The organism is Corynebacterium neomassiliense, from assembly GCF_900626215.1.
Classification (GTDB): Bacteria; Actinomycetota; Actinomycetes; order Mycobacteriales; family Mycobacteriaceae; genus Corynebacterium; species Corynebacterium neomassiliense.
Window position 1 is genome coordinate 514,172 of the sequence record NZ_LR131106.1, and the last position, 115,343, is coordinate 629,514.

88 protein-coding genes, 4 tRNA genes and 2 pseudogenes (1 of these 94 cut by a window edge) are annotated in these 115,343 nt (G+C 65.7%); 27 read left to right on the plus strand and 67 right to left on the minus strand.

The window, feature by feature from the left end:
• Positions 1-102 precede the first annotated feature (102 nt).
• The 7 genes from E0E18_RS02295 to aspS all read right to left on the minus strand — a co-directional run bounded on the left by E0E18_RS02295 (position 103) and on the right by aspS (position 10,293).
• Positions 103-1,068, minus strand: a complete 966-nt coding sequence (locus E0E18_RS02295) for a shikimate dehydrogenase (RefSeq protein WP_130839222.1) — start codon at positions 1,066-1,068, stop codon at positions 103-105.
• Position 1,069: 1 nt separating this feature from the next.
• On the minus strand, positions 1,070-2,254 hold the full coding sequence (gene mltG, locus E0E18_RS02300; RefSeq protein WP_130839223.1) for an endolytic transglycosylase MltG: 1,185 nt from the start codon (positions 2,252-2,254) through the stop codon (positions 1,070-1,072).
• Between the two features lie 86 nt (positions 2,255-2,340).
• Positions 2,341-2,880, minus strand: a complete 540-nt coding sequence (gene ruvX, locus E0E18_RS02305; RefSeq protein ID WP_066588669.1) for a Holliday junction resolvase RuvX — start codon at positions 2,878-2,880, stop codon at positions 2,341-2,343.
• A gap of 14 nt (positions 2,881-2,894) precedes the next feature.
• Positions 2,895-5,624 (minus strand): alanine--tRNA ligase, encoded by a 2,730-nt coding sequence (gene alaS, locus E0E18_RS02310; RefSeq protein ID WP_130839224.1) that lies wholly within the window; start codon positions 5,622-5,624, stop codon positions 2,895-2,897.
• A gap of 81 nt (positions 5,625-5,705) precedes the next feature.
• Complete coding sequence (locus E0E18_RS02315) at positions 5,706-7,118, minus strand: replication-associated recombination protein A (RefSeq protein WP_130839225.1); 1,413 nt, start codon at positions 7,116-7,118, stop codon at positions 5,706-5,708.
• Positions 7,119-7,139: 21 nt separating this feature from the next.
• Entirely contained in the window at positions 7,140-8,393 is a 1,254-nt protein-coding gene (locus E0E18_RS02320) for a phosphotransferase (protein WP_130839226.1), read from the minus strand.
• Positions 8,394-8,469: 76 nt separating this feature from the next.
• Complete coding sequence (aspS, locus tag E0E18_RS02325; protein ID WP_130839227.1) at positions 8,470-10,293, minus strand: aspartate--tRNA ligase; 1,824 nt, start codon at positions 10,291-10,293, stop codon at positions 8,470-8,472.
• Between the two features lie 211 nt (positions 10,294-10,504).
• On the opposite strand from aspS, the gene E0E18_RS02330 reads away from it, so the two are divergent.
• On the plus strand, positions 10,505-10,867 hold the full coding sequence (locus E0E18_RS02330; protein WP_237559599.1) for a hypothetical protein: 363 nt from the start codon (positions 10,505-10,507) through the stop codon (positions 10,865-10,867).
• A gap of 67 nt (positions 10,868-10,934) precedes the next feature.
• On the opposite strand, the gene E0E18_RS02335 is transcribed toward E0E18_RS02330, so the two are convergent.
• The 4 genes from E0E18_RS02335 to E0E18_RS02350 form a co-directional block, all read right to left on the minus strand.
• Positions 10,935-11,729, minus strand: coding sequence for a glycerophosphodiester phosphodiesterase (locus E0E18_RS02335; protein ID WP_130839228.1), 795 nt, complete (start codon positions 11,727-11,729; stop codon positions 10,935-10,937).
• Entirely contained in the window at positions 11,726-12,487 is a 762-nt protein-coding gene (locus tag E0E18_RS02340; RefSeq protein WP_066588653.1) for a metal-dependent hydrolase, read from the minus strand. The genes E0E18_RS02335 and E0E18_RS02340 overlap by 4 nt, the downstream gene beginning before the upstream one ends.
• 89 nt (positions 12,488-12,576) lie before the next feature.
• Positions 12,577-12,652, minus strand: a tRNA-Lys gene (locus tag E0E18_RS02345).
• A gap of 85 nt (positions 12,653-12,737) precedes the next feature.
• Positions 12,738-13,691 (minus strand): diacylglycerol/lipid kinase family protein, encoded by a 954-nt coding sequence (locus tag E0E18_RS02350; protein ID WP_130839229.1) that lies wholly within the window; start codon positions 13,689-13,691, stop codon positions 12,738-12,740.
• A gap of 74 nt (positions 13,692-13,765) precedes the next feature.
• Here E0E18_RS02350 and thrC point away from each other — a divergent pair, with 74 nt between their 5' ends.
• On the plus strand, positions 13,766-15,220 hold the full coding sequence (thrC, locus tag E0E18_RS02355; protein WP_130839230.1) for a threonine synthase: 1,455 nt from the start codon (positions 13,766-13,768) through the stop codon (positions 15,218-15,220).
• A 110-nt stretch (positions 15,221-15,330) separates the two neighbouring features.
• Positions 15,331-16,290, plus strand: coding sequence for a KPN_02809 family neutral zinc metallopeptidase (ypfJ, locus tag E0E18_RS02360; protein ID WP_110481383.1), 960 nt, complete (start codon positions 15,331-15,333; stop codon positions 16,288-16,290).
• Positions 16,291-16,355: 65 nt separating this feature from the next.
• Here ypfJ and E0E18_RS02365 read toward each other — a convergent pair whose 3' ends face one another.
• The 5 genes from E0E18_RS02365 to E0E18_RS02385 form a co-directional block, all read right to left on the minus strand.
• Complete coding sequence (locus E0E18_RS02365; protein WP_110481382.1) at positions 16,356-17,912, minus strand: GMC family oxidoreductase; 1,557 nt, start codon at positions 17,910-17,912, stop codon at positions 16,356-16,358.
• A 27-nt stretch (positions 17,913-17,939) separates the two neighbouring features.
• Positions 17,940-19,436: an aldehyde dehydrogenase family protein gene (locus E0E18_RS02370; RefSeq protein ID WP_110481381.1), complete on the minus strand. Its 1,497-nt coding sequence runs from the start codon at positions 19,434-19,436 to the stop codon at positions 17,940-17,942.
• The gene (gene betT, locus E0E18_RS02375; RefSeq protein ID WP_237559782.1) at positions 19,433-21,613 is read right to left on the minus strand and encodes a choline BCCT transporter BetT; all 2,181 of its coding nucleotides are present in this window, start codon (positions 21,611-21,613) and stop codon (positions 19,433-19,435) included. Before betT ends, E0E18_RS02370 begins: the two co-directional genes overlap by 4 nt.
• A 398-nt stretch (positions 21,614-22,011) precedes the next feature.
• Positions 22,012-23,310: a histidine--tRNA ligase gene (gene hisS, locus E0E18_RS02380; protein ID WP_130839232.1), complete on the minus strand. Its 1,299-nt coding sequence runs from the start codon at positions 23,308-23,310 to the stop codon at positions 22,012-22,014.
• Positions 23,311-23,402: 92 nt separating this feature from the next.
• Positions 23,403-24,110: an MBL fold metallo-hydrolase gene (locus E0E18_RS02385; RefSeq protein ID WP_130839233.1), complete on the minus strand. Its 708-nt coding sequence runs from the start codon at positions 24,108-24,110 to the stop codon at positions 23,403-23,405.
• A gap of 152 nt (positions 24,111-24,262) precedes the next feature.
• Here E0E18_RS02385 and E0E18_RS02390 point away from each other — a divergent pair, with 152 nt between their 5' ends.
• On the plus strand, positions 24,263-25,096 hold the full coding sequence (locus tag E0E18_RS02390) for a peptidylprolyl isomerase (protein ID WP_130839234.1): 834 nt from the start codon (positions 24,263-24,265) through the stop codon (positions 25,094-25,096).
• 207 nt (positions 25,097-25,303) lie between these two features.
• Here E0E18_RS02390 and E0E18_RS02395 read toward each other — a convergent pair whose 3' ends face one another.
• From E0E18_RS02395 to E0E18_RS02405, 3 genes are all read right to left on the minus strand, one after another.
• Complete coding sequence (locus E0E18_RS02395; RefSeq protein WP_130839235.1) at positions 25,304-27,088, minus strand: ABC transporter ATP-binding protein; 1,785 nt, start codon at positions 27,086-27,088, stop codon at positions 25,304-25,306.
• Positions 27,081-28,919 carry an ABC transporter ATP-binding protein gene (locus E0E18_RS02400; protein ID WP_130839236.1) on the minus strand — a complete coding sequence of 613 codons (1,839 nt, stop codon included), beginning with the start codon at positions 28,917-28,919 and terminating at the stop codon, positions 27,081-27,083. The genes E0E18_RS02395 and E0E18_RS02400 overlap by 8 nt, the downstream gene beginning before the upstream one ends.
• Before the next feature lie 184 nt (positions 28,920-29,103).
• On the minus strand, positions 29,104-29,835 hold the full coding sequence (locus tag E0E18_RS02405; RefSeq protein ID WP_202616679.1) for a 4'-phosphopantetheinyl transferase family protein: 732 nt from the start codon (positions 29,833-29,835) through the stop codon (positions 29,104-29,106).
• A 40-nt stretch (positions 29,836-29,875) separates the two neighbouring features.
• Here E0E18_RS02405 and E0E18_RS02410 point away from each other — a divergent pair, with 40 nt between their 5' ends.
• From E0E18_RS02410 to E0E18_RS02420, 3 genes are read left to right on the plus strand one after another with little or no spacing between them, the layout of a single operon-like run.
• Positions 29,876-30,607, plus strand: a complete 732-nt coding sequence (locus tag E0E18_RS02410) for an isochorismatase family protein (RefSeq protein WP_202616680.1) — start codon at positions 29,876-29,878, stop codon at positions 30,605-30,607.
• Between the two features lie 10 nt (positions 30,608-30,617).
• Positions 30,618-31,796, plus strand: a complete 1,179-nt coding sequence (locus tag E0E18_RS02415) for an isochorismate synthase (RefSeq protein ID WP_161972235.1) — start codon at positions 30,618-30,620, stop codon at positions 31,794-31,796.
• Complete coding sequence (locus E0E18_RS02420) at positions 31,793-35,311, plus strand: non-ribosomal peptide synthetase (RefSeq protein ID WP_130839239.1); 3,519 nt, start codon at positions 31,793-31,795, stop codon at positions 35,309-35,311. The genes E0E18_RS02415 and E0E18_RS02420 overlap by 4 nt, the downstream gene beginning before the upstream one ends.
• Before the next feature lie 57 nt (positions 35,312-35,368).
• Here the strand turns inward: E0E18_RS02420 and E0E18_RS02425 are convergent, their stop codons facing one another.
• Positions 35,369-44,533, minus strand: coding sequence for a non-ribosomal peptide synthetase (locus E0E18_RS02425; RefSeq protein WP_161972236.1), 9,165 nt, complete (start codon positions 44,531-44,533; stop codon positions 35,369-35,371).
• Between the two features lie 942 nt (positions 44,534-45,475).
• Between E0E18_RS02425 and E0E18_RS14435 the strand changes: the two are divergent.
• The 3 genes and pseudogenes from E0E18_RS14435 to E0E18_RS02435 form a co-directional block, all read left to right on the plus strand.
• A pseudogene (locus E0E18_RS14435) lies at positions 45,476-45,637 on the plus strand (hypothetical protein); the annotation flags it as partial.
• Positions 45,638-45,690: 53 nt separating this feature from the next.
• Positions 45,691-46,545: an ISAs1 family transposase gene (locus E0E18_RS02430; RefSeq protein WP_202616681.1), complete on the plus strand. Its 855-nt coding sequence runs from the start codon at positions 45,691-45,693 to the stop codon at positions 46,543-46,545.
• A 40-nt stretch (positions 46,546-46,585) separates the two neighbouring features.
• A complete protein-coding gene (locus E0E18_RS02435) occupies positions 46,586-46,777 on the plus strand; it encodes a hypothetical protein (protein ID WP_130839241.1) in 192 nt (63 codons plus the stop codon).
• A 347-nt stretch (positions 46,778-47,124) separates the two neighbouring features.
• Here E0E18_RS02435 and E0E18_RS02440 read toward each other — a convergent pair whose 3' ends face one another.
• A complete protein-coding gene (locus E0E18_RS02440; RefSeq protein WP_202616682.1) occupies positions 47,125-47,961 on the minus strand; it encodes an ABC transporter substrate-binding protein in 837 nt (278 codons plus the stop codon).
• 658 nt (positions 47,962-48,619) lie between these two features.
• On the opposite strand from E0E18_RS02440, the gene E0E18_RS02445 reads away from it, so the two are divergent.
• The 5 genes from E0E18_RS02445 to E0E18_RS02460 all read left to right on the plus strand — a co-directional run bounded on the left by E0E18_RS02445 (position 48,620) and on the right by E0E18_RS02460 (position 57,376).
• A complete protein-coding gene (locus tag E0E18_RS02445; protein WP_161972238.1) occupies positions 48,620-49,636 on the plus strand; it encodes a helix-turn-helix domain-containing protein in 1,017 nt (338 codons plus the stop codon).
• Positions 49,637-50,163: 527 nt separating this feature from the next.
• Positions 50,164-50,700: a transposase family protein gene (locus E0E18_RS14555; protein ID WP_474077486.1), complete on the plus strand. Its 537-nt coding sequence runs from the start codon at positions 50,164-50,166 to the stop codon at positions 50,698-50,700.
• Positions 50,701-50,748: 48 nt separating this feature from the next.
• Positions 50,749-51,360: a transposase gene (locus E0E18_RS14560; protein WP_474077487.1), complete on the plus strand. Its 612-nt coding sequence runs from the start codon at positions 50,749-50,751 to the stop codon at positions 51,358-51,360.
• Between the two features lie 44 nt (positions 51,361-51,404).
• Positions 51,405-52,577: an ISAs1 family transposase gene (locus tag E0E18_RS02455; protein WP_272914253.1), complete on the plus strand. Its 1,173-nt coding sequence runs from the start codon at positions 51,405-51,407 to the stop codon at positions 52,575-52,577.
• Positions 52,578-53,089: 512 nt separating this feature from the next.
• A complete protein-coding gene (locus tag E0E18_RS02460) occupies positions 53,090-57,376 on the plus strand; it encodes a non-ribosomal peptide synthetase (RefSeq protein WP_272914254.1) in 4,287 nt (1,428 codons plus the stop codon).
• On the opposite strand, the gene E0E18_RS02465 is transcribed toward E0E18_RS02460, so the two are convergent.
• The 8 genes from E0E18_RS02465 to E0E18_RS02500 all read right to left on the minus strand — a co-directional run bounded on the left by E0E18_RS02465 (position 57,366) and on the right by E0E18_RS02500 (position 65,834).
• Complete coding sequence (locus E0E18_RS02465; RefSeq protein WP_130839246.1) at positions 57,366-58,640, minus strand: cation:proton antiporter; 1,275 nt, start codon at positions 58,638-58,640, stop codon at positions 57,366-57,368. The genes E0E18_RS02460 and E0E18_RS02465 overlap by 11 nt on opposite strands.
• A gap of 6 nt (positions 58,641-58,646) precedes the next feature.
• Positions 58,647-60,161 carry a tryptophan 7-halogenase gene (locus tag E0E18_RS02470; RefSeq protein ID WP_130839247.1) on the minus strand — a complete coding sequence of 505 codons (1,515 nt, stop codon included), beginning with the start codon at positions 60,159-60,161 and terminating at the stop codon, positions 58,647-58,649.
• Positions 60,151-60,435 carry a phosphopantetheine-binding protein gene (locus tag E0E18_RS02475; protein ID WP_130839248.1) on the minus strand — a complete coding sequence of 95 codons (285 nt, stop codon included), beginning with the start codon at positions 60,433-60,435 and terminating at the stop codon, positions 60,151-60,153. The genes E0E18_RS02470 and E0E18_RS02475 overlap by 11 nt, the downstream gene beginning before the upstream one ends.
• A 43-nt stretch (positions 60,436-60,478) precedes the next feature.
• The gene (locus tag E0E18_RS02480) at positions 60,479-62,116 is read right to left on the minus strand and encodes a (2,3-dihydroxybenzoyl)adenylate synthase (protein ID WP_130839249.1); all 1,638 of its coding nucleotides are present in this window, start codon (positions 62,114-62,116) and stop codon (positions 60,479-60,481) included.
• A gap of 1 nt (position 62,117) precedes the next feature.
• On the minus strand, positions 62,118-62,540 hold the full coding sequence (gene panD / locus E0E18_RS02485) for an aspartate 1-decarboxylase (RefSeq protein ID WP_130839250.1): 423 nt from the start codon (positions 62,538-62,540) through the stop codon (positions 62,118-62,120).
• Positions 62,541-62,555: 15 nt separating this feature from the next.
• Positions 62,556-62,786 carry an MbtH family protein gene (locus E0E18_RS02490; protein ID WP_130839251.1) on the minus strand — a complete coding sequence of 77 codons (231 nt, stop codon included), beginning with the start codon at positions 62,784-62,786 and terminating at the stop codon, positions 62,556-62,558.
• Between the two features lie 45 nt (positions 62,787-62,831).
• A complete protein-coding gene (locus E0E18_RS02495) occupies positions 62,832-64,187 on the minus strand; it encodes a lysine N(6)-hydroxylase/L-ornithine N(5)-oxygenase family protein (protein ID WP_130839252.1) in 1,356 nt (451 codons plus the stop codon).
• Between the two features lie 117 nt (positions 64,188-64,304).
• Positions 64,305-65,834: an AraC family ligand binding domain-containing protein gene (locus E0E18_RS02500; RefSeq protein ID WP_130839253.1), complete on the minus strand. Its 1,530-nt coding sequence runs from the start codon at positions 65,832-65,834 to the stop codon at positions 64,305-64,307.
• 425 nt (positions 65,835-66,259) lie between these two features.
• Between E0E18_RS02500 and E0E18_RS14440 the strand changes: the two are divergent.
• Together E0E18_RS14440 and E0E18_RS14110 are read left to right on the plus strand one after the other, a co-directional pair.
• A pseudogene (locus tag E0E18_RS14440) lies at positions 66,260-66,763 on the plus strand (helix-turn-helix domain-containing protein); the annotation flags it as partial.
• A gap of 393 nt (positions 66,764-67,156) precedes the next feature.
• Positions 67,157-67,615, plus strand: a complete 459-nt coding sequence (locus E0E18_RS14110) for a helix-turn-helix domain-containing protein (RefSeq protein ID WP_237559601.1) — start codon at positions 67,157-67,159, stop codon at positions 67,613-67,615.
• A 7-nt stretch (positions 67,616-67,622) separates the two neighbouring features.
• On the opposite strand, the gene E0E18_RS02510 is transcribed toward E0E18_RS14110, so the two are convergent.
• The 9 genes from E0E18_RS02510 to ruvC all read right to left on the minus strand — a co-directional run bounded on the left by E0E18_RS02510 (position 67,623) and on the right by ruvC (position 78,437).
• The gene (locus E0E18_RS02510; RefSeq protein WP_130839255.1) at positions 67,623-69,899 is read right to left on the minus strand and encodes a RelA/SpoT family protein; all 2,277 of its coding nucleotides are present in this window, start codon (positions 69,897-69,899) and stop codon (positions 67,623-67,625) included.
• A 133-nt stretch (positions 69,900-70,032) separates the two neighbouring features.
• Positions 70,033-70,590: an adenine phosphoribosyltransferase gene (locus E0E18_RS02515; RefSeq protein WP_130839256.1), complete on the minus strand. Its 558-nt coding sequence runs from the start codon at positions 70,588-70,590 to the stop codon at positions 70,033-70,035.
• Positions 70,587-72,227 (minus strand): ABC transporter substrate-binding protein, encoded by a 1,641-nt coding sequence (locus E0E18_RS02520; protein ID WP_237559602.1) that lies wholly within the window; start codon positions 72,225-72,227, stop codon positions 70,587-70,589. The genes E0E18_RS02515 and E0E18_RS02520 overlap by 4 nt, the downstream gene beginning before the upstream one ends.
• 14 nt (positions 72,228-72,241) lie before the next feature.
• Positions 72,242-73,519: a protein translocase subunit SecF gene (gene secF / locus E0E18_RS02525; protein WP_130839257.1), complete on the minus strand. Its 1,278-nt coding sequence runs from the start codon at positions 73,517-73,519 to the stop codon at positions 72,242-72,244.
• Between the two features lie 2 nt (positions 73,520-73,521).
• Positions 73,522-75,402 (minus strand): protein translocase subunit SecD, encoded by a 1,881-nt coding sequence (secD, locus tag E0E18_RS02530; protein WP_130839258.1) that lies wholly within the window; start codon positions 75,400-75,402, stop codon positions 73,522-73,524.
• 135 nt (positions 75,403-75,537) lie between these two features.
• Positions 75,538-76,050 carry a preprotein translocase subunit YajC gene (gene yajC / locus E0E18_RS02535; protein ID WP_110481372.1) on the minus strand — a complete coding sequence of 171 codons (513 nt, stop codon included), beginning with the start codon at positions 76,048-76,050 and terminating at the stop codon, positions 75,538-75,540.
• 102 nt (positions 76,051-76,152) lie between these two features.
• The gene (gene ruvB, locus E0E18_RS02540) at positions 76,153-77,226 is read right to left on the minus strand and encodes a Holliday junction branch migration DNA helicase RuvB (RefSeq protein WP_130839259.1); all 1,074 of its coding nucleotides are present in this window, start codon (positions 77,224-77,226) and stop codon (positions 76,153-76,155) included.
• A gap of 15 nt (positions 77,227-77,241) precedes the next feature.
• Positions 77,242-77,862, minus strand: a complete 621-nt coding sequence (ruvA, locus tag E0E18_RS02545; RefSeq protein ID WP_066588597.1) for a Holliday junction branch migration protein RuvA — start codon at positions 77,860-77,862, stop codon at positions 77,242-77,244.
• Positions 77,859-78,437 carry a crossover junction endodeoxyribonuclease RuvC gene (gene ruvC, locus E0E18_RS02550; RefSeq protein WP_202616683.1) on the minus strand — a complete coding sequence of 193 codons (579 nt, stop codon included), beginning with the start codon at positions 78,435-78,437 and terminating at the stop codon, positions 77,859-77,861. Before ruvC ends, ruvA begins: the two co-directional genes overlap by 4 nt.
• Positions 78,438-78,565: 128 nt before the next feature.
• Between ruvC and E0E18_RS02555 the strand changes: the two genes are divergently transcribed.
• Positions 78,566-78,988, plus strand: a complete 423-nt coding sequence (locus tag E0E18_RS02555) for a DUF3817 domain-containing protein (protein WP_130839260.1) — start codon at positions 78,566-78,568, stop codon at positions 78,986-78,988.
• A 78-nt stretch (positions 78,989-79,066) separates the two neighbouring features.
• On the opposite strand, the gene E0E18_RS02560 is transcribed toward E0E18_RS02555, so the two are convergent.
• From E0E18_RS02560 to hemE, 19 genes are all read right to left on the minus strand, one after another.
• Entirely contained in the window at positions 79,067-79,822 is a 756-nt protein-coding gene (locus E0E18_RS02560) for a YebC/PmpR family DNA-binding transcriptional regulator (RefSeq protein ID WP_066588591.1), read from the minus strand.
• A 116-nt stretch (positions 79,823-79,938) separates the two neighbouring features.
• A complete protein-coding gene (pdxT, locus tag E0E18_RS02565; protein WP_130841148.1) occupies positions 79,939-80,616 on the minus strand; it encodes a pyridoxal 5'-phosphate synthase glutaminase subunit PdxT in 678 nt (225 codons plus the stop codon).
• 107 nt (positions 80,617-80,723) lie between these two features.
• Positions 80,724-81,626, minus strand: a complete 903-nt coding sequence (locus E0E18_RS02570; protein WP_066588588.1) for an acyl-CoA thioesterase — start codon at positions 81,624-81,626, stop codon at positions 80,724-80,726.
• 3 nt (positions 81,627-81,629) lie between these two features.
• On the minus strand, positions 81,630-82,526 hold the full coding sequence (gene pdxS, locus E0E18_RS02575) for a pyridoxal 5'-phosphate synthase lyase subunit PdxS (RefSeq protein WP_066589922.1): 897 nt from the start codon (positions 82,524-82,526) through the stop codon (positions 81,630-81,632).
• 223 nt (positions 82,527-82,749) lie between these two features.
• Positions 82,750-83,226, minus strand: coding sequence for a hypothetical protein (locus E0E18_RS02580; RefSeq protein ID WP_110481368.1), 477 nt, complete (start codon positions 83,224-83,226; stop codon positions 82,750-82,752).
• Positions 83,223-84,374: a glycosyltransferase family 4 protein gene (locus tag E0E18_RS02585; protein WP_066588575.1), complete on the minus strand. Its 1,152-nt coding sequence runs from the start codon at positions 84,372-84,374 to the stop codon at positions 83,223-83,225. Before E0E18_RS02585 ends, E0E18_RS02580 begins: the two co-directional genes overlap by 4 nt.
• Positions 84,371-85,306: a phosphatidylinositol mannoside acyltransferase gene (locus E0E18_RS02590; RefSeq protein ID WP_130839261.1), complete on the minus strand. Its 936-nt coding sequence runs from the start codon at positions 85,304-85,306 to the stop codon at positions 84,371-84,373. Before E0E18_RS02590 ends, E0E18_RS02585 begins: the two co-directional genes overlap by 4 nt.
• A 54-nt stretch (positions 85,307-85,360) precedes the next feature.
• Positions 85,361-86,035, minus strand: a complete 675-nt coding sequence (pgsA, locus tag E0E18_RS02595) for a phosphatidylinositol phosphate synthase (RefSeq protein ID WP_130839262.1) — start codon at positions 86,033-86,035, stop codon at positions 85,361-85,363.
• Positions 86,035-86,604, minus strand: coding sequence for an HIT family protein (locus E0E18_RS02600; protein WP_066588550.1), 570 nt, complete (start codon positions 86,602-86,604; stop codon positions 86,035-86,037). Before E0E18_RS02600 ends, pgsA begins: the two co-directional genes overlap by 1 nt.
• Positions 86,588-88,576: a threonine--tRNA ligase gene (gene thrS / locus E0E18_RS02605; RefSeq protein WP_237559784.1), complete on the minus strand. Its 1,989-nt coding sequence runs from the start codon at positions 88,574-88,576 to the stop codon at positions 86,588-86,590. The genes E0E18_RS02600 and thrS overlap by 17 nt, the downstream gene beginning before the upstream one ends.
• 253 nt (positions 88,577-88,829) lie before the next feature.
• A complete protein-coding gene (locus E0E18_RS02610; RefSeq protein WP_130839264.1) occupies positions 88,830-90,107 on the minus strand; it encodes a Dyp-type peroxidase in 1,278 nt (425 codons plus the stop codon).
• A 28-nt stretch (positions 90,108-90,135) separates the two neighbouring features.
• On the minus strand, positions 90,136-90,825 hold the full coding sequence (locus tag E0E18_RS02615; RefSeq protein ID WP_130839265.1) for a copper chaperone PCu(A)C: 690 nt from the start codon (positions 90,823-90,825) through the stop codon (positions 90,136-90,138).
• Positions 90,826-90,911: 86 nt separating this feature from the next.
• The gene (locus E0E18_RS02620) at positions 90,912-91,517 is read right to left on the minus strand and encodes a copper resistance CopC family protein (protein WP_130839266.1); all 606 of its coding nucleotides are present in this window, start codon (positions 91,515-91,517) and stop codon (positions 90,912-90,914) included.
• Between the two features lie 391 nt (positions 91,518-91,908).
• Positions 91,909-91,984 (minus strand) — tRNA-Gly (locus tag E0E18_RS02625).
• 48 nt (positions 91,985-92,032) lie between these two features.
• Positions 92,033-92,104 (minus strand) — tRNA-Val (locus E0E18_RS02630).
• A gap of 8 nt (positions 92,105-92,112) precedes the next feature.
• Positions 92,113-92,184 (minus strand) — tRNA-Cys (locus E0E18_RS02635).
• 219 nt (positions 92,185-92,403) lie between these two features.
• Positions 92,404-93,123, minus strand: a complete 720-nt coding sequence (gene hemQ, locus E0E18_RS02645; RefSeq protein ID WP_110481363.1) for a hydrogen peroxide-dependent heme synthase — start codon at positions 93,121-93,123, stop codon at positions 92,404-92,406.
• Between the two features lie 108 nt (positions 93,124-93,231).
• Complete coding sequence (gene hemG, locus E0E18_RS02650) at positions 93,232-94,710, minus strand: protoporphyrinogen oxidase (RefSeq protein WP_337189525.1); 1,479 nt, start codon at positions 94,708-94,710, stop codon at positions 93,232-93,234.
• The gene (gene hemE, locus E0E18_RS02655; protein ID WP_078057180.1) at positions 94,707-95,855 is read right to left on the minus strand and encodes a uroporphyrinogen decarboxylase; all 1,149 of its coding nucleotides are present in this window, start codon (positions 95,853-95,855) and stop codon (positions 94,707-94,709) included. Before hemE ends, hemG begins: the two co-directional genes overlap by 4 nt.
• A 136-nt stretch (positions 95,856-95,991) precedes the next feature.
• Between hemE and E0E18_RS02660 the strand changes: the two genes are divergently transcribed.
• Together E0E18_RS02660 and E0E18_RS02665 are read left to right on the plus strand one after the other, a co-directional pair.
• Positions 95,992-96,645 carry a DUF3000 domain-containing protein gene (locus tag E0E18_RS02660; RefSeq protein WP_272914244.1) on the plus strand — a complete coding sequence of 218 codons (654 nt, stop codon included), beginning with the start codon at positions 95,992-95,994 and terminating at the stop codon, positions 96,643-96,645.
• 4 nt (positions 96,646-96,649) lie between these two features.
• Positions 96,650-98,041: a ribonuclease D gene (locus tag E0E18_RS02665; RefSeq protein ID WP_130839267.1), complete on the plus strand. Its 1,392-nt coding sequence runs from the start codon at positions 96,650-96,652 to the stop codon at positions 98,039-98,041.
• An 8-nt stretch (positions 98,042-98,049) separates the two neighbouring features.
• Here E0E18_RS02665 and E0E18_RS02670 read toward each other — a convergent pair whose 3' ends face one another.
• From E0E18_RS02670 to dut, 5 genes are all read right to left on the minus strand, one after another.
• The gene (locus tag E0E18_RS02670) at positions 98,050-100,125 is read right to left on the minus strand and encodes a 1-deoxy-D-xylulose-5-phosphate synthase (RefSeq protein WP_130839268.1); all 2,076 of its coding nucleotides are present in this window, start codon (positions 100,123-100,125) and stop codon (positions 98,050-98,052) included.
• Between the two features lie 5 nt (positions 100,126-100,130).
• Positions 100,131-101,507, minus strand: a complete 1,377-nt coding sequence (locus tag E0E18_RS02675; RefSeq protein ID WP_237559603.1) for a class I SAM-dependent RNA methyltransferase — start codon at positions 101,505-101,507, stop codon at positions 100,131-100,133.
• The gene (locus E0E18_RS02680) at positions 101,504-102,226 is read right to left on the minus strand and encodes a DUF3159 domain-containing protein (protein WP_130841156.1); all 723 of its coding nucleotides are present in this window, start codon (positions 102,224-102,226) and stop codon (positions 101,504-101,506) included. The genes E0E18_RS02675 and E0E18_RS02680 overlap by 4 nt, the downstream gene beginning before the upstream one ends.
• A 50-nt stretch (positions 102,227-102,276) precedes the next feature.
• The gene (locus E0E18_RS02685) at positions 102,277-103,179 is read right to left on the minus strand and encodes a DUF3710 domain-containing protein (RefSeq protein WP_130839269.1); all 903 of its coding nucleotides are present in this window, start codon (positions 103,177-103,179) and stop codon (positions 102,277-102,279) included.
• Positions 103,180-103,340: 161 nt separating this feature from the next.
• On the minus strand, positions 103,341-103,799 hold the full coding sequence (dut, locus tag E0E18_RS02690) for a dUTP diphosphatase (RefSeq protein WP_130839270.1): 459 nt from the start codon (positions 103,797-103,799) through the stop codon (positions 103,341-103,343).
• Between the two features lie 83 nt (positions 103,800-103,882).
• Between dut and E0E18_RS02695 the strand changes: the two genes are divergently transcribed.
• Entirely contained in the window at positions 103,883-104,425 is a 543-nt protein-coding gene (locus tag E0E18_RS02695; protein WP_078056981.1) for a DUF3093 domain-containing protein, read from the plus strand.
• 158 nt (positions 104,426-104,583) lie between these two features.
• On the opposite strand, the gene E0E18_RS02700 is transcribed toward E0E18_RS02695, so the two are convergent.
• Together E0E18_RS02700 and E0E18_RS02705 are read right to left on the minus strand one after the other, a co-directional pair.
• Positions 104,584-104,883 carry a DUF4193 domain-containing protein gene (locus E0E18_RS02700; protein ID WP_066582828.1) on the minus strand — a complete coding sequence of 100 codons (300 nt, stop codon included), beginning with the start codon at positions 104,881-104,883 and terminating at the stop codon, positions 104,584-104,586.
• A gap of 172 nt (positions 104,884-105,055) precedes the next feature.
• Positions 105,056-105,991 (minus strand): inositol monophosphatase family protein, encoded by a 936-nt coding sequence (locus E0E18_RS02705; RefSeq protein WP_130839271.1) that lies wholly within the window; start codon positions 105,989-105,991, stop codon positions 105,056-105,058.
• A 99-nt stretch (positions 105,992-106,090) separates the two neighbouring features.
• Between E0E18_RS02705 and ppgK the strand changes: the two genes are divergently transcribed.
• On the plus strand, positions 106,091-106,876 hold the full coding sequence (gene ppgK, locus E0E18_RS02710; protein ID WP_130839272.1) for a polyphosphate--glucose phosphotransferase: 786 nt from the start codon (positions 106,091-106,093) through the stop codon (positions 106,874-106,876).
• Positions 106,877-107,028: 152 nt separating this feature from the next.
• The gene (locus E0E18_RS02715; RefSeq protein ID WP_130839273.1) at positions 107,029-108,669 is read left to right on the plus strand and encodes an RNA polymerase sigma factor; all 1,641 of its coding nucleotides are present in this window, start codon (positions 107,029-107,031) and stop codon (positions 108,667-108,669) included.
• 37 nt (positions 108,670-108,706) lie between these two features.
• Here E0E18_RS02715 and E0E18_RS02720 read toward each other — a convergent pair whose 3' ends face one another.
• Genes E0E18_RS02720 through E0E18_RS02730 form a run of 3 tightly spaced genes read right to left on the minus strand, consistent with a single transcriptional unit; the run spans position 108,707 to position 111,123 of the window.
• Positions 108,707-109,099 (minus strand): hypothetical protein, encoded by a 393-nt coding sequence (locus tag E0E18_RS02720; protein WP_066582835.1) that lies wholly within the window; start codon positions 109,097-109,099, stop codon positions 108,707-108,709.
• A 27-nt stretch (positions 109,100-109,126) separates the two neighbouring features.
• Complete coding sequence (locus E0E18_RS02725) at positions 109,127-110,884, minus strand: DEAD/DEAH box helicase (protein ID WP_130839274.1); 1,758 nt, start codon at positions 110,882-110,884, stop codon at positions 109,127-109,129.
• Positions 110,881-111,123 (minus strand): DUF3039 domain-containing protein, encoded by a 243-nt coding sequence (locus tag E0E18_RS02730; protein WP_066585605.1) that lies wholly within the window; start codon positions 111,121-111,123, stop codon positions 110,881-110,883. Before E0E18_RS02730 ends, E0E18_RS02725 begins: the two co-directional genes overlap by 4 nt.
• Before the next feature lie 70 nt (positions 111,124-111,193).
• Here E0E18_RS02730 and E0E18_RS02735 point away from each other — a divergent pair, with 70 nt between their 5' ends.
• The 4 genes from E0E18_RS02735 to E0E18_RS02750 form a co-directional block, all read left to right on the plus strand.
• On the plus strand, positions 111,194-111,790 hold the full coding sequence (locus E0E18_RS02735) for a DUF3099 domain-containing protein (protein WP_130839275.1): 597 nt from the start codon (positions 111,194-111,196) through the stop codon (positions 111,788-111,790).
• The gene (locus E0E18_RS02740) at positions 111,787-113,523 is read left to right on the plus strand and encodes a DUF7782 domain-containing protein (protein WP_130839276.1); all 1,737 of its coding nucleotides are present in this window, start codon (positions 111,787-111,789) and stop codon (positions 113,521-113,523) included. The genes E0E18_RS02735 and E0E18_RS02740 overlap by 4 nt, the downstream gene beginning before the upstream one ends.
• Positions 113,520-113,993 (plus strand): D-aminoacyl-tRNA deacylase, encoded by a 474-nt coding sequence (gene dtd, locus E0E18_RS02745; RefSeq protein WP_130839277.1) that lies wholly within the window; start codon positions 113,520-113,522, stop codon positions 113,991-113,993. Before E0E18_RS02740 ends, dtd begins: the two co-directional genes overlap by 4 nt.
• Before the next feature lie 469 nt (positions 113,994-114,462).
• A protein-coding gene (locus tag E0E18_RS02750; protein ID WP_419866057.1) for a sigma-70 family RNA polymerase sigma factor crosses the window boundary here: on the plus strand, positions 114,463-115,343 show its 5' portion. Its footprint extends 160 nt past the window's final position; only the first 881 of its 1,041 coding nucleotides appear in the window; its start codon is at positions 114,463-114,465; its stop codon lies off the right edge, out of view.

Here is a 115,343-nt window from a genome sequence, read left to right on the forward strand (position 1 = left end):
TATAGGGCCGGTGCCCCCGCGGAAGTCACCATTCTCGTCTCCGTCGGCGGCGTCAGAGCTGTAGAAGAGACGACCCTGACAGACCCTGACTGCCGGTGACCGTCAGTCCAGCCGGAGGTGTTCCCTGAGTGCAGAATACATCGTCGACACAGACGCGGTGGAGCCGGTGAACAACCGGAACTGTTCGGCCCCCTGACCCGCCAGCATCAGCAGACCGTCGGCGACAGGCCTGCCGAGCGACCCTGCAGCGGACATCAGGCGGGTGGGGTACGGATCGTAGATGACGTCGACGACCGCTCCGGCCAGCGCAAGGTCACCGGCATGCTCCCCCGCTGCAGCCTCCGGCACCGTGGAGACCAGGACTCCGGCGTCCTCACAGACCCCGGGAAGCTCCGGGGAATCCAGCCGGACCCAGGAGAAGGTGGCACCGGTCCGGGACTCCCCCTCATCCCCTGTACCGCCTTCGACGAGGCTGCGCAGCCCCAGGGCCCGCTCCGAACGGGCGGCGACACAGATGTGCCGTCCCCCGCGGGCCACGAGAGCAGCGACGGCGGGGCGGGCGGTCCCGCCGTTTCCGACGACCACGGCACGCTCAGGCACGGCGTCCCCCAGCACCGAGTTGAGGCAGGTCGTCACCCCGTCGACGTCGGTGTTCTCCGCGGACCACCGCCCGGTGGGCCGTCCCCTGCCGTCACGTACCGGGGTGAGGGTGTTGGCGGCGCCGACTGCTCTGGCGCGGGCTGAGGCTGTGTCCGCGATCTGAAGTGCCACCGGCTTACCCGGCATCGTGACCGAGTAGCCGCCGACACACGCGGGGGCGGCGGAGGTCAGTTCCCGCAGTTCAGCGGTGTCCCCGGCCTCGACGCGCACGTACCGGAAATGGGGGTTGCCCCGGGCTGCCCGATGGTGGATCACCGGGGACAGGGAATGCGCGACGGGTCGTCCCAGGACCGCGCACAGGCGGACCTGTGCGGGGTCGAGCGACCGCGCCAGCCCGAGGAATTCATCGACGGTGAACGTCTGACCGGCTGTCCCGCCGGGCACATCAGCGGGCTTCTCAGCGGGCATATCAGCGGGCACTGTCGAGGACCCCGTTCGCACGGGACTCCGCGATGGCCGCCTCATGGGCGGCGAAGTCACGGTTGAACACCGTCGTGCCGTTCTTGTCGACGGTCACGAAATAGAGCCAGTCACCGTCGGCCGGGTGTTCCATGGCCTGCAGCGCCTCCACACCCGGTGAGGCGATCGGGGTCGCCGGCAGCCCTTCCCTGGCGTAGGTGTTCCACGGTGTGAGCCGTTCACGGTCGGCGTCGGTGGTGGCGACCTCCTGGGCGTCAAGGTCGTAGTTGACGGTGGAGTCGAACTGCAGCATCTGATTCTCGTTGAGGCGGTTGAGGATCACCCGGGCGACCTTGTCGAAGTCACCTGCGGGGGCTTCCCGCTCCACCAGCGATGCGGCGGTGAGCACCTGGTAAGGGCTCAGACCGACGGTGGAGGCCATCTGGACCAGGCCGGTGCCCTCGTACTGGCGCGCTGAGGAGGTGACCAGCTCGCGGAGGATCTCCTGCGGACCCGACGTCGGGTCGAACAGGTGGACGCCCGGGGAGATCAGGCCCTCGATGCGGCGACCGTCGGCCCCGCGGGAGTTCACGTCGGCGACCGCCCGGTCGGGGACGCCGAGTTCCGCCGGGTCGGTGTCCGCGATGGTCTGGTGGAGTTCGTCGACGCTGACGCAGGTGTCCAGACCGTCGGTGAGGCCGTCCCGGCAGGAGTTCGCGGCAATCATCGACAGGATCCCGGTGCGCACCTCCCCGCCGACGACGGCGGTGTCGTCGAGGGTGAGCCCGTTGGGTACGTCGATGACGCCAAGGCGACGGTTGTCGTCGGTGAGTGCCCTGAGGGCGGAGGACGCGGACATTTTCTGCTGCAGCGCGTAGTACCCGGCCTGCAGGTCACGGACCTCTCCGGTGCGTTCGGCGTCCTCGGCGGCGCTGATGATCGCCGACCGGGAGCCGACGACGTCCTCGTCGAGCAGACGCGGGACGAGCCCGGAGACCGTGTCCCCCTCCTCGACACGCACGAGCACCACCGACCCGTTCCCCTCCCCCTCATAGTCCCTGGTCCCGACAACTTCGCGCTGCCAGTAGACGTAGACGACGACGAAGACGAGGAGGATCGCGAGGGCGGTCGCCAGGGCGAAGGACCACTGGCGACGCCGGCGGTACTTCGGCTCAGTTGTAGTTGTTCGTGGCATTACTGAAAGTCTCCGCGCCTTTCCGGAGCACGGTGGTGCTCACAAGGGGTGCTGCATTCTCCGGCGATCATTCTCGCACGAAATGATCACAGATCGTTATCTGAGGCCTCTGTACGGGCCAGATACGCCTTCCTGGCGTCAAGCCAACCCTGCAGAATGTGGACGGCGGCGGCCTGGTCGATCCGGGACCGGCCCTTCTTCTCGTTCACCCCGGAGGCGTGCATCGCGTTGGACGCCGCCATCGTCGACATGCGCTCGTCGACGAGCCTCACCGGGATATCGAGATGACGCCGCAGACGGTCCGCATAGTTCTCCGCACGTCGGGTTGAGGCGGTACGGCGGGAACGCAGGGTCACCGGCAGACCGACCACCACCTCGACGACGAAGTTCTCCTCGACGAGTTCGAGGACACGACCGAACTCCTCACCGGGCCACGCTCCGGAACTCCGGTCAGCCTGGACGGTCTCCAGAGGGGTGGCGAGGATACCGTCCGGGTCGGACAGTGACACCCCGATGCGGACCGTCCCGATGTCGAGGCCGAGCCTGCGGCCCCTGCCGGCGTCATCGTCCCCGGGCCGGTCGGGTACCGGGGCGGGACGGGACCGGTCGTCGGCGTGTGCGTTCACTCCTCGCCCCGTCCCTACTTCGCCGAGGTGGCGACGACGTCCTTCACCGCGGCGACGGCGGCGTCGATACCCGTGGTGTCCGAACCGGAGCCCTGGGCCATCGCAGGCTTGCCGCCGCCCCGTCCGCCGACGTACGGAGCGACGGTCTTCACGATCTCTCCGGCACTGACCCCCGACTCCACGGCCGCGTCCGTGGCCGCGGCGATGAAGGGGACCTTGCCTGACCCGCTGTCGGAGGAGATGAAGAACACGACCGCGGCGTCGGCACCGAAGCGTCCCTTCGCCTCGTTGGCGAGGGTGCGCAGGTCACCGGAGGACACACCGTCGGGCACGCGCGCGGCGACGACCCGCAGGTCCCCGACGTTGACCGCGGCGCGGACATAGTCACCGACCTTCGCGGTCAGCTCAGCGGCACGCAGCTGGGTCAGCCGCTTCTCGACCTCGTGCAGTCGGGAGGTCAGGGCGTCCACGCGGTCCGGGAGCTCCTCCGCAGGGACCCGCAGGCGGGTCGCGAGGGAGTCGGACAGCTGGTGCTGGAAGGACAGGAAGCGGAAGGAGTCCACCCCCGTGTACGCCTCGATGCGACGGATCCCTGAACCGACGGAAGACTCTCCGAGCACAGCCACCGGGCCGATCTGGGAGGAGTGGCCCACGTGGGTTCCTCCGCACAGTTCCATGGAGAAGGGACCACCGATCTCGACGACCCGGACGCGGGAACCGTAGTTCTCGCCGAACAGGGCCATCGCACCCATCTTCTTCGCCTCGTCGAGGTCCGTCTCGACGGTGTTGACGGTGTAGTCGGCGTCCACCGCCTCATTGGCGATGAACTCGATCCGGCGCAGCTGGTCCTCGGTGAGCTGCCTGCCGTAGCTGAAGTCGAAGCGCAGGTAACCGGGCCGGTTCATGGAACCGGCCTGCACGGCTGTGGGGCCGAGGACCTGTCGCAGTGCCGCGTGGATGAGGTGGGTGCCGGAGTGCGCCTGGCGGGCGCGGTGACGCCACGCGTGGTCGACCTTCGCGGTGACGCGCTGCCCGACGGCCAGTTCCCCGCCGGTGACGGTGACACTGTGCAGCCACACCTTCTTACCGGTCTTCTGCACGTCGTCGACCTGTGCCGCTCCGCCGGTACCGGTGATTGTGCCACGGTCGGCGAGCTGCCCGCCGGACTCCGCGTAGAACGGTGTGCTGTCGAGGATGATCTGGACCTGACTGCCCTCCCCTGCCCGGTCGACCAGGGCGCCGTCGGCGACGATCCCGAGGACCGTGGCCTCAGCCTCGGTGGACGTGTAGCCGAGGAAGACCGTGGGGTGGTTGTCGACGAAGGGACGGTAGACGGAGACGTCGGCGTGGGCGTGCTTCTTGGCGCGGTTGTCTGCCTTGGCGCGGGCCTTCTGTTCTGCCATGAGGGCGTCGAAGCCCTCCCGGTCGACGGTCAGACCCGATTCCGCGGCCATCTCGACCGTCAGGTCGATGGGGAATCCGTGGGTGTCGTGGAGGGAGAAGGCGGCCTCTCCCCCGAGCTCCGTACCACCGCCGGCCCGGACCTTTGCGGCTGCCTCCTCGAACAGGCGGGTGCCGGATTCGAGGGTCTTGAGGAAGGCGGTCTCCTCTCCGACGGCGACGGCGCGGATACGCTCCCAGTTGTCGGCGATCTCCGGGTAGGAGGGGGTCATGGTCTCACGGACGGTGTCCATGAGCTTCTCCATGGTCACTCCGGTGGCGCCGAGCAGGCGTGCGGAGCGGATGATGCGGCGCAGCAGGCGGCGCAGAATGTAGCCGCGACCTTCGTTGCCGGGGGTGACGCCGTCCAGGATGAGCATCAGACCGGTACGGCAGTGGTCGGCGATGACACGGAAGCGGATGTCGTCGGTGTGGGCGGCATGATAGGCCGCCGAGGTCGTGTCACCGTCAGCGGCGAGGGACTCGCTGCGGCCGTAGGTCGCGCCGGTGAGCTTCTCGGCGACGCGGATGACGGGGGCGAGGAGGTCGGTCTCGTAGACGTTCTCGACATTCTGCAGGATGCAGGCCACCCGTTCGACACCCATGCCGGTGTCGATGTTCTTCTTCGGCAGCGGGCCGAGGATCTCGAAGTCGTCCTTGCCGATGCCCCTGCCGCGCTCGTTCTGCATGAACACGAGGTTCCACAGTTCGATGTAGCGGGTGTCGTCGACGACGGGTCCACCGTAGCGGCCGTACTCCTCGCCACGGTCGTAGTAGATCTCGGAGCATGGCCCGCAGGGGCCGGGGATACCCATGGACCAGTAGTTGTCCGCCATCCCGAGGCGCTGGATACGTTCCTCGGGCACGCCGATCTTCTCGTGCCAGATCTGTGCGGCCTCGTCATCGTCCAGGTACACGGTGACCCAGAGACGGTCAGGGTCCAGCCCGAATCCGCCGTCCTCCAGAGATCCGGTGAGCAGGGTCCAGGCGTGGGTGATGGCACCTTCCTTGAAGTACTGCCCGAAGGAGAAGTTCCCCGCCATCTGGAAGAAGGTGTTGTGCCGGGTGGTGATGCCCACCTCCTCGATGTCGAGGGTCCTCACGCACTTCTGGATGGAGGTGGCGGTGCCGTTGGGGAACGGCGGGTTCTGCTGGCCGAGGAAGTAGGGCTTGAAGGGCACCATGCCGGCGTTGACGAAGAGCAGGTTCGGATCGTCGAGGATGAGCGAGGCGCTGGGAACCTCGGTGTGCCCCGCCTTGACGAAGTGGTTGATGAATCGCTCGCGGATCTCATGCGTCTGCACGTTGACGGAACCTTCTTGCTGTGTCTCTGGGTTGGTCTGGATGTTGGTCTGGATGAGTCGGTGATTTGCCGGTTGCCCAGTCTACCTGCCGTCGCGGACGATACTGCGCAGGGTGTCCAGGGTTGCGGAGATCTGGCGTTCCCGCCCGTGGTCGGTGGGTTCGTAGTAGCGGGCGCCAGCCAGATCCTCCGGAAGGTAGTCCTGCGCGAGGACGCCACGGGGATCGTCGTGGGGGTACCGGTATCCCACGGCGTTACCGAGTCCCTCCGCCCCGGAATAGTGGCCGTCACGCAGGTGGGGTGGCACGACGGTGCCCTTCCCCGCCCGCACGTCGGCGAGGGCGGCGTCGACGGCGGTGATCACCGAATTCGACTTCGCCGCGGTGGCCAGATGGACCGTCGCCTGGGCCAGCGGGATCCTGCCCTCCGGCATGCCGATGAAACTCACCGCCTGATGGGCGGCGACGGCGATCTGGAGGGCCGTGGGGTCGGCCATGCCGATGTCCTCGGAGGCGTGGATGACCAGGCGGCGGGCGATGAAACGCGGGTCCTCCCCCGCGTCGATCATCCGGGCGAGGTAGTGGAGTGCGGCGTCCGGGTCCGAGCCACGGATGGACTTGATGAAGGCACTGACGATGTCGTAGTGCTGGTCCCCGTCACGGTCGTAGCGGGCGACGGCCCGGTCCGTGGACAGCGCGACGGTCTCGACGGTTATCTCCCCGCCACTGTCCTGGACGGTCTCCGCGGCCGCCTCGAGGTAGGTCAGTGCCCTGCGTGCGTCACCTGCGGCCAGGGCGGTGAGACGGTCGCAGGCTTCGTCGGTGAGGGTCACCGAGCCGCCGAAACCGCGGGGGTCGTCCACCGCCCGCCGCAGCAGAGTGGCGATGTCCGCGGGTGCCAGCGGGGTGAGCTGGACGAGCAGGGACCGGGACAGCAGGGGCGCGACCACGGAGAAGCTCGGGTTCTCGGTCGTCGCCGCGACGAGCAGGACCGTACGGTTCTCGACGGCGGAGAGCAGGGCGTCCTGCTGGGTGCGGGAGAACCTGTGCACCTCGTCGATGAACAGCACGGTCGACACACCGTCGACAAGCATGCGCCGGGCTGTGTCGATGACCGCCCGGACCTCCTTCACCCCGGAGTTCAGTGCGGACAGTGCCTCGAAGCGGTGCCCGGACGTTCCGGCGATGAGGGAGGCGACGGTCGTCTTCCCCGTCCCGGGTGGTCCGTAGAGGATGACCGAGGATTCACCGCGCCCCTCAATCAGACGGCGCAGCGGGGCTCCCTCACCGAGGACCTGCTCCTGGCCGACGACCTCGTCGAGGGTCCGGGGGCGCATCCTCACCGCCAGCGGGGCATGGGCACCGGGGTGGAAGTAGGATTCGGCGGAGCGTGAGGGCGGTGCAGGGTCCGCTGCCCGGCGGCGGGGCTCCCGGCCTGCGCCGTGTTCCGGGGTGCCGTGTCCGGAGGATCCGACCTCGAAGAGTCCCTCGCCCATGATGCTGTGATTCCGGCGCGGTCAGCGTGACCGGAGCCGGCTCCTTGTCTGGGGCACTGCCCCGAGTTCGGCGAGACGCTCCAGCAGACTGCTGGCGAAGAGCGCGACCCGGGTGTACCGGCCGAGGGTGTCACTGCCGTCCCTGCCCGCGTCCGCTCCGGTCGCGGAGGTGGCGGCGGTCGTGGCGAAGCGACGGACCGATTCGACGGTGGTGGCGAAGTCCGCCAGGTGGGTCTCGGGAAGGCGGTCGAGCTGGCGTGCCCCGTCGGTGGGGGTGTCGGCTCCGGCGATGACCGCCAGGGTGCCGTGGTAGAGCAGGGACAGGCTCATCAGTGTCCAGCCGATGAGGGAGGTCATCAGTGCCTCGGTGAGCTGGTGGTGGTCGCGGACCTCCGGCCACACCGAGACAACCTCGGACGCCCAGGCGTCGATGAACTCGTTCGCCTCGTCCTCGTCGAGCAGCGGCGTGGAGATGTCGTGGGGGAATCCGGCGATGACGCAGGCGACGTCGAAGACGATGTCACGGAATCCCGCCCACTCGAAGTCCAGGAAGACGACCTGGTCGGACAGCATGATGTTGTCCGGGGTGAGGTCGAAGGGGGTGAAGGCCCGCAGACTGGAGCGTTGCTGCCGGTGACCGGCCTCCCGGGCGAAGTCGACGACCGCGTCGGGGATCTCCACCCCGCTGCCCTCCAGCAGGTCGAGGCCCTGGGTGACCAGTGCCGCGACGTCGACGTCACGTTCACCGACCTGTCCGAGGGGCAGCCCGTGGCGGGTGTACTGGCGGCGGTTGAGGGTGGCGAAGGACTCCTCACCGTCTGCGGTCGCCACCTGCATACGGCCCAGTGCGCGGCCCAGTTTTCGCAGGGCGGAGGCGCGCTGCGCGGCGTCCTCACGGACGAGAATGTCCGCGAAGCTCTCTCCGGTGCCTGCGTCAGAGAGCACGATGATGCGCTCGTCGATGTCGTGGGCGAGCAGCAGCGGTCCGGGACGATTCTCGGAGGGCAGGGTGTTGGTGTACTGGTAGGCGACGACTTCCCTGATCATCGCGGCATTCGCCTCGGCCTCCGGTGGTGTCCCTTCGGCGAGGGCGGGCAGCTGCTTGATGACGACAGACCGCTGCTGCAGGAACGGGTTCGGGGTGACCTTCGCCCGCAGGACCAGTGAGTCACTGGAACCCCCGAGGTCCTCGGGGTGGGTGAGCTCCGGGGTGCCTCCGAACCTGCGGCCCAGCAGGTGGGTCGCTCTGTCGAGGACGGTGTCGGTACTCAGCACGTCGGCTCCTTCAGGCAGGTGGTCGGATGTGGCCGGGGCGGGCCGGGTGACCCGTCGGTGACTCCGGCCGGATGGGCTAGTCGGCTCCGGCGGCACCGGCCACCGTGTCCTGTTTCTTCGCCCCGGTCCTGCCCGGTCGGGCGTCAAGGCCCGCCTCGTGGCGCTGCTGGGCGGTGATCGGCGCCGGGGCATCGGTCAGGGGGTCGACTCCGCCACCGGACTTCGGGAAGGCGATGACGTCGCGGATCGAGTCGAATCCTCCGAGCAGCGACACGATCCGGTCCCAGCCGAAGGCGATGCCGCCGTGCGGCGGGGCACCGAAGGCGAAGGCGTCCAGGAGGAAGCCGAACTGCTCCCGTGCCTCCTCCTCGGTGATGCCCATGACGGCGAAGACCCGCTCCTGGACGTCACGGCGGTGGATACGGATCGATCCGCCGCCGATCTCGTTGCCGTTGCAGACGATGTCGTATGCGTAGGCGGTGGCCTCACCCGGGTTGGTGTCGAAGCTGTCCATCCACTCCGGCTTCGGAGAGGTGAACGCGTGGTGCACGGCGGTCCACGAGGAGTGGCCGAGCGCGACGTCCCCGGAGGCGGTGGCGTCCGCGGCCGGCTCGAACATGGGCGCGTCGACGACCCAGGTGAACGCCCAGTCACCTTCCCTGATCAGGCCGAGGCGTTCGGCGATCTCGCCGCGGGCGGCACCGAGCAGGGCGCGGGAGGGCTTCACGTCACCGGCGGCGAAGAAGATGCAGTCACCTGGTTCCGCTCCGACGTGGGCCGCGATGTTCGCGCGTTCGGCGTCGGTGATGTTCTTGGCCACCGGGCCGGAGAGGGTGCCGTCCTCACCGACGAGGATGTAGGCCAGGCCCTTGGCACCGCGCTGCCGGGCCCAGTCCTGCCAGGCGTCGAGGGTGCGCCTGGGCTGGGAGGCTCCGCCGTGCATGACGACCGCGCCGACGTAGGGGGCCCTGAAGACCCGGAACGAGGTTTCCGCGAAGAAGTCGGTGCACTCGGTGATCTCGATGTCGAAGCGCAGGTCCGGCTTGTCCGAACCGTAGCGCCTCATGGCGTCGGCGTAGGTGATCCTGGGGATCGGTGTGGGGATCTCGTAGCCGATCTGCCGCCACACGGCGACGAGGATCTTCTCTGCCAGGGAGATGATGTCCTCCTGGTCAACGAAGCTCATCTCCACGTCGAGCTGGGTGAACTCGGGCTGCCGGTCGGCGCGGAAGTCCTCGTCACGGTAACAGCGGGCGATCTGGAAGTACCGCTCCATCCCGGCGACCATGAGCAGCTGCTTGAACAGCTGGGGGGACTGCGGGAGGGCGTAGAACGAGCCGGGCCGCAGACGGGCGGGGACGAGGAAGTCCCGTGCGCCCTCGGGGGTGGAGTGGGTCAGGGTCGGGGTCTCGATCTCGGTGAAGTCCTCGTCGAGAAGGACGCCGCGGGCCGCCTGGCTGACCCGGGACCGAAGTCTCAGGGCTCCGGCCTGCCGTTCGCGGCGCAGGTCGAGGTAGCGGTACTTCAGGCGGGCTTCTTCACCGACCTCCCCTCCCGAGGAGTCCTCGATCTGGAAGGGCAGGGGCGCCGACTCGTTTAGGATCTCCAGGGAGCTGACGTTGACCTCGACGTCGCCGGAGGCGAGGTTCGGGTTCTCGGAGCCCTCGGGCCGGTCCTCGACGATTCCCGTGACCCTGATGCAGTACTCGCTGCGCAGGTCATGGGCGCGTTCGGCGACCTCGCTGTCGCGGAAGACCACCTGGGCCAGGCCGGAGCGGTCACGCAGGTCGATGAAGATCACCCCGCCGTGGTCACGTCGCCGGGCGACCCACCCGGTGAGTGTGACCTCCTTCCCGCTGTCGTCGGAGCGAAGGTCGCCACACAGATGCGTCCGCAGCACGTCGCGTTGTCCTTTCGGATCTGGTTGAAGGAGCGGCGCTCCACAGAGGCCTCCCCGGCTGTCACCGGCGCACGTCCTCCGGGGTTCCCGGCGGCAGGGTGCGCGCATGTCGACCCTCGAGCGTACTCCCCCGCCTCCCGGGTGGTCGGGGGTGGGTGTACCGGGTGACCCGGCCCCGACGTTTCCGCCGGGCAGCCGCTACCGTGGGGTCATGGCCGAGAACCTTCCAGCAGATACCCCGGACAGCGGAACGGGACGCAGCCCTGCCTCCCGGGGCCCGGACGACGGTGCCCCGCGTGACTCGGACGGAATCCCCGACCAGTTGTCCGTCGAGGACACCATCGTCACCCCGCTGGACCGCAGGGACGTGTACCGCTTCTTCTGGGTTGCCAACCAGGTCGTGCTGGTCGTGTCGGCGGTCGTGGCGGTCTGCGCGATCGTCTACGGTCTGGCGGCCGGTGAACCGGGCGCCTGGGTCACCGGTATCGGCGCCACCGTCGTGAGCATGCAGTCGGTGATCGGCCTGCTCCTGGCCCGCCTGGGCAGCGACCTGAAGTTCGCCGGCCGGATCTGAGGACTGCCCTGTCTGCCGCGTGCCGGCTGCCGCCCGACGAATACGGTCGGTGTCTCTCGGGGCCGGCTCAGGCGAGCGACCGGGCGAACCCGTCGGGGTCGTCGGTGGTGATCTGGTCGACCCGCAGTTCCAGCAGGACGCGGGCCTGCGCGAGAGTTGTCTCGTCGGGGCCCGTCAGGGTGTAGGCGTCCACGAGTTTTCCTGCGGCGTGGAAATCGGCGACGATGTCGTGTCCGCGACCGGCCGCAGCAAGGATGATCCGGTGGTCGAGGTAGACGGTGTCCGCGGAAGGCTGGGCGTCGAGGGCGTCGCCGACGAAACGGGCGATGTCTGCGGTGCGTCGCAGGCGCAGTACCGCCCGCCGGGTGCAGGGGTCGTGCCCCAGTCTGAACCGCGGGTCCTGCCGGGCCACCGTGGCCGCGGCGCGAGGGTCGGTTCCGGAGACGATGACGTGTGACGCCAGTGCCCCGACGGCCCCGGCTGTCCGCCGGGCGTTCGCCGGGGTCATGACGGACGCGTTGTCTTTGATGTCGAGCTGCAGCAGGGCGGTGGACGGAAACTGTCCGCCGGTGTCCTCCCCGGCACCGGGAGCTGTACCGGTGGTGCGGGCGTCGGCGAGAGTGCACAGTGCCGGTGCCGGCTGTCGTCGGCGCCACCGTCGGACGGGGTCATGGCGGATCTCAGGGACGCCGTCAGCACTGACCCTCACGTCGATCTCCACGCTCGCCCCCTCGCGCAGACCTTCGGTGATGCGGGCGAGGGTGAAAGGGGTGTCGGTGGATGTCCGCCGGGCCCGGTGCCATTTGAGTCTGGTGAGATGTCCGTCGACGAGGATGTCCGTCGACGACCTTCCGGTGGTCATGCCTCCATGAGTACCAGCACCAGCTGCCACCCGCTGAGCGCGGTGAAGACCAGGCACAGCGCCCGGTCCGCGACTCCGGAGGTCGTGACCGTGAGTGCCGGGGGCAGGGTCCAGTTCCACCACCGGCGTCCTTTCCGCGGTATCAGCGGCGAGGTCAGCGGGACCCCGGTCTTCGTCAGGGCGTCCCCTGCCAGGTGTGCCAGTACTCCGGCGGTCACGGCCGAGGCCGGCAGCAGCGGTGTCTGCAGTGCGGGGACCGTGAGGTAGGCGGCGACTCCTGCTGCGACGGCGACGAGGACGACCACGGGTCCACCCCTGGCCGAGCTCCATTCCGGGAACAGACCGCGTAGGGCCAGTCCTGCGAAGAAGACGAGCATGACGGTGACGCCTCGTTCCCCCGCCACTCCTCCGGCCGCCCACGCACATGCTCCGGCGAGGAGGGCGAACCAGACGGTGTGGGTCGCCGTCCGGTGTGCACCGGTGACGCGGGTGTCCCTTCGGGTGCCCGTGGCGTTGACGACGAGGACGCTGACGGCCGCGACGGTGCGGGAGAGGACCCCGGTGACGAAGCCGAAGGACCTCGAGACGGTCGAGCCGGGTGCGTCGAGGTCCGGCAGAAGTGCGGCCCCGGCGGTGATGCCGGCGTAGCAGAGGATCTCGGGCACACCGGTGGCGCCGCCCCAGGCGGTCGGCAGGGTGGTTGCCAGTGCGAGTCCCGCGGCAGCTCCGGACATGGCATGGGTCGGCCCCTGGACCATCCGCTCCCCCTCCGTCCCTGGTTCCGGGGTTTCTGCCCCGACTGCATCCGGTTGATCCTGCCCGTCTTCCCCCCCCGGGCCGGGTCATGTGGTGCGCCATCAGGGACTCGAACCCCGAACCCGCTGATTAAGAGTCAGCTGCTCTGCCAATTGAGCTAATGGCGCCGGTGGCGACGGCCTCGCCGCGCAACAGTCGGATACTATAGGCCCCGGTCTGACAGGGGCGCAATTCAGCTGGTGGATGCCGGTTTCACCGGAAGGAGGCCGGGGCCGGGGCGATGACGTCCAGTGCCCCGGGGACGCATCCGAAGTCCAGTCGGCTGTGCCTGCCGACGTAGTCCCCGTCGATCTGCACGTCGGCGGGCGAGGTCCCGGTGAAACGTACGGTGGGAACGTCGTCCTCGCGCACCAGGTGGGCCGACCGTGGGTTGCGGGACCCGGTGAGCAGCCTGCCGGCCAGGACGAGGGTGGGCACCACCGCCAGTGAGGTCAGTGCGGCCACCCCGAGTCCGTGGTCGAGGTCGGTACCCGGGTTGGTCCGCAGGGCGAGGGGCCCCAGGTAGGTCCACGGGCTGGTGTTGCTGACGAATCCGAATCTCACTTCTTCCACGGTCCTGCCGGGCATGTCCACGGTGAAGGTCGGTGAAGGGTGGGCGGGAGAAAGGAAGGTGCCCAGGGCCGTGGTCACGTAGCGCAGGTCGGTGACCCGGCGTCCTGTGGCCCGCAGCTGTTCCATGCGCCGGATCACTGTGGCGTCCAGCCCGGTTCCCGCGGTGAACAGGAACCAGCGTCCGAGGGTGTGCCCGAGGCTGACGGGCCGTCGGGTCCCGCGGTCGAGTCCCGTGGCGAGCTGGGCGGCGGCCCGCACGGGGTCCGGGTCGATGCCGAGGGCACGGGCGAAGACGTTGGCGTTGCCGCCCGGGATGACGCCGAGGGCCGGCAGGTCACCTGCTGCGGGCCGGTCGGTTCTGTCAGGTGCGCCGAGCATGCCGTTGACCACTTCGTTGACTGAACCGTCACCTCCGTTGACCACGACGGCGTCGAAGGTTCCGGCGGCCAGGGCACCGAGTTCGGTGGCGTGGCCGCGGCGGGTGGTGGCGACGAGTTCCACACTGTGTCGGGCGGACAAGGACTCGTACAGACGGTCACGGCCGGCACTGCTGGTCGTGGTCGCGAAAGGGTTGGTGATCAGCATGACTCGCACAGGTGACGATGCTACTGGTGACCCGGGGACGCCCGGGGCGGCGGTCACGTCCGGGCACTCGGTAGGCTGGGACCATGAAATACATCTCCACGCGAGACGCCCGGGCCACCCCGGTGTCCTTCTCCGACATCCTTCTCGGCGGCCTGGCACCGGACGGGGGCCTGTACCTGCCGCAGGAGTATCCGCGTGTCAGTTCCTCGACGTTGGAGACCTGGCGGGGTCTCCTGGCGTCGCAGGGGTACGCGGCCCTGGCAGCCGAGGTTGTGGCCCTGTTTGTCGACGACATCCCTGTCGGGGAGATCCGGGCCATGACCGCCCGGGCCTACTCCACCCCGAAGTTCGCCTCCGAGCAGATCGTGCCGGTGACCGATCTGGAGCCGGGAGTGAAGATCGCGCACCTGTCCGAGGGGCCCACGGCGGCGTTCAAGGACATGGCCATGCAGCTTCTCGGGGAGCTTTTCGAGTATGTCCTCGCCGAGCGCGGGCAGACGATCAACATCCTTGGTGCCACCAGCGGGGACACAGGTTCCTCCGCCGAGTACGCCATGCGGGGCAGGCCGGGCGTGAGGGTGTTCATGCTCACCCCGGCAGGCCGGATGACACCGTTCCAGCAGGCGCAGATGTTCGGCCTGGATGACCCGAACATCTTCAACATCGCCCTGGACGGGGTCTTCGACGACTGCCAGGACGTGGTCAAGGCCGTGTCCTCGGATGCCGCGTTCAAGGCCGAGTACCACATCGGGGCGGTGAACTCGATCAACTGGGCCCGGTTGATGGCCCAGGTGGTCTACTACGTCTCCAGCTGGCTGCGGGCCACGTCCGGCCCCGGCGAGAAGGTGTCCTTCTGCGTGCCCACGGGAAACTTCGGGGACATCTGCGCCGGTCACATCGCCCGCCAGATGGGGGTACCGATCGACCGGCTCATTGTCGCGACGAACGAGAACGACGTCCTCGACGAGTTCTTCCGCACCGGCGACTACCGGGTCCGCACCTCGGCGGAGACCCTGGCCACCTCGAGCCCGTCGATGGATATCTCGAAGGCGTCGAACTTCGAGCGGTTCATCTTCGACCTTCTGGGACGGGACGCCTCACGCACGGCCGAGCTTTTCGGCACCGGGGTTCCCTCCGGCGGTTTCTCCCTGGCCGGCGACCCTGCCTTCCCGGAGGTGGACAAGACCTTCGGTTTCGCTTCGGGGTCGTCGACTCACGCCGACAGGTTGGCGACCATCCGGTCGTGCTGGGAGCAGGCGGGCGTGCTCGTCGACCCGCACACGGCCGACGGGGTGAAGGTGGCCAGAGACTTCCTCGCCTCCCATCCGGACGCGGCCCCGGTGGTCTGCCTGGAGACGGCCCTGCCGGTGAAGTTCGCGGACACGATCCGAGAGGCACTGGGCAGTGAGCCGGATTCGATGACTCCCGCACGTTTCCGGGACATCCTGTCCGCACCCAGGCATGTCACGGCCCTGTCCAATGACGTGGACGTGGTCAAGGACTTCATCCGGACCTCTGTCGCAGAGGTGCGTGTGTGACCAGCTGCGAGTGTGGCCCGGCTGCGCGTGTGGTCGGCCCTGGGTTCCGGGGCGACCATGGCGTCGGCCGGACATGACAACACTCCTGCCCTGCCCGCTACACTTCCCCCATGACCTTCAACTCCAACCTCAACGGACTGGGTGACCGGGCGTCCTCGGGCGGCGGCGCCGGTGGTGGCGGCGGATTCGGTTTCGGGGGCGGCAACCGCGGCGGGGGCAACGGACTGCTGGGACTGATCATGGGGATCGTCGGCTCGAAGTTCGGACTCCCGGGCATCATCGTTGTCGCGGCGGTCGCGTTCTTTGCGGGAGGGGGCACGGGCCTGTTCTCCGACGGTGGTTCCACCGGCACCCCGGGTGGGTCCGGAGGGTCGGGTACCGCGGCGTCGGGCAGTTCCCTGGAGCACTGCCGTACCTGGCAGGACGCCAACGCCTACGACGACTGCCGTATCGAGGGCACCGCAGTGTCCCTCGACGCTGTGTGGTCGCAGATCCTGCCGGCCCAGACGGGCATCACCTACACGGAACCTGCGGTGAAGATCGGCGACGGGACGGTGAACACCGGATGCGGTACGGCGTCCACGGCCCGGACCGGCCCGTTCTACTGTCCCGGTGACCGCACGGTGTACATCGGTGACGACTTCTTCGCCCAGCTCAAGCAGATGGGCGGCTCCGACGGACCTTTCGCCCAGATGTATGTGGTGGCGCACGAGTTCGGGCACCACATCCAGAATCTCCAGGGGACCATCGGTCTGTCCGACTACGACAACGCCGGTGAGGATTCGAATGCCGTGAAGATCGAGCTGCAGGCGGACTGCTATGCGGGGGTCTGGGCCAGTCACGCGGACTCCGGTGAGAACGCGATGCTTGACCCGCTCACCGATGAGCAGGTCTCGCAGGCCATCATCTCCGCGCAGGCCATCGGTGACGATGCGATCCAACGCTCCTCAGGCTCCGCGGTCAACCCTGACAACTGGACCCACGGTTCGTCTGAGCAGCGCCAGCAGTGGTTCCTGCAGGGTTACCAGGGAGGGACCGTGGACTCCTGCCACCAGGACTTCACCAGGTAGGACGCCCCGGTCCTCCCCGGACCCGGGGTATCCTGTCCCCCGGTCGTCCCCGGATCAGGCCCGGATCATCCCCGGATCAGGTCTGCTGCACGTTCCCCGATGAGCATGCACGTGATGTTGGGGTTCACCGCGGTGAGCTGCGGCATGACCGAGGCGTCCACGACACGGAGCCCCTGCACCCCCTTGACCCTCAGCTGCGGGTCAAGGGGTGACATCGTGTCACCGGGGTCACCCATCCGGACAGTGCCGGCAGGGTGGTACACGGTGTTGTGGGTGCGTGAAATGTAGTCGGCGATATCCTCGTCGGACTGGACGTCAGGGCCGGGGAAGAGTTCGCGCCCGGCGTAGGGGGCCATCGCCGGGCGGGCGACGATGCGGCGGGCCAGCCTGATCCCGGCCACGGCGATGCGCATGTCGTAGCCTTCCTCGTCGGTGAAGTAGCGTGGGTCGACCTTCGGCTTGTCCCGGTAGTCGGCGGAACGCAGCCTGACGGTGCCGCGTGCGCGGGAGTGGGTGATGTTCGGGGTGAGGCAGAAGGCCTCGTCGGCGGTGGGGTATCCCTGACGACGGGTGTGCATGTCGAAGGGCATGGACCCGTAGTGCATCATCAGGTCCGGCAGTCCCAGCCCGTCGGCGCCGCCCTCGTCGACCTCGTCGAAGATACCGATCTCCCACCACTGGCTGGCGTCCCGCAGCATCGGGACCGTCGACTCCCACGAGATCACCGCCTCCGGATGGTCCTGCAGGTTCGATCCGACCCCTGGTGCGTCGACGAGGACGTCGATGCCGAACTCCCTGAGGTGGTCGGCGGGGCCGATGCCGGAGAGCATGAGCAGTTTGGGGCTGTCGATCGCCCCTGCGGAGACGATCACCTCGCGCTCGGCGTGGAGAGTCTTCAGACGCCCGAAGGGGTTGTCGAGGTATTCGATTCCCACGGCCCGGTCACCGTCGAACAGGATCCGCGAGACCCGCCGGTCGGTGAGGATGTCGAGGTTCTCCCGGTCCATCACCGGGTGCAGGTAGGCGACCGAGGAGGACGCCCTGATGTTGTCGTCTCCGGCGTTGATCTGGAACCAGTCGGCACCGTGACTGACGGTCTCTCCCTCGTTGAACGGGGTGACCGGCAGCCCCTCCTCCTCGCAGGCTTCCAGCAGTGCCACTCCGACCGGGTCCTTGGGGTGGACCGAGCGCAGGTGCACGGGCCCGCCGTGGCCGTGGTGGTCTCCCGGCCGGTCGTTGTCCTCCAGCCGTCGGAGCAGCGGCAGGACCGTGGCGGAGTCCCAGCCGGCTGCGCCGAGGCTCACCCAGTGGTCCAGGTCCTGGGCGGGAGTATGGAAGGCGATGCAGGAGTTGTGGGAGGAACAGCCGCCGAGGACCTTCGCTCTGGCGTGCCGCATGAAGGAGTTTCCGTTCTCCTGCGGTTCGATCGGGTAGTCCCAGTCGTAGCCGGATTCGAGCAGTGCGGGCCACTCGTGGAGGTTGAGGATCTCCGGTTTGTCCACATCGGTGGGTCCGGCTTCGACGAGTCCCACGGTGACGGAGGGGTCCTCGCTGAGCCGGGCCGCGACAACGGCACCGGAGGATCCGGCTCCGACAACGATGTAGTCGTACTTCTCACGCATGTGTGCTCCCTGTTCTCGTCTCACCTGTTACTTCGTGGGGAACCAGCCGGTCACGGCGGGTTCGGTGTTCTCGTAGATGTGCTTGGCCTCCCGGTACTCCTCGAGCCCGGTGGGGCCGAGTTCCCGGCCGATGCCGGACGCCTTGAATCCACCCCACTCGGCCTGCGGAAGGTAGGGGTGGTAGTCGTTGATCCAGATGGTCCCGTGGCGCAGCGCCCGGGAGACACGGTTGGCCACTCCCCTGTCAGAGGTCCACACCGCCCCGGCAAGTCCGTAGTCGGTGTCGTTGGCGATCGCCACAGCCTCGGCCTCGGTGGAGAAGGTCTCCACGGTGATGACGGGGCCGAAGCCCTCCTCGATGACGGCCGGGTTGTCGGCGGTGCAGTTGTCGAGCACTGTCGGCCGGTAGAAGAAACCGTTCTCCAGGCCGGGTCCTCCCCCTTCACCACCGCAGCGCAGGGTGGCCCCGGCCTCGATCCCACGCCTGACGTAGTCACTGACCTTCTCCAGGTGGTCGCGGGAGATCAGGGGTCCGGCCTGGGCGTCCTCGTCGAAGGGGCCGCCGAGGACGATGCCTTCGGCGCGGCGCACCAGTTCGTCGACGAAACGGTCTCTGACGGTGTCCTGCACGATCAGGCGGGTTCCTGCCGAGCACACCAGGCCGGAGTCGAGGAAACCGGCGTTGAGGGCGTTGTCGACCGCGGCGTCGAAGTCGGCGTCGGCGAAGACGACGTTGGGGTTCTTGCCCCCGAGCTCCAGTGCGACCTTCTTGACGGTGGGCGCCGCGGATTCGGCGATCTTCCGGCCGGTGACGAGGCCGCCGGTGAAGGAGACGAGATCGACGTCCGGGTGGGTGGACAGGGGTGCCCCGGCCTGCGCGCCCGCTCCGAGAACCAGATTTCCCACACCGGCGGGCAGTCCGAGTTTGTCGAGGACGTCCATGATGAGGACGGCGGTGTGGGGGGTGAGCTCGGCGGGCTTGAGGATGAAGGTGTCTCCGGCGGCGAGGGCGGGGGCGATTTTCCAGCTGGCCTGCAGCAGCGGGAAGTTCCAGGGGGTGATCAGACCGCACACGCCGACGGGTTCGTAGACGACCCGGGAGATCACCGCGGGACTTCCGGCGTCGACGAGGCGTCCGGGGTGCTGGTCGGCGATCTTCCCGAAGTAGCGGAAGCAGCTGATGATGTCGTCCATGTCCCCTTCGGCTTCGACGAGTCTCTTGCCGGTGTCGAGGGCTTCGGCGCGGGCGAACTCGTCTTTGCGGGCGGTGACGGCGTCGGCGACGGCGAGCAGCAGGTCACCGCGTTCGGCTGCCGGGGTGGAGGACCATTCTCCGGCGTCGAAGGCACGGCGTGCGGCGGCCACGGCCTTCTCCGTGTCCGCGGATGTCGCTTCGGAGACTGTTCCCACGGTGGTGCCGTCGGCCGGGCAGATCACGGTCCTGGTGCCGCCGTCGGAGGCTGCGACCCACCGGCCGTCGATGTAGAGCGTCTTCGGTGCGGTGGAATCGTCGGTTGCGTTCATTCCTTCTTATCTCCTTCTGTGTCGGTCGTGCCGGTCCTGACGGCGGTGTCGGTCGTGCCGGTCCTGCCGGTTTCTTCAGCTGTGCCGGTTGCGGTGCTGACGGGGCTGCTCTCGGAGCCGTCGTAGTTGTCGTCGGCCCAGAATTCGGGGACAGGTGCCTGGGTCTCCCCGGTGGGGGTGCCCCGGTCCCCCGACAGTGACATAAATTCGAGGTGGGCGTCGTAGGCGTCCAGTACGTCGGTGATGACCTGCTCTTTCGTGTAGCCGAGGATGTCGTGGCCACGGGACCCGGTCGCCGAGAAGATCTCGAGGGTGAAGTAGACGTCGTGGTCCACATTGAGGTTCACGGCGAAGTTGGGGACCTGGCAGGCCACCGGATACGCCTCGTACTTGAACTCGTTCTGCCCGGGGAAGTTGACGACCAGGTCCACGTAGCTGATCGGGTAGTCCGGGTGGGTGCCCCGGTGGCAGGAGATGTCCAGGCCCATGCCCTTGAGTTCCTCGGCGACCTCCTCGATCGCCGGTGCTGCGACAGTTTCGACGTACTTCTCCGTCTCCGCGGCGGAGGGGAAACTCATCCTGCGTCTCAGACGCCTGCGCCAGGCGAGTCTGGCCGGTCCGGTTCCGCCGGTGCGGTCGATGAGTGCCCTCATCCTGGAGACTTCCCGGGAGTCCAGTGAGTGCCCCTCTGCGGCCAGGACCCGCCAGACGCTGATCATCAGCAGGTACATGATGAAGGCGAAGGGAAGTCCGATGAGCACAGTGGCGGACTGGAGGGTGTACACCCCACCGATGAGCAGCATCACCAGGGTCAAAGCGCCGGTGATCACCGCCCACACGATACGCAGCCAGGGTGGTCCGTCGGAGTCGTCGACGGAGGCCTTCGAGGTCATGTTCGCCATCACCAGTGAGCCGGAGTCGGCGGAGGTGACGTAGAACAGCAGGCCGGTGATGACGGCGAGGGACACGGAGAAGGTGGCGCCCGGGTACTGCTGGAGCAGCAGGAAGAAGCCGGACTCCGGGGTGTCGACGGCGGTGTGGAGGAATTCTTCGTCGCCGTCCCGGAAGAACCCGAGGGCGGCGTTGCCGAAGACGGAGATCCACATCGCGATGAAGGCGAAGGGGATGACGAGGACGCCGAGGACGAACTGGCGCACTGTGCGACCGCGGGAGATCCTGGCGAGGAAGAGGCCCACGAACGGGGCCCAGGCGATCCACCAGGCCCAGAAGAACAGGGTCCAGTCCGACATCCAGTCCTGGGCCGGGTAGCCCGGTGACCCGTCGGTGTAGGCGAAGGTGTTCATCAGCATCGAAGGGAACCGAGCGACGAAGTCGCCGATGTTCTGCACCAGCGCGTTGAGCAGTTCACTGGTCCTGCCCATCACGATGATCCAGACCATGAGTACGACGGCGAGCCAGACGTTGAGTTCGGACAGGCGCCTGATGCCTTTATCCACCCCGGAGACGGTGGACAGGATGGTGATGAACACTGACAGACAGATGAGGCCGATCTGCACGCCTGTGCTGGTGGGGATGCCGAAGAGTTCGGAGAGCCCGTAGTTGATGAACACGACCCCGATCCCCAGTGACACCGAGATCCCGAATGCGGTGCCGATGGAGGCCGCGATCTCCACGGCGTGACCGGTGCCACCGTGGATGCGGCGTCCGAAAATGGGGGCGAGGGCTGAGCGGATGCTCAGCGGCATGTGGTAGCGGTAGGCGAACAGTCCGAAAGCGAGCCCCATCAGTGCATACATGGCCCATCCCGGTATTCCGTAGTGGAACATGGTCCACAGGGGCGCCATCCGGGCAGCTTCGTCGGACATTTCCGCGCCTTCAGGCGGGGTGAGGTAGTTGGTCGCGGGACCGGAGATGCCGAAGAACATCAGGTCCACGCCTATTCCTGCCGCGAAGAGCATCGCACCCCAGGTGAACAGGCCGAACTTCGGCTGGGAATGGTCCGGGCCGATCTTGGTGTTCCCGGTGCGTCTGAAGGCGATGATGAGGACGAAGACGACCACCGCGCCGGCGGTGAGAACGTAGAACCAGCCGAGGTTGACCGAGATCCAGTTCTTGACGTTGTTGATGACCGCATCTGCGGCGTCAGGGGCGAGCCATGCCCACAGCACGAAAGCCACGATCAGGCCGGAGGCCGTGCCGAACACCGGCCAGTTCACCGCGGAATGGGCGGGTTTCTCCGGCGGAGTGTCGGTCTCTCCGGTCCCTGCTGACTGCTGCGCACTATTCTGTGATCCGCTCACAGGCGTTCCCTCTTTCAGCTGTGTGTCAGTTGAACCGGTACGCGGCCAACCGTAGCTGAACCTCAGGCGTCCCGCTGTGTGGGAAAACCGGAGTTCTGCGGGTTCCGGATGGCCCGGAGATGACGTGCCGGTGATGCGCGGGAGCCACTGTTGTGCACCTTACGCTGGGGAAACAGTGGTGCAGGGAAGGAACCGGGCGGAGCTCAGGATGTGACCGGGCAGAGATGGTGCACGGACCGTGCAGAGATTTCGTAGGACGCCCGGCCGGGGCGCTGCGGGGTCGGCGCAGGGACGGCGCAGAGTCGGGCGCGGGATCAGCGGGGGGCGACGCCGAGGGCGCTGCGGACGGTGAGCACCACGTCCTCGAGGGAGACTTCGTGCTGGTCGCGGGTGGTCAGGTCCCGCAGCACGACTGTGCCGTCGGCGAGCTCCTGCTCCCCCATCACCAGGGCGTAGCGGGCACCGGCGCGGTCGGCCCCCTTCATCGCACCCTTGAGGCCACGGTCACCGTAGGCCATGTCGGCGCTGACCCCGGCGCGCCGCAGTCGGTCGATGACCACAGCGAGTCTGCGTTTCGCCTCGTGTCCCATGGGCACACCGTAGATGTCGACGCGGCGTCCTTCCGTCGCCGACACACCCTCGGCCTCGAGTGCGAGCAGCGTGCGGTCGACCCCGAGGCCGAAGCCGATACCGGAGAGGTCCTGTCCGCCGAGCTGCGCCATGAGACCGTCGTAACGCCCGCCGCCGCCGATTCCGGACTGGGCGCCGAGTCCGTCGTGGACGAACTCGAAGCAGGTCTTCGTGTAGTAGTCCAGTCCGCGGACCAGGCGGGGGTTGAGTGTGTACTCCACGCCCATGTCGTCGAGCAGGCCGGTGACGGTCTCGAAGTGCTCCCGGGCTTCCAGGGACAGGTGGTCGGGCATCAGCGGAGCATCGTCGAGCATCTCCCGGATCTCGGGGCGCTTGTCGTCGAGGACGCGAAGGGGGTTGATCTCGGCACGCCGGCGGGTCTCCTCGTCGAGCGGGAGGGCGAAGAGGAAGTCCTGGAGTTTGCGGCGGTACTCGGGCCGGCAGGTGGAGTCCCCCAGACTGGTCAGCTCCAGTCGGTACCCGGTCAGCCCGAGAGCCCGGTAGCAGCGGTCCGCCAGGCACACCACTTCGGCGTCGAGAGCGGGGTCGTCGACACCGATGGCTTCCACGCCGACCTGCTGGAGCTGACGGTAGCGCCCGGCCTGGGGACGCTCGTAGCGGAAGAACGGTCCGGAGTAGGTCAGTTTCACCGGCAGCTGACCGCGGTCGAGATTGTGCTCGATCACGGCGCGCATCACCCCGGCGGTGCCTTCGGGACGCAGGGTGACGGAGCGTCCGCCACGGTCATTGAAGGTGTACATCTCCTTGGAGACGACGTCGGTGGATTCGCCGACTCCCCGGGCGAACAGGCCGGTCTCCTCGAAGACGGGCAGTTCGATGTGCCCGTACCCGGAGTTGTGGATCACGGTCTCGAAGGTGCTGCGTACGGCGTGGAAGTCCGCCGACGTCGGGGGCACGTAGTCGGGTACGCCCTTGGGGGCGGAAAACGGCTGGATTCTCGCACTCTTCGCAGTGTCAGTCACGCCGGTCAACTATAGCGGGTCGACGGGACCGTCCCGGTGACCGCGTGCCCCGGGCTGTGACCGTGGCTGTGGCTGTGACTGTGACTGACGTATCACACCACGGACCGCAGGAACCCGTTGTCCTTCTTCTCCCGGCCGACCGTGGTGGCCGGCCCGTGGCCGGGGTAGACGATGTCCGCGTCATCGAAGATCTCCGGAATCCGTCGCAGACTGTCCATCATCGCGTGCGGGTCGGACAGGGGCAGGTCGGTGCGGCCCACTCCCCCGCGGAACAGGACGTCACCGCCGAGGATGACGGTTGTGCCGCCGAGTGTCCCGCGGTACATCACGGACCCCGGCGAGTGCCCGGGCATGAGGTGGGCGGTGAAGTCCACGCCGGCGACGCTGAGGGTGTCCCCGTCGTTGACCGGTGCGGGAACCCGGGGCGTGGGCATACGGTCGGTGGCGTGCATCTGGCCGAGCTCGCCGAGAGAGTCGAGGGTCTCGCGCAGGAGCCAGGGCCGGTCGTCCGGGTGCATGTAGGCGGGAACGCCGTATTCCTCCTGGATCTCGGGGAGGTCACGGACATGGTCGATGTGGCCGTGGGTGAGCAGGACCTGTTCGACGGTGAGTCCCCGGTCGGAAACCAGCCGACGGATCCGGTCCGCCGCCCCCATTCCGGGGTCGACGACGGTTGCGCGTGTGCCGTCGTGGACGACCAGACAGTTCATGTCGAGCGGTCCGGTGGGCAGGACCTCGACGACAGGGATGGTGTGCGGGCCGGTCTGAGCGCCGGGGCGGGGGCCGGTGTGCGGGTTCATGGTTCCGAGGCTACCGCCGGGCCCCGGTACCGGGGGGCGGTGTCACCGAGCCGGTTGTGGCCTGTCACAGGTGGGGATGGAACAATGGTCGTCTGTTGCAGCTACACCCGTAGCAGTTCACCGTTGTTCCCCGATCAGAGAGGCCCCGAGCGTTGTCTGACAACTCCGCACGCCGCGATGCGGCACTGAAGAAACTCGCCAAGGAGCTGAAGTCCCGGTCACGCCGGGAGAAGATGCGTCCGCTCGGGGTCGTCGCCGCCACAGTCGTGGTCCTCGTCGTCCTCGTCGGTGGTATCTGGTTCGCCGTCACCCGCGACGACTCCTCCGACACAGTCGCCGACGCCACCGACGCCACCGACGCTGCCGCCACGACGACACAGGCTGAGGGCCCCCAGGCGTGCACGTACACCGACACGGGGGACGCCGCGAAGCAGGTCTCCCTGCCCTCCACCGACGGAATGTCCACCGAGGGCACCACGGCGGTGACCCTGGCGACGAACCAGGGGAACATCGGCATCACCCTCGACCACGCCCAGGCGCCGTGTGCCGCGAATGCGATCCAGCACCTTGTGGAGGAGAAGTTCTACGATGACACGATCTGCCACCGTGTGGTCGTCTCTGAGGGGATGAAGATCCTGCAGTGCGGTGACCCGACCGGTTCGGGTTCAGGAGGACCGGGATTCTCCTTCCCCGACGAGTACCCGGTGTGGGGTGACAACGGAGAGAAGGTCGAGGACCAGGGCCTGTACAAGCGTGGGGTGCTGGCCATGGCGAACTCCGGCAAGAACACCAACGGTTCCCAGTTCTTCCTGGTCGACGACCAGTCCCAGCTGACCAACGACTACACGATCTTCGGCACCGTCACCGAGGACGGCCTGAAGACCCTCGACAAGGTCATCGACGAGAACAAGGACGCCAACGCCGACAACGGCGGCGACGGCAAGCCTGCGCAGGAAGTCCGGATCACCTCCGCGACCGTCAACTAGTAAGAAGATCCCCCGTTACTTCCGGACGGTGTCGGAGTGGTTCCCGTCTGTCCTGACCTCACCCGGGTCCCGAACACGACCCGTCGCCCGTCGGGCTTCGACCGGGCCCCGACCGGGAATCGCTCTTCTCCCGAACCTGTCACCACAGCGCGGCAGATCCGAGCGGGCGTGAACTAGACGTGGCACGGGGATTTCCCTGGAGAAATGTCAGTGGGCGCTCTGGGCGGCCCATAACCGGGAGTACTGCCCGCCTGCGGCGAGCAGGTCGGTGTGGCTGCCGTCCTCGATGACCCTTCCCCGTTCCATCACCACGATCCGGTCGCAGACCGCGGCCTGGGACAGGCGGTGGGCAATGACCATTCCCGACCTGCCCGCCAACGCCGCCTCGGCGGCACGGTCGAGCAGGTGGGCGTGGGCGGAGCCCGCTTCGGCGGTGGCTTCATCGAGGATCGCCAGCTCCGGGTCCGCCAGCAACACCCTCACCAGGGCGATGTGCTGCGACTGTGCCACTGTCAACGTAGCCCCGGCCGGTCCGAGGTCAGTGTCCAGACCGTCGGGCAGCTGGTCGAGCAGGTCGAGTGCCCCGGCCTCCCGCAGTGCCCCACGCACGCGGGAGTCATCGGCCTGCGGTGCCGCGAGGGTGAGGTTGTCGCGCAACGTGCCGGCGAAGATGTGGGTCTCCTGGCTGATCAGCACGGTGTGGTCCGGGGCCGTCACCACTCCGGAATCCGGAGTGTGGATGCCGGCCAGCAGGGTGGCGACCGTCGTCTTCCCCGCGCCGGAGGTGCCGACGACCGCAAGATGCTCACCCGGGTCCATGGTCACCGTGATCTGGTGGAGAACCTCCGGCCCTCCGTCATAGGCGAAGGTGACCCGGTCCAGCCCTGCCCGCTCCCCCGCTTCCACAGGCCTGCTGCCGGTGCTGTCACCGCTGTCTGTACCGTCCGTTCCGTGGGTACCTGCGATGTCGGACACCCCGACGATCCTCGCGAGCGAGGCGGTGGCCAGCTGGAGGGTGTCGATCACGCTCATCAGCGAACGGACCGGCCCCTGCAACCGGAGGAAGAACAGGACGGCGGTCGTCGCGGCGCCCACGGTGACCACTCCGTCGCCGACCAGGTGGTACCCGAGCAGGAGCACGAGGGTCACGGCGCAGGCGAAGGCGGCGTCGATCCGCCAGTTGAACATGGTGACCACCGTGCGCGCCCGCAGCGCCCACGCGGCCACCGCCCAGGAGGCGCGACCGATCCGCCGGTCGTGCTCGTCGGAGCGCCGCAGTGCCAATACCGTGTCGATGCCCCGCAGGGCGGAGAGCAGGTGGTGGGCGCGAGTGCCGAAGGCGATGCGTTCAGCGGCGTACATCGGTGGGGCGATGCGCAGGTACCACCGCAGGGCGAGCCAGTAGGCCGGCAGCATGACCACGAGGATCAGTCCGAAACGCCAGTCCAGTGCGCTCATCCCGGCGACGGTGAGCAACACGGTGAAGCCGGTGGAGGACAGGACGGGCACGACCTGTTGCAGGGCGTTGGAAACCTGGGCGACATCGTCGCTGGCCCGGCTGATGAGGTCTCCGGTGCCTGATCGTTCCACGCGTTGTTGCGGCAGTGCGAGCGCGGTGGACACGAGCCTCTCGCGGAGCCCGGCGAGGACCCGCTCGAAGCAGCGCGCGGCGAGCAGGACGCCAAGGATCTGCAGGGCGCCGCCACCGACGAGGGCGCCGAAGATGATCACGGCGTAGAGCCACAGCGGCCATCCCGCCGCGTCGGATTCCCCGGGGGCGGCGGAGATGTCGTCGACGACTCGCCCGAGGGTGGCCGGGGCCAGCAGCTCGACAGCCGCGGCCCCGGCGGCGATGACGCCGGAAAGGACGAGGACGCCGCGTCGACCCCGGAGTTCCCTCCAGAGCACAGCGAGGGTGCGTCTCCCACCCGCCGTCGGCAGCCTCTCACCGATGTTCGCGTCATCGCTTGTCGCATCGGTCGTGTCAGCCATGGTTGGCACCCGCTTCTCCATGGTTCGCGCCCTCTTTCCCTGTCGCGCCCTCCCCTGTACCCAGGTCGACGACCCGGTCACAGGCGGCGAGCAGCGTCGCGGAGCCGGTGACAACCACGGTGGTGGTCCCGCTGCGCATGGCGCGGAGCCGGGTGGCGATGGTGTGTTCGGTGATGGCGTCCACCGCGGTGGTCGGATCGTGGAGCACCAGTACCGGCGGGTCAGCGGTCAGGGCTCTGGCGAGCGCGATGCGCTGACGTTGTCCGCCGGAGAGTCTGGTCCCGGATTCGCCGACGCGGGTGTCCGTTCCCTCGGGCAGACTGTCGATGATGTCGGTGCAGGCGGCGGCGTGCAGGGCGCGCTCGGCGGTGCCCGCTGTGAGCGCGAGGTCGCCGTGGGGGGTGATGTTCTCGGCGATGGTGCCGTCGAACAGGTCGGCGGTGTGCGGTGAGGTCAGGACCACCGCACGATAGGTGTCGATGTCGAGGGTCGCGGCGGGGGCGCTCCCCCCCGCGCCCGCCCCGGGGGTCTCTCCGGCGGGGGCGGGGGGGGCCACGCCGTCCCCGCCCCTGGCCAGCCGGGAGACGAGGTCGCGGGCCGTGGTTCCCTCTGCGTGGATCCCGAGGAGCTCTCCGGGGGCGGCATCGATGGCGGGTGAACTGCCGGTCACCGGGTCGGCGACGGCGAGGCCGGGGACCCCGGTGGGTCGTGCCGCGGTCCCCCTGTGGTTGTCGGCGTAGGGACTGCGCAGCAGGTCCAGCACCCGACCGGCGGACGCGACCCCTGTGGCCCATATGGTGCCTATGGACTGGGGCAGGTTGGTCAGTGGTTGCATCATGAACTGGGTGACGCCCACCACCGCGATCAGCTCACCGATGCTCAATGTGCCATGGAGCGCCATGGCTGTCGCCCCGACGGTGAGACCGGCGATGAATATCCCGGAGACCACGTTCATTGAGGCGTAGAAGAGACCCCGCGAGTTCTGCACCGCCAGAGCGCCCTGCAGCGCGTCCTGGCTGACCCGGGTGTAGCGGCTGGAGGATATCGCCTCGGCCCGCAGTCCCTTGATGGTGCGGTAGCCGGTGATGAGGTCCGCGGCCTGTCCGGTGGCCGCTGCGACCTTCGCCTGCTGCCGGGCGCTGCGACGCTGCATCGGGTGGCCCGCCTTCGCCATGATCCACAGCATCAGCGGAGCTCCGAGCAGGACCGCCAGGCCCAGGGGCCGAGCGATACTGACCAGGATCACGCCGCCGGCCACGACGGCGACGAGTTCACCCAGGGGGTAGACCCCCAACTGCATCGTGGCGGCCACCCGGAACACATCTCCGGTGGCCACCGACAGGTGTGCGCCACCGAGCTGACGTCCGGCCATCCCCGCCGGGTGCAGCAGCCGTCGGGTGACGGCCATCCGCAACCCGTGCTGGACGGTCTGCATGCCGTACTGGCCGCACCGGGATCCGAGACGGGTCGCCAAGGAGCTCACCAGGATCACCGCGACCACCACCACGCTCCACATCGCCAGCGTGCCGAACCGGTGGGTGGCGATACCGCTGTCCACCGCTCTTCCGGCGGCGACCGGCAGCAGGGCCCCGGCGATCTGGCTGAGGCCCATGAGGACCGCGGCCGGAACGGTGAATCTCTTCGCCGCGAGGATCACCCGCCACGTGAATCCGGCAGGTGTGGTGCGGTCATCGAAGGGCACGGTCACGGAGTCCGGCGGATGGTCGGCGGTCTGGAAGAACAGGGGCCAGCGTATGCCGAAGAGGCGGCTGCGGAGAGCTTCACCGTCGACGGCCGGGACAGTCCCCGGTGCGGTGCGGGGTGGGGGCATGCGGGATTCCTCTCAGACGGTCAGCTGTCGCAGCGGTGCTCCGCAGGACACCGGTCGGCCACTATTGTCACCGCTGTCACGCTGCGGGAGCCGCTCCTTCACACCAGCCAGTTATCTGTCTTCCCTGTCTCTGTTTCGCGCTCATTATCTGAGCCTTCCCCGCAGGTCACCAGGGAACCGCTGATTAGTGTCCCCTCACGATGAGGCACACAGCAGTCACAATGTGGCCGCCGGCGATCCGCCAGCGGCCGTCCACCCCTGTGAGCTCACGGCCGCCCACCCGGGGACCGGGGACCAGGAACCTCCCGTGGAAGGTGCCCGAGATGTCCGGCTGCACCACCGTCCCGCTGTGTCCCACGGCGACCGACAGTTCACACTCGGTGAAGTCCAGCCAGGTGCGAGTCAGCGGAAACCAGGTCTTGAACACGCTCTCCTTCGCGCTGAAGAGCACCCGCTCCCAGACCACGGAGGGCCAGCGGGCGGTGAGGCGCCGCAGCATGCGTCGTTCGGCGGCCACGGTGACCATGTCGACGGACTCCATGTCCATGGGTTCATGGGGTTCGGCGTCAATGCCCAGCCCCACCACCCGGCTCCCGTCGTCCTGTCCGACCCGGGTCACGGCGGCGGCCCGGAGTCCCGTGCAGTGGGTGATGCTGCCCAGCGTCCCGGTGGGCCAGGTGATGTCCCGCTCCGGACCCGGCACCAGGGAGACGGGGGAACCGGGGTTGCCGAGGCCGAGGTCCCCGAGCGCCCTGCGCGCGCAGGCCCTGGCAGCGGCGAACTCGCCCTGCCGCGAGGGGACCGCCCGGGCGATGAAGTCCCGTTCGGCGTCGGTGAGCACCGACAAGGGCGCGTCCGCAGTCATCGTGTGGACCGCCGTGGTCTCCGGCAGCAGTCCGGCAAATCTCTCGTCCATGCGGGCGAGCCTATCCACACTCTCTCACAAAGGAACCGTCATGCTCCCCACCATTGAATCCTATTCCCTGCCCACCGGTGCCGATGTGCCGGACAACCGCGTCGACTGGAGGATCGACCCCTCCCGGGCCGCCCTCCTCATCCACGACATGCAGCAGTACTTCGTCGACGCCTTCGGCACGGACTCCCCCGTCATCGCCGAGATCACCGACCACATCTCTTCCCTGCGGGAGGCCGCGGGAGCGGCCGGTGTCCCGGTCTTCTTCACCGCGCAACCACCGGTACAGCAGCCGGAGCAGCGTGGGCTGCTGTGGGACTTCTGGGGTCCCGGAATCCAGGATGACGGCCGGCACCGGATCATTGACGCCCTGTCCCCCACCGGACAGGACACTCTGCTGACGAAGTGGCGTTATGACGCCTTCGCACGCTCGGACTTCGCCCAACGGCTTGCGTCAGCGGGACGTGACCAGCTGCTGATTGTCGGCGTCTACGCCCACATCGGTTGCCTGACCACTGCGGTTTCCGCGTTCATGCAGGATATCCGCCCGTTCCTCCTCTCTGACGCGTTGGCGGACTTCACCCGGGCGGACCACCTCGCCACCCTGGAGTACGTGGCGAAGCGGTGCGGGTCGGTGCTAGACACGCGGACCGCTCTCGAGCAGATCCGGCGTGCGCCGGCTACGGACGCGGTCACCGGTGCAACCGGTTCCTCCGGCGTGCGGCGGGCAGGCGTGGCGGAGGGGGTGAGCACGGATGGTGCCCACCTACGCTAGACGTTTCGACATGGTGACGCCCCGTTACCGCCTCTCCACCGTCGGGATCCACACCCGGGTGGTCCCGCCGTCCTCGGCGCAGGGGTGCACCGGGCGCACTGTCGCCGCGGCGGTGCAGGATGTTCTCACCGCGGCGGCGACGGATTCCGCGGACGCCACGACCTGGGGCGGTCCAGCGCTTGTCGTCGGGGCGATTCCCTTCGATTCCCGTCGTCCGCCGATGCTCTACACCCCGCAGACCGTGCGCTGGCGGCATCGTGGGCCAGGGGAGGCCTCCTCCGGCCCCGGGGGGAGGCCGACACAGACCTGTGTGTGTCCGGCCGGATCCGCGGATTACTGCACACCTCCCGATGACCAGGGTTACCGGGACTCGGTCGCCCGGGCGGTGCACCGGATCCGGGAGGGGCAGCTGGACAAGGTGGTGCTGGCCCGCACGATGACCGTGGAGGGTGAGCAACCGGTGGACACCGGAGCGCTGCTGGAGCGGTTGGCCGCGGCCAACCCCGGTGCCTACACCTACCGGGTGGATCTCCCCCGCGGCACCGGCAGGGCGGGGACTATGATAGGCGCGAGTCCGGAACTGGTGCTCAGCAGCGCGCGGGGCGAGGTCTGCAGTCATCCACTGGCGGGATCTGTGGCGCGTACCGGTGACCCGGTGGCCGACCGGCGTCTCGGGGAGGAGCTGCTGCACTCACCGAAGGACCTGGCCGAGCACAGTCACGCGGCGCGTGCCGTGGCCGAGAGTTTCCGTCGCCACGCTGAGGTTGTCTCGGTCCCGGATGAACCTGCCCTGGTGGAGACGCCGGTGCTGCTGCACCTGGGGACCAGAATCACCGGAACGCTGCGGGACGGGACCTCCCCGCTGGAACTCCTCTACGACCTGCATCCGACCCCGGCGGTGTGCGGCTGGCCCGCCGGGCCCGCCCGCAGCCTCATCGAGGAGCTCGAGGACTTCGACCGCGGCATGTACGCGGGGCTGGTGGGCTGGATCGACGCCGAGGGCACCAGCGAGTGGGCGCTCGCACTGCGGGGAGGTCTGGTCAGTGGCCCGACCACCACGCTTTACGCCGGTGCGGGCATTGTCGCTGACTCGGATCCGGACGCCGAGCACGCGGAGACCGCGACGAAGTTCCGCACCTTCGCCGACCACCTTTTTCCTGACCGACTGTCTGAAAGGACCACATCATGACCACCACTACCACCACACTCCTGCGTCAGCTGCGGGAGCTGGCCGCCACCGCCCTGGGTGCCACGGCCGAGGAGATCGACGACAACGAGAACCTCATCATGCTGGGGCTGGACTCTGTGGCGATGATCGATATCGCCGCCCGGGTCCGCGCCGCCACAGGCGTGGACATCCCCTTCGCCGAGTACGCCAGACAGCCCACCGTCTCCGGCTGGGCGCAGCTCGTCTCCGTCGGCACCGCCACCGCCGACGCTGGCTCCTCCCCCGCATCCGGTGCCGACGAGTCTTCCACCGACGACCGGGATCCGGACGGCGCCGCATTCCCGTTGGCCACCATGCAGCACGCCTACTGGGTGGGCCGCAACGACAACCAGGTGCTCGGTGGTGTCGCCGCCCACCTGTACGCCGAGTTCGACGGACACGTCGATGACCCGGAGCGGCTGCGGCACGCCGTTGATTCCCTGGTCGACCGGCACCAGTCCCTGCGTACCCGGGTGCTGTCCGACGGCACCCAGGAGGTCCTCGACGCCCCCGGCAGGCCGGTGTTCTCCCTCACCGACCTCCGGGACGCCGACAGCACGTCCGCCGCGGACGCATTGGAGCGGATCCGGGATGTCAAGACCCACCAGCTGCTCGACCTGGCCGCCGGGCAGAACATCGATGTTTCGCTGACGCTGCTGCCGGAGGGCCGTTCGCGCCTGCACGTGGACGTCGACATGATCGCCGCGGACGCACTGAGCTACCGCATCATCCTTGCTGACCTGGCCTCGTTCTATCGCCGTCAGACGCCGAGCCCGGAGACCTTCGGCTACGACTACCGGACCTACCTGCACCGCCACGGCACCTCGCTGGCCGCCGCCGCGGAGAAGGAGGGCACCTGGTGGCGTGAGCGCATCGCCGACTACCCCACCGCTCCGTCGCTGCCGCTGGTCGCGGAGACCGCTGCGGAGGATCCGCACCGCTCGATCAGGCTGGACTACCTGCTCAGTCCGCAGCAGAAACAGCGTCTCTACGACCGCTCCCACTCCCACGGCGTGACCCCGGCGATGACCCTGGCCACCGTCTTCGCTGATGTCCTCGCCCGTTGGTCGAGTCACCAACGCTTCCTGCTGAACCTGCCGCTGTTCGACCGTGAACCGCTGCACCCGGATGTCTCCGGTCTGGTCGGCGACTTCTCCAACTCCCTTCTGCTCGACGTGGACGTCGACCCGCGGCTCAGTTTCCTGGACCGGGTACGGCGCATGCAGGACAACCTGCATGAGCATGCCGCGCACTCCGCCTTCCGCGGCCTGGACGTGCTGCGCGAGCTGGGGCACAACGCTGGTGCTCCGGTCACCGCCCCGGTGGTCTACACCAGCGGTCTGGATCTCGGGGAACTCTTCGCCGACGCGGTCACCGAGGAGTTCGGCGACCCGGTGTGGATCATCTCCCAGGGGCCGCAGGTCGTTCTCGACGCCCAAGTCGCCGAGTTGAACGGCGGCATCCTGCTGAACTGGGATGTCCGTCGCGACGCCTTCCCCGCCGATGTCATCGAGGCGATGTTCACCGCGTACCGGGACCTGTTGGACGAGGTGCTGGCCAAGGACGAGATGGCCTCCGACTGGACGGTCCCGCACCACATCCCCCTGCCGTCGGGTCAGCGTGACGTCCGTCGGAAGGTGAACTCGACCATCGCGGACTTCGAGAGCCGTACCCTGCACGACAGCTTCTTCGACCATGCCGCAACCACTCCGGACGCCCCCGCGGTGTTCTGGGGTACCGGCGGTGAGGGTGACGGGGCGGGCAGCTGGACCTACGGTCAGCTGGCGGACAGTGCACGGCGCGTCGCCGGTGCCCTCCGCGCCGCGGGGGTGGGCCCCGGGGACACTGTCGCGGTGAACATTCGCAAGGGGCACCGGCAGGTGCCGGTGGTGCTGGGCATCGTCGCGCTCGGTGCCGCCTACGTGCCGGTCGGCGAGGATCAGCCTGCGGCACGCCGGGCGGTGATCCTGGACCGCAGCGACTCCTCCGCGGTCGTGGTCGACCACACCGAGGAACTGCCCGGGAACCTCGCTGCCGTCAACGTCGATGACGCCCTGGCCTTCCCTGAGCCGGTGAAGGATCTGCCGGAGGTCGATCCCGGTGCCATCGCCTACGTGCTCTTCACCTCCGGATCTACCGGCGAGCCGAAGGGTGTGGAGGTGCCCCACCGGGCCGCGGCGAACACGATCGACGGGGTCGCGGAGGTCTTCGACCTGGGTGAGAATGACCGGACGCTGAACATCTCCGTCCTGGAGTTCGATCCCACTGTCATGGACGTCTTCGGTGCGCTGCACTGGGGTGGGTCAGTCATCGCGGTGGAGAGCAGTCACTCCAAGGACGCCCTGGCATGGGCCATCCTCGCCAAGAAGTACCAGGCCACCGCGTTGACGGTGGCACCGAGCATCCTCGGTATGCTGCTCGATGTCGCCACCGCCGAGCAACTGCACTCGCTGCACGCGGTGATGCTGGGCGGAGACTGGGTGACCGTCGACCTACCGACAAGGCTGGCCGAGATGGCTCCGCGGGCCCGTTTCGCCGGGCTCGGTGGAGCGACGGAGGTGTCCATCCACTGCACGGTCTGCGAGGTCACCGGCCCGGTGCCGGCGGAGTGGACGGCGGTGCCCTATGGCACTCCCCTGCCGAACTTCCGCTGCCGGGTGGTCAACGACGCCGGTGAGGACGCCCCCGATCACGTCGCCGGGGAACTGTGGATCGGTGGCCCCTCTGTGGCGGCCGGTTACCGCAATGACCCGCAGCGCACCGCGGAGAAGTTCGTTGAGGTCGACGGCAGGCGCTGGTACCGCACCGGTGACCTGGCCTTCTACCACCCCGACGGCACACTCGAGTTCCTGGGGCGCGCCGACCACCAGGTGCAGGTCAAGGGGTACCGGATCGAGCTCGGAGAGGTTGAGACGGCGCTGCGCGCGGTACCCGGAGTGGCCGAGGCTGTGGCATTCACCACCGATGACCGGCCCCGGCGCCTCTTCGCCGCGGTCACCACATCAGAGGGCGCGATGGCGTTGGACAGCGAGGAGCTGCGCTCATCACTGCGTGACGCGGTGCCCTCCTACATGGTCCCTGAACGGGTGGAGGTGCTGGAGAGTTTCCCGCTGACGCGCAACGGCAAGACCGACCGGAAAGCCATCGCCTCCGAGGTCCTGCGTCGCAGCAGTTCTGAGGTCGGCGCGGCAGGCATGGCACCGCGCACGCCCCTGGAAATGTCCCTCATGGACATCATCTCCCGGGTGCTCCCGGAGGGGCTCCGTGCGGTGGACATGGACTTCTTCGCCGCCGGCGGAGATTCAGTGCTGGCGACCAGAGCCACCGCCCACATCCGTGAGCTGCTTCGGGTGGAGACGCTCACGGCCGCGGATTTCTTCGAGGCCCGCGATGTCCGGGATCTTGCCTCTCTGTTGCTCAGGCAGGAGGAGTCAGACAGCCGTCTGGAGGAGATCGCGGAGATCTATGTGGAGGTCGCTGAACTTCAACCGCAGTAGCACCCCATAGGGCAGGGCCCCGGCAGCACCATCTGGTGTTGCCGGGGCCGCTGTCTGTCAGGACCTGGTGGAGTTCTCCTTGAGGTGCTCCCGCAGCGCGGGTGCCCATTCTCTGAGGCCACCGGTGGGTCGCATCACGGTGTAATGATCGGTACACGGAATCATCAGAGCGCGGAGTTCAGGCAGATGTCTGCGCCACCGGTCCGCCCGGTCATCCCCGGGACGGTCGCTGGCGATGAACAGCGTGGGAATGTCCAGTTCCCCGGTGGTGTGGCGGGACATCATCACGTCACACCGGAGCCCCGAGACCGCGAAAGCAGTACGCTGCCCGGCGCTCATGCTCTCCTGGTCGGTGAAGAGCCCACCGGTGTCCCTGACCAGGGTGTTCCAGTTCCGTTCGAGGAATTCCTGCTGAAGCCCGGTGTCCTCGGTCAGCGGGAGTTCCCTCAGCTTCGTCGTTCCTTCCTCCGCCAGGTAGTCGTGGTCCACCGGGGTGGTGTCCACAATGGTCAGGGAGGCGACGGTGTCGCCGTCCTCCTCAAGGGCTTTCGCCATCGCGAAGGCGATGTGGGCGCCGTATGACCACCCGAGCAGGTGGTACGGCCCGTCGGGCTGGGTGTGCCGGACCGCGTCGACATAGGCACGGGCCACCTCATCGATGTCCGCGAAGTCAACGCGGTGGCCCGCGTGGGAGGGATCCTGAAGGCCCACGAGCCCCCATCCTTCCGGCAGTTCGTTGATCATTCCCTGGTACACCGTCGCACTGCCGAACTGGGCGTGGACGCAGAAGACGGTGCTGCCGTCCCTGCTCGCCTCTTTCAGCGGGAGGAGGATGGCGTCGTCAGTCCCCTGCACGTCGCCACCGGCGGAATCGATGACCGTAGCCAGCTCCGTCACACTCTGGTGGGCGAATACATCGCGGACCAGAACATTCGCCCCGGACATCTCCTCGAGCCTGTCGTTGAGGGCTGCCACATAGCGCATCGCCATCAACGAGTTGCCGCCGATCTCGAAGAAGTTCGCCGTGGTGGAGACCGTCTCCACCCCCATGAGCTCGGAGAGCACATCAACGAGCACCTTCTCGGTCGGGGTGACCGGGGCAACGTGTTCGTCGGCACCCGTGGAGATCTCGGGTAGGGCACGGACGTCCACCTTGCCGTTGACGGTCAGCGGAATCTCCTCGATCGCGGCAAGGCCGGCCGGCACCATGTAGTCCGGTAGCAGTGACCTTGCCCGCCGACGGATCGCATCAAGATCCAGGCCGTCAGGGGAAGCCCCGGCGCCCGCGGTCAGGTAGGCGAAGAGCTGGATCACTCCGGTGGGGTCCTTGCGCGGTACCACCACCGCCCTGGAAACCCCGGGAATATGGGAGAGCACATCGGCGATCTCACCGGGTTCTATGCGGTAGCCACGGATCTTCACCTGGTCATCAGAACGACCGAGGTACTCGATGCTGCCGTCGTCCCGCCGTCGCACCAGGTCACCGGTGCGGTACATCCGCTCCCCCTCCTCGAAAGGACACGCGGGGAACCGTTCCGCAGTCAGTGAAGGCTGTCGCCAGTATCCGCGCACCATACCTGCACCGGCCAGGTAGAGCTCTCCTGGCACGCCGGGAAGCACCGGCTGCAGGTTCTGGTCGAGGATGTAGGCGCGGGTGTTGAGGATCGGCGTGCCGACACTGGAGGTTGCACTGTCCGCGAGGTCGGCACCGAGCGCGTTGATCGTGTACTCGGTCGGCCCGTAGAGGTTGTAGGCCTCCACCCCCGGGGCCTCCCGCAGCTGGGTCCACAGGCGCTCAGGCACCGCTTCACCGCCGAGCGAGACAAAGACCACTCCCTCGGCGTCTGCGGCGGTGGCTCGTCCGGCGGGCCTGTCGCGGTCCAGCAGTCCCTCCTCCACTAGGACTTCTCCGTAGGAGGGGGTGACGTCGAACCCGTCGATGCGGTTCTCGTCATAGTAGGCCAGCAGTCGGGCCGGTTCCCGGCGCATATCCTCGTCGATGACGTAGACGGCGTGACCGTTGAGCATCCAGAACAGCTGTTCCCAGGAGGCGTCGAAGGCGAAGGAGGTGGTGTGGGCGATGCGCATGCGCCGCCCGCCCTGGTGAGCGACAACCCGGTCGAAGATCTCCGCGACGTGGTTGACGTACATGTTGGTCAGACCCCGGTAACCTACGGCGACTCCCTTCGGTCTGCCGGTGGAGCCTGAGGTGAAGATGATGTACGCCAGGTTATCCGGCATCACCTCGCTGCCCCGGTCACCGTCGGTGATGACGGCGGAGTCGATGTTCCGGATCGCCTCGGTGACGTCGGCTGCGTCGAGATTGACGAGTTCCCCGCCCGCCTGCGGGATACGGGCGGCGTCCCGGTTCGTGACCATGGTGACGGTGGGGGCGGCGGTCTCCAGGATGAAGGCGATACGGTCATCCGGGTGTTCGGCGTCCACCGGGACGTAGGCCGCGCCCACGGCGAAGACGGCGAACATGGCGATCACCATCCGCTCGTCCCGTGGCAGTAGCAGGGCCACACGGTGTTCTGGTCGCACGCCGTGATCGAGGAGGACCCGGGCGTGCCGGTTCACCTCGTCAAGGAACTCCGCGAAGGAGTAGGTATGGTCACCGGCGACGAGCGCGAGGTCATCAGGAGACAGCTCGGCCTGGCGGCACAGCAGGTCATAGACCGTGTCCGGGTCACGTGGCGCATCGCCGACCCGCTGAATCTCATGCTCCGCAGCTTTCTCATGGGGCAACTGGGCAGGAACCTCCGCGACCGACGCCGACCCGTGTTCAGCCATGAAGCGGAGCACCCGTATATAGCGGTCCACTGTCTCATCGGCGCCATGTTCACTGAAGGCGTCGGTGCGGTAGGACATCCGGACATGGACATGCTGTCCGTCGCTGTCCTCCCATGGATTGACCGCGAAGGTGACCGGGTAATGGGTCGCGTCGTTGACGGTGCCACCGAGGACCTCTGCTTCACCGGACTCCGCGTGCACCGGTGTGAAGGGGAAGTTCTGGATGACGAACAGTGTGTCGAAAAGCGTGCCCAGGCCGGCTCTGCCCTGGATGGTGCTGAGCGGCTCCTGCTGGTGTTCCATCACATCGAGCTGCTCGCGTTGGATGCGGGTCAGAAGCCCGTCAACGCTTTCAAACGGGCTGAGACGCACCCGGAACGGCAAGGTGTTGAACAGTAGCCCGATAATCCGTTCCGCATCCGGGAGCTGCGGGGGACGTCCGGCCACGGTGTTGCCGAAGATCGCGTCGTCAGTGCCGGTGAGCCGTGCCAATGTCACTCCCCAGGCGGTCTGCAGAACTGTCCCCACCGTCGCACCGGTGCGCTGCGCGGAACTGTGGATGGCCTCAACAGCGCCTGCATCGAGGTCGACATGGATTTCCCCGGTGACAATCTCTGCTCCGGCGAGCTCAAGGGACGGGCACAGTATTGACGGGGTATCGATGTCCGCGAGGTATCGGGACCAGACCCGCGCGGACTCCTCCATGTCCAGCTCGGCCAACCAGTCGAGGTAGGAGCGGAATGACGCCGGCCTGTCGGCGTCCAGGGAGGTCGGGTTCCGGTAGACACCCAGGATCTCGGCGAGAACCTTGTTCAGCGACCATCCGTCCATCAGGATGTGCTCGAACGTCATCGCCAATGTCCACCTCCCCGCCTCCTGCTTAACCAGGAGGAACCTGATGAGAGGCGGGTTCTCACGGTCGAAGGGACGTGCGCGCTCCTCATCGAGAACAGTCGGTAGGGGCTGACCGTATTCTGCGCAGTCGACTGTCCGGAACTCTGGGCGGCGTCCGGCCGGGATCACCTGGACTTCGGTCGAGGCTGAGACGATGAATCCGGCCCCGAGGTTCGGGTACCTCCGGAAGACCTTGAGCACCGCGTGCCTCATGCGTTCCGTGTCGATGTCCCCGGACAGCTGCCTGGTGACCTGCGAGATGTAGGCGTTGTGATCGTCTGACTCTTCGGCTCTGATCATGTGGTAGAGCAGACCGCTCTGGAGCGGCGAGACCGGCAGGACCTCGACGTCCGAACCGTAGGAATCACGGATCCGCTCGCGGTCGCGGACAGGTAGGGAGAGCCGTCCCCGACTGTGCAGGCGCGGCCAACGGTCTTCTCCGACCTCTTCGGCACTGAATCCGGTTTCCATGATCCGCCTCAGCACTTCAGTGGAAAGAAGGCGCGGATCGATCTCCTCGGCCCGCGATCCCACATGGACCCGCACGTCGCCGGACGTGCTCCGTGGCAGCAGCACCGTGATGTCGACCGTGTAACCGTCGTCGGTTCGTCGATTGTAATCGGCATCGGTGTTCAGAACCGTCACCCGAATCGTGGGTTGTGGAATATCATCGAAGAACCTGTTGACCTCATTGTCCGACATCAACTGCACATACTGCTGGGTGCGAGCGTCGGACCATTCATCGGCCTCGCCCAACTTCTGCGACAGCGTGACGGGATCAGAGCTCTCCTCCCACAGTTCGCTCGTCACGAGCACCGGACGGGTTGACAATTTCCCTGGCCCGTAGGATTCGGCGAGGTCCAGGACGAGGTCTTCCTCGTCACCGATGTATCCCGCCAGGGCTCCTGCAACGGCGGCCAGGGAGCTGTTGGCTGACGTCGCACTAGTGGAAGCATGCGGTTCCACCGGGCCGACCGAGTGACTCTCTGACGGATCACTGAGGGAGACCGGTATCTCGCAGGGGTCGCTGTCCGCGAGCATATCCACCCAGTCTTCCCAGAAAGGTTCTTCCAAAATCAGATGCGGTCTGGACTCTGCGTCCTCATGGTGTCGAGTGGCGCCGTCGACGATCTGCAGGCCTCCTTCGCTCTTGTAAGAGGTCACCAATGACTTCAGGAGTTGCCTCCAGTGGTCCAGATCCTCGGGATTCTCGGTGTCTGCCACCAGGCACAGCTCATTGTCCTTGTTGAGTTGAGCGAGAAGGTTTTCCGCGAAGTGCGTGGACAGCCGCAGATTCTCTGTAGCGGCCAACCACAGTTCCAGGTCATCGACGGCGCCGATGTTGAGGAGAGCTCCTCCCTGCGAACTGTCTATTTCATCGACCGTATCCGACTTCGGCGCTCTCCCGTCGCTCAGGCGCACCAGATCAGCAAGCACGGATACCGGTAGGTGAGGATATTCTGTTCCCCAGAGAAGGAAGGAGGCTGCGCCGTCGACAAGCCGCTGCGCCGTGCCCTCATCAAAGAGTTCTTTGGCGGCATTCAATGCCAGCCCAAATTCTCCGCCTGGAAGGAGGGATATTGAGTACACCAGGTCGAATAGTGCAGGCCTCTCAATGTCGTCGCTATCCTTCTCGTCATTGCGCCCGGCTCGCTCAACAGGACGAAGCGCTGCGGTCTCCTGACTTTCTGTCGCCCGGCGACCAGGGGAATCAATGTAGGCGGCCATCACCTGGAATATGGGAGATAGCCCCAGTTCGCGCTTCGGAGATAATTGCTCTACCACGCGCTCAAACGGTACAAATTTATTCTCTTCGGCGGCCAACAGTAGATCGCGCGTCAAGGTGAGGAATTCCTCGAATGCAAGGTCCTCTTCCACACGGATAGGAAGTGCAACCGTGTTCACAAGGTACCCTATGACATTTTCCAGATCAGGGTCATCACGCAAATTTACCGGGACGCCCACGGGTATCGTTGTTCCGGAACCCTCCGACCAAAGTTGGAGTGCCAACGCAGCCAACAAGGCCTGCAGCGGCGTGCTTCTTGCATTCCTCAGCAGCCTCTGCACCTTCTTCGTTTCTGAGCCTGAGAGCTGGTAACGGACAGAACGAACTGTTCTCCCACCCTCATGGTTGCGACGGTGGTCAAGCGGCAGAGGGGTTTCTGCAGGAATGTTCTCCAGCGCATTACAGTGAAACGCCAATTGTCGGACATACAGGGAATTAGAATCATCGACATTGCCTATAACATCTTCCTGCCAGTAAGAAAAATCGGCATACTGCACCGCCAAGGGGGGGAGTTCCTTGACCTGCATCCCTATTTCCGATCTATATAGATTATCGAGATCTCGCAAAAGAATCATTTCCGACTGCTCGTCCGATACGATATGGTGCCCAATAGTCAGCAGATAGTCTTTTTCTTTATCCTGAAGAATTAGGAAACGGCGACCGTACTCATTTGAGAGCTCGAAATCATCTGCCATTTCTTCGTTAATTATTGACGACAAGGGGGCGCCACAAAGGGAACGAGTGGGAATTTTTCCCTTCGGAGGATTGCTGTCAATCCATTGCATCAGTCGCCCACTCACACCATCAGCGCGGAACCTCGTTCGGAGAACTTCGTGTCGCATACGCAGCTTGTGCACTGCCGTGGATAGAGCATTGATATCCGCAGGATCTGAGAATTCCAACAGTTTAAGTGTTTTATATACCTGCGGATTACTAACTTGGTTCGTGAGCCAGAGTGCTTGTTGTCCGTAGGATGCGGGGACGGTGTCGGGGCGGGTGATGTCGGCGACACGGGGCAGGGCGGAAGTAGTGTGGTCAGCGTCGGTGTTGCTGTCTGCCAGTGCTGCCAGTTCGCCGATGGTCGGGGTGTCGAAGACATCCTTCAACGTCAGTGAGCTGCCCAGTGCGGCGTTGACCCGGGCGGTGATCCTGGTGGCCAGCAGGGAGTGTCCGCCGAGGTGGAAGAAGTCGTCGTCGATGGACAGTTCCGTGTCGTCGTCGAGGGCCAGAACATCGGTGAACACCGCGGCGATGGTCTTTTCCGTGTCCGTGGCAGGCGCCCGGCCGGTCCCCGACCCGGCACCCAGATCCGGGGTGGGCAGGGCCCGGCGATCCAGTTTGCCGTTGGTGGTGGTCGGCAGCACATCCAGGACGGTGACGGTGGTGGGCACCATGTAGTCGGGTAGCCGGTCGGCGACCCAGTCCCGGATTGTGGCTGTGATGTCCCCGTCCCCGGTGAGGTCGGCCCCGGTGAGGTAGGCGGCGAGGAACTTCCCGCCGGCGGGGTGGTCACAGGCGATCACCGCCGCGGCGGTGACCTTCGGGTGCTGTTCAACCACCGCGCGGATCTCGTCGGGTTCGATACGGTTGCCGCGGATCTTGACCTGATCATCGGCCCGACCGTGGTAGTCCAGGTGGCCGTCCTGATTCCAGGACACCAGGTCCCCGGTGCGGTACAACCGGTTTCCGTCATCGGTGAAGGGGTCGGCGATGAACCGTTCGGCGGTTAACCCGTGCCGGTTCACGTACCCGTCGGCCAGTTGTGCCCCACCGAGGTAGAGTTCCCCGATGACACCGGGGGCCACCGGGCGTAGCCAGGAATCCAGCACATGGGCGGTGGTATTCGCCACCGGCGAACCAATCGGAACGCTCGCAGATTTGCTTGATTGATGATCGACAATATAGGTAGATGTAGTTATTGTTGTTTCCGTAGGTCCATAAGTGTCAACAAATCTTGATTTTCTGAAAGTGGCAGTCGCTTTTTGTGCGAGACGGGTGGAGACAACCTCTCCACCGGAGAATACTTGACGTAAGGATAAGAACGGGTCAGGCGAGCATATTTCATGGCTATTATTTCCATGTTGGACATTGTCTAAAAGCAATTGGAGCATTGAAGCTACGAAATATGCAACCGTGATCTGGCGTCGACCAATCACCTCGGTGAGGTAGTCAGGATCTTTGTGACCACCATCAACAGCGACCACACTGGTAGCCCCGGACAGTAGTGGAAGGAAAAATTCCCAGACGGACACATCGAACGTCGCCGGCGTTTTCTGCAGGATTACGTCACTATCGGTGTAGTCGAATAGGTCAATATCAGAGGTGAACCTGTTGACCAGGTTGTGGTGGGTGATGGCGACGCCTTTGGGCCTGCCGGTGGTACCCGAGGTGTAGATGACATACGCCCCATCGGCCGGGGTCAACGGTCGGGACAACACCGGCGGGGGTGATACCCCGGGGGCCAGGACAGACTGCACCGCGGGGGCGTCGATGGGCACGACAGGCACACCGGGAGTGGGGAACACCTCCCGGGGTGGGGGGGTGGTGGCCGCGTCGGGGACCAGCAGCACCGGGGCGGCATCGGCCAGGATGTAGCTGACCCGCTCGGCCGGGTACTCCGGATCAACCGGCACGTAGATCCCGCCGGCGCGGATGATCGCCGCCAACACCACCGGCAGATCCAGGCTGCGGTGAACCGCCACAGCGACCCGGTCACCGACATCCACCCCACGGTCGGCCAAAAGACCGGCCAGAGCATTGACCCGGGCGGTGAACTGCGCGTAGGACAGTTCCGTGCCGGTGGCATCGTCGATCAACGCGGTGGCCGTCGGTGTCGCGTGAGCCTGGTCAACCAACAGACTGTCGAGAGTCACCCCGGCGGGGATGTCCAGTTCCTCACCCACAGACCAGGTGGTGATGTTGTCACGGTCCGCATCGGTGAGCACATCCAAATCCCCGACACGCGTATCCGGAGCCGTGGCCAACATATTTTCCAGAAAACCAAATAATCTACGAATGATTAAATCGCAATCAATGTCTTCAGACGAAGAAGATGCAGAAAAAGAGAAGCCATGCTGCCCGTCTCGATAGACAGAAATTTCTGTGTTTCCTACCGGGCCCGAATAGACAGTCTGCTGCATAGTATTTAAATAGTCAAAGTTGTAGGAATAGTCGAAAGACTTTATATTAATTGCTGGTATGGAATCATAGAACGGTCGCCCCCCGGGGACCATTCTTGCAATATCCTCTTCGGGAAGGGAATCTAGCTTCCGCATCCTTTCCCTCTCGATTTCCATAGTTGACATAAATTCACCTATGGTGTCTTCACGATTTAGTGCCGCCAAGATTGGCTTCGCTGTAGTATATAGACGAACGTCCGAAAGTTCATCCTTTCCGAACCGTTCCAGGCTCTGAAGTTTAACAGCGGCAATCTCTCTATTATTGTAAATTGCGAAAAACAATGCCGTGGCGAATATTGTAAAATCGGCCCATGTTGCCCTTTTTAAAATAGAGCAATTATCGATTTTTTTCGCGAGGGAGCGACCAACGTGTGACGAACAGGAAGAAATGGGACGACCGGGTTTTAATTCACCATTTAAATCTCCCAGCTCAAGACCATCTAGCTGAGGAAATATGCTAGACAATTCAAAATTATTGACGTCTCCTACACTTCCTATAATTTCGAGCGACTCTCTGTTTTCGAAATCACGAAACCGAAAACTGGCAGTGTCAATATATTTTTTCTCCAAGCCGTAACAATCAGATACTCTTCGACATATAAGAAGAATGGCGTAAGCATCGACATGTATATGGTGAACATTGAGTTCCCAAGCACATCCGCCAGAACTACGTCTATGAATATAGGAAAACGGAGAGAATCTACTATTAACTTCTTCAAGGTGAATGTCTCGATCCTCAACCATTTTCACAATATCATCGTCAGCAGCAACGGTATCAGATATAAAAGTGTGAAATCTTTCGGAATTCGAGGGGAGCGTAAAGAGCGGTTCTACGTCATCAGGCTCCAACTTCAGACCACATGCCTCATTCAAGGATGTGTCGATCGCCCTTTTGAGAGTTTCAATGTCTACAGCATCATCAAACCAAACTATCTGACTAATCCTGTACGCATTTATATCTTCGACGGTAGCGTCGCCAAGCCAAACACTTCGCTCACTGGGAGACATTGGAAAGCGGATGCCGCTTTTCAGTCTTTGATCTTTTTTCATATATAGGATACTAGAGTGTCGAAAGATTCATAGGGTTCATAAAATACCCCCAGATTAACAGGACTCGTACTTTATAAGGGGGGTAAATCAAAATCTCACGAGAACCGGTAGGGAAACGTGTTTCTCCTGATGAACGTCTCGAATGCCTGATGCGTGTCCTCGGACCGCGCCCGTTGCACGTTACTGATCAAGTTCTTCGCCTCTCCCCCAGGGCTCCGTCAAAGTCGCTGATAGCTCCTGTGACCAGGCTTGACGCTGACGCCACACCGCCATAAATACACGACAGGTAAGTGCTGACTTTCGATGATGGAAGTTCTCTAAGCTCACCGTCACAAGGAACACGTACCTGCCGATGCCATCATCCCTGAGCACACCCCGACCTGTCGAACCGAGCACACCCTCGCCCCGATTCCTCTGCCGGAACTGCTGGCCACCATCAACGACCACCGTCATCGTCGTGGTATCCGCCACCGTCTCAATGTCCTACTCGCCGTGCCGCTGGCCGCCGTGGCAGCCGGGGCGAAAAGCTACACCGACATCGCCGACTGGGTCAACGATCCGGTGAACACCGCTATCACCGAACTGGGCGTCGACCTGCGCCGACGACCTTCAGAACCAACCATCCGCCGTGCCTTGTCCGGTGTGGATGCCGACGTGCTGGACCGGATCATCGGCGCGTGGACCTGGACGAGGACCGCGACTGTCAACGGTCGACGGGTGATCGCCTCGACGGTAAGACCGTCCGCGGTGCCCGCACCCCGTCTGACCCCGATTCCCGTGCCCCGCACCTGGTCGCAGCGTACGACCACTGTCACGGCACCGTCATTGCTCAGGTCAGCGTCGATGCGAAGACCAACGAGATTCCCGCAGCCCGTAACCTGCTGAGCCTGTTGGATCTCACCGACGTGCTGGTCAGCCTCGATGCTCTGCACACCCAGGTCGACACCGCCAGGCACATCGTCGCCGCCGGCGGCGACTACCTGATGACGGTGAAGAAGAACCAGAAGTCGCTGTACTCCTGGGCGACGTCACTGGCCTGGCACAAGGTGCCCACCAACAGTGGTCAGTCCCGTGGGCACGGGCTGGCGGTGGTCCGTCAGGTGCAGGCTGTGCAGGTGACTGAGTCAGACACACCGTTTCCGCATGCGGCCCAGGTGATCAAGGTGGTTCGAAAACGTACCGTGACCTGTGGGAAGAAGGGCAGTCGGAAGAGCAGGCCCTCGCAGGAGACGGTGTACCTGCTGTGTTCGCTGGGGCATCTGGATGCACCGGTTCAGAAACTGGATGCCTGGATCCGAGGTCACTGGGGCATCGAGAACAAGCTCCACTGGGTTCGGGATGTGGTGTTTGGTGAGGATTCTTCCCGGGTGCGCACCGGTGTCGGGCCGCGGGTGATGGCGACGTTGTACTCGACGGCGATCGGTCTGGTCCGACTGGCCGGTCATGCGAAGATCAAGAGGACCTTGAGCGCTCACGGGAGGTCACCAGGAAGGGCAATTCACCTGGTCACAACCGCTCACGAACGACTTTGACGGAGCTCTGGGGCACGCCCCGAACGGAACCGCGATCCCGGTGCCCCGTCCATCAGCCCGCCCCAGGTGGTGGCTGTGGGAGCCGAAGACGTGGCGGGCGAGGATCGGATCAATCGCCGCGCTGGTCACCCGGCATGCCCGGGAGTTGACCGTCCGGTTCGACGAGGCGATGGAGTACACGGCCACACTGATCACGGCGATCACCAGGATCAGGTCACTGACCTTCACGTAGTCCGCCGCGGCTGCCCCGCATCCCGGCACCACTGATCTGATCTTCCCCACCTGTGCCCGCCCCCGTGACACCGAAAGGACCAGGAACCCCAGCATCCGGCGCTGGGACGAACACCAGCCGGTGATGTCGCGCGCCTTCGGTAGAATCAGTCACGGGTCAGTAACGCGGGGAAGGCTGACTACAGAGCAAGACCGACTCGTGAAAAATCCGGGCCATTGTCCCATGTCAGGTCATGTTTTTCAATGGTTTCCGGGGTTGTTGAGGTGGTCGGGAATCGGGGTCGAACGCCAACTAACGACCCACGCTCCTGGCTCGTATGTGCTCGTTGATAGCGGCGGAAAGCAACACTACCGTACGCTACTACTTTCGGCGATTTTCTCGGCCACCTCTCCCGTCAGCCATTCCTGAGCCAGGACGCCACCGTTGTTCATGGATCCCGATAGATCATTATCGAACCAAACTACCCTATTTTGTATACTTGAGTAGAAGGGGTTCGATTTCACTGCAGCTCCACCATCTTGAAACTCAAACAAGAAAACATAGTCAGCAGTGAGTGAACCTAATTGCTCTGCAGAAATATCGTTATTTCCAGAAACTCTAGAATCAACCTCCGCCTGCAATCCTGCTTCCGGAGTCATACCAAATCCTCGCAATACATACTGGCCAGTGGGACTCAATGTAACTCCGCCATCATCGTTAGCGACAGCTACATTATAAGTCTTTCCATTAGCTTCAGGGATGCCCTCCGCACTATCACTAATTGCACTGCTTACTCGATCAATCAATTCGTCACCTGAGCGCTCCTCGTTTACCGCAGCGGCTATCTCTTGAACACCGGATTCCCAACCTCCCTCCTGGTAGGGCGTTGTCGCGTAGAGCACGGTGGAAATCCCCGATAGCTTTTCACTGACAGCACTCTCAGCAAGCGCATCCCAATCTGGGACAACAATCAGGTCTGGGTCATACTGTGCAATTTTCTCGTAATTTAGATCAGCCGATGCGGATGTAATCGTACCCAAGTCACTGTCCACATAATCCTCACCTTTGAACTGTTCAAGATAGGGCCTATCGAGAAGTTTCTCGCTAATACCTGCGGCCACAGGACGAATCCCAAGTCCCAAAGTAGCCTCCACAGCAGGCAGGCCGAGAGCGACTATACGTTCCGGTTGACTGTCAATCTTCACCTCACCCTGCGACGTCTGGACAGTCACAGGATAGTAATCCGACGATGTAGATTCATTTGCGGAATCACTTCCACCTGAACCACAAGCAGAAAGTCCGATCGCGCATGTCAGCCCTGCTATCAGCGCCGCCGCCCCTACTCGAATCCGCGTCCATCTTAGAGCACACAAAATGAGGTTCTCCTTGTTTCCATGATCTCCCGGGCGCGCTTGTACGCGCTGCCCGACCTAGGTTATGCTCGGCTAAGCAAGCTCGACCAACAGAAAACGACATATGATGAACACTCCCGCTTTGACGATGGGTTTCCCTCCGATCGCTACCAAAAAGCGCTGTCACCAGCACAGAAGCACCGGACTCTGGGTGGAGTCCGGCACGGCACGGCTCCAGAACAGCAACGTTGAAGCCCATCAGCATGAGCTCCTGGTCATCCCACCGGGTGTAGAACACGCCGTAACGACCACCCAAGACAGCATCGTCTTCCCGGTCCTCGGAACACTCCCAGACACCAGACCAGAGTCCAGTGCCAAATGTCCCGCGCCGGTTGTGCACTCCCTCGGGGCAGGCTGGACGACTCCCGTTCTCCACAACTTCCTCGGTTCCGAGTCGCCGGTCAGGCCTGTCGGAAATCCAGGAGAGCATCTCTTCGCTTCCGTTGCTCTGATGCCCGACATCTTTCCGGAGCCCACCCTCTCCGCCTCCCTTCTGGGGTCAACGATCTGCCACGAGATCAAGACCAATCCTGCGTCCTCTCCTTCCATCGAACATTTCGCCACGCGGGCAAGCGTTAGCGCGAGGACACTGCAACGGACCTTCCTTCACGACACCGGGCTCACCGTCAGCCAGTGGCGTACTGCCTACCGCATGTCACTGGCCACCCGACTACTCCTGGAGGGCTTTGATTTGACCTATATCGCCGACCGCTGCGGTTATGACACCATCATCGGCTTCGCCAGAGCCTTCGCCCGCACCATCGGCGTCCCCCCCGTAACCTGGTTGAAACAGCGCGGCGGAGCCGGGCACACCACACTTCCCGTCACTCCCCCACCGGTTGCACCCTCCTTCGTCGCCAACCGCCGGAACACCACCTTCTCCGTCCTGCTGTGGATGTACCGGGGAACCGCCACCGTGACCGTCGGTGACCGCACATTCCGCCTGCACCGTGGAGATGCCGTATGGTTGCCCGACCACACCACCAATACCGTCCACGCCAACGCAAATTCACTCCCCATGCCCCTGACCTGCTGGCCGGAAGAATTAGTCGCGGCAGGAGGCCCCAGCTTCCCCGCTATCACGTCCCTCCACGTTCCTCCACACCTGGAAAAACCCCTGATGCAGCACATGGTCTCCGACTACACCGCACTCAAACCCACTGAACCGGAACTCTCCGCGCGCCTGCGCCGCGAGCTTCTCGGCAACCTCGTCGAACTCACCAACCGTCAGCGCGTCCTCGGTATCGGGGAACCGATGGTACGCCCAGCGCCCGGGGCGAAAGCCTCCACCCGCACGCTGAAACGGGTCAAAGACGCGCTGCGAATGCTCGACGACGGGACGGCAGCGTCCTCCGTGGCGCGGCGCGTCGGGTACGGGAGCGCCAGTCAGCTCAGCAGGGACGTCCGGATGTACGCAGGCGCCCCACCCAGCGCCTTCATACCCGTGGACCGCATCGATGGCAGGTGATTCTCCGCCAGGCGTGGCGTCACACAACGCCACAGGGACATCAGGGTCGGGTGGCCCGGGGGTGCGATCCCTCCGGGCCACCCCGACCCTGATACGCAGGTCAGGGCTCCGTCAAAGTCGTGTTGTGAGCCTGTGACCAGTATCAACATCAGCGACACGCCGGGATAGATACACGACGAGCGTGCCGGTTCAACAGAAGATGGAAGTTCCTACACACCCGTCTTCACAAAGGGGCTCTTCCGGATGGGGAGTGCGTAGCAGGTGTGAAGCCCTCAGGGCAGGCCACCACAACATGTAGACCTCGGGGGTTGCAGATATCGAAGGACCCTGCGGTGACAAGATGAAGGTGTCGAATCTCTACCTTCCCACCACAGGATCCATGTCCCAGCCTACCGCCGCCTCTGCCCCTGCCCCGCGTACTCCCCGAACATCGTGGCCGACACGATCTGCCGCACCGTCGAGTTGGGCCTGTCCATCGACAACGCCGCAGTCGCCGGGGACATCATCCACCTGTACTGTCTCACCCGGTGACCGTCAACTCCGCCTGCCCGAGCTGCGGACAGCTGTGTCGAGTCCGTGACCATGTCGAACGTCGGTTGACGGACCTTCCCATCGCTGGGCACCCGAGCCTCCTGCACGTGCGTGTACCCCGGCTGGTCTGCGGCAACGATGACTGCGAGGTCACGATCTTCCGGGCGTCGATCCCACAGGCCACCGACGGCCGTCAGTCCGTGACCTGTCGGGTGACCCGCTGGATCCTGCAGCGCATGGCGTGCGACCAGATGAGCGTGAAAGCCTGTGCCCGGGCACTGGGTATCGGTTGGGACAAGGTCAACCAGCTGGCCCTGTCTGCCTGTCGACAGTTGTCCTACGCCGATCCGTCCCGGTTGGACCGGGTCCGGGTCCTCGGCGTCGACGAACACAAGTGGAAACATGTCCGAGGCGACGGGTCCCCGGGATTCGTCACCGTCATCGTGGATATGACCCCACTGGTCGACGGGGTTGGATCTGCCCGGCTGCCGGACATGGTGCCCGGCCGGTCAGCTGACGCGTTCGGCGACTGACTCGACGCCCGCGGTAGCACGTTCCGCCACCGCATCCGGGTCGTGACCATGGACGGATTCACCGGATACGCGAAGGCCGCGACCAAGCATCTGGGTCAGGCCAGGCAGGTCATGGACCCGTTCCACGTCGTTCACCTGGCCATCGACAAGCTCACCGCATGCCGGCAGCGGGTCCGCAACGAGACGACGGGTCACCGTGGGCGGTCGGGGGATCCGTGGTACGGGATCAGGAGGATCCTACTGACCCGCAAGTCACTGGTGACTCCGAGAAACGCGGTGAAGCTCGATGACGTACTCACCAGTGAAGTGCATCTGCCGGTGCAGGTGACGTGGCACTTCTACCAGGAGATTCTTGCGGCGTACCAGGCGGACCGGCCCCGCGACGGGAAGCTGCGGATGTTCACGGTGATCAAGGCGCTGCACATGAAGATTCCCCATGAACTGCGGGAACTGCGGGTACTGGGCCAGACCTTGTGGAAGCGGCGGGCCGGCATCCTGGCGTTCTTCGACACCGGGGCGTCCAACGGTCCGGTGGAGAACATCAACGGCAAGTTGGAGCACCTGAGGGGTATCGCCTTGGGGTTCAGGAATAAGGCCAACTACATCTTGCGGTCACTGATCCACTCGGGCGGGTTTCGGAAGGCAATCGACGCACTCTGAAACCGGAAGAGCCCACAAAGGACCGCACGCTCGCCAATGTCATCATCCCTGACCACCCTGCGCCCTGTCGAACCCGCAGCTACCCCGACTCCGCCACCACTGTTGGACCTCCTTGCGGGGATTCCCGACCACCGGCACCGTCGTGGCCTCCGCCACCGACTGCACACCCTGCTCGCCGCCGGCCTGCTAGCAGTCGCGGCCGGGCCAAAACGTTCGCAGACATCAGTGAGTGGGTAGCGGACCCGGCCAACACCTCGATTGCGGAACTCGGTGTTGACCTGCACCGAAGACCCTCGGAGCTGACACTGCGCCGCGCATTCAGTGCGGTCGACGACGACCGACTGGACCAAGCATTGGGTGCCTGGATGTGGACCGCAACATCGGTGGTGGAAGATCGGCGGGTCATCGCCGTCGACGGCAAGGCCATCCGCGGTGCCCGCACTCCGTCGGACCCGGCGAGTACCGCCCCGCACCTAGTGTCGGCCTTCGACCACGCCACCGGGACTGTGCTCGGCCAGCTGCAGGTCACCGCGAAATCCAACGAGATCCCCGCCGCACGTGAGTTGTTGGGCCAGCTCGATGTGAAAGGTGCCCTTGTGACCTGCGATGCCATGCACACCCAGGTCGACACCGCCAGGCACATTGTCGCTGTCAGCGGAGCGTATCTGATGACCATCAAGGCCAACCATCCGACCTTGCTGGCGTGGGCGAAGTCGGAGAGATGGAAGCAGCTGCCGATCAACCGAGTCACCGAGCATGGACATGGGCGTCCCGTTACCCGTGGAGTGAAGGTTCTTCAGGTCACAGCGGCGGAGGCAGGGTTTCCGGATGCCGCGCAGTTGATGCAGGTCCGGCGTACCCGCACAGTGTATACCGCGGGAGGATCGTTGAGGAAGCCGAGGAAGTCCGTCGAGGTGGTGTACCTGCTGTGCTCGTTGGGTCACTTGGACGCGCCGGTCCGGGAACTCGCCGCGTGGGCGCAGAACCACTGGCGGATCGAGAACGCGCTGCACTGGGTTCGGGACGTCACTTTCGGAGAGGACGGCTCACGGGTGCGAACGGGCGTGGGGCCGCGGGTGATGGCGACGCTACGGTCTACGGTCATCAGACTGCTACGTCTGGACGGGTACAGGGGTATCGCGGCGGCGCTCAGGTTCCACGGGCGGGATCCGAACCGTGCGATTGCTCTGGTCAGCACCGCTCACGAACGACTTTGACGGAGCCCTGATACGCAGGTGAAGACGGATAGGAATGCCCACCACCTGTAAAACGACAAGACGGAGGTCAACATGACATCCTACATATCTGAAATGTTTTGTGATATGGGAATTATTCACTGCTGCTCACGCCGAGTTCGACAGCATCCCAGACAGCGTGTCCGATGGTGTTGCCAATAAACTAAGATAATAGTTCTGAGGTCGGAGTAAACATTGATATTCGCTCACGGATCTTCCATCTTACACCAACCTCAGAGCACACACATGCCGCGGCCTCCGTCGGGCTGCTCGTCGGAAATACGCACGCAAAAACAGAAGATTCAGATAACTCGTTGCGGATTAATCAACTCGTCGAGCGCATCCATCAGGATAGGGTGTGGAGAAAATGAAATATAGGCTTTCGGCTGCTTTTCATCAAACCCTGCAAACTCGACACTGCCGCAAAAATAGCTACCCGCATCGACGGAAAGGAAATTAATAAAATGTCCAACTCTCAGAATATTAAAGATAAAATGTACCGAATTCTTGCAGAGAGGGGGATTCAGAAAGAAAAAGAAAAACGTAAGAAATGTGCCGCCCTAGAGTTTCCTGTTAGTCATTCTCAGCTGCGAATGATTCTACATCAAGAGAGGTGGAAGAGTAGTGTCGTTCACAACGTTAATCTTGAACTTATTTACAAATCCGTCCTCGACCAGAAAAGTCTAGCTGGGGCCCTAACGGATATCGTCAATCGGCACGATGCATTACGAACCACCTTCTATAGTGACATAGAAGGAAATTATTTTCAAAAGATACATCCCCCCATCAATCAAGAGTCCACTCTTTGGCGCAATGGTAAAATTTTAGATGACAAATCTGTCAAGGAAATGCAGGTTCAACCATTTGACCTGTCGAAGGATTTTCCTTTTAGATTTGCAATTGTTAAAGATTCACAATTGACGGTATTGTACATAACAATCCACCACGTCGCTTGGGATGGTTTGACTTTCCCTGTTTTTTCACGTGATCTGGAGGTATTTTACACCGCTAGAAGAAACGGTGGCGGCATCAAAATCCCTGATCTAGATGTGCAACCCGGAGATATAGCAGCCGATGAGATCTGTTTCCTCAACTCCGACTCAGCATTTCTCCATAAAGAATACTGGAAGTCGGAATTGGAAAGATGCTATAGCGATGAGGATGCAGACGAAATAATTCCCATCAGCGAAAAGCGGTTCGCTTCGGAGAGGATTAGGGTAGACATTCCTGAATCAACAAACTTGAAGATAAGAAATGTCGCGCAAGCTTTGGATCTTCCTCCGTTTTCTATCATTCTGTCTATTTATGGGCTCAGCTTACGCTACGCCACTGGAATGCAGCATATCACCGTCGGAATTCCTTCATTGACTAGGGACCAACCAGGATACGAGAAGGTTATCGGAAACGTTGGAAACACTCTTCCTCTCACAGTTCGTTACGATCCGGAGTCTTCAGTTGGAAACGCAACGAAAGACCTATATTCTCTCTTTTTGCGGCGTCTGAATTATGGGCGCTATCCTGTAGATTTAATCGATAGCATTCACTCCGACATGAAGATTAGCCAACGAGGACTTTTTGACTTCTCTCTAGTATTCTTAACTCAAGACATTGAAGGGCCTTCCCTCGACGGGTGCAAGTGTTCTTGGAATTTAATCGACGCAAAAGAAGCAGAATTTCCCCTATCTTTAGAATTTTTCTTCAAGAAGAAGGATGCGCACTTTCTAATAACTTATCAAGATTCGCCTTCATTGAAAAAAGTGAGCCACCGTCTTATTTCATTCTTTCTCTACCTCGCCGAACATCTAAATCCGGATACGCGTGTCGGGGATTTGGATGTGCTCACCGATGCGGACCGTGACAACATCACCACCTGGTCTGTGGGTGAGGAACTGGACATCCCCGCCGGGGTGACTCTCGACAGTCTGTTGGTTGACCAGGCTCACGCGACACCGACGGCCACCGCGTTGATCGACGATGCCACCGGCACGGAACTGTCCTACGCGCAGTTCACCGCCCGGGTCAATGCTCTGGCCGGTCTTTTGGCCGACCGTGGGGTGGATGTCGGTGACCGGGTCGCTGTGGCGGTTCACCGCAGCCTGGATCTGCCGGTGGTGTTGGCGGCGATCATCCGCGCCGGCGGGATCTACGTGCCGGTTGATCCGGAGTACCCGGCCGAGCGTGTCAGCTACATCCTGGCCGATGCCGCCCCGGTGCTGCTGGTCACCGACGCGGACACCACCACCACACACCGGGAGGTGTTCACCACTACCGGTGTGCCTGTCGTGTCCATCGACGACCCCGCGGTGCAGTCTGTCCTGGCCACCGGGGTATCAACCCCGCCGGTGTTGTCCCGACCGTTGACCCCGGCCGATGGGGCGTATGTCATCTACACCTCGGGTACCACCGGCAGGCCCAAAGGCGTCGCCATCACCCACCCGGCAATCACCAACCGACTGCACTGGGGCGCAGGCACACTCTCCCTATCGCCGAACAGCATCATGGTGTCGAAGAGTGGCATCGGGTTTGTCGACGCTGCCACAGAACTGTTCACCCCACTGGTTACCGGTGCCACCGTCGTCACCGTGGACAACACCACGGCCAAGGACCCGGCAAGACTCCTGGACTGCATTTCCCGGCACCATCTCACCCATCTGCTGACCGTACCCAGCCTGGCCGACACCCTATGTGAACAGGACACGGCAACAACCACGTTGGATAGCCTGCAGCACTGGTATGTCTCCGGGGAACGGCTCACCTCCCCAACCGCGACCCGGATACACAACCACGCGCCGGATGCGGTGGTGCACAACTTCTACGGTTCCACCGAAGTCACCGGCGATGCCACCACCGCACAGGTGGACTCCACCGACACGCCGATTGGTTCGCCGGTGGCGAATACCACCGCCCATGTGCTGGATTCCTGGCTACGCCCGGTGGCCCCCGGTGTCATCGGGGAACTCTACCTCGGTGGGGCACAACTGGCCGACGGGTACGTGAACCGGCACGGGTTAACCGCCGAACGGTTCATCGCCGACCCCTTCACCGATGACGGAAACCGGTTGTACCGCACCGGGGACCTGGTGTCCTGGAATCAGGACGGCCACCTGGACTACCACGGTCGGGCCGATGATCAGGTCAAGATCCGCGGCAACCGTATCGAACCCGACGAGATCCGCGCGGTGGTTGAACAGCACCCGAAGGTCACCGCCGCGGCGGTGATCGCCTGTGACCACCCCGCCGGCGGGAAGTTCCTCGCCGCCTACCTCACCGGGGCCGACCTCACCGGGGACGGGGACATCACAGCCACAATCCGGGACTGGGTCGCCGACCGGCTACCCGACTACATGGTGCCCACCACCGTCACCGTCCTGGATGTGCTGCCGACCACCACCAACGGCAAACTGGATCGCCGGGCCCTGCCCACCCCGGATCTGGGTGCCGGGTCGGGGACCGGCCGGGCGCCTGCCACGGACACGGAAAAGACCATCGCCGCGGTGTTCACCGATGTTCTGGCCCTCGACGACGACACGGAACTGTCCATCGACGACGACTTCTTCCACCTCGGCGGACACTCCCTCCTGGCCAACCGTGTGGTGGCATCCCTTCTGAAGAGCGGCTTCACCATCAGAATCCGGGATATCTTCGAAAACCCCACCATCGGTGGACTGGCGTCCTCCCTCGACCAGACCTCAGTTGAAGAAGATCCGGCGGAAGAACCCGCGGCGCTGGCGCCTACTCCTGCTCTGGAAACCCTGCGGGAATCCGGAGATGATCCCAATACCTGGATCTACACCGATGTTGTGTCACTTGAACCAGGAACATCCAAGGAGATTCTCGAGAAACAACTCTGGTACATCCTCACCAGTACTCCCGCGCTACGGCTCCGGGTCACTCCGACCAGTCGACGTCTCTGGTCCTCCGAGATTCTCCCAGTCGCTGCGCTCACGAAGGAACAGGCCGACATGGCTACAGCGACATCGCTGGATGGAGCACGGAAAATGGCAGGCGCACTCGTTGATGTGACCACCGGTCACACAATCGCCGCAGCTGTCGTGGACAGCGGCACATCAGTGAGTCTCGTCGTCTGCGCCCATGCTGCGGCGGTGGACCGCCTCAGCCTGCACCGCATCGCGACGCAACTCGCATCCCCGGCGGAAGCCGGCGAAACCGGTACCTCCGCAGAAGACCACACGAGCACCCTCGTAGACATCTTCTCAGCTCTGGAGGCGGCGGGGGACGATCCGGATGCTCCTGCACTGGCCGAACTGACCACGCACTTCGGGTCCGCGAAAGACGCGGCGGACTCCCACTTCGCGACCGGAACCTCCCACCGGTTCATCACAGAGGTGGAGATCAATGAACTGTACAACGCCCTGAGCACCGTGTTCGGCACAGGCGTCGCGGTCCACCGGGAGCTCTCACTCACCGACGGCACAGGTGCCCTGGTCGCGGGACCGTTGACCGCTACAGTCCCCCACCTCCTGGGTGACGAGTGGGATGCGGAGCGGGGACACACCTTCACTGTTCTACGGCACTACGACCGGAGGGGTCGCCGAACGTTGCGGACGCTCCGCACACCGCAGATCCTGGTCACTGAGGAACCCGGACAGCCTGCCGCCGACAACCTCCCGGAGGGGCCGGAGACACGCTACCGCGGTGTGATCAGGATTACGGGTCGCACCGGCGCTGGGGATCAGCGAGTGGTCACCCTGCTCGGCTTCGCCGAGGAGACCACGCACAAGCTGCGGAAGCAGCTTCGAGGAGAGGAGATCAGCACGTAGCCGGGATCCTCCGCGCCGTCACCTTCAGGATGGCCGGCGCTGTGATCGATGTGACCACGGCGACAAGAACAATGATGGTGTAGGTCGCGGGGGTGAGTATCCCCACCTGCAGCCCGACCATCGCGATAACGACCTCGACCACTCCCCTGGAGTTCAGCCCGGCTCCGAGAGTGACCGCTTCCCAGCGTCCCAGACGTGCGATCCTCGCACCCGTATAGGCGCCGACGAACTTGCTGATGACCGCGACCGCGAGAACGATCGCCGCAGCCAACAGCACCGCGGGATCCCGCAGCTCCCCCAGATCCATGCGCAGGCCAGCGAGTGCGAGAAAAACCGGTGCCAGGACCACGCCGGTGAAGCCCTGGACCGGTGCCATCAGGCGTTCCTCACGGGGCCCGATGGCCAGACCCGCGAGAAAGGCACCGAAGCTGGCCTCCAGGTCCATCCACTGTGCCACAGCCGCGCCCAGCAGGATGAGGAGCACAACAGTCGTCCCGACCGATCCGCGCCAGCTGCCGGACTCCATCTGATCCAGCAATCGCCCGACCAGGGGGCGGAGCATCACCAGAACGATGACCACCGCCCCGATGGTTGCCGCGATGACAGTGGACACCGATCCAGAGACCGCACCGGTCACCGCCAGGGACGAGATCACTGAGAGGCACATCCACCCCACGGCGTCATTCGCGATACCGCACATCAGGATGAGTTGGCCGATACTGCGATGGAGCAGCCCCAGATCTGCCAGGGTCTTCACGATCACAGGGAGCGCGCTCACGCTCATAGCTGTGCCGACAAAGACAGCGAAGAGCCCGACATTTGTACTGCCGCTGTTGCTGTCGATGTCCAGCAGGTGCCACACGCCGACTCCGGCGCCCACGCCTGTCACGAAGGGAACAGCGAAGGAGAAACTGCTCACTGAACAGACCTTCACCGCATTTCTGCGTAGCAGGTAGGTGTCCATCCCCATCGTCCCCAGCCCCACCAGCAGCACAACCCCCAGCTGTCCTACCGCGTCCAACAGATTCCAGTGCAGGGTTCCGGACGGGAACACCATCTCGAACATGTCCGGGAACACCGCGCCCAACAGGGAGGGACCGAGGACAACTCCGGCGGTGAGCTCCCCGACGACGGCGGGCAGGGAGAGGCGTGCCGCCACCCTGCCCAGGATCACGGCTGCGGCGAGGATGACCACCAGCTGCAGGAACAGTACCGACAGAGCGCTTGAGGGGATGAACTCCTGTACCTCTGCGGCCAGGGGCACGGCAACCTACCCCTGCACTGCCGGTTCCGGCTCCGCCCAGGCCAGGCCGTCACGGGAGGGCACGAGTCCTCCCTCCAGGAGCGGTGGTTCCAGCCCTTCACTGCCCTCGGCACCGCGGGCTTGGAAGGCGTTCATCTCCTCCATCACGTCACGGACATTCTCGGTGCCGAAGAGGTGGCCCATCCGCTGGCCTGAGTCGGTGTGCATCGACCCGGTCTTCTCCGCCGCGTCAGCCAGTGCACGGGTGGACGCGGTGAATCTCTCGACGATCTCCTCGGGGTTCACCAGAGCCTGTTCTCCGGAGTAACCGCCGGCGATCAACGACACGAACGCAGACAGGTCATCACCCCGGAGGTTCGAGATGCGACGAGCCTGCCAGAAGTACGAGTCCTCCTCCTGCTCCATATCGTAGAATGTGGAGAGAAATTCATAGAACACCTCGTATTCACGACGGTAACGCCCCTCGAACTCACCAAAAGCGCGCTCCTCGCTCAGTGCACCGGACAGAACACTGTTAATCGAGCGAGCGGCGAGCACACCAGCATAGGTTGCCAGGTGAACCCCGGTGGAGAACACCGGGTCAATGAAGCATGCGGCGTCCCCGACAAGAACCACTCCGTTACCCCAGAACTTGGAGTTCGAATAGGAGTAGTCTTTGCGGACCCGCATCTCCCCGTAGGTTCCCTCGGTCACGCGGGTGGCGTCCGACAGCATGTCCTTGACGATTGCGCAGCGGTCGATCGAGTCGAGCAGGGCTTTCTCTTTGTCCTTCGAGATCTCCGGAAGGTGACTCTTGTCCAGCACGGCCCCCACACTGGTGAGAGTATCTGACAGTGGAATGTACCAAATCCACCCGTGGTCGAAGGCGGCGCAGAGGATGTTACCGCTGTCCGGAGCGTCAAATCGCTTTCCGCCCTCGAAATATCCGAAGGTTGCGACGTTCTGGAAGAAATCCGCGTTCTTACGCTTCCCGCCGGGCGCGGATGTGAAACGGGAACCATTTCCCGAGGCGTCGACAACGTATGTGGCGGACAGGGAGTGGGACTGCCCGTCAGCATCCTCGTAACGGACACCGGTGACCCGATCAGTACCCTCACCACGGATAAGTTCACGGACCTTGGCCTGTTGGCGAACATCCACACCGTTCTGGGCGGCATTCTTCAGCAGGATATCGTCGAACTTCATCCGCTCCACCTGATAGGCGTAGGAAGCTTCGTTGGAGAATTCCGGTGAGATCGCGAACAGGAAGTTCCAGGGCTCCTTGTTCTTTCCCCAACGGAAGATACCACCCCGCTTGGTGACGAATGAAGCCTCACGTAGTTCTTCCTCAACCCCCAGAAGTTTGCATACTCCGTGAATTGTCGACGGCAGCAGGGATTCACCGATCTGGTAGCGGGGGAACTTCGCTTTCTCCAGTTGGATCACCTTGTTGCCGGTCTTCGCCAACAGCGTCGACACGGTTGACCCTCCCGGACCACCACCGATGACGATGACATCCACGTTGTCCTGGTCAGAGCTCATGGGCTTCCTCTTTCTCTTTGTCTTTCTCTTCGTCGGTCTCACGTCCGGTAAGGACATTCAGCCAGTGGGTGAGTGTGGGTTCGGAGGCCAACGCGATGAAATCCGCGCCCTCCACGCCGGCGGAACGCCACTTCTCGATCAGGGACATGGTGCGGATGGAATCCATCCCCAGGTCCGTCAGGTTTCCTTCATCGGTGACCTCGCCGGGCTCGATGCCCAGCGATGCGGCGATATCGCCGATCACATCCTGCTCCTGCAGATAGGTTGCCGCCATGGTGTCTCTCTCCTTGCCTGGTTACTGTCCGGTTGCGTTCTGGTTATGTGCGCTGGTCACGTTTGCTGATCTTCCCCACCGCGGTGTGGGGGAACTCGGTGACGAACTCGACGACATCGGGAATCTTGAAGGCCGCGAGTCCCCGGTCACGCAGGAACCGCTTGACCCCGAGCACCCCCAGTTCAGTCTCGTCGGCACCGTCCCGCCGGATGATGTACACCTTGCTCCGCTCCCCCAGTGCCTCATCGGGAATTCCCACCACCGAGGCATCGTGGATTCCCCCGTGGGCGAGCAGGAGGTTCTCCACCTCCTCCGGGGAGATCTTCTCGCCTCCCCGGTTGATCTGGTCTTTCGACCGCCCCTTCACCGTGAGGTAACCGAGTTCATCCATCACCACCACATCACCGGTGCGGTAGAAACCATCTCCGGTGAAGTTCTTCCGGTTCACCTCAGGAGCACGGAAGTAGCCCCGGATAGTGTAGGGACCCCGGACCAGGAGATTGCCGGGAACACCGGTGCCGAGATCCGTGTCGTCGTCGTCGACCACCCGGACCTCATCGTCCGGAGAGATACGCAGACCCTGGGTGCTGGAGATGCGGTTCTCGTCGTCATCTAGGCGGGTGTAGTTCACCAGGCCCTCGGCCATTCCGAAGACCTGCTGAAGTTGCACCCCCAGTTCCGGCCGGACGCGGCGGGCAGCCTCCTCACTGAATTTCGCCCCGCCGACCTGGAGAACCTGCAGGGACGAGAGATCGTGGCGGTCCTTGAGACCCGAGTTGAGCCAGACCAGGGCCAGGGGCGGCACGAGCTGGGTCTGGGTGACACGGTGGCGTTCGATGAGGGGGAAGGCGACGTCGGGACTGCCGTTCGGCGCGAGCACCACGGTTCCACCGGCCATGAGAGCCCCGAGGATCCCCGGTGAACTCATCGTGAAATTGTGGGAGGCGGGGAGAACGACCAGTTGGACAGTGCCTGCGGCGATCGCACAGATCTCGTTGCTGCCCCGCACGGAGTAGAGATAGTCATCGTGCGTCCGGGGAATCATCTTGGGTCGTCCGGTGGTGCCACCGGAGAGCTGCAGGAAGGCGGGATCCTCGGGCAGGCAACGAGGAACCCGGTCAAAGGCTGTGTGGTCCCGAAGTCTGTGGAAGGTGTCACGCCGGTCGTCTCCCCCGGTGCCGACGATCCAGACGTGGTCGAGATGCGCGACGGTACGGCGCAGATCCTCGGCCATGTCCACCAGGTCAGTCTGGTCTATCCGGTCCGCGGTCACATATCCTCGTGCGCCGGAGAACTCGATGAAGTACTCGATCTCGGTGCGGCGGTGCGCCGGCAGAGCGAAGACCGGCAGCACACCGATGTGCCAGAGGGCGAAGACCGTCTCGATGAACTCCGGGATGTTGGGTAAGTGGACCACCACCCGGTCACCGCGTTCGAGGCCGGCGGCGGAGAAGCCGCCCGCGAGCCGGAGCACCCGTTCGCCCAGTTCCGCATAGGTCAGAGGGGCGTGCCCGGCTCCGTTCCCGTCAATCACCGCAACGGAGTCTGGGGCGCGGTCGATGGTCTCGAGGAGCATTCCGGAGTGTGTCTGTCCGGTCCAGTACCCCCGCTCGCGGTATGTCCGTGCCACCTCCGGCGGATAGGGGACCACACCGTCAAGGCGGAGCGGCGCAAGCGCCATCTCAGATCCCCCTGGAACTGTACTGGTCCGCCACTCCCGGGACGGCTTCAGCCAGATCGCGACCGGTGCCGACGATGTGATTGTCCCCGTCGACGTGGATGACCCGTGGCTCATAGGCGGCTGCCTCCTCCTCAGTGGCCTGGAGGTAGCTCATGATGATGACGAGATCCCCGGGTTCCACCAGGTGGGCAGCGGCGCCGTTGATGCAGATATGGCCGTTGCCGGCGTGCTCGGTGTCGCCGATGATGACGTAGGTCTCGATGCGCGAGCCGTTGGTGATGTCCACCACCTGCACCTTCTCGCCCTCGATGAGGCCTGCGGCGGTGGTCAGATCGCGGTCGATGGTGATCGATCCCACATAGTGCAGGTCCGCCTGGGTCACGGTCGCCCGGTGTATCTTGGCTCCGAGAATTGTCCGTTGCATTGTGTTCAGCCCTTTCTACCGGCTGTACTGGGCGATGGTGTCGCGCAGTGATTTGGGACGGATATCGGTCCAGGTGTTCTCGATGAAGTCGAGGACCTCCTGACGGGGTGCCCCGTCCGGCCCGCCGAAGGCGATCTCCCAACCTCCCGGAACGTCCTTGAATGTCGGCCACAGTGAGTACTGCTGCTCGTGGTTGACCAGTGCGTAGAAGGTGCCCTCATCATCATCGAAGGGGTTCTTGGCCATGAGTGTTCTCCTGATAGAAGTGCGTAGGTGAAAAATAGTGTTCTGTCAGTTTGCGCCGGCCGCCGCGGTCCGGGCGCTGTCCAGCAGATCGGACAGGATGTCCTGTGAGCGGATCGAGACATTGGACAGCAGCGAGGATGTCAGCCCGTGGGAATGCTCCACGTTGCCGTTGAGGTAGATGCCACCGGTGCGTTGCCCAGGGAGCTCCAACCGGTAATTCCGGTTGATCACGGGTCGTTCAGCCTCATCGAAGGCACCGTCGGTATTCACGGATTTATCGAAGAGCGCCCGCGGATCTCCCGGGGTGAAGCCGGTGGCATAGACCACGGCGTCGGCCTCGATCTCCCGGACCCCGCCCCCACCCTCGTTCTCGATGCTCACGTGCACGTGATCCCCTCGGTCCACCGCCTCCGCCACATGGCTGACGCGGTGGTAATGGAGACGGTGCCTCCCACCGGCCACCCGCTCGTCATACCAGCGCCGGTAGAGATCCCCGATCAGGTCGGCGTCCACGGCGGAGTAGTTCGTCAACCAGTGCTTACGCAGGAGCTCCTGCTTCACCTCCGGCGGCGCGTAGTAGAATTCGTCCACCGCGACGGCGTCGAAAATCTGGTTGGCGAAGGGCGTGTCGTCGCTCGGGGTGTAGCCGAAGCGGCGGTACACCGAATGCACCTCTGCGCCGGGGAAGGTGGAGTGCAGGTACTGGGTGACCTCAGCCGCGCTCTGGCCGCTTCCGACGACAACGAATGAGCCCCGGTCAAACGAGGGAACATTCTCCAAGTTGGAGAGCAGCCGGTGATTGTGGAATATCCGGGGGGAAGGTGTGATCCCGTCCGGTAGGGTGGGTGTTATTCCGGTACCGAGAATGACGTTTCGCGCGTACCACGCCCGGCTACTGCCGTCGGCGTCGTGGACAAGGACCTCGTAGGATCCCCCGTGGTCACCGACAGCGGAGACACTACTGCGGTAGTCCACGTCGGCACCGACCTTCTCCGCCGCCCACCGGAGGTAGGCGTGGAATTCCCGGCGGCTCGGGTTAAATGTCTTCAGGTTGGTGAAGTCCGGAAGTCTACCCTGTTCAAAAATATAGTTGATGAAACTGTACGCACTCCGCGGATTGCGCGGAGTGGCCAGGTCCTTGAGGAAACTGATCTGCATGTCCGTGTCCGGCAGTAGCATACCGCTGTGCCATCCGAACTGTTCCTGCGACTCGAAGAAGTGTGCCGTGACCAGCTCTTCATCGGGCCTTCCGGCATTCATTTCCTCGAGCAGGATCGCCAGGCTCAGATTCGAGGGGCCGAATCCTACGCCGATGATGTCGAGCGGATTTTCGGGTGACACCCCCTGGGCGCGCGGCCGTGAATGAGCCGGTGATTCCCGTTCAGTGACTGGTGTGGACATTATTTCCTGTACTCCTGATCCGTGAATCCGGCACCGAGGCCGGAGCGGGGTTTTCCATAGATTTTAGATCCAGCACGGTCGCGTGGTGTCGCGCTGGCCACCGCTACTTATCCTTTTTCACCACCGTTCGGAGGAAGCCATCCACCGGTGGTCGTGCCGCTCCCGGTAGGTAGAAGGAGCCTCACCGCCGTGACCGTTCCTGAAACTCCGCGTGTACGCCGGAGCACAGCTGTACCCCATTTCAACCGCGAGCTCACGCATCTCATGGAAGGTAGATCGCACCGCTCTCCGTACCTGGGTGTTACGGCGGTCCAATCGCCAGTCAGAGTAGTACTGACCTATTGATCTCTCAAAACGGATCATGAAGTCTGGAACAGTCCAACCGAAAGATTCAGCCATGGATTCCTGAGTCTCCGGATTCCGCATCGGCTGAGTCCGGAGGTAATCCAGGATAGGGTCGCTTGCCAGATGATCATTCGGCGGCGTTGGCAGAATTCTGTCCAGCTCGCGTGTCGGAACCCTGTACGGGCCGAGCCCGGTGAACTGGGCCATCGAACAGTAGAGGAGAGTCTGCGCGGGGAATGTCCCACGTGGGAACGGAATCATGTTCTGTCTGCGCATGGGCTGATTCCAGTCCCGTCGCCAGACAGGAACTATCACCCCTCCCTGGTCAACATCGATTCGGTGCCAGATCCCACCAGGGATCCACAGCAGATCGTCCTCGTGCAGATTCATGGATGATCCGTTGAGCAGCAGCCGTCCGCTACCTCGGCGAACCCAGATCAACGCATGGTAGTCATTGACGGTCGAGTAGGTGCGCGCGGCAGGCGCGTCGGGAATGCCCGAGAAGAATTCAGCCACCGGTCCCCGGAGATCTACGGCACCCTGCTCGAGCCGCTCCCGCGACATCACTTCGATGTCCTGTGCCTGCAGGGGCGACAATCCCACCTCTCTGCGGATCACCCGGTGCAGCCCCCGGAGATCTTCGAATCCCGCGGCTGCTGCGGTCTCCTCCAGATCCCAGCCGTAGGAGAGTTTACGCAGCGCACTGAAGCACCGCACCCGATCGCACCAGTAGCTGAGCCCGCATCCGGTCTGCAAGCGATACTGGCGGTCATGGCTGCGCAGCGCCGGTCGGGAGGACGCAACGGGTTCCCCGTCATGGACCTCGAAACCCACCTCCGTCAGGCAGTCCCGGGCCAGCTTGCGTTGGGTGAGCGCCCTGGGCATCGGGGGAAGTCCACTCCACGCCCCTCCCTCCCGCACCGCGGGAAGAGGTCCGGTGAAGAACTGCTGCTGAATGGACTTCTCCCAGTCTCCCGCCTGCTGACGTGAGTAGAGTCCGAGGAGACGTTCCACGATGTCCTGAGCCACCTGTTCCCGGTGCACCCTCACCGGCCCCTCCTGGTAGAACTGCGTCGGGATAAAGACTGGGAGCACCACACCCCCGGCGGAGGTCTCCACCAGATCCACGGTGAATCCCGGCGGAATCCAGAGTGCCTCCCCGTCGGACATGTTCATCGCGAGTTCATCGACCATGACCCGGGCTGACCCCTCCGCGACGAAGAGGATGACGTGATCGCTGAAGACGGTCACCTCCTCGCGCCATGCCGGGGTCAGTGGGGTGCGGGTGAGGGATGTGGTCAATTTTTACCTCCATCAAGGCCTATCCGGATCTGGAGACATCCGGCACATCGGAGGCGAAGAGCCGTTGGCGTTGGTGGTTGCCACCCCTGAGTGTGCCACCGAGCCCTTACCGGCCATCTTCACCGAGAGACGATGGTTAGACTAAGCTTGCTTTCGACAACGCAGTTTCCCGATTCCGCCAGACTCTTACACCGATAGCTATGACACCGCCGGAAATCTTCGAAACCCCTCCCTGTCACATCCGAGACGTCATCAACCCCAGAAGCACTGTGCTTCTCTGGGTGCGAACCGGGCTGGCCGACGTCAGCATCGAGTTACGCGGCGTACCAGAGAATCACCGCATCCGTGCAGGTCACCTCGTGGTCATTCCTGCGGGAATCCGGCACTCCGTCCACACCGCTACCGGGTCGGTTGCGATCCCGCTGATGGTTCCCCACCCCCATCGACAGGAGAGTCACACCGGGGTCTCGGTGATCGCGGTACCAGGACAGTGGGAGAACTGGCTGCTCTGGCACTTTGCCCAGCAGCTCGGCTACCTGCGGGGAGCGCACGGAGCCGACAGCAGTCCGGTGGGACTGGCCTCGTCGATCTCACAGCCTGACACCGAGAGACCAGTCATCTCCCTCCCGCTTCCGATATCCCCGGAGGTGTCGTCCGTGGCCACAGTTCTCCTACGGACTCCAGCGGACAACCGGACACTCGACGAATTCGCGGAGTTGTTCGCGGTGGGTAGCCGCACTTTGCAACGTCAGTTCACCGAAGAGACTGGGCTTGGATTCGCCAGATGGCGTCAGCGAGCCCGTGTCAACGCCGCCGTGGCGTACCTCGCTGCGGGAGCCGACGTCAGCTGGGCCAGCCATGCCGTGGGACTGCAGTCCGCATCGAGTCTCATTCGGATATTTCGCCAGGAAACGGGTTGCACACCTAAACAGTTCATCCGAGCTACCGGTCCGCACGTCACTGAGAGATCTGACCCGACTACCCTGTCGCGCTTTCTTCAGGAGCTCTGTAGGTTCGGTGGCCAGAACGGTGACCATGGTACAGGTGCGTGGACTACCCCACCTCCTCTTCCTGCTTCCGCGACCTGGGAACGAATCAATTCCTTCCACGTGGGATTGTGGCTGTACCGGGGAAGTGCGCACGTCACACTCGGAAGTCACTCCGTGGAAATGAAGCAGGGTGATACCCTCTTGATACCGGCCGGGGTCCGGAACTCCCTAACTACCGCACCGAATTCACTACTTCTCCCGATTTCCGATCGAACAGCTCACGGCGTGGAACACGGCACTCCACTTCCTTCAGAAACTTCCACCCCCGCCACAATGCCTGATGATTATCTGATCTACCAGGCTGTCGCGTACAACACAGGCCTGCGCCCACTTGACTTCCACGACAGCGATTTAGTTGACGGTCTCGGAGCTGGCGACTTTCAGGAACACGCCGTGCACAAAGGTATATTCGGAGCCATAAGGGCGATGACCATGGCCATTCAGGACGATCCCGGAGACAACCGCAGTCTCAGGGAATGGTCCGAAGCGCTCAACGTGGACTTCGACGAACTCAGCAGGACCTTCACCACCGTCACCGGGGATCATTTCCCACGGTGGCGGGCCAGCCTCCGCGTGAACGCCGCCCGAAAACTGCTCGACCGTGGTGAGAATGTCGGCACCGCCGCCAGAAAGGTCGGATACTCACACGCCACCGGGCTCACGAAGACCTTCAGAGAGGTCCTCGGGATCACCCCGAGCGGGTACATCCGACAGCGCCGGTGGCTGCACTGACCGCGCCCTAACCCCCGGCGGTCACCCGGTACACGTCGAACACTCCCTCAACATTGCGCAGCTGGTTCATCAGGTACCCCAGCTGCTTGATGTCGGAGACCTCGAAGGTGAACCGGCACACCGCCACCCGGTCCTCGGAGACATGGGTGCTCGTCGCCATGATCGGAACTTTCTGCTCACTGACCACCCGGGTCACCTCAGACAGCAGCCCCGTCCGGTCCAGGCCCTCGATCTGCAGGGTCACCATGAACACGGCATTGCTCACGTTCGAGGCCCACTCCACCTCGATCAACCGCTCAGGTTCGGCATGGAGCTTCGCGGCATTGGTGCAGTCCGTCCGGTGCACGGACACCCCACCGCCCTTGGTGATGAAACCGAAGATCTCGTCACCTGGCACAGGGGTACAGCACTTCGCCAGCTTCGCCGAGAAATCGGCGTTACCCTGCACCAGGATCCCCGAGCCGTCCCCACGCCCCGCCTTCACCGCCTGCTGCGGTGTCGACTGACGCTGCCCCCCCGTCCTCGTCTCCGGGATGTCGTCGACATCCTCCCCTGCGTCACCCTGGTAGATCTCCTTCAGGAGATTGATCACATGCCCCGCCGTTTCACCACCCGAGCCCACGGCAGTGTAAAGGTCGTCCACACTGTCACGGTGCAGGGACGTCGCCACCGTCTTCAAGGCCTCAGCAGTGACCAGGCGCTGCAGGGGGATACCCGTGCGCTGCGCCTCATGCGCCAGGGCGTCCCTCCCCTTCTCCAGGGACTCCTCCCGACGCTCCTTATTGAACCACGCCCGGATCTTGTTGCGCGCCCGCGGGGAGACCACGATCTTCTCCCAGTCCTTCGACGGGCCCGCATGGGCGTCCTTCGAGGTGAACACCTCGACCTTGTCACCGGTGTGGAGCTCAGTCTCCAGGGCCACCAGTTTGCCGTTGACCTTCGCCCCGATGCACCGGTGCCCCACCTCCGTGTGCACCGCGTAGGCGAAGTCGATCGGGGTGGACCCCGCCGGCAGGGTGATGGCGTCCCCCTTCGGCGTGAAAGCGAAGATCTGGTTCGTCGACAGGTCGTAACGCAACGAATCCAGGAACTCGTTCGGGTCGGCGGCCTCCTTCTGCCAGTCCAGCAGCTGGCGCATCCACGCCATCTGGTCGACCTCCGCATTGTCCCCCTTGTGGGACCCCTTCGTCTCCTTGTACCGCCAGTGGGCGGCAATGCCGTACTCCGCCTGGTAGTGCATCTCGTGGGTGCGGATCTGCACCTCCAGGGCCTTCGCGTCCGGTCCCAGCACCGTGGTGTGCAGTGACCGGTACACCCCGAAACGCGGCTGGGAGATGTAGTCCTTGAACCTTCCCGGCATCGGCTGGTACAGCGAGTGCACCGCACCGACGGCCGCGTAGCAGTCCCGGACATCGTCGACCAGGATACGGATCCCCACCAGATCGAAGATCTCGTCGAAGTCGCGGCCCCGGACGATCATCTTCTGGTAGATCGACCAGTAGTGCTTCGGCCGGCCCACCACGTCGGCGACAATGTGCGCCTCCTTCATCGTCGCCTGGATCTCGTCGATCACCTTCGCCAGGTACTGGTCCCGCTTCGGGGCCCGGTCGGCGACAAGCCTGACGATCTCCTCGTACTTCTTCGGGTACAGGATCGCGAAGGACAGGTCCTCCAGCTCCCACTTGATCGTCGCCATACCCAGCCGGTGCGCCAGCGGGGCGATGACCTCCAGTGTCTGCCTCGCCTTCTTCGCCTGCTTCTCCGGCGGCAGGAAACGCATCGTCCGCATGTTGTGCAGCCGGTCGGCGACCTTGATCACCAGCACCCGCGGGTCATTGGCCATCGCCACGATCATCTTGCGGATCGTCTCGGCCTCGGCGGCCGACCCCAGGGCCACCTTGTCCAGCTTCGTCACCCCGTCGACAAGCTGGGCGACCTCGGGACCGAAGTCGCGGGTCAGGTCCTCCAGGGAGTAGTCCGTGTCCTCCACCGTGTCGTGCAGCAGCGCGGCAACCAGGGTCGTGGTGTCCATGCCGATCTCCGCGGCAATGTTCGCCACCGCCAGAGGATGGGTGATGTACGGCTCCCCGGACTTCCGCAGCACACCCTCGTGCAGTTTCTCCGCGGTCGTGTACGCCCGGTCGAGCAGCTCGATGTCCGCTTTCGGATGGTAGCGGCGGTGCACCGCGATGAGAGGACCCAGCACCGGATTGATCCGGCTCCTGCCGGTGAGACTGCGCGCGATCCGCGCCGCCATCCACAGCGAGTTCTTCTCGTTACTCATGCCTCACCGTAACTCTCCCGGGGTGTCACCCCGCACCGGTCGTCCAACCTGCGTGCCGGGGATCTGGTCACGCAGGTACATGCGTGTGCTGTAAGAGTAACGGCACAGCGGCCCCGACCGGCAACAAGGGCACCTATCGGCCTGCAGAGACCACGTACAACGGCAGATCGGAGAATCTGCTGCGCCCGTCCAGTTCGGTGACCTCCAGAGCGACAGCCACCCCGCACACCAAACCGCCGGCCCGTTCAATCAGCCGCCGGGACGCCGCCAACGTACCTCCGGTCGCCAGAACGTCATCGACCAGCAGAACCCTCTTCCCCTGCAGTTCTAGACCTTCCGCGGGGATCTCCAACGCCGCCGAACCGTACTCCAGGGCGTACTCCTCGTGCAGCACCGGCGGCGGAAGCTTGCCCGCCTTACGGACAGCCAGGATGCCCACCCCCAGCTCCACCGCCACAGCAGAACCCAACAGGAAACCACGCGCATCGAGGCCGCCGACGAGATCCGGACGGCACGGACCGCACGCGTCCGCCAGGTCATTGACGATGAGGCGGAAGCCGTGGGCGTCCGCGAGAACCGGGGTGAGGTCCTGGAAGACGATCCCCGGTGCCGGGTAGTCGGGCACGAAACGGGTCAGGGTCTTCAGCGCCCACCGGGCGTCAGCCCCTGCCGGGATCTCTGCAGCGGTCACGCGTCCTCCTCGCCTTCAGCGGCACTGTCGGTGACCGGATGGTCGGTGGAGATCCACCGGTCCATGTTCCAGCTCAGCCCCGTGTCCGTTCCCGAATCACTGACGTCAGTCACCGTACCTGCCACGGCCGTCAGCCGCGGCTCAACCGACAGGGGCACTGTCGCGGCCTCCTGTGCCAGAGCCTGCTCGGCCTCCCTGATCTGGGAGACCGTCGAGACCGGGGACGCCGTCACCGACGGGTTACGCCCGTAGGCTGTCCTCGTGTCCAGGACGGCGTCGACGTCACGCCCCAGCACACCGGGAAGGTCGAAGGCCGCAGCGGGAAGCTGGACGGCCTCCACCGTCACCCCTGCCGCAGCACACGACGTCGTCACCGCCTCCACCTCCGCGGCGTAGCGCGGCCGGTCCGCGGGGAAACCGACACGGACACTCACCCCGCCGAGGACCGCCCTCGTCGCGGCGGGATCGTAGCTGCTGTCTGCGGTGGCGGGCGGGGTCAATGCCTCGGCCGCCGGACTGCCCGGCCCCGCGACCCGCAGCGTCCCCGGGGCGACCTTGGCACCCGTGGACGTGGCGACCGCCGCGACGACGGCGTCCCGGTCGATGCACCGGGTGAAGGCCCGGCGGTTGTCGGCGGTGGCGAAAACACCGTCTGTGGCCAGGGTCAGGCCGTCGATCCTGCTGCCTGTCGTCCGGTCCACGGTGAACCCGGCCGCCGCCAGATCTGCGTCGGTGGGCTGGCCCGGGCGGACTGCGGCGTCCACCACGTCCGCGGTTCCGTTGACCGCGCGTGCCAGGTCACCACCACCGGTGACGACGATGCGGTCGATGCCCGGACGGTCTCCCGACCATTCAGGGTTGGCACTGAGCAGCAGCGCCCCGTCACCTTCCCGGGCCTCTATCCGGAACGGACCGTAGGTCGGCACGGTGGCGGGGTCAGTCGTCGCCAGGTCGAAAGTCGACGTCCAGGACCGTCCCAGGGCGGCCAGCGCGTCGGGGTCCCCGGTGTTCACTGCGTCGACGACATCCGGCACCCCTGCGGCCGAGGCCACCGTGTGCGAGGGAAGAACCTCCCCGGGCCCGAAGAGTTCGCGGTACCGTTGTCCGGCGCCCGCATCGAAGTCGACCCGGAACTTCTTCTCCCCCGCCACGCAGCTGATGTCGCGGACACGGGTCATCAGGCCGGGGTCGGAGGCGAAGAGATCGGTCCGGTGTGCGGCGACCCAGGACAGGAGGAAATCGTCACAGACCACAGGCGCACCGTCGGAGTAGGTGGCGGTGTCGGCGATGACGTAGTCCACGGCGTCCGGGTTGCCGTCCTCCGGGGTCGCGGTGACCAGGTCCGTGTTCGGCAGGAGCCTGTTTCCTGGCCCCGGGATGAAAGCCCCGGGGTACAGCCTGGCGGACAGTTTCGCCGCGTCCGTCACCACACCGGTGGAGGACGCCGCGTTAGTGGTCACAGGTGTGCTGTCGAGGACATAGGTGAAGTCCTCCTCCGTTGTGGCCCCGTCCTCGCCGTCCGTGCCGCACGAGACTGTCACGGCCGCTGCCGCCACCGCCACGGCCACGGCCGCGGCTCCCCGCAGGGCGTGGACGCCGCCAACGACTGTTCCGTGCCGACGCGCAACCTTTGTCACGGTACCCCTCCCTGTCACATTCCGGGACGCCACGAGCGTCCCCGGTCACGGTCGGCCTCCGGGGCCCCGGGGCCGTGGTGCGGCCGGGACACCTTGCGTGCCCCGGTGTTCTCACCCGACAGGTCGACCGGGGCGTCCCCGCCGGCAGTGTCCCCGGAGGGAAGGTCCGCCCCATCTGCCGGAACGGAGGGCGCTGCGGAGGTCGCCGGCTCGGCGGCACCGGCACCGGTTGAGACTGCACCGGCAGGCACCGGGGCGGGCCCGCCGACTGCAGCGAGTTCCCGGGCACGGGCCACGCGGGCGTCATGGTCCCGGTAGCGGCGCTGACGGGCCTTCAGTGTCACAAGCAGGGGTGCGGAGAAGTAGATGGAGCTGACCGTACCTGCGACCACACCGGCCAACTGCACCAGGGCGAGATCCTTGAGGGTTCCCACACCCATGAGCCACACCGCGACGACCAGCAGCGCTGCGATGGGTATGACCGAGAACAGGGAAGTGTTCAACGAACGCATGATCGTCTGGTTCACCGCCAGGTTGACCTGCTCCCCGTAGGTGGATCTGGTGGAACTCAGTACATCCTGGGTGTTCTCGTGGACCTTGTCGAAGACGATGACCGTGTCATACAGGGAGTACGCCAGGATCGTCAGCAGGCCGATGACAGTCGCCGGGGACACCTCGAAACCGACCAGGGAGTACACACCGGCCACCACGACACCGTCGAGCACGAGGCTGACGATCGCGGAGATCGCCATGTCCCTCTCCAGACGGATGGTGATGTAGACGAAGACGACCGCGAGGAAGACCACCATGCCCAACAGCATGCGCTGGGTGATCGACTGGCCCCACGATTCCGAGACGGTGGAGTCACTGATCGCGTCCGGACTGGGGGTGCCGCTGTTGTCCACCGGTGTGAAACGGTCGTAGAGCGCGACCCGGGCGTCCCGGATCTGATCGTCGGTGAGACGTTCTGCGGTGACCTCGATGATTCTGGAGTCCCCCGAGCCGACGATCTGGGTGGACTGGGGTTCCACCCCCGTGGCTTCCTCGAAGGTCTCGGAGACGGAGCTTTCTGTCGCACCGTTCGACGGAGGCATCGACATCTTCGTGCCTCCCTCGAAGTCGATGCCGAGGGTGAAGCCCTTCACGGCGATGACGGCGACGCACGCCACGCACAGTAGGGCGTACATCCAGTACCACCGGCGACGGGTGCCGACGATGTCGAATCCGCCCTCACCGTTGTACATCCGCTCCATGAAGCCGGCCGGCCTGAGGGTTGATGTGGTCTTGGCCATGGTCACTTCTCCTCTCCGGTGGTGGCGTCCTTGTCCGTGGCAGGGGTGTCGGCGCCCCCCGTGTCGTTCTGCCCGTCGGTGACGGGCGTGTCCTTCTGCCCGTCAGACGAGACCGTGGCAGCTGCACTCTCACGGGCCCTGCGCCTCTCCGCGGCACGGAACGCGGAATGCAGTCCGTTGAGGCGGGGGCTGGCGAAAGCCTCCCTGCGGGAGACCAGGATCACCAGCGGAGCAGTGACGAGGAAGGCGATGACCACGTCGAACACCGTGGTCAGTCCGAGAGTGAAGGCGAAGCCCTTGACGTTGCCGACAGCGACGAAGTAGAGCACCAGGGACGCCACGAGGGACACCACGTTACCGGTGATGATCGTCGCACGTGCCCGCTTCCACGCTCGCGGCGCAGCGGAACGGAAGGTCGAACCCCTGTGGATCTCGTCCTTGATCCTCTCGAAGTAGACGACGAAAGAGTCCGCCGTTGTACCGATACCGATGATCAGACCGGCGACACCGGCGAGATCGAGACTGTAGTTGATCCAACGACCCAGCAGCACCAGACCGCCGTAGATCAGGATGCCCGAGGTCACCAGGGACAGCAGGGCGATGATGCCGAGACCCCGGTAGTAGGCCAGGGCGTAGACCGCCACGATGGCCAGGCCGATGGCACCGGCGATGAGACCGGCCTTCAGGGACGCCGAGCCCATCGTCGCGGAAATGGTCTCGGCGGTGCCGCCCTTCTCCCCGTTCTCACCGGTGAAGCTCAACGGGAGTGCACCGTACTTCAGGTTGTTGGCGAGGTCTCTGGCTTCCTGCTCGGTGAAGTCACCGGTGATCTGGGTCCCCTGACCGACCGGGGTGGGGCTCTGGATCGTCGGAGCGGAGATCACCCGGCTGTCCAGGGTGATCGCGATCTGGCTGCCCATGTACTGGGTTGTCAGGTCCGCCCAGGTCTCACTGCCGGGGGTGGAGGCCCCCTGCTTGAACCCGAAGGTCACGACCATCTGGTTGGTCTGGCTGTCCAGCCCGCCGAAGATGTTGGAGTTCGGGTCGATCATGTCACCGGTCAGGCGACGGGCATCGGGGCCGTCGGTCTCACCTTTGAGCAGCGGAGCCGGGTCGAGCAGCATCGGACTTCCGTCGTCACTGCATGTCACCAGCGGCTTCGCGGGGTCGTCGGCGCCGGCCAGAGGATCGTCGGGGGCGTCACAGGCCAGCAGGAGGGCAGCGGAGTTCTGGGTGTTCGGGTCGGTGGACTGCCGGTCGGTCTTCAGCACCTCGACCATCTCGTTGCGACGGTCGGTCTCCTCGATGGAGTTCGCCGGAGGCTCGGGTGCCTTCACGGTGACGGTGGGTGCCTTGTCCGGGACGGTGATTCCCTGCGCGCCCTTGAGATTCGTTGTCGCGTCCGACAGGTGGGTGTTCGCCTCGTCAACGGTGAGAATACCGTTCTCCACCCAGCGGTTCGCCATGTCGGTGAGGGTTCCGAAAAGCTTGCCGTCGGGGTTGCTTCCGGTACCCACCGGGCGGAACAGCAGCTGCGAGGTCTGGCCGAGGGAGCGTGCCTGGGAGGAGTCCTCCCCCGGGACAGTGATGACCAGGGTGTCGCCGTCGGTGACGACCTGGGCCCCGGAGACCCCCATGCCGTTGACACGGTTCTCCAGGATCCGACGGGCCTGCTCCAGCTGGGAGTCGGAGGGGTTGCCGCCCTGGGGCACCAGCGTGACTCGGGTGCCGCCCTGCAGGTCGATGCCGAGTTTCGGTTCGGCTTTCCTGTCTCCGGTGAAGAAGACCAGACTGTAGATGACGACCACGAGGGCGAGGAAGAAGAACAGTGCCTTGACGGGCCACTTCCTCGCCCTGGCGGCTGCTGCACCCGTTGAGCTCACGCTTGTTTCTCCTGGGGTTCGAGAGGACTGCGGACACGAGGCCGCGCACGCCACCGGTGGTGAAGTACGGGCAACCCCGGAGAGTTTAGACCCTCATCCTGGCAGGAGACCACAGCCGGTCCCCCGGTGGCGGGGTCAACGCCGGTTGTCGTTGTCCTCGTCGTCGCCGTCGTTGCCGCCCGTCCCGCCCCCGTGTGAGCCGTCTGTCCCGTCTGTGTTCCCCGTGCCCCGGTCACTGTCGGCGGAGTCACCACGGTCGCCGGTGCCGGAACCTGCGGCTCCTGTGGCGGTGCCGGTGTCGAGTGAGGACAGGTCGTCGGGGACCCGGCCCACTCCACCGTCGAAGTCGGCGGCACCGGTGAGGTGGTCGGCTTCAGCTGTTCCGGGGTCCACGGCGTCGACGAGCTTGAGGACTGCGGCCCTCTCCCAGGTGGTGACGATCCCGGGTGAGACCTCGATGTCCACGGTGGTCTCACCGACCGAGACAATCCGTCCGTGAAGCCCGGAGGTCAGCTGGACGACCATGCCGGGGGTCAGACTGGACTGGAAGGACCGTATCTCCCCGATCTGCCGGGACTGCTTCCTCATCTGCAGCAGCGGCAGGCCCAGGAAAACGAGGACGACGAGTATGAGAAGAATGAATTCCATGCGGGCCAGTCTGCCACAGACCCGCCGGAGGCCCGCAGACAGGGTTCACGCCGTTCACTGACGCGACGCGGCCGGGGCTGTTTTTCTTTTCCCGCCGGACAACTACGGGATCGGCGGTTCCAGCCCGAGATGACGCCACGCCGCTGGAGTGGCGATCCGTCCACGGGCGGTCCTGGCGACCATGCCGGCACGCACAAGGTAGGGCTCGCACACCTCCTCGACGGTGGACGGTTCCTCCCCCACCGCCACGGCCAGGGTGTTCACCCCGACAGGTCCTCCACCGTGGACACGCACCAGGGAATCGAGCACCGCCCGGTCCAGCCGGTCCAGACCCAGCTCGTCGACGTCGAAGACCACCAGGGCAGCCCTGGCGACTTCCACCGTGATCCTGCCGTCAGAACGCACGTCGGCGTAGTCCCGGACCCGTCGCAACAGCCTGTTGGCGATGCGCGGCGTTCCCCGGGACCGTGAGGCGATCTCGGCCGCGGCGTCCGCGGTGATATCGACGTCGAGGATACGGGCGGCACGGGTGACGACCCTGGTCAGGTCGGCGGTCCCGTAGAACTCCATCTGCGCGGTGAAACCGAACCTGTCCCGCAGCGGCCCGGTGAGCATTCCCGCCCTGGTCGTCGCGCCGACGAGGGTGAACGGGGGAAGCTCGATGGGGATGGACGTCGCCCCCGGGCCCTTGCCGACGATCACGTCGATCCGGAAATCCTCCATCGCCATGTAGAGCATTTCTTCGGCCGGACGTGCCATCCGGTGGATCTCGTCGATGAACAGGACATCGCCCTCCATGAGGTTCGACAGCATCGCGGCCAGGTCCCCCGCGCGCTCCAAGGCAGGGCCGGAGGTCATCCGCAAGGCGGTACCGAGCTCCTGGGCGATGATCATCGCCATGGTGGTCTTGCCCAGACCCGGCGGTCCCGCCAACAGGACATGGTCAGGGACGACTCCACGGGAACGGGCACCGCCGAGCACCAGGTCAAGCTGACTGCGGACCTTGGGTTGACCGATGAACTCCCCGAGCGACCGGGGACGCAACGACAGTTCGGCGTCCCCGTCATCCGGCAGCTGCGCAGCCGACAGGTCAGCGTTCGGCCCCGCACCCGACGGGGGGACGCCACCAGCTGACATCCCTCCGAGATCGAACTCGGTCCTCTCGATGTCTCCCATGCCCGTCTCCTTCCGCTACTGTTCTCGCCCGAGCCGGGCCAGTGCGCCCCGCAGAAGGGCCGAGGCGTCGGACGCCGCCCCCGGATCCTCGTCTGCCATGGCAGCGACCACCTCCGATGACCGCTCCTCCGGGAAACCGAGCCCCGACAGTGCCTCGACAACCCGGTCCCGGACCACCGGGTCGATCCCCTCCGCGACAGCCGGGGTCTCCCTGCGGGGTACCGCAGGTCCGGCGTAGGCGTCCAGTTTGCCCTTCAGGTCCACCGCCATGCGTTCGGCGAGACGTTTGCCCACCCCCGGGGCCCGCTGGAGGGTCTTCACGTCACCCTCCGCGACGGCTGCGGCGATCTCCACCGGGGTGAGCACGGACAGCAGGGCCATCGCCATCCTCGCCCCGACGCCGGACACACTCTGCACCAGGGTGAACAGTTCCCTGCTCGCAGCGTCCGGAAAGGCGTACAGGGTCTGGGAATCCTCCCTGACCACCATGGAGGTCAGTACCCTGACCGTCTCCCCTCTGGGAAGACCCGCCAGGGTCCGTGCCGTTGCCTGGCACAGGTAGCCGACCCCCGCGCATTCAATGACCACGTGGTCCGTTCCCTTGTCAAGCACCGTTCCGTGCAGGGATGCGATCAACGACGTCCACTCCTCGTCTTTTCAGGTGTTGTCCCGCCGCGCACCCGGGAAGCCTGTCCAAGTTCTGCGGTGCGCGCGATGAACGGGGCACGCCAGCAGTGGCAGACCGCGAGGGCGAGGGCATCGGCGGCGTCCGCAGGCTTCGGAGGTTCAGCGAGCCCCAGGATCCGCGTGACCATGCTGGTCATCTGGCGCTTGTCTGCGCGACCGTTCCCGGTCAGGGCCTTCTTCGCCTCGCTGGGAGTGTACTGGTGCACCTCCAGGCCACGTCGGGCGGCCGCGAGCATGAGGACACCGACAGCGTGGGCGGTGTTCATCACGGTGGAGACGTTGCCACGTTCGAAGACCCGCTCAATCGCCACGACATCCGGGCGGTAGTCGTCCATCCACTCCTCGACGGCGGAGGACAACCTGAGCAACCGGACCGACAACGGAGCATCATGCGGGGTACGGACCACACCGACCGCCACCGGCAGCACCGACCGGCCGTGACCGCCCTGGACCACCGACAGCCCGCAGCGGGTAAGGCCCGGGTCTATGCCCATCACCCGCAGTCCCTGCAGTTCAGCCACCATGATCTCCACTTCCGTACCGTTGCACCACCGCCGGCGATCATAGCACAGGTGTGCGATATCCCCGTGAGGTGAACGTCACTTACAGGGCAGGTGGACTCCTCAGGGTCCTCGGGTAGGATCATGTCCCGATGAAACCACAGAAGATCTACCGCATCGTCGCCGACATCGAGGCCGTGACCTGGGCACTCCTCATTTTCGGCATGCTCCTCAAGTACGCTTTCGTCGTCACCGAAGTCGGGGTGAAGATCGCCGGTCCTGTCCACGGCCTGGCCTTCATCAGCTTCATTGTCCTGACGGTCCTCGTGTGGGCGAACAACCGCTGGTCACCGCTGCGCGGTCTCGTCGGTCTGGCCAGTGCCGTCCTGCCGTTCTGCACCGTCCCATTCGAACGCTCCTCGGCGAAGGCCGGTGCCCTCGACGGTGACTGGCGTGCGGACAACCCCCTGACCGCACCGCTGACCGGTCACCCTCGGCTCGCCGCAGGAGTTCTCGGAGGCGGCGTCCTCGTCATCTTCGCTGTCATGCTCGTCATCGGCGGGCCTTTCGGCTGAGAGGCCCCCTGACCCCGGGGCAGTTCCGTGCCGGTCCCGGGCCATTCCCGTGCCGACCCCGGGACTAAGTCGCTCTGGTCACTCCGCGTCGAGTTCTGCGAGGACCTCGTCAGAAACGTCCATGTTGGTGTAGACGTCCTGGACGTCGTCCGATTCCTCCAGCGCGTCAATCAGGCGGAGGATCTTCCTCGCACCGTCGGCGTCCAGGGGCACCTCGACCTCGGCCCGGTAGTCCGGGTCCGCGGAATCGTAGTCGATGCCGGCCTCGGTCAGTGCAGCTCGCACGGTGCTGAGGTCGGCGAGGTCGCAGACCACCTCGAACTTGTCACCGAGGTCGTTGACCTCCTCGGCGCCGGCATCGAGGACCGCCATCAGAAGGTCGTCCTCGGTGTTGTCGCCCTTGTCCAGGATGATGACACCCTTGCGGTTGAACATGTAGGACACCGATCCGGCGTCCGCCATGTTGCCCCCGTTCTTGTTCATCGCGGTGCGCACATCCGTCGTCGCACGGTTGCGGTTGTCCGTCAGGCACTCGATGAGCATGGCCACACCGTTGGGTCCATAACCCTCGTAGACGATGGTCTCCCAGTCTGAGCCGCCGGCCTCCTCACCGGAGCCGCGCTTGCGGGCGCGCTCGATGTTGTCGTTGGGCACGGAGGCCTTCTTGGCCTTCTTGATCATGTCGTCCAACGTCGGGTTGGCCGACGGATCACCACCACCGGTCCGGGCTGCGACCTCGATGTTCTTGATCAGCTTCGCGAACTCCTTGCCGCGTTTGGCGTCGTTCGCAGCCTTCTTGTGCTTGGTCGTCGCCCATTTCGAGTGGCCGCTCATCGGATACCTGCTCTTCCTCGGTCGATTTCTGTCGTCACCATAGTAGTCCACCCCCGCCTGTTTCCCGTCGACAGGTGACGGTATTCCACCCGTGCACCGCACACCCTTCCACAGGGTCAGGCGGAGCCGGGACCGGACGCCACAGATTCGAGGAACAGGCGGTGCATCCGGGTGTCCCCGGTCAGTTCCGGGTGGAAGGAGATCCCCAGGACAGAGCCCTGACGTACCGCGACAACGGCACCGTCGGAGACGCCGGCGGTTCTGTCGTCCACCCGTGCCAGGACCTCGACCCCCTCTCCCACCCTCTCGACCCGCGGAGCCCGGATGAACACCGCATGGACCGGGGCAGGCCGGCCGGCCACGGCGGCAGGCAGGTCGGCAGGGTCGGTCGTGCCGGCAGGGTCGGCAGTGACATCTGTGATTCCTGTGACCTGCAGATCAGTCTCGAAGGAATCGACCTGCCGGCCGAAGGCGTTACGGCGCACCGACACATCCAGTGCTCCGAGACACAGGGCGTCCTCGCGGGTGTCCAGGATCTCCGAACCCAGCATGATCAGTCCTGCACAGGTGCCGAAGGCGGGCAACCCCTCGGCGAGCAGGCCACGCAGTGGTCCGATCATTCCGGAGATCTCCAGCAGTTTCGACATGGTCGTTGACTCCCCGCCCGGCAGCACGAGCCCGTCCAGACCGTCGAGCTGGCTGCGTCGACGGACCAGCCTGGTCTCCACACCGAGGCTACGCAGTGCACGCTCATGCTCGGAGACCCCTCCCTGCACCGCCAGGACACCGATCAGCGTGTGCGGGGCCGGTGCGGAGACCGCAGAACCTGTGACCTCCGCAGTGTCGGCCGGGTCTCCGGCCCGCTGTCCCGTGGCGTCCTGCAGACCGACCCGCCGCACCCTCACCGGCCGGTCTCCTTGAGAGGCATGGCCTGCCTGCCCGGAGCAAGGGTGCGGGTCAGCCCCTCCTGGGTCACCGAAGCGACCAGGTCACCCTGCTGGTTGAAGATCCTGCCCGTGGTCAACGCCCGACCTCCGTGCGCCGACGGCGACGTCTGGTCGTAGAGCAGCCACTCGTCGGCGCGGAACGGCCGCATGAACCACATGGCGTGGTCCAGGGAGGCCTCCTGGACCTCCTCACCACGGTGGGGAACCGTCGCCGATCCCAGCAGGGTCATGTCGGACATGTACGCCAGGGTGCAGATGTGGAAGGTCTCGTCGTCCGGGAGGGGAAGCCGGGAGCGGAACCACACCACCTGCTGGGACGCCGCATAAGGGTCGTGGTCGAACTGGTCCGGGGGCACGATGCGGATGTCCCAGTCCTCCCAGTCCTTGGCGAACGCCCGGGTCGACGGCCGGGTGTCCGACAGATCCTGGACGATGTCCTCCGGACGGGGTACTTTGCGCATCGTGTTGGAGTGCTCCGGGCCGTGGTCGTCACGGACGTGGAAGCTGGCCTGCATGAGGAACAGTGTGCGTCCGTCCTGCACGGCCTTGACCGACCGGACCCGGAAGGACCTGCCGTCACGGACGTTCTCCACGAGGAAGATGATCGGACGGTCCGAGTCACCGGGGCCGACGAAGTAGCCGTGGAGCGAGTGCACCCGGTACTCCGGGCCGACTGTGCGGGTCGCGGCCACGAGGGCCTGGGACGCCACCTGTCCACCGAAGGTGCGGCTCAACGCGGAGGGTATGACCTGCCCGCGGTAGATCCCGGTGTCGATGCGCTCCAGGTCGAGCACATCGGTGATCCGGGGACGCCGTTGCGTCGGTGCGTCCCGTCGTCCCGGTTCGGTGGACGTCATTGTTTACCAGCCTCTCTCCGCCAGCCTGTGCGGCTGCGGAATCTCGTCGACGTTGATTCCGACCATCGCCTCGCCCAGGCCCCGTGAGACCTTGGCGATCTCGGCCGGATCATCGTAGTTGAGGGTGGCCTGGACAATCGCCTTCGCGCGCTTGACCGGGTCACCCGACTTGAAGATTCCGGAGCCGACGAAAACTCCCTCGGCCCCGAGCTGCATCATCATGGCGGCATCGGCCGGAGTGGCGATCCCGCCCGCGGTGAACAGCACCACAGGGAGTCTACCTGCAGCGGCCACCTCACACACGAGTTCATAGGGTGCCTGCAGCTCCTTGGCCGCCACGTACAGTTCATCGGGGGCCATGGACCGCAGGCGGTTGATCTCGGCCCGGATGGTGCGCATGTGCGTCACCGCGTTGGACACGTCCCCGGTACCGGCCTCTCCCTTGGACCGGATCATTGCCGCGCCTTCGTTGATGCGCCGCAGGGCCTCACCGAGATTGGTCGCACCACAGACGAAAGGCACGGTGAACCCGAACTTGTCGATGTGGTTGCTGTAGTCGGCGGGAGTGAGGACCTCGGATTCGTCGATGAAGTCCACGCCGAGGCTCTGGAGCACCTGCGCCTCGACGAAATGGCCGATGCGCGCCTTGGCCATGACGGGGATGCTCACCGCGTCGATGATCCCCTCGATCATGTCCGGGTCGGACATACGGGAGACCCCGCCCTGCGCCCGGATGTCGGCGGGGACCCGCTCAAGTGCCATCACGGCGGTGGCTCCGGCGTCCTCGGCGATCTTCGCCTGATCGGGGGTGACGACGTCCATGATGACGCCGCCCTTGAGCATGTCGGCCAGCCCGCGCTTGACGCGTCCGGTTCCTGTGGTCTGGGTGCTTTCGCCCATCGCGATGGTCCTCACTGTCGGTGTCTGGGATTCTGTGCGTGCCTGACTGTGTCTGACTGTGTCTGCAGGTCACGCACGTCCGGTACCGGGGACCGCCGGATCCGGGGCATGCTCTTCCACACACCGTCGGATTGTCCTAGGACAGTTCCTTTCCCGTCTACCCGGGAGATGATAATGGCCTAGGCCAAAATTGGGAAGCCGCGGGCGGGATCCGTCACCACGACTACTGCGAACTGTCCCCCACCGACATCGCCTCATAGTAGGCGGGCAAGGGTGCCGACCCCGCCAGACGGAACACCCTGACCACCGGACGCGACCGGAGCCCCAGGGTGTCCCCCACGGCATCGTTGTAGAACCGGGCGGCAAGATCGACCTTCGTCGACGCGGCGACGAACGACGGGCTCGCGATGTCCTCCCGGTCCAGCTCCTGCAGCAGCACATTCTCGGCGTCCGACCTGGCACCCATGTCCTCGGCACGCAGTGCCAGCCCGCCGGCCCGGCTGACCGCCGGCAGCAGGTCCGGCCGCAGCACCCCGATCACCGCGGCACGGGCCTGCAGCGCACCCTCCAGATTCACCCGGGCCGAATCAGTCCGGATGTGCAGACGGTTGAGCCGGGAAGCGAGTCCCGACAACCAGATACCGACCACCACGACCACCGCGACGGCCACCACCGCGACAAGAAGCCACCCGGGAATCATGACGGCACAACCTTCCTGCCGGGGGTGACCACCGTCTCGTAGACCTGCTCGACCCTGGTGGTCACGGTCTGCCAGTCGAAGTCCCGGGCACGCCGCGTCCCCCGGACCGTCAGTTCACGGCGCCCCCCGGTATCGGAGAACAGTTCGACGACCGTCCTCGCCAGATCCCGGGACGAACCGTTGGCGAACAGTCTTCCCGCCCGACCACGGTCGGTGACCGCGGCGAAAGCGGGGATGTCGCTGGCTACCACCGCCGCACCGGCGGCCATCGCCTCGACCAGGACGATGCCGAAACTCTCACCACCGGTGTTCGGTGCGACATAGACGTCGGACGCCGCGAGTGCCGCAGCCTTGTCCGCGTCACTGACCCTGCCCAGGATCCTCACAGTGGGACGGGTGCTGCCGTCACCGACCCGGGAGACGCCCTCCCGTCGGAGCACCTCGTGAAGCTCCGTGACATCCCCGCCGCCGGCGACGACGACCTCCAGATCCGGCACAGCCGCCAGTATCCGGGGCAGCGCCCGCAGAAGTACGGGGAACCCCTTGCGCGGTTCCCCGAACCGGCCGAGGAACATCAGGCGGGGCCGGTCGGGGTCCAGTTCCGGCATCGGTTCGGCGGACCGGTACATCGCCGTGTCCACCCCGTTGGGGATGAGGACGGGATCCCCTGACAGCATCTCCACCTGCCACCGACGGGCCTCCTCGGACACCGCGATGCCCGCGTGGATCTTCTCCAGGTACGGCCTGAGCACGGGCAGGAAGGTCCGTAGTACCCGCGACCCGCTCGCCGAGGCGTGGTAGGTGGCCACCAGCGGCCCGTCAGCCTCTGCCAGGGTGATCATCGAGTAGCTCGGGGAGTTCGGTTCGTGGATGTGGACCAGGTCGAAGTCGTGCTCACCGATCCAGCGGCGCAGGTGCCGCCACGTGCGCGGGCCGAAGGCCAGCCGGGCCACTGAACCGTTGTACGGGATCGAGACGACCCCTCTTCCCAACTCGACGAAGTCGGGCACGTCCGCGGCGTCACTGCCGGGGCCGATGAGACTGACCTCGTGCCCACGGCGCTGCAGTTCCTCGCACAGTTCGATGGCGTGGATCTGCACCCCGCCGGGCTCGTCGAAGGAATACGGGCAGACCATCCCTATCTTCACGGCCGGGTGTCCTCCAGCCCCAGGCGCCTGCGCCTGGACTCGGACAGGTCGCTGAACCACAGGGGCTGCAGCAGATGCCAGTCACAGGGATGCGCCGCGATGTTCTCGGCGAAGCGGTCCGCCTGTACCTGGACCATCTGCTCCAGCGGCAGGGAACTGTCGATCTCCTCGTCGATGACGAAGCCCCAGCCGTCCCCGGTGAAGTAGGAGTGCACCGGCATCACCGCGGCGCCGGTCTCCTGAGCCAGACGGCAGGAGCCGGCAGGCATGCTCGTACGCTCACCGAAGAAGTCGACCTCGACACCGTGTCCGGACAGGTCCCTCTCCCCCATCAGGCACACCACACCACCTGCCCGCAGGACCTCGCGCAGACGCCCGAAAGGCGGTTGTTCCCCTCCGGACAGTGGAAGAACCTCGAATCCGAGGGACTCCCTGAACTCCACGAAAGCCTCGAACAGGCTCTCCGGCTTCAGTCTCTCGGCCACCGTGGTGAACTGGCCGAAGGTGTTGACCAGCCAGACCCCCGCCATGTCCCAGTTTCCCGAGTGCGGGAGGGTGAGGACCACTCCGCGTCCCCGGTCACGGGCGGCGACGAAGCGTCTGATGTCCTCCGGGTCGAATCCGGCGTCCAGTTTCCGGGCCAGTTCAGGCCCGGCGATGGAGGGCAGTCGGAAGGCCTCCATCCAGTAGCGCATGTAGGAGCGCATGGAGTCCCGCACCAGGCGCCGGGTGACGTTGGCGTCCCCCACCACCCGGCCGAGGTTCGCCCGCAGCTGTTCGGGCCCTCGGCCGTGGTCGGAGACAACGTCCGCGATGATCTGGAAGGCCTTGGCCGCGACCGGTCCGGGGACTCTGCGCACCACCGTCCAGCCGGCCCGGTAGGCCAGGGACGTCAGTCTCTCCGACAGGGTCGGACGTTCGGGATCTGTCACGCGTGAGGTCCTCTCGTGCTCAGGATGGTGGGGCGCACACGGTTCGGGCGCCGGCTAACGCTCCGGGATGTCGGCGTCCGGAAATTCCTTCGCCCCCGTCGGCGCTGCGATGGTCTCCTGCGCCAGACTGGAGCGGGCGACGATGACCAGTCTCTCGACCACGGTGTACACCGACCCGACGGCGAGGATGATCAGTCCGCCGCCGAGGACGTAGGGGACGCCGAGACCGGACAACCCCAGTGCCACCAGACCGATGATCAGTCTTTCCGGACGTTCGATCAGACCACCGTCGACCTTGATCCCCGACGCCTCGGCCCGAGCCTTGACATAGGAGGTGACCTGGCTGGCGACCATGATCACCAGAGCACAGGCGAACAGTCCCCGGTACGGTTCGTGGTCGTGCTGGAAGGCCATCCACCAGGCGATGCACCCGAACAGGACGCCGTCGGTGATGCGGTCGCAGGTGGCGTCGAGGGTGGCGCCGAATCGGGTACCTCCCCCGCTCATCCGGGCCATTGTCCCGTCGATCATGTCACTGGCCACGGCGATGCCGAGCAGTACGGCGGCGGGGAAATGCCAGCCGGTGGGAATGAGTGCGACTGACAGCACCACGGCCAGGGTCGTCGAGACGATCGTCACCGTGTTCGGAGTCACCCCCCAGGACACCAGTCTCCGGGCGACGGGTTCAACCACCACCGCCGCGGGACGCCGTCCGCGCACACTCAGCATTACTCTGTCTCCTCTGCACCTTCGTCAAGTTCCTGCCATGCTGACGCCAGCAGCTCCCTGGTCTGCGCCAGCGCCTGGACCAGGACCTTCGTCCCGCCGATCACCGTCATGAAGTTCGCGTCACCGGTCCACCGCGGGACAATGTGCTGGTGCAGGTGGCCGGGAACCGACCCTCCTGACGCCCGTCCGAGGTTCATGCCGATGTTGACGGCGTCCGGGTCCGAGACCCGGCGCAGCACGCGCACCGCCTTCGCCGTGAACGCGGAGAACTCCACGGTCTCCGAGTCCGTGAGGTCCTCGTAGGAGGCGACCTTCCGGTACGGGATGACCATCATGTGACCAGGATTGTACGGGTACAGGTTGAGAATGCAGAACACCTCACGCCCCCGCGCCACGATCAGCCCGTCCTCGTCACTGCCCGAGGGCAGGTCCACGAACGGGTCCTCCGGACGGGTCTGCTCGGCGACATACAGTGACCTGTAGGGGGCCCACAGCCTGGTCAGACGGTCACCGACACCTGCCCCGTGGTCGGTCACCGTACCAGGCCGGCCGTCAGCGGAGCGCGTCAACGGCTTCCCCGGTCGGCTGATCGTTCCGGCGGGACGACACCCACTCGGCGATGATCCGCACGGCGTCCTCCTTCGGCACCCCGTTGACCTGTGTGCCGTCAAGGAAGCGGAAGCTCACCGCACCGGCTTCGACGTCCCGTGCCCCGGCGAGGAGCATGAACGGCACCTTGCCCGTGGTGTGGTTGCGGATCTTCTTCTGCATCCGGTCGTCAGAGGTGTCCACTGCGGCGCGGATGCCGTGACCCCGCAGTTCCGCGGTGACCCCCTCAAGGTACGGGATGAACTCGTCGGCGACCGGAATGCCGGTGACCTGGTGCGGGGCCAGCCATGCGGGGAAGGCACCGGCGTAGTGCTCCAGCAGGACGCCGAAGAACCTTTCGATCGAACCGAACAGGGCGCGGTGGATCATCACCGGGCGCTGCTTGGAACCGTCGGGGGCCGTGTACTCCAGGTCGAATCGTTCCGGAAGGTTGAAGTCCAGCTGCACCGTGGACATCTGCCAGGTACGGCCGATGGCGTCGCGGGCCTGGACGGAGATCTTCGGGCCGTAGAAGGCCGCGCCGGCCGGGTCAGGGACCAGGTCCAGTCCCGACCGCTCGGCGACCTCGCGCAGGGTGTCCGTCGCCTTCTCCCACACCTCGTCGGAACCGACGTACTTGTTCGGGTCCTTCGTCGACAGTTCCAGGTAGAAGTCGTCGAGACCGTAGTCCTTGAGCAGGGAGACGATGAACTCCAGCACGGTGGTCAGCTCGGTCTGCAGCTGGTCCTCCGTGCAGTAGATGTGGGCGTCATCCTGGGTGAATCCGCGGGCACGGGTCAGCCCGTGCACCACACCGGACTTCTCGTAGCGGTACACGGTGCCGAACTCGAACAACCGCAACGGCAGTTCACGGTACGACCTGCCCCGCGAGGCGAAGATGAGGTTGTGCATCGGGCAGTTCATCGGCTTCGCGTAGTAGTCGACGGCCTGGCGGGTGATGTTGCCGTCGGCGTCCCGCTCCTCGTCCAGCTTCATCGGAGGGAACATGCCGTCGGCGTACCAGTCGAGGTGCCCGGACTTCTTGAACAGGTCCCCCTTGGTGATGTGCGGGGTGTTGACGAAGGAGTAGCCCGCGGCGATGTGACGCCGGCGCGAATGCTCCTCCATCTCCATACGCACGGTGGCACCGTCCGGGTGGAAGACGGGGAAACCGGAGCCGATCTCGTCGGGGAAGCTGAACAGGTCCAGCTCGGCGCCGAGACGCCGGTGGTCCCGCTTCTCCGCCTCCTCGAGCATCGTCTGGTACTCGTCGAGAGCCTCTTTCGACTCCCATGCGGTCCCGTAGATGCGCTGCAGTCCGGGCTGGGACTGGTCACCGCGCCAGTACGCCGCCGAGGTACGGGTCAGGGCGAACGCGGGAATGTACCTGGTGGTCGGGACATGGGGACCACGGCACAGGTCATACCACTCCACCTCGCCGGTGCGCGGGTTCACGTTCGAGTAGGCCGTGAGCTCACCTTCGCCGACCTCGACCGAGGCGTCCCCCTCGGGGATGTCACCACGCGACTTGTCGTCGACCAGTTCCAGTTTGAAAGGCTCGTCGAGGTAGTCCTGCCGGGCGGCCTCCACGGAGGGGTAGGTGCGCCGCTCGAAGCGCTGACCGGACTTGATGATCTTCTTCATCGTCTTCTCGAGACGCTTCAGATCCTCAGGGGTGAACGGCTCGGCCGGTTCGAAGTCGTAGTAGAAACCGTCCTGGATCGCGGGGCCGATTCCGAGCTTCGTGCCGGGGAAGTCCTTCTGCACCGCCTGTGCCAGCACATGGGCGCAGGAGTGGCGGATGACGGAACGCCCCTCTTCGGTGTTCGCCGGCACCGCGGTGACCTCGGTGTCCGTGTCCGGAGTGAAGGCCAGGTCGCGGAGGTTGCCCTCGGCGTCCTTCACACAGACGATCGCCTCCGGCCCCTTGTTCGGCAGGTCCAGGGGGCGCATGGCCGCACCGGCGGACTCTCCGGCGGGAACGGTGAACGTCACCGTGGTGCCGGTGACCTCCGGGTTTCCGATTCCGTTGCCGGCGTCCAGTGCTGTTTCACTCACGGGTGGTGTGCTCCTTACACAAAGGTGAAGACGGTCACATACCTGGTGACAGTCATAATTCCGTCCACCACCTTACCTGCCGCTCACCCGGCCTCATTCCCCGGCCACAGAACAGGCACACAACAGGCACACAACAGGGGTAGGACGCCTAACCGAGCAGCTTCTCTCCCCAGTACTCCCCTTCAGCAGTTCCCGGAGGAATGAAGAACACCGCCGATCCCACGTGGGATATCCACTCGTTGAGCCGGTCACCGTCGGCCAGCCTGCGCTGCACCGGGATGAACGACGTCCGCGGGTCCGTCTGGAAGCAGGTGAAGATCAGCCCCGTGTCCGCCAGAGCGACAAGATCCGCGTCCTCCAGACCGTCGGCACGGGCCGCGGTGACAGGCAGATCGTAGTTGTAGGCGCGCCGCAGCATGCGCTGTCGGGTGTCACCGTCATGCACGCCGGCCAGGGCAATGTGGGCGTGCGCGTCGATGACAGGAAGACCGTCGTCTCCGATGGCGGCCAGGTCAGGCTCGTCGAACTCCGCTCGACCGGTCAGAGGGGCCCCTTCGGTGATTGTCCGCCCCATGGACACCTCCCGGGTCGTACGGTCCGCAGACTCCCACAACGGCATGTCGAACGCCACCCGGCGGATCACCATGCACGTACCACCGACATGCGCCGGGTGGGACGCCTCAGCGTCGTCGATCCACACCTGCTCGTCGAAGTCTGTCTCTGTGCGCGGATTGACTGTGCCGTCCTTGAAGCCGAACAGGTTCCGCGGTGTACCCGGCTCACCGTCAGGTCCCACGGGAACATCCAGGAATCCGGTCTGGGTCCACGACGGGCGGGCATAGTCCGCCCCGCCCCGGACAAGTATGCGCAGGGCGTGGGAAACCGTGGTCCTGTCGTCCCCGCAGACCTGGATTACCAGGTCACGCTCACCCCAGCGGGGGTCGAGCCGGTCGGTGCTGAACGCGGGGAGGGGGCCGAGCCAGCGGGGGGCTCTGTCGGCGACCCCGGCGGCGGTGAACAGCCCGCGACCGAAACCGCAGGTGACGGTCAGCCTGCCCGGGTCTGACGACAGTTCCGGTTCCAGATCGGCCAGTACCGGCTCACCGGAGCACATCCTCCGGGCGTCCGAGGTCCAGATGTTCAGGAGTCTGCGGACTTCCTTCGGCCCGACACCGTCACGCAGTGTGAAGGCGACGGTCGTGTTGTGTGCCTGCACCGGGGTCGCGATCCCCGCCTGATGGGGACCGTCGAAGGGGACGACCGGGTCAGGGCGGTCGGCGCCCTGCTGATCCGCGGAGCCGTCAGTGCCGGCCTCCCCCGATGCACACGCCGTGGTCACCCCGGCGGCCGCGGTCGCTGAGACCAGGCCGACCGTGGTGAGGAAGGAACGCCTGCTGAGCTGTCCGGAAGACGAGTGTCGCTTCATCGAAGTCACCGTCGCTCTCTGCCCGCTGTCAGTGCTGTCCGGAATCGTCCGCATGGCCGGTCTCGTGGGCGGCTCCGGAACTCTCCGTCCCGTCCATGCCGTCCATGCCGTCCATGTCTCCCATGTCCATCCCGTCGGTGCCGTAGTCCTCGTGCCCGGACTGCTGCACCCGCACCGGAATGTCGGCGAGAGTGTAGATCGCCCCGTCCTCCGCGGTGAGGGTGAGGGTGAGCTGGTCACCGGCGGCGATGTCGTCATGGTTCTCCATGATCATGATGTGGTGTCCGCCGGGTTCCAGTGTCATGGAACTGTTCGCGGGGATGGTGAGACCGTCTGCGGTCTCCCGCATCACGCCGTCGACGACCTCGTGGTACTGGTACACGGCATCAAGGTCACCGGTCACCTTCGTCAGGTGGATGTCCTTGTCCGTGGAGTTGGTGAGCTCGCCGAACACTGCCGTCATGTCCTTGTCCGCGGTTTTCGCCGCGACATAACCGTCCACCAGGGTCAGGGCGTCCTCCTGCGACGCATCCTCCGACCGGGCGCCGGAGGCCGACGTGCTCGCGGCCTCCGATGCCGTGGCTGCGGACGTGGTGGCGTCGGCACCGCTGTCGTCACTGCCGCACGCGGCGAGGCCGAGTGCGAGTACACCGGCGGCGCCCAGGGCCGCCGCCCGACGGAGGACGGTGGAGGCGGGGAAGTTCAGTTCAGAGGTCACAGTGGTTTCCTTTACTGGGTCGATGGTGGGCAGTCCGGTGATCCGGTGATCACACGGGGGTGACAGAGAGGGTGCGGTGGGGAAAGTCAGTCGCCGCTTCTGCGCAGCCGGGCGATGAGCATCACGAGGACACCCGCGAGAACGAGGACGCCGACCACACCGAGGGCGGGACCCGCCCAACCGGGCAGGCCGTTGTCCGCGGACTCAGAGGACTCAGACTCCCCGGGCGTCGCCTCTGTGGAGCCGGATCCCGTGGATTCCGTGGTCCCCGTGGCGGAGGACGCCGCGGTGCCGGTAGACAGCGTGAACTTGTAGCTGCCCCGGGTGGCGTGGCCGTCGGAGGAGGTGATCTGGTACCCGACCGTGTACTCACCGTCGGTGAGAACCTTGTCCGCCGGAATCTCCACGGTGAGGATGCTCCCGTCCAGTTCAGGGGTCTCAGAGATGATGACCTCACCGTCCCTGGACAGAGCCACAGTGTCATAGGTTCCGCGTGGCGGGGCCGAGAACTCGAGGCGAATCTCCCGGGGAGCGGTGTCCAGCACCGCACCGTCGGCCGGAGTTGCCCCGACGAGGGCGTCATGTGCGGACGCCGCAGGCAGCAGGTCTGCTCCGGCACCGGTCACTGCCGGGGCGAGGAGCAGTGCTCCTGCGAGGAGGGGGGCCGCTGCAGCGCGGTAGAGACGGGTCATGTCTTCCTTTCCTCGGGGACGGTCGGTGCCGGCATCCGAAGGTTCGGGACCGCCGGTACGCACCCGGTCCACTAGTCGGACACGGGCCTCGGGGAGTTCCCGGCGGGATCACGGAAAGTCAGGTCAGGGGTAGGGGGCACCCCCGCTCCTGTGGGGTCACCGGTCAGCCTACCTTCGCGCCGACAGGGGGCAGAAACACCTGGTAGGCGGGATGGACGACTCAGGATCCCCCGGCGGCCCGCCGACGCGCACCGTGAGTCCTACGGTGATGTCACCCCCGTGCCCGGAGGTGTCTTCCCCGTTCCCGGCGCAGCAGACACGCCGAGCTGCCGAGGAGGGGACCTCTGCAATAAAAGAGAGGGCCCCACCTTTCGGTGGGACCCTCCGGACGTGGAGCGGATGACGAGACTCGAACTCGCGACCCTAACCTTGGCAAGGTTATGCGCTACCAACTGCGCTACATCCGCAAAGCGGTCGGAAAACCGACCAGAGCCAGGCCCGCAGGGGCCTGTTCGTGCGCGATACTGGGATCGAACCAGTGACCTCTTCCGTGTCAGGGAAGCGCTCTCCCGCTGAGCTAAACGCGCGTGTTGCGAGGTGGAAACGGGAATCGAACCCGTGTACACGGTTTTGCAGACCGTTGCCTAAGCCACTCAGCCATTCCACCGTGGCGTTTCCGCCTCGTTCGGACACCGACCCTACCTCCCGGTAACCCGGCGGCAAAATCAGTAACCCTGAGCGGATGACGAGACTCGAACTCGCGACCCTAACCTTGGCAAGGTTATGCGCTACCAACTGCGCCACANCTCTTCTCCCTGCCCCCTCCCCTCCCGGGACGGCGTGTCCGGGAACTCCCCGGGGTCCGGCACGCCTCCAGGGCGGCCGATCAGGGCAGTTCGGTGATGAACGAGGTGAGGTCCCCGGCGTCCCCGTTGACCCTCCGACCCGTGAAGAACGGGATCTCCTCACGGACGTGACGACGGGCCTCTGTGTACCGCATCTTGTACATCAGGTCCACGATCCTGTCGAGAGCCGGGGACTCGAAGGCGAGAATCCACTCGTAGTCACCCAGCGCGAACGCCGGCACCGTGTTCGCCCGGACCTCGTCGAAGCCCCTGGCGGCCATCCCGTGCTCGGCGAGGATGGTCCTGCGCTCCTTGTCCGGGAGCAGGTACCACTCGTAGGAACGGACGAAGGGGTACACGGCGATCCAGTCGCCGGGCTCCTCCCCCATGATGAACGACGGCAGGTGGGACTTGTTGAACTCCGCCGGACGATGGAGCGCCGAGGCCGACCAGTATCCGTCGCAGACCTGTCCCAGACGCGTCTCCCTGAGGAACCGGCGGTAGGCGCGCTGCAGGTCCTCGAACTTCTCCGCGTGCCACCAGATCATCAGGTCTGCCTCCGCCCGCTGCCCGGTGATGTCGTAGACGCCCCGCACCGTGAGTTCCTCGTCATCGTAGGACGCGAGGAACTCGCCGAACTCTGCTGCGACCGAGGCACGGTCGGCGTCGTCCGTGGGCAGTTCACCGTGGCGCACCGTGAACACCGACCACATGGTGTACTGGAGCTTCTCGTTCAGCGCCTTGAAGTTGATCTTTGACATGTCTCTCCTTGAGTTCTCGGGTACTTTCCCACTGAATGTGCTGTCTCGTCCTGTGTCTTGCCTGGAATTTCCGAACGCCTTCCGGGGTGGGACCCCGGGCCTGCGGGCTCAGGAACCGGAGAGGTCGGCGACGATCTTCCGGGCGGCGTCCCGCCCCGAGTCCGCGCACGCCGGAACGCCGACGCCCCGCATGACCGCTCCGGCCAGTGCGATGCCGGACACCCCGTCCAGGTCCGCGCGGACCCGGTCCATGTGGTCGAGATGGTTCTCCCCCAGGCAGGGAAGACCTCCCCACCAGCGTTGGACGAAAGTCTCCACCGGGGATGCGGTGAATCCGGAGACGGTACGGAGATCCTCGACGGCATAGCCGATGAGTGTGCGGTCATCTGCCTCGACCATGCTGGAGTCCGCGAGAGTGCCGAAGCTGGCGCGCACGAACGCTCCCCCGCGTCCGGCCAGGTGCGGCCATTTGCGCGATGAGAAGGTGAAGGCTTTCGCGTGCACGGTGGCTCGGGTGGCGAAGTCGGTTCCGAGGAGAACGCCGGTGGTCTCCGGGAGACCGTTGTCGGTGTCGAACCGCATCCCGACCACGGCGGAGCTCGCCAGCTGCACCGTCGACAGCAGTTCGGCCGCGCCGGGGGCCACGGTCCCCAGCAGGACGGATGCGGTCGGTGCGGGGGTGGCGACGACTACTGCGTCGACCTCCCCCACCGGCTCCAGCCAGAACCGGCCCCGCCAACGGGACACAGACTCGACCTGGGTGTTGAGCCGGATGTCGGCGTCGGCGTCCTCGGCCAGGGCACGGACGAGTTCCCGGTAGCCGCGGGCGAAACTGTTGAACACCGGGGTGGGTGCCTCTCCACGGTCGGCGGCCGCACGCGCGGCGTCCTCCCTGAGGGCGAGCAGGTGGGACACCGCGTCCGAGAGACGGACCACCTCTCCCCGACCGGCGAGGTCGTCGAAGGTCTCCGCGAGTGCGGGGACGGTGGCGCGCAGTCCGAGTGCGTCGGCGGAACTGGAGTACACGCCGCCGAGCATCGGGGAAACGAGCTTTTCGACGATCTCCCTGCCGTAACGGGACCGGACGAGTCCGCCGACGTTGACGTCGTCACCGGGCGTCCACGGCAGAGGTTCCGCCGTCGCTTCGGCGTCGACGGCGGCCGCGGCGTCAGCCCCGACGACGTCGGCGACATCGGCACCGCGTGCCGGGATCCCCATCACGGTGCGTCGGGGTGCCGGTACCAGTCTGCCGTCGACATAGAAGCAGCTCCGCAGACCTGACGGGACCCTCAGGTCGCCTCCGAGGCCGAGTCCGTGGACCAGTTCCGCCAGTCCTGTCCGGCGGGTGAGGAATGCTTCGGCACCCATGTCCACCGGGCCGTCGGCGAAGTCGACGGTCTTCAGTTTGCCGCCGAGACGGTCATAGGCCTCCAGGACGATGATCCTGGCTTCGGGGCCGAGCCGGTGGCGGAGTTCCCTGGCTGCGGTGAGTCCGGACACTCCTCCACCGATGACAGCCACCGTCGGCACGCCGGCTCCGGGTGTGGTGGTGTTCCGTCCGCCGGTCGGCGGTTGTGTACCGGTCACAGTGCATGCACCTCGGCAAAAGCGCGGGTGATGGCGTCCGGGTCCGTCTCCGGGAGCACACCGTGGCCGAGGTTGAAGATGTGCCCCCGGGCGTCGCCTGCGGCGATCGCGGCGTCCGCCTCGGCACAGATCCGGCGGACGTGCTCCGCCACGACCCGGGGTTCGGACAGCAGAACGGCGGGGTCGAGATTGCCCTGGACAGCCACAGGGGCGGGCAGCCCTTCGCTGCGGAGGGTCGCGGTGACGCGCGCCGCGGCGACGTCCAGGGGGGTCTTCCAGTCGACCCCGATGATGTCGGGTCCGACGGCGGCCATCTCGCCGAGGAGTTCGGAGGTGTTGACCCCGAAGTGGATCATCGGTACCCCGTAGGGGCGTACCGCGTCGAAGATCCGGCGGGAGTAGGGGGCGACGAACTCGCGGTAGTCCCTCAGCGACAGGAATCCCGCCCAGGAGTCGAACAGCTGCAGGGCGTCGATACCGGCACCGAGCTGGGTCTGGAGGAACGTGATGACCGTGGCGGTCAGTTTCTCCATGAGGGCGTGCCAGGTCGCGGGTGCCGAGTACATCAGGGACTTGGTCACACCGTGGTTCTTCGAGGGACCACCTTCGACAATGTAGGACGCCAGGGTGAACGGTGCGCCGGCGAAACCGATGAGCACCTGGTCGTCCCTCAGTTCCGGCAGCACCCCGCGGATACCTTCGACTACGGCGGCTAGCTGGTCTGGTTCGACCGTCGGCAGGGCGGCGACATCGGCGTCGGTGCGGACAGGGTGCTCCAGCACCGGGCCGCGACCGGGGACGATGTCGACGGCGACGCCTGCGGCCTTGAGGGGGACGACGATGTCGGAGAAGAGAATGGCGGCGTCCGCGTCGTGACGGCGGACCGGCTGCAGTGTTATCTCGGCGAGCATGTCCGGACGGAAGCAGGAGTCGAGCATGTCGACGCCGGTACGCAGTTCCCGGTACTCGGGCAGGGACCTGCCCGCCTGCCGCATCATCCACACCGGGCGACGGGACGGGGTTCCTCCTGCCGCAGCAACGAGGAAGGGTGCGTCCGCGGAGGCGCGGCGGGCGGACGCTGCGGCTGCGGTTCCGACGGAGGTTCCGGCGGGCGGGGGCGTTTTCGGGGAGGTCGGCAGAGTCACAGTCACCGATTATGCCCTGCCCGGCGCCCCTGCCGGTATCCCTCCGGCACTGCGGGGGGAATGTCACGCCCGAGGGTACGGTGACCTGCGGCGCGCCTGCCGCCGGGAACCCGGCCGGCCGGTTAGGGTGACCGTTGTGAGCTTCGACCTCCCGACACCACCCCGGACCGGCGGTGACCCCGCGGCTTTCAGTGCTGCCGTGGCGTCCATGGATTCCGCCGTGCCGCGCCCGGGGATTGAACTGGCGGACATCCGGCCGCCGAAGAAACTCGCCCCGTTCAGTCACGCCGTCGGCCTCGGCGTCGTCCGGGATCTCCCCGGCTCCGGGGCTGGTGCAGGGGCAGCAGCAGGTGCAGAAGCCCCCGCCGGTGAAGGGGACGCCTTCGGCCGGCTGATTCTCCTGCACGACCCGGCGTGGGACGAAGGCCCCGGGCTGATGCGGGTCGTCAGCTTCCTGCAGGCGGACATGGACGCCGCGACCGTCAGTGACCCGCTGCTGCCCCAGGTCGCCTGGGGGTGGCTGACCGACGGCCTTGACGGCCGCCTCACCGGTGACACCCCCGCCGTCGACTACCGCGATCTCAGGGGGACGGTGACTGCGACCACCTCGGTACGGCACGGGGACATCGGTGGTCCTCCCCTGGCCTACCAGCTGGAACTGCGGGCGTCCTGGACGGCGACGGACACTGACCTGGCATCCCACGTCCGCGCCTTCGCCGAGGTCCTGGCCATGGTCGCCGATCTGCCACCCACCGGGGTGGCGGCACTGCCCCGCCGGGGAGGACACTGAAACCGTGCACACCCCCGACGGTCCCCGGTTCCTTGCTTCCCCCAGAGAAGGCCTGCCGCCCCTGGCTGACTCCCCCTCGGCGGTGTCCGAGGCTGCCGACGCCCTCGCCTCCGGCACCGGTCCGGTGGCCGTGGACACCGAACGCGCCTCAGGTTTCCGTTTCGACGACCGGGCGTGGCTGGTGCAGCTGAGACGCACCGGGGCGGGAACCCACCTGGTCGACCCCGCCGCCGTCCCCGACGCGGACCGGCTGCTCGCACCGGTGATGAACTCCACCCCGTGGGTGCTTCACGCGGCGCACACGGACCTCCCCGCACTGACCTCACTGGGCTGGCATGCCCCGGAACTCCACGACACCCAGATCGCCGGAAGGCTGCTGGGCTACGGCCAGATCGGTCTGGCCGGCATGCTGGAGGAGCTGCTGGGTGTCACCGTCGCCAAGGACAAGGGGCGGGAGGACTGGTCACGGCGTCCTCTGACAGAGGACCTGCTCACCTACGCGGCCCTCGACGTCGAACTGCTCACCGAACTGCTGGACACTGCCGTGGCACAGCTGCGCCGCCGCAGCATCGAAGAGGGCACGGACCGGATACTGTGGTACCGGCAGGAGTGCGAGCATGTGCGCACAGACTGGTCTCACCCGGTCACGGTGCCTGACTGGACCCGGTTGCGCGGTATCGGAGCAGTACGCGATCCCCGGGGTCGTGAGCTGGCCCGGAGACTCACCGAGATCCGTAACAGGGTCGCCCGGGACCTTGACACGCCCCCGGAGAAGGTCCTGGCCTCCTCCCTCATCGTCGAGCTGGCACGTTCCCCGCAGGACGCCGAAGATGTGCTGCTCTCCCGCGGCACCGGGGGCGGCCGTGTCAGGCCCCCGCGGAGTGCCCGCGGAGGTCACGGGCGCAGACCTCCGCGACCCATGCCCAGGATGTCCCCTGACCTGCGGTCCATGCTCCTCCACGGCGTCCGTGACGCACTTTCGGCCGATCCCGGCGAGCTGCCTCCCCGCCCCGAGCAGGTCCGTGGGGTCCCCGACCACCGGACCTGGTCACGTGACCATCCTGTCGCCGCCCGACTGCTGTCCGGGTTCCGCGACGCGGTGGACACCCTGTCCGGGCATCTCGACCTGGACCCGTCCGAACTGCTGGTCAGCCGGTCGGTCCGGTCGCTGGCGTGGAAGGTCTCCACGTCCCTGTCTCCGGGGCCCGCCGGGCCGCAGGACGATCCGGTCGGGTGGGCGGAGGAACTGGTGGGGGGACTGCTCGTCGGGGAGGACGCCAGACCGTGGCAGATCGACCTGCTCGTCCCTGTGTTCGTCCCCGTTGTCGACACGGTGATGGTCGACACTGAGACGGCCGACACGGTGATGGTCGACACTGAGACGGCCGGTGACTGACCCCGGACTCAGCCGGTGACATCCGATCTGCCCGGCCGGTGAACCCGTGAGGCCCACCCGGTGACCCGGCGTGCCACCGAGACTTCGTCCAGGTGCATGTCAGCGAGAACCTCGGCCCGGCTGCCCTGGGCCGGGAACACCTCCGGAAGAGCGAGATAGCGCACCGGGGTGTCGATTTCGGCGTCCACCATCGCCCGGTGCAGCCGCTGGCCTGCACCCCCGTGCACGACATTGTCCTCCAGGGTGACGACAAGATCCGCCCGCGAGACCAGGCGCAGCAGCCCCGCCGGTACCGGGGTGACCCACACCGGGTCGACGACGGTGGCGCGGTGCCCGGCGCCGGCGAGAGCCTCTGCCGCCGACGCCGCCTGCGCGGTCAACGCCCCGTAGCTGACCACCACCACGTTCAGGCATCCTGCACCGGCGACGTCGGGCCGGGTCTCGACGAGGACGTCGTAGTCGGTCGTGGTGCGGACGACAGGGACATCGGCCGGGACCGGGCCCCTGGGGAAACGGATCACGGTGGGGCCCGGCCCTTCACCACCGGTACCGGCTGCACCATCGGCAGCATCGACAGCTCCGGCCGGAGACTGTGTCCGCCCCAGGGTTCGGTCGAGGACCCGGACCAGTGTCCCGGCGTCCCTCGGCGCGGCCACCCGTATCCCGGGGATGACACCGGTGACCGACAGGTCCCACACCCCGTTGTGGCTGGGCCCGTCGGGACCGGTCACCCCGGCCCGGTCAAGCACTACCGTCACCGGCAGGTGCAGCAGAGCGACATCCATGAGCAGCTGGTCGAAAGCCCTGTTGAGGAAGGTCGAGTAGACGGCGACGACCGGGCGCAGACCACCGAGCGCAAGTCCCGCGGCCGAGGTCACGGCATGCTGTTCCGCGATTCCCACGTCGAAGGTACGGGCGGGGAACTCCGCTGCGAAGCGGGACAGGCCGGTAGGACCTGCCATCGCGGCCGTTACCGCGACAATGTCCTCGTCGGACTCACCGAGTCTGACCAGTTCATCGGCGAAGACGTCGGTCCAGCCCCGGGGCGCCGGGGCATGGCGGCCGGTGGCGGGGTCGATCACCCCGGTGGAGTGGAGGTGGTCGACCGTGTCGTTGACTGCGGGGGCGTAGCCGTGACCTTTCTCCGTCACGGTGTGGACGATCACCGGTCCCCGGAAGTCCCGGGCCTGCCTCAGGGCGTCCTCGATTGACTGCTGGTCATGACCGTCGACCGGGCCGATGTAGGTCAGTCCCAGGTCCCCTGCCAGTTCCCTCGCGTCCCTTGCACCACCTGCGGCACTGCCTTGCGTTCCGGAGGCGGGCAGGGCTGCACCGTACGGACCGTCACCGCTGTTGTCGTGCCCGCCCGCGGAACCGCCGTCAGTCCCGCCGGGTCTCCTGCCGCGGGTGATCCCCCGGATCAGACGCAGTGCCCTGTCCTCGAGTCCCTCCGGTGCGCCGGGTGCGCCGGAGGCGCCCGGGGCACCGGAGACGACTCCGTCGCGGCGGGCTGCAAGGTTACGGGCCAGTCCACCAACCGTCGGGGAGTACGAGACCCCGTTGTCGTTGACCACGACCACGACCGGTCGGTGGGCCGCGGAAATGTTGTTGAGCGCCTCCCATGCCATGCCTCCGGTCAGGCCACCGTCACCGATGACCGCCACCACCGTCCTGTCCTCCTGGTCCGTCAGCCCGAATGCCTTCGACAGTCCGTCCGCGTAGGACAGGGACGCCGACGCGTGTGAGGACTCTGTCCAGTCGTGCGGACTCTCCGCCCGCGCCGGGTAGCCGGACAGTCCGTCACGCTGGCGCAGGGTGTCGAAGAGGTCGCGGCGTCCCGTCACGATCTTGTGCACGTACGACTGGTGGCCGGTGTCGAAGATCACCGGGTCGGACGGCGAGTTGAAGACCCGGTGCACCGCCAGGGTCAGTTCCACGACGCCGAGATTCGGCCCCAGGTGCCCCCCCGTCGCCGACACCTCACGGATGAGGAACTCCCGGATCTCCTCGGCGAGCTGCCGCACCTCCGGGAGATCCAGGGCCCGCAGGTCGGCCGGTGACCGCACGGTCCGGAGAATCGACATGCCGGTCACCTGTCTCCCGGTGCCACGTCCCGCACGTAGTGGACGAGCACCTCGACGTGGTGGGTCAGACCGAAGGCGTCGGCGACGACCACCGACTCAGGCCGGTAACCGGCCGCACAGAGATCGGCGGCATCCCTGGCCGCGGTCGCCGGATCGCAGCCGATGTGGAGAATATGTTCGGGGGCCCGGGTGGTGACCTCGGTGAGGATCTTCCTGCCCGCACCGGTCCGGGGCGGGTCCAGCACCACGGCGAAGGGTTTCCGGGGTTCTGTGCCGGTCAGGGTGTCAAGCTTTCCGAAGGACGCCGCGACATCACCGGCGATGAAGGAGACCGGCCGGCCCTCCAGGGCGTCACGCCCCGCGGTCGTCGCCGAGGACGCGACGTCGACGCACGCGACCTGAGCACCGGGCAGGGCTTCGGTGAGGGCTGCAGCGAACACTCCGGCACCACCGTAGAGGTCCCAGGCGGTCGCCTGTTCCGGTACGTCGGGTGCAGCCGCCGACAGAGTGGCGGTGATCCAGTCACTGTAGAAGGCCGGTGCCTGCAGGTGTGCCTGCCAGAACGCTTCGACGGGTACGGTCCAGGTCACTGCGTTGACAGTGTGGGTGACTGTGCCGGGACCGGTGAGAACTCGACGCACGATCCGGCGGTGCGGTGCGCTGGGCCGCCGGTCGCGGCGTCCCCGTGTGGTGCGGCGCTTCGCCGCGGGTTTGGTCAGTTCGACGGCAGACCGGCGCCCGTCGTCGCCCACGGCCACGCACACCTCGGCACCGGGAGTGAGTGTGAGCCCGCCGAGTTCCTCGGCGAGCCCGTCAGCTAGTCCGGGGGCCCACTGGGCGCACACCGCCCGCTCCACCGGCACCGTCGAATGACTGCCGGAGATGCGCAGCCCGGCCCTGCCTTCGGAGTCGACACCGAGCCTGACCCGGGTCCGGTAGCCGGTGAACGGCCGGAGGCTCCGCGTGGTCACCGGCACTGCGGTGAGGTCGACGTGTCCGATCCTGGTGAACTGGTCGACGACGACATCATGTTTCCAGGCCGCGGACCCCTCCTGGTCGACGTAGTCGAGGTCACAGCATCCCGCCCCCGCGGCCGCTGCCGGGCAGGCAGGTCCCGTACGGTGCGGGGACGGTCCGGCCACAGCGTCCGGGCCCTCCACCCGGCCTGTGAGGTACCGCTTCTTCCCGGTTCCCGGATCGAGGAGGACACGGGCACCGGTCTCTCCGGGCAGGGCACCCCGGACAAAGACCACCTGTCCGGCACGGTCTCCGGCGTCCTCCCCGAGCCTGCCGAGCACGGAGCCGCCGTGGGCGGGGCCGGCGAGATCCACGGTCACGGTTGCGGGGGTTGAGTCAGGTTCAGCCGGGCTGATGTCGGTCACGGAAGGTCCTCGTTCCTGGGGTGTGGTGCGGGTATGTCCGCCGCCGGTTCTCCGGCGGTGGTCGTTGCGGCAGCATCGCCGGGGCCTGCCGCTGAGCCCGGCCGGCCGTAGACAGCCCCGGCGGGGTCTCCGGCACGGTCCACGGCGGGGACTCCGGTACGGTCTCCCGCACGCTCGGCCCGCCCGGCGGTACGTACCGCCCACACGGTGACGAGCACCACCACCGCTGTCAGCGGAAGGCCCATGATGATCCGTGTGACGCCGAGCGCGCCGACCGAGTCGTCCTGGTTGTACAGCCACTGCTGGACGATGAATCTGGCGAAGAAGACGAGCGCCCAGGCCAGGGTGGCCACCGTGTAGGCCCGGATGCCGGTCCGGCTGCTCCGCCACCGCTGGGGTTGGCCGTTGATCCCGTGCCAGATGACCCCCACCAGGGGCCAGCGCACCAGGGTGGAGAGTGTGAACACCACTCCGGCGACCAGTGAGTACCAGATTCCGTAGGCGAAGTAGCCTTTCGCGTCGCCGGTGAGCCACGCGATCACCGCGCACAGGCCCACTCCCAGCAGACCGGACACCGCCGGCATCAGTGTCTCCCGCCGTGCGAGACGCCACACGAAGATGACCACGGCGGTGGCGACGGCGGCGATGAGTGCGGGTCCGAGCCCCCAGCGTGAGTTGACCGGCACGAGGACCAGGACCGGAATCACGGTCGAGATCATGCCGGAGAGCCCACCGAGCTGGTCGAGGATGCTCGGAGTTTCCCGCTGTGTCACTCGGACTCCCCCATCTGCTGCCCGACGGTTCCGCCGGAGCGGCGGCGGGCAGGTGTGCCGGGCTGTGCCGCACCGTCCTGTCCGTTGCCTGGACCTGTCTGCCGGGGAGTCTGGGTCGGCTGCCCCGGCTGGGCTGCACGGTTCTGCACCGCCCGGCGGAGTTCCTCGGCCATCGCCGTCGGGATACGGACCGGCAGTGCACTACCCGCCGGGACCGGTTCACTGCCCCGGTTGACGAATGTGCGTGAAATCACCTCGTAGGACAGTTCCGCCAGTTCATCCGAGGACGCCGCGGGACCCGCCAGAGTCATCCTCAGCATCCACCGGGGGCCGTCCACGCCGATGACCCGGACCACGCCCTCCCCGACAGTACCGACAAGCTCCTCACCCCAGTCATTGCGACGCCGGGTGACCACCAGACCGTCCCGGGTCATGCCCTCGGCGAACTCGTCGATGTCCGCCTCCCACTGACCGCCGCTGCGGGGCGCCGCGAATGCGGCCGGGGTGATGCGGCCGTGGGGGGTGAGGATGTGGATCTGACGCGGACCGTCCGCCCCCATCTCCACCTGCACCTCCGCGGTGTGCGGTACCGGGACGAGCATGGAACCGAGGTCCAGTCCACCCTTCGCGAAGTCGGAGAAGTCGAACTCCCGGTAGTCGACGGAATCTCCGTCGAAGGGCCCGAAGCTGCCACCCACGGGATCGTAGACGCCACCGTCCGTACCGGTCACCGTGGACACTGCACCGTTCCCGCCGGTGTCCTCCCCCGTCGTCGGGGAGGCGGACGCGGCGGTGGCGTCCGCGTTCGCGGAACTGTCAGGGGATACGGTCGTGTCTCCGGGACGGTCTGCCGACGTGGCGTTCTTCGCCGCGTCCTTCTTCTTTCCGAAAGGCCACATGGTGGTCGGTCAACTCCTGTTCGTCGGGATGGTGGTGTCTGTCTGTGGTGTGCGGTCGGTACGGGGCCGTCGGCGGGACCGTGCGGAAGAAAACTCTGCCCGACGGTGTCCCGCCGGGGCCGCATCCTTCCCGTCCATCCTGTCCCTCCCGCCCGTGCCGGTCAGGGGCCTGTGGAGCCGTAGCCACCGGCACCGCGGACGGTCTCACCGAGGTCGGCGGGGTCGGAGACCTCCTCCACCTCACAGAGGCTGACCTGCTGGACCAGGAGCTGGGCGATGCGGTCACCACGGGTGACGGTCACGGGCGTCTCCGGATCCGTGTTGACCAGACAGACCTTTATCCCCCCACGGTAGTCCGCGCCCACGGTGCGGGGGGCGTTGACGATCGACAGCCCGTGCTCCCCCGCCAGCCCGCTGCGCGGGTGCACCAGCCCGACGGTGCCCACCGGCAGCGCGACCGCCAGTCCGGTGCCCACCAGTGCCCGACGACCCGGTTCCAGCACCAGGGTCTGTGCACTGTAGAGGTCAATTCCGGCGTCAGTGGGGTGGGCACGTCGCGGGAGAGGAAGCTCCCGGTCGAGGCGGAGGACGCGCAACGGGGCGTCGGGGGTCTCTGTCATATCCGGCAGTCTACCGCCAGCCCCTCCCGGGCCGGACAGGCTGGCTGTGGTCGGAGGTCACCGTCGGGCTACACTGTGTGGTTGTGAACGACGCCGAACCGACAGGAGATGACGTGGCCCCGGAACCTGCACAGGAGCCCTCCGGCAACAGGGCCACCGCTCCCGCGGTCCTCTATTCCGAACGGCAGCCTGTTCCCCTGTCCTGGTGGCTGATCGGCATCGGCGTAGCCGCACTGCTGGGATGGCAGGGGCAGATGAAGCGGGAATGGTACTGGGGCGTCATCATCGGCGTCATCGCCCTGGCCGCGGTGGTGTGGAGTCTCATCCACCTCTCCCGCAACCGCATCACCGTCGAACGCGACGACACCGGTGAAGTCTGGCTTCATGTCGGGGAGGCGTCACTGCCCCGGTCGGCGGTCTCACGCACTGTCGCCGTACCCCCGACGGCCAGACAGGCGGCCATGGGCAGACAGCTCGACCCCGCAGCCTATGTGGTCCACCGGACATGGATTCCGGCGATGGCGATGCTGATTCTCGACGACCCTGACGACCCCACCCCGTACTGGCTGGTGTCCACCTCAGAGCCCGAGGAACTCCTCGGGGCGTTCGGCGCCCCGGTCGAGTGATCCGCCGGGGCGTCCACGTGGAGTGGACCCGCTAGGCAGTCGGTAGGAAGCTGGTCCGGAGTTCCGGTGGGACAGCGGAACACCCCCCTGCCCCCTCATCTTCTCCACCGGAGACCTCAGGTCAGGTCACAGTGTTCAGGTCCTGCCGCCACCGGCGCTCAGGCGCAGTCGACGCAGACGTAGCCGCCCTCGCCGTCGTCCTCGGCGATCCGGTTACGGTGCTGGACGAGGAAGCACACCGAACAGGTGAACTCGTCGTTCTGCCGCGGGATCACCTCACCGCTGAGTTCCTCACCGGAGAGGTCCGCCATAGGGATGTCCAGCGGCTCCACGACCTCCCCGTCGTCGGTGTCGTCGATTATCGGTTCCGCCTTCTCCGCCGCCTTGAGACCTTCGAGGGAATCGGTCTCGATCTCATCCTCCGGACGGATCCGCGGGGTGTCGTAGTCGGTCGCCATGGTACTGCCTCCTGAGTCCCGGAAACGGGCATGGATCCTGTAGTGGTGTCGTGTGCACCCACCGGCGAATACGGGCTGTTCAGCACGCGACCGGCGGGGTTGTCCCGCGCATACTAAAACAGCTCGGTCCGGTTGTCACCTCACCGTTGCCTCACCCCCGCACAATGCCCCCTCATCCTGTGTACGGCATCGCCGTATCAAGTACATGACCTGCAAGTTCGCTGAAAACCCCGGGGGACGCCGCAAGTACCCCCACACCTTCGGCGTAACCGGCGGTCAGGCGAGGCATACACACCCAGGCACCGGATCTCGCCGCAATGAGGGCCCCGGCGGCGTGGTCCCAGGGGCCCAGCCCGTGCTCGTAGTAGGCGTCCACTCCTCCCGACGCCACCGCGCACAGGTCCAGCGCCGCCGACCCTGCCCGGCGGATGTCCCGGATCCCGGGAAGAAGCCGGCACAGCAGTTCCGCCTGCCTGGTCCGTCGCTCCGACCGGTAGGAGAAACCTGTGGCCACCAGTGCCCGCGACATGTCGGCGAGTCCGAGGTCCGGACCCGGGAGTGAGGACGCCGCGGCCGACCGCTCCCCGGCCACCACGGCAGGTCCACCCGTCCACGCCGAATACACCCTCGCCCGGAAGACATCGGCGACAGCGGCGGCAACCGGTTCACCGTCGACCACGGCCGCGACACTGACCGCCACCGCCGGGAGGCCGTAGATGAAGTTCACCGTCCCGTCGACCGGATCGACGACCCAGGTGACCCCGCCCCCACCGGCACGTCCCCCGCCCTCTTCCCCGAGCACGGCGTCACCCGGGGCTGACTGCTCCAGCAGCCCGCGGATCAGCGCCTCACTGGAACGGTCGACCGCGGTGACCGGGTCGACCTGCGAACTCTTGGTGGACGCCACGGGAACCCGACCGTCTTCCCCTGCCACCGTTCCCCTCGTCGATCTGACGTGCCGGGCGGCGGAGGTCGCAGCCGACACCGCCGTCCGCGCGAGCTGCTCCGGGGTCCGTCCACCCGCGGCGTCCCGGTAACCGGGTTGAGGCGTCGCCGTGGTCGCCGGGGTCAGCAGGACATGGTCGGGGAACTCCTCGGTGATCTGCACGCCACCATCGTGCCCCACTGCCCCTCACGTTGCGACACCTGCCCGCACGGACCGACGGGGCCGGACGCGCCAGAGTGTTGTCCGGTAGCATCTCGGACCATGACATCTGGGAACACTGGTTTCGGCGTCGACATCGGCGGAAGCGGTATCAAAGGGGCCCGCGTCGACCTCGACACCGGAGAGTTCATCGGCGAACGGATCAAGATCCCCACCCCGCAGCCCGCCACCCCCGACGCCGTCGCGGACATTGTCGCCGACCTGCTCGACCGGGCCGGGTGGACCGGACCGGTCGGTGTCACCGTGCCCTCGGTGGTGCAGGACCAGATTGCGCGGACAGCGGCGAACATCGACCCCTCCTGGATCGGTACGGACTGTGCGGCGCTGTTCTCCGGCCGTCTCGCCGTCGGCGGCGTCCCCCGGGAGGTGACGGTTCTCAACGACGCGGACGCCGCGGGCCTCGCCGAGGCCACCTACGGTGACCCGCGCGCAGGTGAGGGCGCTGTCCTGCTGCTGACCTTCGGTACGGGCATCGGTTCTGCACTGCTGGTCAACGGAACCCTGTACCCGAACACCGAGCTCGGGCACCTCACCTTCGCCGGTACCGGTTCAGATCCGGTGGACGCCGAACGCTGGGCGTCCTCGGCGGTCAAGGACAGGGAGGACCTGAGTTACCGCCGGTGGGCCGGACGGGTCGACCGTGTGCTGGAGGAGTACCGGCGCATCCTGAACCCGCAGCGTATCCTCGTCGGTGGCGGAGTTTCCCGGAAGTTCGAGAAATGGGGTCCCCACCTGACGGTCGACGTCGAGGTGATTCCCGCCGCACTCCGCAACCGGGCCGGCATCGTCGGCGCGGCCGGGGCGGTGCGTGACGGCATCCGCCCCTGACACCTGCCGTTACCTCAGCGACACTGGGTTATAATAGGGGGTCGATCGCGGTTTCAGCAGGGCCGCGGGTTCCCCCTGTGGTCCCGGCCGTGCACGCAACCCCCTGTAACCTCGTCAGTTTCCTGTCCCCGTCCCCGTAAGAAAGGTCTTCCGTGGCGGTCAACACCTCCCCCACCCCCGGCTCCGACAGCGGTTCCTCACCGGACCGTGCCCCGGTACGCAAGGTCGCGAAGAAGACGGCGGCGAGAAAGGCCGCCCGGACCGGGACCCGCAGGGCAGCCGCGCCGGCAGCCGTACACCCGGCACCTGCGGCCGCTCATTCCGCCACGGAGTCCACGGACTCCACCGGGGAAGCTGCCGGAACTTCTGCGGCCGCGGGAACCGCCCCGAAGAAGACCACCACCAGGAAGACAGCGGCCAAGAAAACAGCCGCGAAGAAGACGACGGCCAGGAAGACCGCCGCCAAGAAGACAGCGGCGAAGAAGACGACGGCCAGGAAGACCGCCGCCAAGAAAACAGCAGTCGCAAAATCCACCGCCGGGAAGTCTGCGGCGGCGGCGGAGAATGCCGGGGCACCCGGGGACATTACCGAGGAGAAGATCAACGCCACCGACTCCCCTGACAGTGACTTCGACGACATCGAGGACATCACCGACATCGACGACGAGGATCTCGCTGACGACATCGAGGATGACGATCTCACGGTCGACGACATCGACGTTGACGAGGACGTTGACGGGGACACCACTGTCGCCGGGGACGACGACACCGACGACGATCCGGACGCCAAGGCCGCCGACGACGGCAGCTTCGTCTGGGACGAGGACGAGTCCGCCGCCCTGCGACAGGCCCGCAAGGACGCCGAGCTCACCGCATCGGCGGACTCGGTCCGCGCCTACCTGAAGCAGATCGGCAAGGTCGCACTGCTCAACGCCGAGCAGGAGGTGTCACTGGCCAAACGTATCGAAGCGGGTCTCTACGCCTGCTACAAGATGGAGCAGCTCAAGGAGAGCGGTGAGAAGATTTCCCCGATGCAGCGACGGGACCTGCGGGAGATCGACCGTGACGGCAGGAAGGCGAAGAACCACCTGCTCGAGGCGAACCTCCGCCTCGTCGTCTCGCTCGCCAAGCGCTACACCGGACGCGGCATGGCGTTCCTGGACCTGATTCAGGAAGGCAACCTCGGGCTGATCCGCGCGGTGGAGAAGTTCGACTACACCAAGGGCTACAAGTTCTCCACCTACGCGACCTGGTGGATCCGTCAGGCCATCACCCGCGCAATGGCGGACCAGGCCCGCACGATCAGGATTCCGGTCCACATGGTGGAGGTCATCAACAAGCTCGGCAGGATCCAGCGTGAGCTTCTCCAGGACCTCGGACGCGAGCCCACTCCCGAGGAACTTGCCAAGGAGATGGACATCACCGAGGACAAGGTGCTGGAGATCCAGCAGTACGCCCGCGAGCCGATCTCACTCGACCAGACCATTGGTGACGAGGGCGACAGCCAGCTCGGCGACTTCATCGAAGACTCGGAGGCCGTCGTGGCGGTCGACGCAGTGAGTTTCACCCTGCTCCAGGACCAGCTGCAGGATGTCCTTCACACCCTGTCCGACAGAGAGGCCGGGGTCGTGAAACTTCGCTTCGGGCTGACCGACGGCATGCCGCGGACCCTCGACGAGATCGGTCAGGTCTACGGCGTGACACGGGAGCGTATCCGCCAGATCGAGTCGAAGACCATGTCCAAGCTGCGTCACCCCTCCCGGTCCCAGGTACTGCGCGACTACCTCGACTGACGGTCACCGTGCCCGCCCCCGGCGGTCAGCCTGACCTTCAGCTGTTGTCGCGAAGGCAGTTCTCCGCCTGCTCCGCCGTCGTCGCCCCGCAGTCGCGGATACGGTCCTGGGCGGCATTCGTCACCATGGTGGAGGCTCCGAGCGCGAGCACCGCAACGACCACCGCAATCGCCGGATAGGTCCAGCTGATGTCCTCCACGCGCACCGCCCTGACCAGGGCCACCAGGCCGACGAGCAGCACCACAACGGCGATCACCACACCCAGTACCGGCATCAATGCCGCAGGCAGTGACATCACCGCGAGAACCAGCGCCACCAGCCCCAGACGGCTCTGCCGCTGCGGGGGCTGCCGGAGGGGCCGCTGCGGGGGACGGACCGGTTCGACGGGACTGTTCCTCCGGCGGCGGCCGGCACTGTCAGACGCGGGCATGCCCCCAGACTAGCGGACCGGTGAAGGTCACCAGTCGCGCAGGTAGGCGATGCGGTCGCGCAGCTGCTGGGCCGTGCACAGAGCCGTCGGGGGGCCGCCGCAGTTCCGGCGGACGTCATTGTGGATCGCACCGTGGGGACGACCTGTCCGCGCCGACTTCGCGGCGACAAGGGAGTTGAGTTTCTTGCGTAGTGCAGGCAGCTCCTCGCTGGCGACTCTGCCTTCGACTCTGCCCCGGTGGGCGTCCGCCCCCGAAGCCTCTCCCCCGCCCTGCCGGGCCTCGCGTTCCCTGCGCGCGGCGTCCTCCCGGGCCCTGGCGTCGAGCTGTTCGGACTGGCGCGCCCGCAGGAGAGTCTTCATCTGGTCGGCGTCGAGCAACCCCGGAAGCCCCAGGTAGTCCTGCTCCTCCGCCGATCCTGCCAGCGTGGCGGTACCGTAGCTCGACCCTTCGAAGATGAGGCTGTCGAGCTCCGCCTCCGCCCCGATGGACTCGTAGCTCTTCTGCTCGTCAGGTTCATTCTCCTCGCGGTTGGCCTGGACGAGCAGTTCATCGTCCCAGCCCTCATTCGGCCGGTCGGGCTGACCGAGCACATGGTTGCGCTGCCGCTCCATGTTCGACGCCAGATCCAGCAGGACCGGGACACTGGGGAGGAACACGCTGGCGGACTCACCCCTGCGCCGCGAACGCACGAAGCGGCCCACCGCCTGGGCGAAGAACAGGGGCGTGGACGCCGAGGTCGCGTACACACCGACCGCCAGCCGGGGAACGTCCACCCCCTCGGACACCATGCGCACGGCCACCATCCACAGGTCCGTACTGTCCGAGAACTGCCGGATGCGGTCCCCTGCCCCGGCCTCGTCCGAGAGTACGACGGTCACCGGGGAACCGCTGACACGCTCCAGGATCGAGGCGTACGCCCTCGCGGTGGTCGTGTCCGAGGCGATGACCAGACCACCGGCGTCCGGGATGGACCGGCGCAGCTGGAGCAGCCGGGTGTGCGCCCCCGCAAGGACAGCAGGGATCCACTCCCCCCTCGGGTCCAGCGCTGTCTTCCACGCCCTCGCCGTCTGCTCGGCGTTCAGCGGCTCCCCCAGCCGCGCCTCGTACTCCTCACCTGCGGAGTCACGCCACCTGGTGTTCCCCGAGTAGGCGAGGAAGACCACCGGACGGACCACACCGTCACGAAGTGCCTCGGAGTAGCCGTAGGTGTAGTCGGCCTGGGAGACGAGGGCGCCGTCGATCTCCCGGTAGAGGATGAACGGGATGGGCGAGTCGTCGGACCGGAAAGGGGTACCGGTCAGGGCGAGACGACGTGCTGCCTGGTCATAGGCGAAACGGACTCCCTCACCCCAGCTTTTCGCGTCCCCGGCGTGGTGGATCTCGTCGAGGATGACCAGGGTCTTTCGTGCAGTGGCGACCTGGTAGTGCTTCGTCGGCTTCATGCCCACCTGGGCATAGGTGACCGCGACACCGTCGTAGGCCGGGTTGACCGGCGACGAGTTCGTGAAGTCGGGGTCTACCGCGATGCCGAGCCTGGCCGCTGAGGCGGCCCACTGCGACTTCAGGTGTTCGGTGGGCACGACGATCACGACCCGTTCGACGTCGTGACGGTCCAGAAGGATCCGCGCCAACGTCAGGGCGAAGGTCGTCTTGCCCGCACCGGGAGTCGCCACAGCGAGGAAGTCCCGGGGCGCGGTGTCCAGGTACTTCTGCAGGGCCTCCCGCTGCCAGGCGCGCAGACCCCCGGGAAGGACCGTCGGGGCCCCTGACGAGACTGAGGTCACTTCTTACGGAGCCCCTGGTAGATACGCTCACAGTCCGGGCACACCGGAGACCCTGGCTTGGCCTGCTTGGTCACCGGAAAAGTCTCCCCGCACAGCGCGACGACCATCCGGCCGTTCACCGCGGAATCCACGATCTGGTCCTTCTTGACGTAGTGGAAGAACTTCGGTGTGTCGTCGGAGGTCTTCTCGTCCGTCCGGACGTCGGGGCGTTCAATCGTTGATGTTCCGGGAGTAGTCACGGAGTCAATAATGCCCCTCACCCCGCCCCATTTCCACCCGGCCGCCCCACCGGGGACTACGGTGGACGCCATGCCACAGGAGGACCAGGAAGCCCGACACCGTCCCGGGCGCGGAGGGGCGCAACGGCGGCGGCATCACACCTCCGGAGACACGGTGGTGATCACCTCCGCCAGACGTTCCAGACTCGCAGACTGGCGGCACAGGCGGCACCTGTACGCCGGACTGCAGCTGGCGCGTATACCCCTGTTCATCACCGCCGTGGCGATCTACGGATGGCTCCACAACCCCGTCCTGGCCGCGTTCGTGGCGGTGATCTCACTTCCGCTGCCGTGGATCGCGGTACTGCTGGCCAATGACCCGGGGGACACCGAGCCCAGAGGCACGCCGAAGATCTACAAGCCCGGTCTCGTCAGGGAGCAGCGGACGCGTCAGATGCAGGCACTCACCGACAACGGGACGGCCGGCCGACGGAGCCTCACCGACGGACACACCGGTTCCGGTGACACCGGGGGTCACGCGGTGATCGACATCGTCGACGACCCGCCCCGGAAAGACGGACCCGAACCGGTGCCCGAGACAGCACCCGAAACAGTGCCCGGCCCCGGACCGGCATCCGCCGCCCCGGAGGGGACAACGACCGACCACCTGGAGGACCGCCACGCATGACCGATCCCCGAACCTGGTGCGCCGACCCGGGCGATCCCGCTCTCGGTGACCTCGTGGCAGCCCTGACCGCTCTGGGTTACAGGAAAGACAGCATCCTTTCGGTCCTCGGCGCCGTGGGGTGGCGTGAGGCGCTGCGGGGCAACCCGGCAGCGGCGCTGCGCCGCCTCCGGCAGATGACGGGCAGCGGCCCGCAGGCCACCCCTGACCAGGTTCCGTCACGCGCGGCGCTGCTGACCGAGGCGTTCTTCCTCCGCCGGCCGGTGCCCCACAGCCGGCTCGTCTCCGTGCTGGGAGCAGACCTCGTCGACCGGCTCTGCACCGCCCGGGTTCTCGTCCTCTCCGCCGCGGAGCCGGTCACCGCGCCCGACCCGGACCCTGCAGGCCACCCGGACCCCCTCCTGGTCCCCACCGTGGACATCCGACCGGTCGACAGTGAATCCGCCCCGGATCCGGGCGTCCTCATCGCCTCCGACCCGGACGCCTCCCTGGACGTCAGAATTCCCGGCCCCGAGCATGTACCAGGAGTGGGCAGGGCCCCTCTGACGCTGCTCAACCAGGTACCGCCGGACCGTGCCGGGAAACTTCTCGACCTCGGTACCGGGTCGGGGGTGCTGGCACTGACCCTGCCGGCCGACACCGTCGTGGCCACCGACATCCACGAACGGGCACTGGACTTCGCACGCGCCTCCGAACGCAGTGTCCTGAGACGTGACGCGGGACAGCCTGAAAGTCGTTCCGGGTCACATACCGGGGCAAGAAGTCCTGTCGACTGGCGTGCCGGAAGCTGGTTCGACCCCGTCAGGGACGAGAAGTTCGACCGTATCGTCTCCAACCCTCCGTTCGTCATCGGAGACGGGACAGTCGGACACATCTACCGGGACTCCGGGATGGAACTCGACGGGGCCAGCAGACTGGTCACCTCGGGAGCCGCCGAGCACCTCTGCCCCGGTGGCACCGCACACCTCCTCGGGGCCTGGGCCACCGGGTTCGACCGGTCGCCGGCGTCACGGGTGGCGTCCTGGCTTCCGGACGAGGGTATACGCGCCTGGGTCATCCAGCGCGACGAGGTCGATCCGGAGACCTACGTCCGGACCTGGTTGACCGACGAGTCCGTGGACCTTCGTACCCCGGCCGGCCGGCAGAGGACCCTGGACTGGCTGGATATGTTCGACCTCCGGGGGATCACCCGAATCGGGATGGGCTACCTGCACCTGCAGAGAATCGACGGACCGACCGAGGTGACATTCGAAGAGATCACCACCCCCGATCCCGGCTACTTCGGCGGGGAGGTCACCGAATGGTTCCGGCGGTCGGCGTGGCTGTCCGACAGGGACGCCGGGGATGTTCTCGCCGCCAGGTACGCGGTACGTCCGACCGTCGCCAGGGAGACAGTGGAACTCCCGGACCCGTCCGGCATGGGATTCCGCACTGTCGCACTGCGCCTGACCCGTACGGACGGGCCACGGTTCAGCCACGAGATTGACGCGCCCCTGTCCGCGGTGGTGGCCGGCCTCAATCCCCGCGGCCTGAGTCTCGGCGACACGGCGGGACTGTACTGTGCGGTCAACGGGTTGGACGAGGACGAGTTCACCTCCGCTCTGTGCCCGCTCGCGGTAGACCTGGTCAGACACGGCATCCTCCTGCCCGCTGACCTGCTCGACGACCCGGTCGACAGCGACGACAGCGACGACAGCGACGACCGTTACGCCACAGACGGAGGGAGCACACGGTGAGGGCTGTGGTGAGCACGGTCTCCAGCGCCCGGGTGACCGTGGACGGCGAAACGGTCGGGCAGGTCGACGCCGAGGTCGACGGCGAGTTCCGCGGGGCCCTGCTGGCGCTTGTCGGGGTGGGGCGTGGTGACGGTTCGGAGAAGTGGTCGACCGTGGCCCGCAAGATCGCCGAGCTGCGCCTGCTGCCTCCCCGGGGAGGATCCTGGTCCGACCCGAGGAATGTGTCGGTGACGGACAATGACGCCGCGGTCCTTGTGGTCAGCCAGTTCACCCTCGCCGGTTCAACGGTGAAGGGACGGCGTCCTTCATGGTCCGGTGCCGCACCGGCCGCCGAGGCGGAGGTCGCCGTCGACACCGTCGTGGCCGAGCTGCGGGCCCGCGGTGTCCGGGTCGCCACCGGCCGGTTCGGCGCGGAGATGTCCGTCGAGTCCGTCAACGAGGGCCCCTTTACCGTCGTTGTCGAGGCTTGAGCAGAACTCTCCCCCACCCCCACCCCCGTTCAGGGGATGGGTCAGTCTGCGGGCCGGCGCGGCCCCGGAGAGTCCCGCCCGCACCACAGGTCACAGGATAAGGCCTGACCACACCGGGTGGCGGACACGCAGCAGCAGGGACGTGTCCCGGCGGGTCGGACCGCCTCACCCGGCACCGGTAATGTGGGCCCGGGAACAATTCGGGACGACAGGCCGTTGGAGGAATGAGTGCTTCGGACAACGAACCCAGGAGGTCACCCGCATGAGTAACAGCAGTACCCCGAACGCCGCCACCACGGCCGACAACGACATCCTGGAGACCGACCGGACCGATGACCCGGTACCCGGTTCCGTCAACGAGATCGACGAACTCGATGACAGCAGCGTCGACGACATTCCCGCCGGTGACGGTGCGACTTCCATGAGCACCCCGGACACCGGGGGCGCCGAGGACACCGAGGACCCCGGGGTGGTGGAGGTCGTCACCGTCGTGGACGCCGCAGACACCGATGACAGGGACGCCGACAGCGAGGAAGCCGATGAGGAGGAGAAGGACGCCCGACCCCAGGACAAGGGTCGCCGACGTGGCAACAACGACAACCCCTCCGCCGACCTCGTCCGCGTCTACCTCAACGGCATCGGCAAGACTGCACTGCTCACCGCCGAGGACGAGGTCGAACTGTCCAAGCGCATCGAGGCGGGCCTCTACGCCGAGCACCTCCTCGACAGCGGAGAGAAGCTCACCCGTGCACGCAAGCGCGACCTGAAGATCCTCGCCCGGGAGGGACGTGCCGCCCGTACGCACCTGCTGGAGGCGAACCTCCGCCTCGTCGTCTCGCTCGCCAAGCGTTACACGGGCCGCGGGATGCCGCTGCTGGACCTGATCCAGGAGGGCAACCTGGGCCTGATCCGCGCCATGGAGAAGTTCGACTACGCCAAGGGGTACAAGTTCTCGACCTACGCGACGTGGTGGATCCGTCAGGCGATCACCCGGGGCATGGCGGACCAGTCGCGCACCATCCGCCTGCCCGTCCACCTTGTCGAGCAGGTCAACAAGCTCTCCCGAATCAAGCGTGAGATGTACCAGCATCTCGGCAGAGAGGCCACGAACGAGGAACTGGCCGAGGAGTCCGGCATCGACGAGTCGAAGATCGAGACTCTTCTGCGCCAGTCCCGTGACCCGGTGAGTCTCGACATGCCCGTCGGCTCCGATGAGGAGGCTCCCCTGGGCGACTTCATCGAGGACTCGGACTCTACCGACGCTGAGGCTGCGGTGGTGGCGTCCCTGCGTCACTCCGATGTCCGCGCGGTGCTCGACACTCTCGAGGAGAGGGAGCAGGACGTCATCAA

What these genes read in the sequence shown, in the direction of transcription:
- E0E18_RS02295 (WP_130839222.1), bottom strand. Translation starts at nt 1,068, where the DNA reads ATGCCCGCTGAGAAGCCCGCTGATGTGCCCGGCGGGACAGCCGGTCAG.
- mltG (WP_130839223.1), bottom strand. Translation starts at nt 2,254, where the DNA reads ATGCCACGAACAACTACAACTGAGCCGAAGTACCGCCGGCGTCGCCAG.
- E0E18_RS02315 (WP_130839225.1), bottom strand. Translation starts at nt 7,118, where the DNA reads ATGGGCGAGGGACTCTTCGAGGTCGGATCCTCCGGACACGGCACCCCG.
- E0E18_RS02330 (WP_237559599.1), top strand. Translation starts at nt 10,505, where the DNA reads ATGGCCGAGAACCTTCCAGCAGATACCCCGGACAGCGGAACGGGACGC.
- E0E18_RS02335 (WP_130839228.1), bottom strand. Translation starts at nt 11,729, where the DNA reads ATGACCACCGGAAGGTCGTCGACGGACATCCTCGTCGACGGACATCTC.
- E0E18_RS02340 (WP_066588653.1), bottom strand. Translation starts at nt 12,487, where the DNA reads ATGGTCCAGGGGCCGACCCATGCCATGTCCGGAGCTGCCGCGGGACTC.
- thrC (WP_130839230.1), top strand. Translation starts at nt 13,766, where the DNA reads ATGAAATACATCTCCACGCGAGACGCCCGGGCCACCCCGGTGTCCTTC.
- ypfJ (WP_110481383.1), top strand. Translation starts at nt 15,331, where the DNA reads ATGACCTTCAACTCCAACCTCAACGGACTGGGTGACCGGGCGTCCTCG.
- E0E18_RS02365 (WP_110481382.1), bottom strand. Translation starts at nt 17,912, where the DNA reads ATGCGTGAGAAGTACGACTACATCGTTGTCGGAGCCGGATCCTCCGGT.
- E0E18_RS02370 (WP_110481381.1), bottom strand. Translation starts at nt 19,436, where the DNA reads ATGAACGCAACCGACGATTCCACCGCACCGAAGACGCTCTACATCGAC.
- E0E18_RS02385 (WP_130839233.1), bottom strand. Translation starts at nt 24,110, where the DNA reads ATGAACCCGCACACCGGCCCCCGCCCCGGCGCTCAGACCGGCCCGCAC.
- E0E18_RS02395 (WP_130839235.1), bottom strand. Translation starts at nt 27,088, where the DNA reads ATGGCTGACACGACCGATGCGACAAGCGATGACGCGAACATCGGTGAG.
- E0E18_RS02400 (WP_130839236.1), bottom strand. Translation starts at nt 28,919, where the DNA reads ATGCCCCCACCCCGCACCGCACCGGGGACTGTCCCGGCCGTCGACGGT.
- E0E18_RS02405 (WP_202616679.1), bottom strand. Translation starts at nt 29,835, where the DNA reads ATGGACGAGAGATTTGCCGGACTGCTGCCGGAGACCACGGCGGTCCAC.
- E0E18_RS02410 (WP_202616680.1), top strand. Translation starts at nt 29,876, where the DNA reads ATGCTCCCCACCATTGAATCCTATTCCCTGCCCACCGGTGCCGATGTG.
- E0E18_RS02415 (WP_161972235.1), top strand. Translation starts at nt 30,618, where the DNA reads ATGGTGACGCCCCGTTACCGCCTCTCCACCGTCGGGATCCACACCCGG.
- E0E18_RS02420 (WP_130839239.1), top strand. Translation starts at nt 31,793, where the DNA reads ATGACCACCACTACCACCACACTCCTGCGTCAGCTGCGGGAGCTGGCC.
- E0E18_RS02445 (WP_161972238.1), top strand. Translation starts at nt 48,620, where the DNA reads ATGCCCGACATCTTTCCGGAGCCCACCCTCTCCGCCTCCCTTCTGGGG.
- E0E18_RS14560 (WP_474077487.1), top strand. Translation starts at nt 50,749, where the DNA reads ATGGACGGATTCACCGGATACGCGAAGGCCGCGACCAAGCATCTGGGT.
- E0E18_RS02460 (WP_272914254.1), top strand. Translation starts at nt 53,090, where the DNA reads ATGTACCGAATTCTTGCAGAGAGGGGGATTCAGAAAGAAAAAGAAAAA.
- E0E18_RS02470 (WP_130839247.1), bottom strand. Translation starts at nt 60,161, where the DNA reads ATGAGCTCTGACCAGGACAACGTGGATGTCATCGTCATCGGTGGTGGT.
- E0E18_RS02475 (WP_130839248.1), bottom strand. Translation starts at nt 60,435, where the DNA reads ATGGCGGCAACCTATCTGCAGGAGCAGGATGTGATCGGCGATATCGCC.
- E0E18_RS02480 (WP_130839249.1), bottom strand. Translation starts at nt 62,116, where the DNA reads ATGGCGCTTGCGCCGCTCCGCCTTGACGGTGTGGTCCCCTATCCGCCG.
- panD (WP_130839250.1), bottom strand. Translation starts at nt 62,540, where the DNA reads ATGCAACGGACAATTCTCGGAGCCAAGATACACCGGGCGACCGTGACC.
- E0E18_RS02490 (WP_130839251.1), bottom strand. Translation starts at nt 62,786, where the DNA reads ATGGCCAAGAACCCCTTCGATGATGATGAGGGCACCTTCTACGCACTG.
- E0E18_RS02495 (WP_130839252.1), bottom strand. Translation starts at nt 64,187, where the DNA reads ATGTCCACACCAGTCACTGAACGGGAATCACCGGCTCATTCACGGCCG.
- E0E18_RS14110 (WP_237559601.1), top strand. Translation starts at nt 67,157, where the DNA reads ATGCCTGATGATTATCTGATCTACCAGGCTGTCGCGTACAACACAGGC.
- E0E18_RS02510 (WP_130839255.1), bottom strand. Translation starts at nt 69,899, where the DNA reads ATGAGTAACGAGAAGAACTCGCTGTGGATGGCGGCGCGGATCGCGCGC.
- secF (WP_130839257.1), bottom strand. Translation starts at nt 73,519, where the DNA reads ATGGCCAAGACCACATCAACCCTCAGGCCGGCCGGCTTCATGGAGCGG.
- yajC (WP_110481372.1), bottom strand. Translation starts at nt 76,050, where the DNA reads ATGGAATTCATTCTTCTCATACTCGTCGTCCTCGTTTTCCTGGGCCTG.
- ruvB (WP_130839259.1), bottom strand. Translation starts at nt 77,226, where the DNA reads ATGGGAGACATCGAGAGGACCGAGTTCGATCTCGGAGGGATGTCAGCT.
- ruvC (WP_202616683.1), bottom strand. Translation starts at nt 78,437, where the DNA reads ATGGTGGCTGAACTGCAGGGACTGCGGGTGATGGGCATAGACCCGGGC.
- E0E18_RS02555 (WP_130839260.1), top strand. Translation starts at nt 78,566, where the DNA reads ATGAAACCACAGAAGATCTACCGCATCGTCGCCGACATCGAGGCCGTG.
- E0E18_RS02560 (WP_066588591.1), bottom strand. Translation starts at nt 79,822, where the DNA reads ATGAGCGGCCACTCGAAATGGGCGACGACCAAGCACAAGAAGGCTGCG.
- E0E18_RS02570 (WP_066588588.1), bottom strand. Translation starts at nt 81,626, where the DNA reads ATGACGTCCACCGAACCGGGACGACGGGACGCACCGACGCAACGGCGT.
- pdxS (WP_066589922.1), bottom strand. Translation starts at nt 82,526, where the DNA reads ATGGGCGAAAGCACCCAGACCACAGGAACCGGACGCGTCAAGCGCGGG.
- E0E18_RS02580 (WP_110481368.1), bottom strand. Translation starts at nt 83,226, where the DNA reads ATGATTCCCGGGTGGCTTCTTGTCGCGGTGGTGGCCGTCGCGGTGGTC.
- pgsA (WP_130839262.1), bottom strand. Translation starts at nt 86,035, where the DNA reads ATGCTGAGTGTGCGCGGACGGCGTCCCGCGGCGGTGGTGGTTGAACCC.
- thrS (WP_237559784.1), bottom strand. Translation starts at nt 88,576, where the DNA reads ATGCGCCCCCTGGACCTGCCGAACAAGGGGCCGGAGGCGATCGTCTGT.
- E0E18_RS02610 (WP_130839264.1), bottom strand. Translation starts at nt 90,107, where the DNA reads ATGAAGCGACACTCGTCTTCCGGACAGCTCAGCAGGCGTTCCTTCCTC.
- E0E18_RS02620 (WP_130839266.1), bottom strand. Translation starts at nt 91,517, where the DNA reads ATGACCCGTCTCTACCGCGCTGCAGCGGCCCCCCTCCTCGCAGGAGCA.
- hemQ (WP_110481363.1), bottom strand. Translation starts at nt 93,123, where the DNA reads ATGTCAAAGATCAACTTCAAGGCGCTGAACGAGAAGCTCCAGTACACC.
- E0E18_RS02670 (WP_130839268.1), bottom strand. Translation starts at nt 100,125, where the DNA reads ATGTCGATTCTCCGGACCGTGCGGTCACCGGCCGACCTGCGGGCCCTG.
- E0E18_RS02680 (WP_130841156.1), bottom strand. Translation starts at nt 102,226, where the DNA reads ATGATCTCGACCGTGATTCCGGTCCTGGTCCTCGTGCCGGTCAACTCA.
- E0E18_RS02685 (WP_130839269.1), bottom strand. Translation starts at nt 103,179, where the DNA reads ATGTGGCCTTTCGGAAAGAAGAAGGACGCGGCGAAGAACGCCACGTCG.
- dut (WP_130839270.1), bottom strand. Translation starts at nt 103,799, where the DNA reads ATGACAGAGACCCCCGACGCCCCGTTGCGCGTCCTCCGCCTCGACCGG.
- E0E18_RS02700 (WP_066582828.1), bottom strand. Translation starts at nt 104,883, where the DNA reads ATGGCGACCGACTACGACACCCCGCGGATCCGTCCGGAGGATGAGATC.
- ppgK (WP_130839272.1), top strand. Translation starts at nt 106,091, where the DNA reads ATGACATCTGGGAACACTGGTTTCGGCGTCGACATCGGCGGAAGCGGT.
- E0E18_RS02720 (WP_066582835.1), bottom strand. Translation starts at nt 109,099, where the DNA reads ATGCCCGCGTCTGACAGTGCCGGCCGCCGCCGGAGGAACAGTCCCGTC.
- E0E18_RS02735 (WP_130839275.1), top strand. Translation starts at nt 111,194, where the DNA reads ATGCCACAGGAGGACCAGGAAGCCCGACACCGTCCCGGGCGCGGAGGG.
- E0E18_RS02740 (WP_130839276.1), top strand. Translation starts at nt 111,787, where the DNA reads ATGACCGATCCCCGAACCTGGTGCGCCGACCCGGGCGATCCCGCTCTC.